The sequence below is a fragment of the Cyclobacterium salsum genome, assembly GCF_010119245.1.
GTDB classification, from domain to species: Bacteria; Bacteroidota; Bacteroidia; order Cytophagales; family Cyclobacteriaceae; genus Cyclobacterium; species Cyclobacterium salsum.
In genome coordinates this window covers 1-115,343 of sequence record NZ_WNKG01000012.1, presented here as the reverse complement: position 1 = coordinate 115,343, position 115,343 = coordinate 1, and the positions used below count along the sequence as shown (strand labels likewise).

At 45.5% G+C, this 115,343-nt stretch carries 94 protein-coding genes and 4 tRNA genes (1 of these 98 running past the window's edge); 31 read left to right on the top strand and 67 right to left on the bottom strand.

Annotated features, from left to right (window positions below):
- A protein-coding gene (locus GJS45_RS19695) for a family 20 glycosylhydrolase (RefSeq protein WP_162343584.1) crosses the window boundary here: on the bottom strand, window positions 1–2,182 show its 5' portion. Its footprint begins 443 nt before the window's first position; the window shows 2,182 of its 2,625 coding nt (coding positions 1–2,182); it begins with the start codon at window positions 2,180–2,182; the stop codon falls past the left edge of the window.
- A 78-nt stretch (window positions 2,183–2,260) separates the two neighbouring features.
- On the opposite strand from GJS45_RS19695, the gene GJS45_RS19690 reads away from it, so the two are divergent.
- Window positions 2,261–3,358 carry an acyltransferase family protein gene (locus GJS45_RS19690; RefSeq protein ID WP_162343583.1) on the top strand — a complete coding sequence of 366 codons (1,098 nt, stop codon included), beginning with the start codon at window positions 2,261–2,263 and terminating at the stop codon, window positions 3,356–3,358.
- A 4-nt stretch (window positions 3,359–3,362) separates the two neighbouring features.
- On the top strand, window positions 3,363–5,225 hold the full coding sequence (locus tag GJS45_RS19685; protein ID WP_162343582.1) for a hypothetical protein: 1,863 nt from the start codon (window positions 3,363–3,365) through the stop codon (window positions 5,223–5,225).
- A gap of 10 nt (window positions 5,226–5,235) precedes the next feature.
- Here GJS45_RS19685 and GJS45_RS19680 read toward each other — a convergent pair whose 3' ends face one another.
- Both GJS45_RS19680 and GJS45_RS19675 read right to left on the bottom strand, forming a co-directional pair.
- A complete protein-coding gene (locus tag GJS45_RS19680; RefSeq protein WP_162343581.1) occupies window positions 5,236–5,925 on the bottom strand; it encodes a 2'-5' RNA ligase family protein in 690 nt (229 codons plus the stop codon).
- Window positions 5,925–6,980, bottom strand: coding sequence for a hypothetical protein (locus GJS45_RS19675; RefSeq protein WP_162343580.1), 1,056 nt, complete (start codon window positions 6,978–6,980; stop codon window positions 5,925–5,927). The genes GJS45_RS19680 and GJS45_RS19675 overlap by 1 nt, the downstream gene beginning before the upstream one ends.
- A gap of 211 nt (window positions 6,981–7,191) precedes the next feature.
- Between GJS45_RS19675 and GJS45_RS19670 the strand changes: the two genes are divergently transcribed.
- Together GJS45_RS19670 and recO are read left to right on the top strand one after the other, a co-directional pair.
- Window positions 7,192–7,779, top strand: a complete 588-nt coding sequence (locus GJS45_RS19670) for a thymidine kinase (protein WP_162343579.1) — start codon at window positions 7,192–7,194, stop codon at window positions 7,777–7,779.
- A gap of 4 nt (window positions 7,780–7,783) precedes the next feature.
- Window positions 7,784–8,470, top strand: coding sequence for a DNA repair protein RecO (gene recO, locus GJS45_RS19665; protein ID WP_162343578.1), 687 nt, complete (start codon window positions 7,784–7,786; stop codon window positions 8,468–8,470).
- 9 nt (window positions 8,471–8,479) lie between these two features.
- On the opposite strand, the gene GJS45_RS19660 is transcribed toward recO, so the two are convergent.
- The gene (locus GJS45_RS19660) at window positions 8,480–9,238 is read right to left on the bottom strand and encodes a hypothetical protein (RefSeq protein WP_162343577.1); all 759 of its coding nucleotides are present in this window, start codon (window positions 9,236–9,238) and stop codon (window positions 8,480–8,482) included.
- Between the two features lie 77 nt (window positions 9,239–9,315).
- On the opposite strand from GJS45_RS19660, the gene GJS45_RS19655 reads away from it, so the two are divergent.
- From GJS45_RS19655 to ccsA, 7 genes are all read left to right on the top strand, one after another.
- Window positions 9,316–10,299 (top strand): isopenicillin N synthase family dioxygenase, encoded by a 984-nt coding sequence (locus tag GJS45_RS19655; RefSeq protein WP_162343576.1) that lies wholly within the window; start codon window positions 9,316–9,318, stop codon window positions 10,297–10,299.
- Between the two features lie 7 nt (window positions 10,300–10,306).
- The gene (chrA, locus tag GJS45_RS19650) at window positions 10,307–11,515 is read left to right on the top strand and encodes a chromate efflux transporter (RefSeq protein ID WP_162343650.1); all 1,209 of its coding nucleotides are present in this window, start codon (window positions 10,307–10,309) and stop codon (window positions 11,513–11,515) included.
- Between the two features lie 176 nt (window positions 11,516–11,691).
- Entirely contained in the window at window positions 11,692–12,714 is a 1,023-nt protein-coding gene (locus GJS45_RS19645) for an ATP-grasp domain-containing protein (RefSeq protein ID WP_162343575.1), read from the top strand.
- Between the two features lie 668 nt (window positions 12,715–13,382).
- The gene (gene nrfH, locus GJS45_RS19640) at window positions 13,383–14,015 is read left to right on the top strand and encodes a cytochrome c nitrite reductase small subunit (protein WP_162343574.1); all 633 of its coding nucleotides are present in this window, start codon (window positions 13,383–13,385) and stop codon (window positions 14,013–14,015) included.
- An 11-nt stretch (window positions 14,016–14,026) separates the two neighbouring features.
- A complete protein-coding gene (nrfA, locus tag GJS45_RS19635; protein WP_162343573.1) occupies window positions 14,027–15,520 on the top strand; it encodes an ammonia-forming cytochrome c nitrite reductase in 1,494 nt (497 codons plus the stop codon).
- Between the two features lie 63 nt (window positions 15,521–15,583).
- A complete protein-coding gene (locus GJS45_RS19630; RefSeq protein ID WP_162343572.1) occupies window positions 15,584–16,903 on the top strand; it encodes a hypothetical protein in 1,320 nt (439 codons plus the stop codon).
- A gap of 10 nt (window positions 16,904–16,913) precedes the next feature.
- Window positions 16,914–20,036, top strand: coding sequence for a cytochrome c biogenesis protein (gene ccsA, locus GJS45_RS19625; RefSeq protein ID WP_235954881.1), 3,123 nt, complete (start codon window positions 16,914–16,916; stop codon window positions 20,034–20,036).
- Between the two features lie 786 nt (window positions 20,037–20,822).
- On the opposite strand, the gene GJS45_RS19620 is transcribed toward ccsA, so the two are convergent.
- The 10 genes from GJS45_RS19620 to GJS45_RS19575 form a co-directional block, all read right to left on the bottom strand.
- Window positions 20,823–21,590: an ABC transporter permease subunit gene (locus GJS45_RS19620; RefSeq protein WP_162343571.1), complete on the bottom strand. Its 768-nt coding sequence runs from the start codon at window positions 21,588–21,590 to the stop codon at window positions 20,823–20,825.
- On the bottom strand, window positions 21,583–22,302 hold the full coding sequence (locus GJS45_RS19615; RefSeq protein WP_162343570.1) for an ABC transporter ATP-binding protein: 720 nt from the start codon (window positions 22,300–22,302) through the stop codon (window positions 21,583–21,585). The genes GJS45_RS19620 and GJS45_RS19615 overlap by 8 nt, the downstream gene beginning before the upstream one ends.
- Complete coding sequence (gene nosD / locus GJS45_RS19610) at window positions 22,289–23,503, bottom strand: nitrous oxide reductase family maturation protein NosD (protein ID WP_162343648.1); 1,215 nt, start codon at window positions 23,501–23,503, stop codon at window positions 22,289–22,291. The genes GJS45_RS19615 and nosD overlap by 14 nt, the downstream gene beginning before the upstream one ends.
- A gap of 40 nt (window positions 23,504–23,543) precedes the next feature.
- Window positions 23,544–23,981: a nitrous oxide reductase accessory protein NosL gene (locus GJS45_RS19605; protein WP_162343569.1), complete on the bottom strand. Its 438-nt coding sequence runs from the start codon at window positions 23,979–23,981 to the stop codon at window positions 23,544–23,546.
- Window positions 23,978–24,574 (bottom strand): hypothetical protein, encoded by a 597-nt coding sequence (locus tag GJS45_RS19600; protein ID WP_162343568.1) that lies wholly within the window; start codon window positions 24,572–24,574, stop codon window positions 23,978–23,980. Before GJS45_RS19600 ends, GJS45_RS19605 begins: the two co-directional genes overlap by 4 nt.
- Before the next feature lie 59 nt (window positions 24,575–24,633).
- Window positions 24,634–26,655 (bottom strand): Sec-dependent nitrous-oxide reductase, encoded by a 2,022-nt coding sequence (gene nosZ, locus GJS45_RS19595; RefSeq protein WP_162343567.1) that lies wholly within the window; start codon window positions 26,653–26,655, stop codon window positions 24,634–24,636.
- A gap of 25 nt (window positions 26,656–26,680) precedes the next feature.
- Window positions 26,681–27,184: a c-type cytochrome gene (locus tag GJS45_RS19590; protein ID WP_162343566.1), complete on the bottom strand. Its 504-nt coding sequence runs from the start codon at window positions 27,182–27,184 to the stop codon at window positions 26,681–26,683.
- Window positions 27,185–27,244: 60 nt separating this feature from the next.
- Window positions 27,245–28,474: a hypothetical protein gene (locus GJS45_RS19585; protein ID WP_162343565.1), complete on the bottom strand. Its 1,230-nt coding sequence runs from the start codon at window positions 28,472–28,474 to the stop codon at window positions 27,245–27,247.
- Between the two features lie 264 nt (window positions 28,475–28,738).
- A complete protein-coding gene (locus GJS45_RS19580; protein WP_202928131.1) occupies window positions 28,739–29,134 on the bottom strand; it encodes a group III truncated hemoglobin in 396 nt (131 codons plus the stop codon).
- Between the two features lie 27 nt (window positions 29,135–29,161).
- A complete protein-coding gene (locus GJS45_RS19575; RefSeq protein ID WP_162343564.1) occupies window positions 29,162–29,605 on the bottom strand; it encodes an RrF2 family transcriptional regulator in 444 nt (147 codons plus the stop codon).
- A 766-nt stretch (window positions 29,606–30,371) separates the two neighbouring features.
- Here GJS45_RS19575 and GJS45_RS19570 point away from each other — a divergent pair.
- A complete protein-coding gene (locus tag GJS45_RS19570; RefSeq protein ID WP_162343563.1) occupies window positions 30,372–31,466 on the top strand; it encodes an alkene reductase in 1,095 nt (364 codons plus the stop codon).
- Window positions 31,467–31,681: 215 nt separating this feature from the next.
- On the opposite strand, the gene GJS45_RS19565 is transcribed toward GJS45_RS19570, so the two are convergent.
- From GJS45_RS19565 to GJS45_RS19555, 3 genes are all read right to left on the bottom strand, one after another.
- Window positions 31,682–33,451: a hypothetical protein gene (locus GJS45_RS19565; RefSeq protein WP_162343562.1), complete on the bottom strand. Its 1,770-nt coding sequence runs from the start codon at window positions 33,449–33,451 to the stop codon at window positions 31,682–31,684.
- Between the two features lie 169 nt (window positions 33,452–33,620).
- Window positions 33,621–34,988, bottom strand: coding sequence for a Gfo/Idh/MocA family protein (locus GJS45_RS19560; RefSeq protein WP_162343561.1), 1,368 nt, complete (start codon window positions 34,986–34,988; stop codon window positions 33,621–33,623).
- An 88-nt stretch (window positions 34,989–35,076) separates the two neighbouring features.
- Window positions 35,077–35,646, bottom strand: a complete 570-nt coding sequence (locus GJS45_RS19555; protein ID WP_162343560.1) for a uracil-DNA glycosylase family protein — start codon at window positions 35,644–35,646, stop codon at window positions 35,077–35,079.
- Window positions 35,647–35,785: 139 nt separating this feature from the next.
- Between GJS45_RS19555 and GJS45_RS19550 the strand changes: the two genes are divergently transcribed.
- Window positions 35,786–36,961 carry a hypothetical protein gene (locus tag GJS45_RS19550; RefSeq protein ID WP_162343559.1) on the top strand — a complete coding sequence of 392 codons (1,176 nt, stop codon included), beginning with the start codon at window positions 35,786–35,788 and terminating at the stop codon, window positions 36,959–36,961.
- A gap of 79 nt (window positions 36,962–37,040) precedes the next feature.
- Here GJS45_RS19550 and GJS45_RS19545 read toward each other — a convergent pair whose 3' ends face one another.
- Window positions 37,041–39,794 (bottom strand): TonB-dependent receptor, encoded by a 2,754-nt coding sequence (locus GJS45_RS19545; protein WP_162343558.1) that lies wholly within the window; start codon window positions 39,792–39,794, stop codon window positions 37,041–37,043.
- Between the two features lie 350 nt (window positions 39,795–40,144).
- Here GJS45_RS19545 and GJS45_RS19540 point away from each other — a divergent pair.
- A tRNA-Gln gene (locus GJS45_RS19540) sits at window positions 40,145–40,217 on the top strand.
- A gap of 111 nt (window positions 40,218–40,328) precedes the next feature.
- Window positions 40,329–40,607 carry a hypothetical protein gene (locus GJS45_RS19535; RefSeq protein WP_162343557.1) on the top strand — a complete coding sequence of 93 codons (279 nt, stop codon included), beginning with the start codon at window positions 40,329–40,331 and terminating at the stop codon, window positions 40,605–40,607.
- 142 nt (window positions 40,608–40,749) lie between these two features.
- Here the strand turns inward: GJS45_RS19535 and tnpA are convergent, their stop codons facing one another.
- The 4 genes from tnpA to GJS45_RS19515 form a co-directional block, all read right to left on the bottom strand.
- Entirely contained in the window at window positions 40,750–41,211 is a 462-nt protein-coding gene (tnpA, locus tag GJS45_RS19530; RefSeq protein ID WP_162343556.1) for an IS200/IS605 family transposase, read from the bottom strand.
- Window positions 41,212–41,890: 679 nt separating this feature from the next.
- Window positions 41,891–43,552, bottom strand: coding sequence for a gamma-glutamyltransferase (ggt, locus tag GJS45_RS19525; protein WP_202928130.1), 1,662 nt, complete (start codon window positions 43,550–43,552; stop codon window positions 41,891–41,893).
- A gap of 53 nt (window positions 43,553–43,605) precedes the next feature.
- Window positions 43,606–43,920 (bottom strand): hypothetical protein, encoded by a 315-nt coding sequence (locus GJS45_RS19520; RefSeq protein WP_162343555.1) that lies wholly within the window; start codon window positions 43,918–43,920, stop codon window positions 43,606–43,608.
- Between the two features lie 325 nt (window positions 43,921–44,245).
- On the bottom strand, window positions 44,246–44,386 hold the full coding sequence (locus GJS45_RS19515; protein WP_162343554.1) for a hypothetical protein: 141 nt from the start codon (window positions 44,384–44,386) through the stop codon (window positions 44,246–44,248).
- Between the two features lie 50 nt (window positions 44,387–44,436).
- On the opposite strand from GJS45_RS19515, the gene GJS45_RS19510 reads away from it, so the two are divergent.
- Both GJS45_RS19510 and GJS45_RS19505 read left to right on the top strand, forming a co-directional pair.
- Window positions 44,437–44,628: a type II toxin-antitoxin system VapB family antitoxin gene (locus GJS45_RS19510; RefSeq protein WP_162343553.1), complete on the top strand. Its 192-nt coding sequence runs from the start codon at window positions 44,437–44,439 to the stop codon at window positions 44,626–44,628.
- Window positions 44,609–45,016: a PIN domain-containing protein gene (locus GJS45_RS19505; RefSeq protein ID WP_202928129.1), complete on the top strand. Its 408-nt coding sequence runs from the start codon at window positions 44,609–44,611 to the stop codon at window positions 45,014–45,016. Before GJS45_RS19510 ends, GJS45_RS19505 begins: the two co-directional genes overlap by 20 nt.
- Before the next feature lie 417 nt (window positions 45,017–45,433).
- Here GJS45_RS19505 and GJS45_RS19500 read toward each other — a convergent pair.
- Window positions 45,434–45,506 (bottom strand) — tRNA-Trp (locus GJS45_RS19500).
- A 229-nt stretch (window positions 45,507–45,735) separates the two neighbouring features.
- Here GJS45_RS19500 and GJS45_RS19495 point away from each other — a divergent pair.
- Window positions 45,736–47,013, top strand: a complete 1,278-nt coding sequence (locus tag GJS45_RS19495) for a hypothetical protein (protein WP_162343552.1) — start codon at window positions 45,736–45,738, stop codon at window positions 47,011–47,013.
- Between the two features lie 441 nt (window positions 47,014–47,454).
- Here GJS45_RS19495 and GJS45_RS19490 read toward each other — a convergent pair whose 3' ends face one another.
- Both GJS45_RS19490 and GJS45_RS19485 read right to left on the bottom strand, forming a co-directional pair.
- Complete coding sequence (locus GJS45_RS19490; protein WP_162343551.1) at window positions 47,455–48,795, bottom strand: amidohydrolase family protein; 1,341 nt, start codon at window positions 48,793–48,795, stop codon at window positions 47,455–47,457.
- Between the two features lie 137 nt (window positions 48,796–48,932).
- A complete protein-coding gene (locus GJS45_RS19485) occupies window positions 48,933–50,231 on the bottom strand; it encodes a glycoside hydrolase family protein (RefSeq protein WP_235954880.1) in 1,299 nt (432 codons plus the stop codon).
- Between the two features lie 323 nt (window positions 50,232–50,554).
- On the opposite strand from GJS45_RS19485, the gene GJS45_RS19480 reads away from it, so the two are divergent.
- Entirely contained in the window at window positions 50,555–51,244 is a 690-nt protein-coding gene (locus tag GJS45_RS19480) for a TVP38/TMEM64 family protein (protein WP_162343550.1), read from the top strand.
- Window positions 51,245–51,900: 656 nt separating this feature from the next.
- Window positions 51,901–53,214: a glycine-rich domain-containing protein gene (locus tag GJS45_RS19475; RefSeq protein ID WP_162343549.1), complete on the top strand. Its 1,314-nt coding sequence runs from the start codon at window positions 51,901–51,903 to the stop codon at window positions 53,212–53,214.
- 262 nt (window positions 53,215–53,476) lie between these two features.
- Here GJS45_RS19475 and GJS45_RS19470 read toward each other — a convergent pair.
- The 3 genes from GJS45_RS19470 to GJS45_RS19460 form a co-directional block, all read right to left on the bottom strand.
- Window positions 53,477–53,549 (bottom strand) — tRNA-Thr (locus tag GJS45_RS19470).
- A 146-nt stretch (window positions 53,550–53,695) separates the two neighbouring features.
- The gene (locus GJS45_RS19465; protein ID WP_394366604.1) at window positions 53,696–55,579 is read right to left on the bottom strand and encodes a DUF349 domain-containing protein; all 1,884 of its coding nucleotides are present in this window, start codon (window positions 55,577–55,579) and stop codon (window positions 53,696–53,698) included.
- A 367-nt stretch (window positions 55,580–55,946) separates the two neighbouring features.
- Window positions 55,947–56,516: a YqgE/AlgH family protein gene (locus tag GJS45_RS19460; RefSeq protein ID WP_162343547.1), complete on the bottom strand. Its 570-nt coding sequence runs from the start codon at window positions 56,514–56,516 to the stop codon at window positions 55,947–55,949.
- Between the two features lie 96 nt (window positions 56,517–56,612).
- Here GJS45_RS19460 and pdxH point away from each other — a divergent pair, with 96 nt between their 5' ends.
- A complete protein-coding gene (gene pdxH, locus GJS45_RS19455) occupies window positions 56,613–57,251 on the top strand; it encodes a pyridoxamine 5'-phosphate oxidase (protein WP_162343546.1) in 639 nt (212 codons plus the stop codon).
- Between the two features lie 333 nt (window positions 57,252–57,584).
- Here pdxH and bshB1 read toward each other — a convergent pair whose 3' ends face one another.
- The 8 genes from bshB1 to GJS45_RS19415 form a co-directional block, all read right to left on the bottom strand.
- Entirely contained in the window at window positions 57,585–58,301 is a 717-nt protein-coding gene (gene bshB1, locus GJS45_RS19450; RefSeq protein ID WP_162343545.1) for a bacillithiol biosynthesis deacetylase BshB1, read from the bottom strand.
- 26 nt (window positions 58,302–58,327) lie between these two features.
- Window positions 58,328–59,359 carry a M23 family metallopeptidase gene (locus GJS45_RS19445; RefSeq protein ID WP_162343544.1) on the bottom strand — a complete coding sequence of 344 codons (1,032 nt, stop codon included), beginning with the start codon at window positions 59,357–59,359 and terminating at the stop codon, window positions 58,328–58,330.
- Between the two features lie 12 nt (window positions 59,360–59,371).
- Window positions 59,372–60,310: a thioredoxin-disulfide reductase gene (gene trxB / locus GJS45_RS19440; protein WP_162343543.1), complete on the bottom strand. Its 939-nt coding sequence runs from the start codon at window positions 60,308–60,310 to the stop codon at window positions 59,372–59,374.
- Window positions 60,311–60,467: 157 nt separating this feature from the next.
- On the bottom strand, window positions 60,468–61,331 hold the full coding sequence (locus tag GJS45_RS19435; RefSeq protein WP_010853621.1) for a sigma-70 family RNA polymerase sigma factor: 864 nt from the start codon (window positions 61,329–61,331) through the stop codon (window positions 60,468–60,470).
- Between the two features lie 99 nt (window positions 61,332–61,430).
- Window positions 61,431–63,566 carry a polyribonucleotide nucleotidyltransferase gene (gene pnp / locus GJS45_RS19430; protein ID WP_162343542.1) on the bottom strand — a complete coding sequence of 712 codons (2,136 nt, stop codon included), beginning with the start codon at window positions 63,564–63,566 and terminating at the stop codon, window positions 61,431–61,433.
- A 102-nt stretch (window positions 63,567–63,668) separates the two neighbouring features.
- Window positions 63,669–63,944, bottom strand: a complete 276-nt coding sequence (rpsO, locus tag GJS45_RS19425; RefSeq protein ID WP_162343541.1) for a 30S ribosomal protein S15 — start codon at window positions 63,942–63,944, stop codon at window positions 63,669–63,671.
- A gap of 61 nt (window positions 63,945–64,005) precedes the next feature.
- Entirely contained in the window at window positions 64,006–65,865 is a 1,860-nt protein-coding gene (locus tag GJS45_RS19420) for an LptF/LptG family permease (protein WP_162343540.1), read from the bottom strand.
- A gap of 78 nt (window positions 65,866–65,943) precedes the next feature.
- The gene (locus tag GJS45_RS19415) at window positions 65,944–66,345 is read right to left on the bottom strand and encodes an START-like domain-containing protein (RefSeq protein ID WP_162343539.1); all 402 of its coding nucleotides are present in this window, start codon (window positions 66,343–66,345) and stop codon (window positions 65,944–65,946) included.
- 90 nt (window positions 66,346–66,435) lie between these two features.
- On the opposite strand from GJS45_RS19415, the gene GJS45_RS19410 reads away from it, so the two are divergent.
- Window positions 66,436–66,509: transfer RNA gene (locus tag GJS45_RS19410), tRNA-Met, on the top strand.
- Between the two features lie 307 nt (window positions 66,510–66,816).
- Here the strand turns inward: GJS45_RS19410 and rplT are convergent.
- From rplT to GJS45_RS19275, 27 genes are all read right to left on the bottom strand, one after another.
- Window positions 66,817–67,161: a 50S ribosomal protein L20 gene (rplT, locus tag GJS45_RS19405; RefSeq protein ID WP_162343538.1), complete on the bottom strand. Its 345-nt coding sequence runs from the start codon at window positions 67,159–67,161 to the stop codon at window positions 66,817–66,819.
- Window positions 67,162–67,264: 103 nt separating this feature from the next.
- Window positions 67,265–67,459, bottom strand: coding sequence for a 50S ribosomal protein L35 (gene rpmI, locus GJS45_RS19400; protein WP_162343537.1), 195 nt, complete (start codon window positions 67,457–67,459; stop codon window positions 67,265–67,267).
- Window positions 67,460–67,482: 23 nt separating this feature from the next.
- A complete protein-coding gene (gene infC / locus GJS45_RS19395) occupies window positions 67,483–68,034 on the bottom strand; it encodes a translation initiation factor IF-3 (protein ID WP_162343536.1) in 552 nt (183 codons plus the stop codon).
- Between the two features lie 85 nt (window positions 68,035–68,119).
- Complete coding sequence (gene thrS, locus GJS45_RS19390) at window positions 68,120–70,075, bottom strand: threonine--tRNA ligase (protein WP_162343535.1); 1,956 nt, start codon at window positions 70,073–70,075, stop codon at window positions 68,120–68,122.
- Between the two features lie 308 nt (window positions 70,076–70,383).
- The gene (locus GJS45_RS19385) at window positions 70,384–70,641 is read right to left on the bottom strand and encodes a Txe/YoeB family addiction module toxin (RefSeq protein WP_162343534.1); all 258 of its coding nucleotides are present in this window, start codon (window positions 70,639–70,641) and stop codon (window positions 70,384–70,386) included.
- A complete protein-coding gene (locus GJS45_RS19380) occupies window positions 70,638–70,814 on the bottom strand; it encodes a type II toxin-antitoxin system Phd/YefM family antitoxin (RefSeq protein ID WP_235954879.1) in 177 nt (58 codons plus the stop codon). Before GJS45_RS19380 ends, GJS45_RS19385 begins: the two co-directional genes overlap by 4 nt.
- Window positions 70,815–71,392: 578 nt before the next feature.
- Window positions 71,393–74,005, bottom strand: a complete 2,613-nt coding sequence (locus GJS45_RS19375; protein WP_162343533.1) for a DNA gyrase/topoisomerase IV subunit A — start codon at window positions 74,003–74,005, stop codon at window positions 71,393–71,395.
- A 322-nt stretch (window positions 74,006–74,327) separates the two neighbouring features.
- Window positions 74,328–74,972 (bottom strand): SatD family protein, encoded by a 645-nt coding sequence (locus GJS45_RS19370; protein WP_162343532.1) that lies wholly within the window; start codon window positions 74,970–74,972, stop codon window positions 74,328–74,330.
- A gap of 91 nt (window positions 74,973–75,063) precedes the next feature.
- Complete coding sequence (locus GJS45_RS19365) at window positions 75,064–76,965, bottom strand: DNA topoisomerase IV subunit B (RefSeq protein WP_162343531.1); 1,902 nt, start codon at window positions 76,963–76,965, stop codon at window positions 75,064–75,066.
- A 13-nt stretch (window positions 76,966–76,978) separates the two neighbouring features.
- The gene (locus tag GJS45_RS19360; protein WP_162343530.1) at window positions 76,979–77,482 is read right to left on the bottom strand and encodes a DNA topoisomerase IV; all 504 of its coding nucleotides are present in this window, start codon (window positions 77,480–77,482) and stop codon (window positions 76,979–76,981) included.
- 96 nt (window positions 77,483–77,578) lie between these two features.
- Window positions 77,579–79,171: a sialate O-acetylesterase gene (locus tag GJS45_RS19355; protein WP_162343529.1), complete on the bottom strand. Its 1,593-nt coding sequence runs from the start codon at window positions 79,169–79,171 to the stop codon at window positions 77,579–77,581.
- A gap of 62 nt (window positions 79,172–79,233) precedes the next feature.
- Window positions 79,234–80,010: a phenylalanine 4-monooxygenase gene (locus GJS45_RS19350; RefSeq protein ID WP_162343528.1), complete on the bottom strand. Its 777-nt coding sequence runs from the start codon at window positions 80,008–80,010 to the stop codon at window positions 79,234–79,236.
- 389 nt (window positions 80,011–80,399) lie between these two features.
- Window positions 80,400–81,419 (bottom strand): 3-deoxy-7-phosphoheptulonate synthase, encoded by a 1,020-nt coding sequence (gene aroF, locus GJS45_RS19345; protein WP_162343527.1) that lies wholly within the window; start codon window positions 81,417–81,419, stop codon window positions 80,400–80,402.
- On the bottom strand, window positions 81,416–82,189 hold the full coding sequence (trpA, locus tag GJS45_RS19340; protein ID WP_162343643.1) for a tryptophan synthase subunit alpha: 774 nt from the start codon (window positions 82,187–82,189) through the stop codon (window positions 81,416–81,418). Before trpA ends, aroF begins: the two co-directional genes overlap by 4 nt.
- 5 nt (window positions 82,190–82,194) lie before the next feature.
- Window positions 82,195–83,373 (bottom strand): tryptophan synthase subunit beta, encoded by a 1,179-nt coding sequence (gene trpB, locus GJS45_RS19335; RefSeq protein WP_162343642.1) that lies wholly within the window; start codon window positions 83,371–83,373, stop codon window positions 82,195–82,197.
- A 12-nt stretch (window positions 83,374–83,385) separates the two neighbouring features.
- Window positions 83,386–84,039: a phosphoribosylanthranilate isomerase gene (locus GJS45_RS19330; protein ID WP_162343526.1), complete on the bottom strand. Its 654-nt coding sequence runs from the start codon at window positions 84,037–84,039 to the stop codon at window positions 83,386–83,388.
- Window positions 84,036–84,857 carry an indole-3-glycerol phosphate synthase TrpC gene (trpC, locus tag GJS45_RS19325; RefSeq protein ID WP_162343525.1) on the bottom strand — a complete coding sequence of 274 codons (822 nt, stop codon included), beginning with the start codon at window positions 84,855–84,857 and terminating at the stop codon, window positions 84,036–84,038. Before trpC ends, GJS45_RS19330 begins: the two co-directional genes overlap by 4 nt.
- Window position 84,858: 1 nt before the next feature.
- Window positions 84,859–85,869: an anthranilate phosphoribosyltransferase gene (gene trpD, locus GJS45_RS19320; protein WP_162343524.1), complete on the bottom strand. Its 1,011-nt coding sequence runs from the start codon at window positions 85,867–85,869 to the stop codon at window positions 84,859–84,861.
- An 11-nt stretch (window positions 85,870–85,880) separates the two neighbouring features.
- Window positions 85,881–86,444 carry an anthranilate synthase component II gene (locus GJS45_RS19315; protein WP_162343523.1) on the bottom strand — a complete coding sequence of 188 codons (564 nt, stop codon included), beginning with the start codon at window positions 86,442–86,444 and terminating at the stop codon, window positions 85,881–85,883.
- A 24-nt stretch (window positions 86,445–86,468) separates the two neighbouring features.
- Window positions 86,469–87,875 (bottom strand): anthranilate synthase component I family protein, encoded by a 1,407-nt coding sequence (locus GJS45_RS19310; protein WP_162343522.1) that lies wholly within the window; start codon window positions 87,873–87,875, stop codon window positions 86,469–86,471.
- Between the two features lie 341 nt (window positions 87,876–88,216).
- On the bottom strand, window positions 88,217–89,170 hold the full coding sequence (locus tag GJS45_RS19305; protein WP_162343521.1) for a glycosyltransferase: 954 nt from the start codon (window positions 89,168–89,170) through the stop codon (window positions 88,217–88,219).
- Window positions 89,170–90,132: a glycosyltransferase family 2 protein gene (locus tag GJS45_RS19300; RefSeq protein WP_162343520.1), complete on the bottom strand. Its 963-nt coding sequence runs from the start codon at window positions 90,130–90,132 to the stop codon at window positions 89,170–89,172. The genes GJS45_RS19305 and GJS45_RS19300 overlap by 1 nt, the downstream gene beginning before the upstream one ends.
- A gap of 6 nt (window positions 90,133–90,138) precedes the next feature.
- On the bottom strand, window positions 90,139–90,696 hold the full coding sequence (locus tag GJS45_RS19295) for a DUF4199 domain-containing protein (RefSeq protein WP_162343519.1): 558 nt from the start codon (window positions 90,694–90,696) through the stop codon (window positions 90,139–90,141).
- Window positions 90,697–90,698: 2 nt separating this feature from the next.
- Window positions 90,699–91,226 carry a DUF4199 domain-containing protein gene (locus GJS45_RS19290; protein ID WP_162343518.1) on the bottom strand — a complete coding sequence of 176 codons (528 nt, stop codon included), beginning with the start codon at window positions 91,224–91,226 and terminating at the stop codon, window positions 90,699–90,701.
- Window positions 91,219–92,466 carry a dihydroorotase gene (locus GJS45_RS19285; RefSeq protein ID WP_162343517.1) on the bottom strand — a complete coding sequence of 416 codons (1,248 nt, stop codon included), beginning with the start codon at window positions 92,464–92,466 and terminating at the stop codon, window positions 91,219–91,221. The genes GJS45_RS19290 and GJS45_RS19285 overlap by 8 nt, the downstream gene beginning before the upstream one ends.
- 58 nt (window positions 92,467–92,524) lie before the next feature.
- The gene (tamL, locus tag GJS45_RS19280) at window positions 92,525–94,840 is read right to left on the bottom strand and encodes a translocation and assembly module lipoprotein TamL (RefSeq protein WP_162343516.1); all 2,316 of its coding nucleotides are present in this window, start codon (window positions 94,838–94,840) and stop codon (window positions 92,525–92,527) included.
- A 1-nt stretch (window position 94,841) separates the two neighbouring features.
- Window positions 94,842–99,854 carry a translocation/assembly module TamB domain-containing protein gene (locus GJS45_RS19275; protein ID WP_162343515.1) on the bottom strand — a complete coding sequence of 1,671 codons (5,013 nt, stop codon included), beginning with the start codon at window positions 99,852–99,854 and terminating at the stop codon, window positions 94,842–94,844.
- 253 nt (window positions 99,855–100,107) lie between these two features.
- On the opposite strand from GJS45_RS19275, the gene miaB reads away from it, so the two are divergent.
- The 6 genes from miaB (at window position 100,108) to GJS45_RS19245 (ending at window position 105,826) form a co-directional block, all read left to right on the top strand.
- A complete protein-coding gene (gene miaB, locus GJS45_RS19270; protein WP_162343514.1) occupies window positions 100,108–101,571 on the top strand; it encodes a tRNA (N6-isopentenyl adenosine(37)-C2)-methylthiotransferase MiaB in 1,464 nt (487 codons plus the stop codon).
- A gap of 13 nt (window positions 101,572–101,584) precedes the next feature.
- Window positions 101,585–102,895, top strand: a complete 1,311-nt coding sequence (locus GJS45_RS19265) for a sigma-54 interaction domain-containing protein (protein WP_162343513.1) — start codon at window positions 101,585–101,587, stop codon at window positions 102,893–102,895.
- Window positions 102,885–103,424 (top strand): LPS assembly lipoprotein LptE, encoded by a 540-nt coding sequence (lptE, locus tag GJS45_RS19260; RefSeq protein WP_162343512.1) that lies wholly within the window; start codon window positions 102,885–102,887, stop codon window positions 103,422–103,424. The genes GJS45_RS19265 and lptE overlap by 11 nt, the downstream gene beginning before the upstream one ends.
- A 43-nt stretch (window positions 103,425–103,467) precedes the next feature.
- Window positions 103,468–104,307 carry a hypothetical protein gene (locus tag GJS45_RS19255; protein WP_162343511.1) on the top strand — a complete coding sequence of 280 codons (840 nt, stop codon included), beginning with the start codon at window positions 103,468–103,470 and terminating at the stop codon, window positions 104,305–104,307.
- Window positions 104,308–104,318: 11 nt separating this feature from the next.
- Entirely contained in the window at window positions 104,319–104,690 is a 372-nt protein-coding gene (secG, locus tag GJS45_RS19250) for a preprotein translocase subunit SecG (protein ID WP_162343510.1), read from the top strand.
- Between the two features lie 158 nt (window positions 104,691–104,848).
- Window positions 104,849–105,826 carry a sterol desaturase family protein gene (locus GJS45_RS19245; RefSeq protein WP_162343509.1) on the top strand — a complete coding sequence of 326 codons (978 nt, stop codon included), beginning with the start codon at window positions 104,849–104,851 and terminating at the stop codon, window positions 105,824–105,826.
- Between the two features lie 45 nt (window positions 105,827–105,871).
- Here the strand turns inward: GJS45_RS19245 and GJS45_RS19240 are convergent, their stop codons facing one another.
- Window positions 105,872–106,582 (bottom strand): hypothetical protein, encoded by a 711-nt coding sequence (locus GJS45_RS19240; RefSeq protein ID WP_162343508.1) that lies wholly within the window; start codon window positions 106,580–106,582, stop codon window positions 105,872–105,874.
- A gap of 228 nt (window positions 106,583–106,810) precedes the next feature.
- Here GJS45_RS19240 and GJS45_RS19235 point away from each other — a divergent pair, with 228 nt between their 5' ends.
- The 3 genes from GJS45_RS19235 to GJS45_RS19225 all read left to right on the top strand — a co-directional run bounded on the left by GJS45_RS19235 (window position 106,811) and on the right by GJS45_RS19225 (window position 109,358).
- The gene (locus GJS45_RS19235; protein ID WP_162343507.1) at window positions 106,811–107,089 is read left to right on the top strand and encodes a co-chaperone GroES; all 279 of its coding nucleotides are present in this window, start codon (window positions 106,811–106,813) and stop codon (window positions 107,087–107,089) included.
- A 48-nt stretch (window positions 107,090–107,137) separates the two neighbouring features.
- Window positions 107,138–108,769, top strand: a complete 1,632-nt coding sequence (gene groL / locus GJS45_RS19230) for a chaperonin GroEL (protein WP_162343506.1) — start codon at window positions 107,138–107,140, stop codon at window positions 108,767–108,769.
- 214 nt (window positions 108,770–108,983) lie between these two features.
- Complete coding sequence (locus tag GJS45_RS19225) at window positions 108,984–109,358, top strand: response regulator (RefSeq protein ID WP_162343505.1); 375 nt, start codon at window positions 108,984–108,986, stop codon at window positions 109,356–109,358.
- Between the two features lie 157 nt (window positions 109,359–109,515).
- Here the strand turns inward: GJS45_RS19225 and GJS45_RS19220 are convergent, their stop codons facing one another.
- From GJS45_RS19220 to GJS45_RS19210, 3 genes are all read right to left on the bottom strand, one after another.
- A complete protein-coding gene (locus tag GJS45_RS19220) occupies window positions 109,516–110,400 on the bottom strand; it encodes a diacylglycerol/lipid kinase family protein (protein ID WP_162343504.1) in 885 nt (294 codons plus the stop codon).
- Window positions 110,401–110,755: 355 nt separating this feature from the next.
- Window positions 110,756–111,781, bottom strand: coding sequence for a PorP/SprF family type IX secretion system membrane protein (locus GJS45_RS19215; protein WP_235954878.1), 1,026 nt, complete (start codon window positions 111,779–111,781; stop codon window positions 110,756–110,758).
- Window positions 111,778–115,343, bottom strand: a 3,566-nt coding sequence (locus tag GJS45_RS19210; RefSeq protein ID WP_162343502.1) for an MBG domain-containing protein, incomplete at its 5' end; no start/stop codon positions are given. The genes GJS45_RS19215 and GJS45_RS19210, both read right to left, overlap by 4 nt.

The window sequence follows — 115,343 nt, the reverse complement described above, 5'->3', positions numbered from 1 at the left end:
CCATATCACCCCCTTTAACGGTCTCTCCCCAAAGCTGCGCTTCCAAACCCAGGATATTTCCTCTTGCCTCCGGGTTTATCCGGACCATCTCCTTAAATTCCGCTTCCCGGTCCAATTTCTTTCCCATATTGGTCGTATAGGTGGTTTTAAACCAATCGTAGGGAGCAAAGGTCCAGGCATTCTTGGTATCTACAAATCCCGCCCAATACAAACCCGGTTCGGTAGGGTCGTTGGAATAGGCCAGGTCAAAGTAGAAATTAGATACATTACAAAGCACCACTTCGTACCCCTCATTTGCCAGTTGGTAGCCCATGTCGGGGTAGTCAAACAGGTTATTCCATATATAGGGTATTACCTTTTTTCCTACAAATTCCGGATTGGGCCGATATTCTCCCGTTTCATCCTTTATCAGGGCCATTTCTTCCCAAACATGTACTTCCAGGTCCCTTTTTTCCAGTCGCTTCATCAATTCACGGAAAAAATAAGCCTGGAGGTTTTTTGGATCCGTAATGTCCGGCAATTCTTTTAACAGGGAATCGGCCATGGGAGATTGGGTCCAGGAGCCTTCAGGCACTTCATCCCCACCTGCATGCATTTTTTTCAATTCCAGGCCAGCCTCCTGATACATAAGGGCCAGTTCGTCCACAACCTTTTCATAAAACCGATAGGTGGATTCTCGGGCCACACTGACCACGTTATCCTTGTAGGCCTGAGCAGAAAGGTATTCCGATTGGTCATCGGGGTCAATCAGCCGGTATTCTTCTGCTGCCGCCTCATTTCCTTCCTCCATAAATTTCAGGTACCTCGCTTCCATGGACTTAATGGCAGCCCTGGCATGCCCTGGAAAATTCAACTCCGGGATGATGGTGATGTGACGATCCCTGGCATATTCGAGTAGGTTGATAAATTCTTCCCGGGTATAAAACCCGCTGCCATGGCTCGCAGCGGCATAGGCTTTCGGTCCGGAGCCATATCCGGGATGCAGTGCGGCCTCGTCCATTCCCTTGACATGCTGTCGCTGCCCTCCTACCTCGGTCAACTCAGGAAGTCCTGGAATTTCCACTCGCCAGCCTTCATCTTCAGTAGTATAAAAGAGGAAGTGATTAAGCTTGTAGTGGGCCATCATGTCTAAGGCTTTCTTAATGGTTTCCTTGGTTTGAAAATTTCTAGCCACATCCATGTGCAGACTCCTAAATCCAAATCGGGGTGCATCGTCTATGCGAACAACGGGTACTTCCAATGGCAACTCCTTATCCAGGTAAATCTCGGGTTCCAGTAAGGCCAACAAACTCTGAACACCATAAAAAACGCCAGCCGCATCCCCACCGGTAATAACAACACCCTCTTCGCGCACCTCCAGCTGGTAGGCTTCCTTTTGCTTCCCATCCACTTGAATATCGGCAACGGAAAGCAGAATTTCTGCGTCTCCTCCCTGACCCGCTTCAATCATCAGGTTTACTCCAGACAGGCTTTCCAGTTTTTCGTTCAGGTAAGTGGCCTCATTCTCCAGCCCCTCCTGATAGGCAATGGTCATTCCGGAATTAATTTCAAAAATGCCTTCTCCCTTTTCCATGAAAAATGGCGAGGGGATAATGGGTGAAAGTTCCGATGCCGCAACGGACGCTCTTTTTTCATTGGCCTCAAATTGGCTGGCCGGGCTGTATGGGCTTTCCTCATCAGCGGTACCTCTGAGCAGTTGTTCCTCCCGTTCGAAGGGCCTAACTTCCCAGTTGCTCACCGGAATGGTAGCCAGCTCCTCTTCCTCTTGTCCATAAAACACGAAATAGAGCCCCATGGGGGCATCGGTCTCCTTGATGATCCCTTCTATTCCAGTATAAGCCACTTCTACTTGCTCCCCACTGCCCAGGTAAAATCCTTCCCGGGGTGTGAGTTGATACCAGTCCCCGTTGATATGAGTGATCTCCGCCTCTGTGCTGCTAACGATCATCCTTGGAGACATGTTGAAAAATAAGGCCCAGCCTTCATCTTCCAATGGCTGATATCCACTATTTTCGATTATAAAACGGGCGTCAAATTGACCTTCTTCCTCCGTAAAATTACTGACCAACTCCCATTCCAAATGAAGCTGATCCACAGTTTGCTGCCAGGAAGGCTCTTTCTGACAGGCGATAAAAAAAATGCTTATGCTAAGCAGCAGAAAGGAAGAAATGCTTTTATTCATAATTCAACAGATTTAAGTAGCCTTATTATTACCTGCATTGGTATTAAATTGACTATTGAACGAACCTAATTTTATTGTATGAAGCCAACGAGTACCCGATTAATCTCCCTGGATGCCTTAAGGGGATTTACCATAGCTGCCATGATTTTGGTCAATTACCCCGGTACCTGGGACCATGTGTATCCCTCCCTGTTGCATGCATCCTGGAATGGCCTTACCATGACTGATTTTATTTATCCTTTTTTCTTGTTTATCGTAGGCGTTTCTATCGCCTTTGCTTACACCAAGCGGCTGGAAGGTGGATTTCCCAAGCCAGAAATGTACAAAAAAATACTGATCCGCTCCTTGAAAATTTTCATCGTTGGCGTTTTTTTAAACCTCATTCCTCATTTTGACTTTTCCGACATGCGCATCGCCGGGGTCCTGCAACGCATCGCAGTTGTCTTCCTTGCCTGCGCATTCCTTTTCTTAAACAGCGACTGGAAAAAACAAGCCTTCCTGGCCAGCGGCATCCTGTTGGTTTACTGGCTTGCCTTGACGCTGATCCCGACTCCCGACGAGGGTGTAGTCATGTTCGAACCGGGAAGAAACCTGGCTGCATGGATAGACCGAATCCTACTCCCGGGCAAAATGTGGGAAGGCTCCTGGGATCCTGAAGGACTTTTCAGCACCCTCCCGGCGATTGTGACCGGAATCTTAGGCATGCTCGCTGGACATATACTGCTCTCAAATAAAAACCAACATCTGAAAGCAAACTATTTGATGGCTTTGGGTGTACCGTTGGTATTGTTGGGACTGTTGTGGGCGCAGGTATTTCCCATCAACAAACACCTCTGGACCAGCTCCTTTACCTTGGTGACCGGTGGAGCCGCATTTATAGCCCTGGGGGCCTGCTATTTCCTGGTAGACATTTTAGGAAAACAAAGAGGAACCAGCGTGGGGATTATTTTTGGTGCCAATGCCATTACCGTTTACGTGCTGGCCGATGTGCTATCACTGTTATTTTATGGGCTGGAAATGGGGGGACAATCCCTAAATGTTCATTTTCTGAATGCCTTCACGGGCATGGGGCTTTCCCTGAAGTTTGCCAGCATGCTGTATGCACTACTCTTCGTAGCTATCAATTTTATCCCGGCTTATCTACTTTACCGACGAAAAATATTTATTAAATTATAAGCATATGAAGCCATGTCTTCCTCTCCTTTGCCTCTTTTTATTTATTGGGTATTTTAGCCACCTTCCCCTATCCATGGCCCAAACGGGAAGTATTCATGAGCCTGTCCGATACATAGGAGGAAACAGCATTGACCCGGATGTACATGAGGGCCGGCTCAGGTACGCGGTGGGGGTAGAAAGCAGGCAGACGCTGCGCGTTAACCGAACCCAACCCAGACTGGCTGGTGGATTCGATTGGACCTACAGCCACGCTTCCAACCTGGCCTATTGGAAGGGTACCTTTTACCAACAGTACTTAAGCAACCCTGTAGATGAACACATTGCGCCCGGACAAACGCTATTGATTCGCTCAAAGGATGGACGGGAATGGACCGACCCGGAGGTTCTTTTTCCTCCGTACCCCGCGCCGGAAGGCGTGCGCATACCCAAAGGTTATGATGGCTATATGATGCACCAACGGATGGGATTTTATGTCAGCAGCAAAGGTAAAATGCTTACCCTGGCTTTTTACGGGCATTCGGAAGATCCTTTCGAAGAGGGTGGTATTGGAAGGGTGGTACGTGAAATTAACGAGGACGGATCCCTTGGGCCAATCTATTTTATCCGATATAGCAGCCATACCGAATGGAACGAGCGCAACACAGCCTTTCCCTTTTACCAAAAATCAACGGACCCGGCTTTTGTAGCCGCTTGTGAGGAACTTCTCAACGATACCCTGGTGACCCTACAGTGGCGAGACGAAGATAATGGACTGGACGGATTCTATACCGGTGACCGGGGCGGTTCAGCCTTCTCCTACTATACCCGGAAGGACGGAAAAACCATTGGCTTCTGGAAACGATCCATGACAGCGATTTCCAGTGATGGGGGGGAAACCTTTTCCCCATCCATCAAAGCCCCTTCGCTTACGATGGCTGGTGGAAAGGTTTGGGCACAGCAAACAAGTGACGAACGGTATGCCCTGGTCTATAATCCGATTGACATCGACGAATACCGGTATCCATTAATTACCATCCATTCGGACGATGGAATTATTTTTGATGACATGGTATTGATACAGGGAGAGGTTCCTCCCCGAAGATTTTATGGGCGCTGGAAAGATTTTGGCCCCTGCTACGTGCGAGGAATTGTAGCAGGCAATGGAAATCCTCCCGGCGAAGATATGTGGCTCACCTATAGCATGAATAAGGAAGACATGTGGGTCAGCCGGGTACCGACTCCCATCCGGCATGCAGTGACCGGACCCGTTTCGGATGATTTTAACACCTTGACTCCCTATGGAGCCATCCCGGATTGGAATATTTATGCACCCCTTTGGGCACCGGTCAATGTGATCCCCTCCCCTTCCGGAGAAGGTAGGGTGTTGGAGCTAAGAGATGAAGACCCCTACGATTATGCCCGTGCCATCCGGGTTTTTGAAGAAGGACAGGAAGTTCGACTGGAATGGGAATTCACGACGGCCTCCACCGGAAACGGGCGGCTTGAAATGGATGTCACCGACCGATATGGCAATCGCCCCATACGCATCCTACTGGACGAAGAGAGGAATCTCAGCTATTTGGCCGGGCATGAAAAGATATTGCTCGGCAAAGTTGAACCGGGGGAATGGCAGAAGCTCTCCCTGCAGGTGATGGCAACGCCCTATGGCCATTTTTCCCTCAGCTGGAATGGGGAAAAGATAGCTGATCACATCCCCCTGACAGTCGCGGTAAAATCGATTGAAAGGCTTTCGTTCCGGACCGGTCCGTATCGCAACTTACCCGGAAGGAAAACCCCCAATGAGGATCCGGTTCCACCTTTGCCGGGAGCCGATACGAAAGTACCTCTGGCCCGTTTCCTAATAGATAATGTTACCGTTACGGATTGATCCCGATTGGCTACTTGCCTCTTAAAGGAAAAGTCTCCAGGATTTGCACCTTTTGCTTTCGCTGGTACCAATCGTTAAAAACCAATTCTACCTGATCAAAACGCTGCGCTCCAAAAAACCGGTCCTGAAATGTGTCCAGTAAATCCACCACCATTTCAGGCTGTTGCACCGGTTTTTGAAAACGGATCACGGTGCAATGAGCGGAGACCAGCCGGTACCGTTTGTCCAGCGACTGCTCCAAGGTAGAGCTTGCAAAGATTGCTCGCAGGTTATTTCTGCCATTTTCAAGCTCCCCATCCTGCGGAAAGCCTTTAATCATCAAACAGGATGGCGAGGCAAACACCCCGGCAAACCTTAGCGGTATCGGCTTGATGCCTTCCATGGCTTGTTGAATTAATTCTATATACAACGGAAGTTCCAGATCCTGAAGGCGAAATCCCGGATAACAGGAAATCACAGGCATTAGGGTGACATGTATGTCAGAATCCGGGTAATAATACTGCCCCGGTGCCACCCGATAAACGGCTTCGATAAATGCCGAAAAAGCAGCCAGGAGCTCCTCGCCTGGTCTGAGCAAAAGGGTCAACCCTCTCCTCGAATCGGAGGGGTTTGTTATTTCGGGATCAAAAGAAAACCCCTCAGTCGCCACGTTGGCCATTGCTTCGGCATGCAACCGGTGATAATGCCCTTGCAGGTCCATCAATCGCTTGCTTCATCAAATTTCCGAAAGACCAATTGCAACAATTCCTGTACTTCATCCGACTGCACGTCCCATTTAAGGGTGTTAACAAAGCTGCTGTTCATAAGGCTTACCGCATCAAAAAAGCTATCTGTACGGTCCAACTCTTCCAGCGCCTGGTCCATTAGGTCCGGGTTTCCCTGAAAAAGCCGCTTGGTAAACATGATTCGTTGGTTGATGCCCATTCCGTCTCTAATATGCTCAATACTGCCTTTCATATAGGCATGTTCTTCCGATTCAAACCGGGCCCAGGCCAGGGCCGGATCAATGCTCAATTCCCGCTCATCCGAGGCAGCTTCCCCGGCGGCTTCATCAGGAGGCGGTGCCGCTTCCAAATTATCTTCGACAGGTTCCTGGTAAACCCGGGTGGTAGTTCCTTCAGGCCCGGTTTCCCAAATGATCAGTTGGCCCATGTCTACGGGCAAAACAGCGTGGATTTGGTCAAGTAATGCTTCCGGAGACGCTTCCTCAGAAAAATGATCATCAAAGCCCTGATGTAGTTTTTCTCTCCATGTGGAGCTTTCCGGAGATTCAATCAGAACCTCCACCGCCGGTTGCCAGGAAGTAGCATGCCACTTAAGGTATTTTCGCAGACCTTTGAAGTCAGGGCTTGATTTTTTAATCTGACCTTCCAACTCCTCTTCCATAAAGGCCAATGGTTCTACGGCGAGCTTCAGCACTTTTTCCAGGGAACGTTCCAGTAGCGGTTCGAAATCTTCCTGACGGATTTTTATCGCCCTGGAAAGCACGTTCATAAAATCCTCCAACGCACTCACTACTTTTTTATCTTGAAAATCAAAAAAGGGACTTCGGGAGAACCGCTCCATTTGCTCTTGCCAACTTTCAAATAGGGACTTGATTACCATCAGGTTAAGCTGTCGGCAAGGGGTAAGGGTAGCGATTTCCTCCCCGCTAATGGTCTCCGTTGATTCAAAAAATTCCTTGCATAGGTTTTGGGCAAATTCCCTGGAATACCTGGCAGCGTATTCCGTATTTAAACTGCGTTGTCTTTCCATATGAATCGTCATTATTCGGTTAAAAGTACTTGTAAAGGTAGGGATTTTATCCTTTAAAGAAAGGATGCATTGCTTAACAGGGGACTTGCAAGGGTGTAAAAAAACGGATAAAAACCCGTAATTTTGAGGATTCCATTGCAGGCCCTATCTTTCCGTCTTCCTTTGGTACTGTTATTGGATAGTCGTTGTTGTTAATCCTATTTTTATTACCATGTTTATCGAACCTTTGTTAGGAAATCACGATCAGGCTGCACGAAAAGGCCAGGTAGAAGTTATCTGTGGATCCATGTTTTCTGGCAAAACCGAAGAGCTAATCCGAAGATTAAACCGCGCCCTGATTGCTCGGCAGAAGGTTGAGATTTTCAAACCTGCCGTGGATCAGCGCTACCATGCGGAAAATGTGGTATCCCACAACGAAAGCATCATCCGTTCCACCCCGGTTCAATTTGCAAATGACATCCTATTATTAGCCGGAAACTGCGATGTGGTGGGCATCGATGAAGTTCAGTTTTTTGACAATCAAATCATTGCCGTAACGGAACGACTGGCCCGATCGGGAGTTCGGGTAATCCTGGCAGGGTTGGATATGGATTTTGAAGGGAAACCCTTTGAACCCATGCCTCAATTAATGGCCATTGCGGAGTATGTAACCAAGGTTCATGCCATCTGTATGAAATGCGGCGATTTGGCCGCTTTCAGTTACCGGCTATCTTCCGAGAAATCCAAAGTGATGCTGGGAGAAAAAGGGAGTTATGAAGCGCGATGCCGCAGGTGTTTTTACCAGGGCAAGGAATCTTAATACCATGTTACGAAAAACCAGGGGAATCGTCATTAACTATATCAAGTACCGGGAAACGTCTATTATCGTTCGGATTTTCACCCGGGATTTGGGTCTGAAGACCTATTTGGTGAACGGTGTCAGGAGCCAAAAGTCTAAAACCAAGATGGCTCATTTCCAACCCCTTACCCTACTGGAACTGGTTGTATATGACAAGGAAACCGCCAACCTGAACCGGATTTCAGAGGCCAAACTGGCCTGGGCTTTTCAGCGCATCCCCTTCGATTTTTACCGTTCGGGTATCAGCATGTTTATGGGGGAAATCCTGGGAAAAGTGGTGGTGGATAATTACCAAAACGAAGTCCTGTTTGATTACCTTTTCCAGCTTATCCTAAGACTTGACAGCCCCGAATTCCAACCCGGGCTTTTTATTCTTCTTTTCCTGATTCGTACCTCCCGGTATCTGGGATTTGAGCCGGATGATGCCAGGGAGTTTTACCTTCAGCTTCCCGTAGAACAAACCGGAAGCACACTGGAGGATAAAATCAGCTACCTGGACCAGTTGTTGGAGCAGCAGGAAACCCTGCTTCCCTCCCTGCCGGTGTCTCTTAAACGGACACTGATTGATGATTGGATCCTATTCTATAAAATCCACATCGACGGGTTCGGAGACATTAAATCTCTTGCCGTGCTGCGAACATTGGTCCAATAGCTGTCTTTTTTATTTCACTCGGATACTTCGGGAAATTGAGGTATAGTTACCCGGAATTGGTTGGCCGCTTTCAGAGTTCATTAGGCGGATAACAAGATCGTAGTTTCCTTCGGGAATCCCTGATAGGGAAAGCGTTTCCATCTGTTGGGTCTTGTGGGTATGGTTACCTAATTCCACCTGAATAGCCAGCCCGTCTAATTCTGGGTCTCCGCCTAAATAAATGAAATCAATCAGAATTGGCTCCCCTTCGGCAAATTGCTGCTGATCCCTGGGCAAGTGTAGCAGAAGGGATGGCTGTAGTTGGTCCACGGAAAGTTCGGTCCCTCCTACTGTAAATTGCCTTTCGGAAAAGTTACCGTATTCTTTCAGGGCAAGACCCTGCTCGTCCAGCAAAAAAGTCACCGCACGGTATGTCCCCTTGTCTAATTCCATCTGAAAAGAGGGAGTCGAATGGGCTTTCGGGGTAGCCCCATTTAAGGAAAGCATAAACGGTCTTTCTTTGCCCAGGGGATAATTCCTGATATTAACGGAAAAGAGCACCTTCCCAGGTTCAAAATCTTCATTTCCAGTCGGTGAATAAATGTCTACAATGGCATCCGGCATACCTGCTACCGGAATTTCTTTAAATTCCAGGGCCGGTGCCAGTGGCTCCGCAGTGCCTTCTGATTGGGAAAGGACCCGGGATTCATTTTTATTGTCCGAAGAGTCACAAGAAACGAACAAAAGCAGGCAAAAACAAGCAGCATAAATGCAAGGATAAACCTTCATAGAAACGGCGTTAAAAGCAATCAAAGGTATTTAATATTACCCCAAAAAAAATTACCTTGCAACAAACTTGATAATGAATGAGCGAAATATTATTTGATGAAGTCCCTTCCCTGGATCTGGCGGATTTTACTTCGGGGAATCCCGAACAAAAAGCAGCTTTTGTAAAAAACCTGAGTGATGCCTACCAAAACATCGGCTTTGTAGCCATAAAAAATCATGGCTTGCACCAATCCCTACAGGATGAGCTGTACGAAGCCATTCAGTCTTTTTTTTCATTGCCAGATGAGGTAAAAGCAGCCTATGAAAAGCCGGAAATTGGCTTTCAGCGCGGGTATACGGGCAAGGGAAAGGAGCACGCCAAAGGTAGAAATACAGGTGACTTAAAGGAATTTTACCATGTCGGCCAGGAATTGGATTGGATTTCGAATGATGATGCGGTAAAAGCGGATTATCCGGCAAACGTCTGGCCGAAGGAAGTTTCCCATTTCAAAGCCGTTTCATTAAAAGTGTTTCAAACAATAGAAGAAGCCGGTAAACAAATGTTAAGGGCCATCGCTATCAGTCTCGGATTGAAAGAATCCTACTTTGACGACAAGGTACTTCACGGTAATTCCATTTTGCGCTCCATTCATTACTTCCCGATTTCAAACCCCGAAGAAGTGCCTGAAGATGCCGTCAGGGCAGCAGAACACGGTGATATCAATCTCATCACCTTGCTTATGGGTGCAAGTGCCGACGGGTTGGAAGTTTTAAGGAGAGATGGAAAGTGGATTCCCATTACCGCCTTGCCGGAACAATTGGTGGTAAATGTGGGCGATATGCTGGAAAGGCTGACCAATAAAAAACTAAAATCCACCATCCACCGGGTGGTGAATCCACCACGGGAGAAAATGAACAGCAGCCGTTATTCCATTCCTTTTTTTCTCCATCCCCGTTCAGGAATGAATCTTAGTTGCCTCGACGACTGTGTGGATCCGGACCATCCGAAAGCATTTGAGGATTGTACGGCCGGTGAGTTTCTGGAAGAAAGACTAAAGGAATTGGGACTGAAAAAAAAGTAGTCGGATGATGACCATTAGGAAAGTACGGTTTTACATTTACTTAAAGGATGTGCTGGTACTTTCCTTAACGGCCTTTGGGGGACCACAGGTTTTTCTGGCCATGGTCATTGACATCATGGTCCGAAAAAGAGGTTACCTGTCCGAAAAAGACCTGATTGAATTAAATGCCCTCTGCCTGGTTCTGCCGGGCCCTACCTCCACCCAAACGATTTCTGCCATCGGTTTTAGAATAGGCGGCCCTAAGCTGGCATACCTGTCGCTATTGGTATGGATATTTCCAGCTACCACGCTGATGATCGTCACCGCCTTCCTGATAGATTATTTACAAGCCAATACGGAGGGAGCATTGGGTTTTGCCAAATTTATTCAGCCCATGGCCATTGGGTTTATTCTGTATGCTGCCCAGATCACCATAAAAAAAATGATTCACACCGTTGAAGCAGCCATCCTAATGATGATCGCTGCTTTTGTTGCCTTTTTTTATAATTCTCCCTTTATTTTTCCCATTATGCTATTCATTGGAGGCCTGATTACCACGCATAACTATAACAAACAGCCGGTAATCGAAGAAAAATCAAAGGTCAATATTTCCTGGCGCAATTTTGTGCTATGGGCAGCCGTTCTGGTGGTAGCAGCAGTACTGGGCCATTATACCCGTCTGTTGCCTGTCAGGCTATTCGAAAACTTTTACCGAAACGGCAGCCTTATTTTTGGCGGGGGGCAGGTGTTGGTTCCTTATCTCTATACCGAATTTGTGGAATTCAAAAATTACCTGAGCTCGGAAGAGTTTCTCACCGGGTATGCGATTTCCCAAAGTATCCCCGGCCCCACTTTCAGCATCAGCTCCTATATCGGAGCATTGTCCATGCGGGAATGGGGAGTTACTGGTTTGGTGACCGGAGGACTCATCGCAGCAGCAGGGATCTTTTTACCCGGTACCTTTTTGATTTTTTTCGTTATCCGCTTCTGGGACGAACTGAAAAAATACCGGCCGGTACGTGCTGCCCTGGAAGGGATAAATGCGGTTAGTTGTGGCATGTTGATCGCAGCGGCCTATTTATTGTTCGAGCCTCTGGAAAACAACCTGTTTAATATCATGGCCATCATTGGCACTTATGCCCTGCTGCAATTTACAAAAATCCCCTCCCCACTAATCATCCTGATGGGATTGGCAGCAGGTATTTCTTACCAATGGATACTAAAATCATTTGGCTAATCCCCTTTTTTTTCTTTACTTCAATCTATCCTTCATTTTTAGAAAGGCAATATTGACATGAGCCCATTTTTCCACTTTTGTATATGAAATACCCGTCCATTTTAAATATCCTAATTCCAGATTGTGAGTGCGGCCATACTATGGCCGTTGTCAGATGCCTTAAAGGTTATTCACATGTGAAAATTCATGGTTCTTCCCAGGAAGCCAAAAGCCCTTTCCGCTATTCACGGTTTAAAAAGAGTTTTACGCTTTTATCCTCCGATACCCCAGAAGAATACATCCGGGAACTGATCGAACTGATCGAGCAAAAAAGCATCGATTTAGTGCTGCCAATAGATGAAAAAACGTACCTTTTTTTTGCTGAACATTCTGATTCATTTAGCGGAAAAGCCAGGTTGGCGGCCTTTTCACCATTCGCGACTCTGGAAATAGCTACTAATAAATTTCGACTGGCGAAATTTTGTGAAAGCAGGAACATCCCGTCTCCAAAAACCACCTTTTTAAAAGACTATCGGGATGAAAAAAATCCGTCTCATCAGGCCATTTCCCTGCCTCTAATTGTCAAACCCGAAACCGGTTGGGGGGGTAGAAACGTGTATCACATTGCCCGGGAAGAAGATTTTTCAGTGATTAAACCGACCAGCCACCCTAAGGAAGGAGAGTACATTGTCCAGGAATATGTTGATGGATATGATATTGACATGAGCCTGCTGGCCAGAAATGGAGAAATTTTAGCCCATACCATACAAAAGGGATTTCTAAAACGAGCCAATCGCTTTGCTGCTTCCGCCGGTCTGGAATTTCAGAAAAATGAAGGCGTTTACGGATCGGTTTGCAAGCTGGTAAGGGAACTTGACTTTTCCGGTATTGCACATGTGGACCTACGCTACGATACTCAGGATGGGGAATTCAAAATTATTGAAATTAATGCCCGATATTGGGGTAGTTTGATTGCTTCTTTCCGGGCCGGTGTCAATTTTCCCTATTTACACATTTTATCCAGCCTGGAAGAAGAAGTACCTGCTGCTTCTTTTGAACCGATCCACTACATGGATTTTATTTCCGCTTTGAAGGCCAGTAAACACTCGCTGTTTTCAAAGAGAAGCCTTCCATTCCAATGGAAAGACACAGATTATCCCTTTTTTCTGGCCGACCCAATCGCTGAATGTTACAATGCCTGGAAGCGAAGAATCCGGTAAACGCCAGGCTGGGGTTTATTTGGCAATTCGAAGCAGGTAGGTGTCGTTTTCCAATTTCATGCCTGATTTTTAGTCCCGGTTCTCACAGAACCCGGTAAAAAAACCATTTAACGCTACCGGACAGGTCATTTCTAACGCAAGAAATAATAAAACTGATTTAATGGTTAATTTTTAAACCGATTTTCATTCATTTTATGTTTTTTATTAAAAAAATGGTTTGATTTTAAACCAAAAAAAAGAAGGATCTTGTTAAGATCCTTCCGGTTGGGTTTATTTTGAACTGACTAATAGCTATAATGTTTCGGAAATTTGTCAAAATGATCTTTTCCAAACGTTCAAATTCTCTTAAACATAATAAAAATTTAACATACCCCAATAAAAACCAATAAAAATTTTTTGAACGGAAAGAGCGCTCAGATTTCCGTTTATCCCCAAAAAGAGAAATTAAATTTTCAACTCATTGTTTTACAGTACATTACAAATACTTTTTTTTAGAATCTGTGAATGAAGAAAAAAGGATTCACCATTTAAGAGATGGGAAAATTTGATTCTACTCCTCAATTGTTTAACTTGAATGTTGTGAATATGTATGGAATAAATTGAAACAAAAGCTGTGATTTTCAAATGAAAAGGCTTTTTACCTTACAAAACCTCAGCAATTTGGGACTATGAGACCAGGGTCGAAACTCAAAAGATTTCTTTTTCGGTACAGTCTGGTTCCGCCCCACAAGTGGCGGCCTGCTGCTACTGTACTGATCGCAGTCATTTTTGGTTTGGGCTTGTATTTATTACGCCTCAGCAACGCAGCCTCCTATCTTTCCGATGACCCGCAGGCTTGTGTCAATTGCCATATTATGACTCCCCAATACATTACCTGGAACCATAGTTCCCACCGGGAAGTGGCTCATTGCAACGACTGCCATGTACCCCATAATAATGTATTAAACAAATACTTCTTCAAAGCGAAGGATGGATTGTACCATGCCGCTGTATTTACCGCGAGGGCGGAACCGGAGGTCATTAAAGCACTGGGGCCGTCCATTGAAGTCATCCAGAACAACTGCATCCGCTGCCACGAAAGCCAGGTGACTGATGCCCGGATGCTGGGCTTTACAGCCGACCATTTTGAAAATCGTACTGATCGGACCTGCTGGGAATGCCATCGGGAAGTTCCCCATGGGAGGGTTAAGAGCCTTTCTGCCACCGGTCACCAGATTGAACCTATTCGTGCCCATGCACCGGAAGATCTTTCCATTGTCCCGCCCTGGCTGGAAACCATTATGAATAAAAACGACCCATAACCCTACCTATCATGAAGAATTGGATACTTTTCGGAATCACAGTTGTAGTAGTATTTCTTTTGGCCATGTTGGCATACACCATAATGGACCGAAAAACAGAAGCGCGATTTGCATACCAACCCACCGTACAGCTGGAAGGAATTGAGCCCCGGGATTCGGTTTGGGGCCTGAATTATCCCCGGCAATACCAATCGTATCAAAAAACTGCCGACACTACTTTCAGCAGCCTTTACAACACCAGCGGGTCCAGGGACGTGCTGGAAGATAACCCTGAAATGGTGATTCTTTGGGCAGGATATGGTTTCAGCAAAGACTACACCCATCCCCGAGGCCATTCCTATGCAGTAGAAGATATCCGGGAAACCTTGCGTACCGGAGCCCCTATGGAGGCAGGAGAAGGCCCCATGCCAAGTACCTGCTGGACCTGTAAAAGTCCGGATGTGCCACGACTGATGAAAGAAATGGGCGTTTCGGAATACTACAGCCAAAAATTTTCTGACTTAGGTTCGGAAGTAATTAACCCCATTGGTTGTGCCGATTGCCATAATCCTGAAACCATGAACCTGACCATCACCCGGCCTGCCCTGATCGAAGCCTATGAAGCCATGGGAAAAGATATCAACCAGGCGTCCCACCAGGAAATGCGTTCTCTGGTCTGTGCGCAGTGTCATGTGGAGTACTATTTTGATAAAGACAAAGAGGATGCTCCGCAGGCCCAATACCTTACCTTTCCCTGGAAAGAGGGAATGGACGTGGAAGCAGTAACCCAATACTACGATGCCATCGATTTTGCAGATTGGGTACATCCACTTAGTAAGGCGCGAATGCTAAAAGCGCAGCATCCCGACTATGAAATTTATTCCTTAGGTGTGCATGCCAAAAGAGGCGTATCCTGTGCCGATTGCCACATGCCCTACAAATCCGAGGGGGGGCAAAAATTCACGGATCACCACATCGGTTCTCCTTTAAGCAATGTAGAAAACAGTTGTTTCGTTTGTCACCGGGAGAAAATAAGCGACCTGGTCACCGACGTGTACGAAAGACAGCGAAAAATAAAAGAAGGAACTTCCTACTTGCAAAGACAGCTTGCCAAAGCCCATATAGAAGCGGCAAAAGCATGGGAGCTCGGGGCTACGGAGCAGGACATGGAAGAAATCCTCACCGGCATTCGCCATGCCCAATGGCGTTGGGACTATTCTGTCGCTTCCCATGGGGCGGCTTTTCATGCCCCACTCGAAACCAGCCGCATCGTCACGTCGGCAACGGGTATCATTCAGGAAACCCGTATTTCCCTTACTCGCCTATTGGCAGCATTGGGACATCCTGAACCAGTGGAAATGCCTGACTTTACCGATAAATCTGCCTTGCAAGCATATATTGGTCTGGATATCGACGCTGAAAAAGCCGCTAAAGAGGAGTTTTTAGAAGAAGTAGTGCCCAAATGGCTGAAAGAGGGAAAAGACAGAGAATCCCAAATGGAAACCGCTTCTGTCATCGGAAGGTAACCACTTACCCCTGCTTTACCCGACACTTATTTTCTGGCTCACAATCACCTGAACCCTATTCCTATGAAGAAATTTTTATTTTTGATCCTGTTACCCCTACTATGCTTTCTCAGCACCCCACCATTACATGCCCAATTCAAGGTGGATGGACAGCTCATTCAGCGGGCCGAATATAGAAACGGGTACAGCCAGTTAATCAATAGTGCGGATCATCCGGCGGGTTTCATTGCGCAACGTGCCCGCATTCAGGCAAGCTATGTGACCGATGCCGTAACCATCTACATGAGCATACAGGATATCCGGACCTGGGGCAATACGGCTCAGGTGAAAGCAAGTGACAATTTATTATCTGTTCACGAGGCCTATGCCGAATTATCCCTGGGGGAATCCTGGAAAGTAAAGCTGGGACGGCAGGAGTTGAACTACGACAACTTTCGTTTTCTGGGTAACCTGGATTGGGCCCTACAGGGAAGAGCCCATGATTTTGCCCTGGTCAAATACGAAAAAGACGAACATAAACTACACGTTGGGGCGGGATACAATCAGAACGGCCAAAGCCTGTCCGGAAACCTTTTTACGGTGCCCAACCAATACAAATTCGCCCAAATGGCCCGGTATGAAAATCGCTGGGATAGCTTTCAATTTTCATTGCTATTCTGGAATGACGGCCGGCAATTTATCGAACGAAACAATCAAGGGGAAATCATTCTTGCCGAAACCCAATTCCGGCAGACCATTGGCATTCCAACCCTCAAATACCAGGCTGGCAATACCCTGTTTAGTGGTTTTTATTACCAACAACTAGGGAAATGGGGAAGGCCGGTCAGTGCCTTTGACATCAACTTTCAAGTGACCCAAACCTTTAATTTCGAAAAAGCCGAAGGAAAAAATTTCCGACTGGCCGGAGGGTTTGAAATGTTGAGCGGTACTTCTACGAACGAGCTTTCAAAAAACAGGTCTTTTTCCCCTTTATATGGTACCAACCACTTGTACAACGGGTACATGGATCTCTTCTATGTAGGCGGAACCCATGAAAATAACGTGGGCCTGAACGATTATTACCTAAAAGGTAGGATGACTTTCTCTCCGCAGTTTTTTATGCAACTGGACGGGCATTGGTTTAGCAGTCAGGCGGAGGTACTGTCCCTCAACCAAAATGCCGACCCGATGGACTCCCATTTAGGAACGGAGCTAGACTTATCATTGGGATTTGTTTTCAATGATGCCATTTCACTCCAGGGAGGATACAGCCAGTTTTTTGCCACCGAAACCATGGAACGCGTACAAAATAACGGAACCCTGAAGGCCAGTCAAAACTGGGCTTACCTGATGCTCATTGTCAGGCCTACCATGAAAAATAAATTTATCGGAATCTTGCTTTAGTTAACTGTATATGTTCAAATTACTGGTTTCTACCAAAACCACCCTCCTGCTTTTCCTTCTTTTTGCGAGTTCCATGGCCATTGCCACATTTATAGAAAATGACCACGGTACCCAAGTGGCACGCGGGATGGTATACGAGGCCTGGTGGTTTGAAGTCCTTATGGCTTGGATGGGGATAAATTTTATTTTCCACTTTAGGAAATACAAGCTCTATCGGCAAAAAAAATGGCCTGTCGGCCTGTTTCACCTGGCTTTTATTTGTATACTTCTGGGGGCAGGCATTACCCGGTATTTCAGTACGGAGGGTACCATGCGAATTCGGGAAGGGGAGGCTTCCGGCCTGTTTTATTCCTCCGGAAATTACCTGCAACTGGAGCATCCGGAAGTAGCCGATTACCATAAATTTGAAAAGGCCTTTCCCTTGCTTACCAGTTCCTTTAGCCCGGAGGAGCACACTGTAAATTTCCCGGGTTTACCTTCGCTTACCATCCTATTGGATGATTACGTGCCGGGAGCCAGAAAATCATTCCTCCCCGGCAATCAGGATTACCTGGACATTGCCGTGGCTCGCGGGGCGGGCAGAAAAGATTACCTTTTGAAAGCAGGTGAAGCCCTACCCTTGGGCGACCTCCTCCTTTCGACCAGTACCACTACCGAGGCTCCCATTCGCCTGTTCCAAACAGATGAAGGCTGGAAAATCGAGTCGGCTGTCCACCTGCAGGTCATGGACATGGCCAGCCAGCAAATGCATGTGCTCCATGAAGGAGAAACCCAACCGTTGCATTTACGCGCTCTCTACCAGTGGGAAGGAGGAGCCTTTTTGATAAAAGCCATCCATGAAGATGCCAGCCTGCAATATGAACCGGAGTCCGACCCGGAATTGGCCAAAAATTTACCCGATGTGGTAAAGCTATCGGCCAGGGATGAGCAAGGAAATCGGCTGGCTACTGGTTTCCTGCCATTGGTGCAGACTGAACCTCAGTGGCTTTCCTTTACCCATGAAGGAAATCCATTTCGGTTAACCTTTGGTCCCAAAGCCATTAGCCTTCCCTTCGAGCTGTACCTGAACGCATTTGAACTGGAAAGGTACCCCGGTAGCCAAAGCCCTGCCAGCTATGCTTCTGAAGTGATGGTGATGGAGGAGGGGACGGAATTTCCGTACCGAATCTATATGAATAATGTATTGGATCACAGAGGATATCGCTTTTACCAATCCTCCTACGATCAGGATGAGAAAGGTACGGTCTTAACCGTTAATCAGGATCGTTTGGGTACCTATACCACCTATCTGGGTTATTTTATGCTTTTTCTGGGCATGTTGCTGACTCTATTTGCCAAAGGAAGCCGTTTTCAAATCCTTAATAAAAAGCTTAAAAACCTGGATTATAAAAAAAACCTGGCCATGGTGTTCCTGCTGGGACCCGTAGTGGGCAGTATTGCGCAGGACCCATCCACTGAAATACCAAAGGTGCCGGAGGATAAAGCACTGGCGTATGGCAGGCTTATCGTACAGGATAGGGACGGACGGATGAAGCCGCTTAACACCCTGGCCCTGGAAATCACACGGAAACTTACCGGAAAAACAAGCGCAGAAGTAACCTTGGGAGAAAATGAAATCCAGTTGAGTCCCGAACAACTGGTGCTGGGTGTCCAGTTAAATCCTGAATTGTACCAAAGACTGCCGCTCTTAAAAATTGATCGGAAAAAATCGGCAGGGGTTTTCCAAACCCTGAAGGTAGCCCCTGCCTCCCGGCTCCGTTTTCAGGACTTTATTGACGATGAGGGAAGTTACCTGTTATATGAGCAGGTAGAGGCGGTAAATCGGCTCAAACCCGCTGAACGGTCGGATACCGAAAACGAACTATTGAAGACCGATGAGCGATTCAATATTTTTTACGGGCTGCTGACGGGAGATTTTCTAAGGCTGTACCCCAATAAATTGGATCCTGACGACACCTGGTTTACCAAAAACGAATCCATGCAGGGATTTACCGCAGAAGATGCCCGTTTTGTGGCCAATATCGGCACCCTGTATTTGAAAGGTTTGCGGGAAGGCATGGACACGGGAGATTGGAACGCGGCTGATGAAGCCCTTTCTTACATAGACCTATTTCAGCGGGAAGCCGGAAAATCCGTCTATCCGGCCTCTTCTAGGATCAAAGGAGAATTGCTTTACAACCAACTTCGGCTGGGCTCCCGGCTGTTCGGTCCTTTCTGGCTGATCGGTTTAGTGATGCTGGTGCTGGGCATTGCCCGCTTGTTTTATACGGCATCCTGGCTAAAGAAAACCTGGAAAGCAGGGTTGATGCTTACCTGGCTGGGCTGGGGCTTGTTTACCTTTCACCTGGCCCTGCGCTGGTATATCGCCCAACATCCTCCATGGAGCGACGGCTTTGAGATGCTTGTCTTCGTTGCCTGGGGGATTTTATTCTTTAGTCTGGTTTTTTCGGGAAAATCCAAGTTTACCATCCCCCTGGGGTTGCTTTTTTCGGGTACCCTGCTATTTGTAGGTTTCTTGGATTGGCTCAATCCGGAAATCACCAACCTGATGCCGGTCCTACATTCCTACTGGCTCAAAATTCACGTAGCGATCATCGTTAGCGGCTACGCTCCGTTGGCCCTGGCCGCCATTTTGGCACTGCTAAGTTTGCTACTGATGCTATTTAAGCCAAAATCGCCACGTCCCGAATGGTGGAAGAGCATGCTGGAATTAAATGTGGTTAATGAATTGGCCCTCACGGTAGGACTTTTTTTACTGACAGTAGGAACCTTTCTGGGAGGTGTCTGGGCCAATGAAAGCTGGGGTAGGTATTGGGCATGGGACCCGAAGGAAACCTGGGCACTCATTTCCATCATGGTCTACGCTTTCGCGCTTCACCTGCGGCTGGTTCCCGCATTCAAAAATGCATTGGTTTTCAACCTGGCCAGTTTATGGGCTTTTAGCAGTATTATCATGACCTCCTTTGGTGTCAATTACTACCTTTCCGGCCTCCACTCCTATGCAGCGGGGGATCCCGTACCGGTTCCCAACTGGGTGTATGTAGTCACGGGAATCCTGTTGGTTATTTCTTTTGCGACGATTTATTTCTTTAGGGGCTGGTCTACCCGGGACAAAAAACGCATCATTGCCTGAGCTCACCGTATACTTCCAGTCAGTCCAGACGGGAAGATGCCGGGGTACCCCCTCCCCTCATCAAATCGGTTTCCTGAATCCGGCTTCAGATAGTAGAATATATTTCGCCCCTACAGGGCTTGGGGTGCGTTAATCCATTTTATCACAGGGCTTCACCCTGTGCTGCGGTATTACGCGCTTTCAGCGCTTGGGTTTTTCTATAGAGACGTTATCCGTTGCTAATCGAAGGGCAGGTATCCGGTTATCAATCGGGTCTGGCTCCTAATTTTAGGAAAGGGCGTAATATTCCAGCGATGGGTGCAGCCCATCGTAAAAGAAGTGACTCGTTTGGTTCAGCCCTGTATTCTAAAACTTCTTGCACTGGCAAATCCAGACGAGTATATTTCGCCCCTACAGGGCTTGGGGGATCGGAATCGAGGCTATTTATCACAGGGCTGCACCCTGTGCTGCGGTGTTTCGCGCTTTCAGCGCTTGGGTTTTTCTATAGAGCTGGTATTCGTTACTGTTAAATGGGCAGATATCTGGTTTTCGAGCGGGTCTGGCTGCTGACTCAATTAATTCTAGCACTGAAAGTGCGTCATATCCTAGCGATGAGTGCAGCCCATCGTGGCAATGGCATCATTGTTTTGGTAAGCCCTGCAGGGGCGAGGTATTTTCTCTTGCCCCGCCTATTGAATGCCGAATTTTCCATGACTTGCCCCTCGAAAACAAAGCCAGCAACGGGCGGTACAACGTTTATCAATTGGGAACGGCATAAAATGGAGTGGGTAGTACGCATGATCCCCCTCACAAATCTTTCTTGTTAAACCAACGGATGGAAACCGAAAAAGGAATCAGTGCCCACAGGAGCAGTAGCACTAAAACCAAACCCTTGCCCCAATTTTCGGAAAACACCATTTGGAAAATGGCACCACTGTAGCCCATAAGGGCCGCTGCATCGGTTTGCATCAGGACCAGGATCCTGCCCAGATCCAAGGGGTTTAAAAAACTAATGTACAAGACCAGCTTTTCGATAGGGTATTCGTTGAAATTGTACATCAGCAGTAATACAAGACCGTCAAACAGTAATACAAAATAGACCCAAATCAACAAAGAAAAACCCATCCCTTTCGTTCTATCAGATGCCCAAATCGCCATCAACAAGGCTAATCCGATGAAAATAAGATTCCACAGACTTCCGGTGAGCAACAAAAGAAGCCCCGCCCCACCCGCATCGGAAAAATAAAGCGGCAAACCCAGTCCCACCAAATAGGCCCCGGTTAGTACCAGCGATAAACTGATATAAAAAGAGATCAGCAAGGTACTCCTTGCCAGCGGTTGCGCATGAAGCAGCAATAAAAACTCGTACATATTGTAAAAGTAAATAATCGAAAAGACCAGGCAGACCAAGGGAACTACCAAAATACTGATATTCAATAAAGCCAGTAGGGTCTTTTCGCCTTGTCCCTGAAGACTGATCAGTCCAAAACCCGTAACCCAGAGAAAAAGGAGGTAAAAGATAATGGTTTTGTTTTTGACCAGGTCGGTAGCCAAAAATTGAATGATTCTACCCATGACTCGTTTGTTTTCGTAAAAAGGTCGCAATCATCGCATTCAATCTGTTTTCGGAAGTTTCTGCCTGCAATTCCGCCAATTGCTTATCAAAGAGTACCCTTCCCTCCATCAAATAAACCAACCTGCTGGCGATGTCGTCCAGGTCATTCAGCACATGAGAAGTAATGAGTACCAACTTGTTTTCCTGATGGATGGTCTTCCGTAATTTTTCTTTCAGCATTTCATTCGACACGGGGTCCAGCCCGGCAGTGGGTTCGTCTAAGATTAACACATCCGGATGGAACAGAAAGGCCAGGGCTGCACTTACCTTTTGACGCATTCCGCCAGACAACAGGCCCATTTTTTTCGGATAAAGTGCTTCTATTTCAAAGGCCTCAAATAGATCCATGTCGTAGTTGGACTCCTCCGAACGGATGGATTTCATCAGCATAAAAAGCTCCTTCACCCTCATCTGCTCCGGAAATCGGGATATTTGTGGCATGTATCCAATATTTTTTCGGTAGGCACTTTGCCCAAAAATATCCTGTCCATCAAAACGAATCTGATCCTGCCGGATGGTATTTAGGCCCAGCAAACACTTAATTAAGGTGGTTTTGCCGGAGCCGTTTGGGCCAATCAGGGCCAGACCCTCTCCTGCAGAAAAATGAAGATCAATCCCTTTCAGGACCTCCTGCCTGCCAAACCTTTTGTGCAATTGCTTAATCGAAATCATAGGGATAAGGACTTATTTGCGGTTGCGAATCGATCAATTGTTCGGGGATAAACTGAGGAAACATGCGCTCTGCTACCTCCAGACTGCTGACCAGAAAACTGTGCAACAACATGTGTGCAGCAGGAACTTTATCTATAATTAAGGCAAAAAGATTCACCGGTCTGTGAGGCAGATCCCCCACCCCGTCTCTGTCCAGATCGTAACCGGAATACTGGCTCCAGTAGTTACTTTCAAAATGGTTTAAATTCGATTTTGAGTTGGTCAATACCTCGAATGTATTTCCAATAAAATTATTTTCTATAATCCGATTATCCATACAATTTCCTTTTATGTCCATGGCCTTACCATTGTTTTGCAACAGGTTTTGGGAGAAAATCAGACGGTTAGCTCCTTCGGCATAAATCCCCACTGTATTGGACTGGAACCGATTGCCGCGGATGATGCCGTCTGAAATTTCCTTCAACAACAACCCGTAGCTGGCTCCTCCCCAGTTGTCCAAAAATTCATTATTTTCCATGCTTATCCGATTACTAAACATGACAGCCACTCCGGAGCCATTATTTTGAAACACATTATTTTCGTAGGTATCATCGTTGGAAAACATGAAATGCAGCCCGTACCGCATGTTATTCCTACTTTGATTGAAGGCGATGTAACTTTCGTCCACAAATTCAAAATAAATGCCATCCCGGTGATGACTCAGGGTATTGTGGGTTACGCGGATTCGATTTCCCTGCCAGATATGGATGGCATTTCCGGCTCGTGATTCCTCTTCCGCTGCCCCCCTGATGGTGTTTCCATCCACCAGGCATTCATTGGATTTTTGAAGGTAAATTCCGAAAAAGGTATTCAGTAGTTGATTATTCCTAATCGTTACGTTTGAGACCCGGTTTAAACGTATGGCTGCCCGATCCTTTAGATAACTCACGCCCACATTTTTCAGAGTAAGGTTTTCCAAGCTGACATCGTCTGAAACAATAACGAAAATTTCATCTCCCATTTGCCCATCTACAATGGCCCCCTCCATTCCTAACAAAACCAGCGGCTTGTCCACCACTATGGAATTTTCCCGGTAGATTCCTTCTTTTAACAGCAGGGTATCGTAGGGAGCCGCCTGCCGGATCGCGTCCGAAATGACCGTACCCTCCCCCGGATACAAATCAATGGTTTTTGTATTCCCCCAGCAGGGAATCAGGGTCATTAGGCATAATATAAAGGGTTTCCATGCGCTCATAAGCAACTTAGGGATTCAAAGGTGCAAACAACTCTTTCTCTTTCAGTTCCTCCCAGGTTATCAACTCTTTTCCTATGGCATTTTGAGATTGGCGAAAGGCAGCGAGGTTTCCCCCCATCGGACTGCGATACGAAGAGTCTATTTCAAAGGACAATTCACGGACATCAACCAACTTCTTTGGTTCATCATAAGCGATAGCCAACGTGTGGCCAAACTCCATGGACGCTTTCTCTTGCAGATAGGGAACCAGGCATTCTACCGCATCGAACTTATAGATCCTGCCTTTGGTAGTGACCAGTTCTCCTCCAAACCTCGGGTCCATGATTTTCATCTTGCAATGGGCACAGTGATCTTCTCCAAATTGGATAGGTTCGGGTGAGACGTGGCAAGATTGGATCAGCAGGACGCAGCCAGATAGATAGAAGTTTTTTAGAAATTTATTCATTGCATTTTATTGAATTTCCATTTCGTCCAAAAAGAAGCAAATCCTAATAGTACCGCCAGACCTAACCCAAGACCTCCAAAATGAGGATAGGATTTGACATAGAAATTAAGAAGGTCTTTTTCTCCGAGCAAGGGTGGCATGTAACTCATGCCCGGCACCTCAATGGGTGCTTTGGGATCCAAATTGTGGCCATAATCGTAGAGCCAGAGGTAAAAATCATAAATACCCAGCGCTCCCAGAATAGCCAGTAGCAAAAACCAAAACCCATAATACCATACCTTGTTGATCCAAATTCCAAGAAGTCCCAATGCCATCATGGCATAAGCTACAAAGGGAAAATACTTTAGTTCAGGTATGGATTCAGGATGGATGGCCTGCATGCCAATGTAGTGGTTCAGGATGTTGATATTTTTCACAATATGCTTGTCACTGCCCGAAACCTTGTTGATCCAGATATGCATTTGCAGGCCTCCCGGAAACTGAGCTGCCTCCAGAGTGATTTGCCATAAAGGGAATACGAATACCCCTGCCAATGCAATAACCGCAGCAAGCTGAAACCACCTGGAAGTGGATAAATTTGGTGATAGCGCCATAATAAGGAATTATTGGAAAGAAAAAGCTACCGGAGATTCCGGTAGCTTTAGATGTGTTTTTATTGGCTATTAGCTAATTTCCGGGCATTTTCCTGAAACTCAAGGGCAGCTTCCTCATCGTTATGCAATTCTTCGTTAAGACCCCACTTCAGCGGTACATCCGACCCCTGGGGAGAAACCCGGATGTATCCGGACATTTCCTGGTGCAGGGCAGAGCAGAAATCTGTGCAATAGAAAGCAAATACCCCCTGCCTTTTGGGTTCCCAAAGCAGAGTGCGTGTTTGTCCCGGCATAACCAGGAGTTCCGCATTGGTTGCCCCCTGTATGGCCAGACCGTGCGGTACGTCCCAGTCCTGTTCCAAATTGGTCAAGTGAAAATAAACCTGATCACCCAACTTTATACCTTCAATATTGTCCGGAGCCAAATGACTTCGGATAGCCGTCATGTACACATGCACTTCATTCCCTTTTCTTTCTACCCTCGACCTGCTCTCGCCCATAGTAGCATGGGGATGCGTATTACTTTCTATGTCGAAGAATTTGACCGAATTGGGCTGGATTTTGTCCGCCGCAATAGCTTGTGCGTAATGGGGTTCAGCCTTGGTAGGAAAGTCCAGGATCAACTTCATTTTGTCCCCGCTAATATCAAATAGCTGCGCTGAGTGAGCTAGTTCCGGTCCGGTAGGTAAATACCTGTCCTTGGTGATTTTATTCATCGCCACCAGGTATTTTCCATCCGGATTCCTGGTTTCTCCTCCGGGAATTACCAGGTGTCCGGGAGAGTAGAAGGTGGGTTGCCGGTCTAAAATCTCCTTGCTTACCACATCCCATTTTACCACCTCAGAAGAAATAAAGAAGGTAGTATAGGCATTTCCCCGACCATCAAATTCGGTATGCAATGGTCCTAAACCTGGCTTTTCTACGATTCCATGAAGGGCTGCCTCGTAGTTGATAATGGGAATTCCATCAAACTCCCCATCAAAATTTTCATCCTCAATGGCTTTCATTATTTTACTGAAGGAATAGACGGACATATCGGCCGAAAGCTTTCCGTTGCCGACAATGTATTCACCGGTAGGGTCTACATCGCAGCCATGAGGAGATTTGGGCACCGGTATAAAATAAACCATATCCGGACATTCTTTTGGGTCCAGGATTCGGGTGGTGGTTCGTTCCGTAGAATTTACGATTCCCGAGCCCTCATCCATCAGGTTGTGGAAGTAGGAAGTTTCCCGTTCCGTAAATTTACCCTGTTCCAGGTATTCCTCTGCCTTTTTCCAGTTAATAACGGCCATTAGGTCTTTGTCTTTTTGGGAGGCATTCACTTCCAGCAGGGTATGCTCCTGCTCCGAATTGTAGGTAGTCACAAAACTCCATCCATGGGAGACGGCCTTTCCATTTCGCGCCAGGTCATAATTAAATCCCGGCATCTCTATCTGGAAGGCCAAATCCATATGTCCGTGTTCCGGGTCTACGGTCACGTAGTTGATCAATCCCTTGAAATTCTCTTTATAGGTATCGATCGGCACATCCTTTTGCGGTATCGGAACACTAAAGCGGGTACCAGAAACCAGATACTCAGAGTTTTCCGTAATAAACGGCGCGCAGTGCAGCCCTGCCACATCCGGAATTTCCAGTATTTCGACCGTTTCAAAAGTCGTTAAATCAATTCGGGCTATCCTTGGGGTATTGTTTCCATTCACAAAGAGCCATCGACCGTCGAATTCTCCTTCCGTCTGTGAAAGTTCGATGTGGTGGGAATCATCCCAGGGAACGAAACCATAGGATGTGTTGAACATGGGCTTGGTTTCCTCACTATATCCGTATCCATTTTCCGGGTATTGGGAGAATACCGGTATTTCTTTCAAAAGCCTTCCTGAGGGCAGGCCGTAAGCCGTAATCTGTCCGCTGTATCCCCCGGACATAAACGCATAATACTCATCGTACTCACCGGGAGCCACATATGCTTGCTGGGCAGCATCCCCTTCCATCATTTGGCCGGTATCTGAACCGCCACAGGAATACAGCAACGCTAGTAGTGCTGTAGCAGCTGTAACCATTTTTAGAGATTTCGTAATCATAGGTGTTTGGGTTAGGATTTAGGAATTAAATAGCCTGGTCTTTTTGACCGACCGTTTCCATATCGTTGTGACGGAAATATTCCAGGATTTTCCTGGCATCATCCGGTTTGATATTTTGATTGGGCATGCGGGTCATGCATTCTTCCAATAACTTCTGGGCGGTGGGATCCTGATCTAGCATGGCATCCACATTGGTGATCATATTCATGATCCACTCCGGTTTCCTACGATTGGTTACCCCCTGAAACCCGGGGCCGACTACGCGCTGATCGGTGAGCTTATGACAAGCCGAACATTTCAAATCGTAAATGGCTTGTCCACGTTCTATCCATTCATCGTTAAGCGGATCTGAAACTTCCACCTCCGTAAATTCGCCAACCCCTTTACCCATTTTAATGGTCTCGGGTTCCTCCTTTTCAGCAGTTTGAGTAGAGGCTTCCTCACCTTGACTTTGGGAGGTCTCCCCCCCTCCGCAGGAAAAGACCAGTAGTAAGGGAAACCAGAAAATTAGTTTTTTGAATTGTTTCATCGTGCATTGGATTTAATTTGATTTACCTACCTTCCTCGTTTAAGGAATATGAATATAGATTTATATATAAATATACTTTTTTTTTGCCTGAAAATAAATTTTTCTATATATATCTGATATATAAATTATTATTCCAAGAATTAATAAGCAAGAAGTAATGAAAAGCCCCTCGTAAAACCAAGGCAGTCTTCCCCACTCTTGCCAGTAAAAAAAGCCTTGCAAAAACAGATACCATTCCGAACCTATAAAACCCAGATAAAAGAACAAGATGCTGACCGTAAGCCAGACGGTTCGTTTTTTTTGATCCATTCCCGGATATAGGGCAAACAACAAATAGGCGGAAAACAGACCCAACATGTTGAGATGAATGAATCCTATAGTGATGGGTCGTAGGACCACTGCCATTTCTGCCAGGTATGGAAGAACCAACAATAGCTCAAACAAAACACGGATTCCAACGACTAGTATTGCCAACTTCGCAAAAGGCCACGTACTTATTTGCTTTGGCAGGTAGCTACCTTCTTTTATTAAATGATATAAAATCACCATACCCACTAAACCTTGCAGCAGCGCACCAAGCCCATGGACCAAATAGGCCCAATAGGACTCATACGCCCAAAAAATTACCAGGGAGAAGGTTAAAATCTGGCTGCCGAGTAAAATGCGGTAGATAAGACGAAAATGATCTGTAAGCCAGGTACCGTTTTGCAGGTGTTTTACCAACAATGCCAGTAAAATGAAAAGCAACCAGCCGTTGAATTGAAAATGCAGGTAAAATTGGATGGCTATCTGATAAAGCAAGCCGGCCTTTCCCCCCGTCGCCATAATCGCAGACAGTGCCCAAACCCCCACGGTTGATAACACCAGAAAGACCAAGGCCGTCTTTAACAACAGCGTTACCTGGGGATTGGACCGATCATGATCTTTCCATACCTGAAAAACCATCAGGTAACTACTAAAAATGTGCAGCGTGGCAAAGAAAATAGAAAATCCAGCATATCCTTGAATTGGGAAAGCCACCGCCATACCCAAAACGGTACATTGTGTGATCCAAAAAAGAATGGAGTATATGACCTTCCGGGATTTCTCTTGCGGAATCAACTGCCCGTGGATTAACAAAAAGAATCCTAGGTAGAGCCAGCCCAACAAAGCCACATGCGAATGGCCATGAAGCAGGTTCCGGTAATCCATCCAACTGATTTCCCAGACAAATGCAGCACGAAGCAACCCACCAAAAACGGCAGCAATCAAAAAATTGAGTAAAACGACTAAAACCCAGGATTTCCTCATTGATTTGTCATTAAATGGAAAAATAATCCCACCTCCACATAGCTCTCCGAATATTTCATATTTTACAATACCAATTAGGCAAATACGATTGAAAAACAAAATTACATATAATTTTCGGATAATTTTGTCCTTTTTAAAAAAATGATGATGAGGAGGCTCCTGAATTTATTTTTTCGGGATGGATTCCCTTTCCGTAGCTACTTCTGTTTCAAGCAGCTATTTCAATATAAATTAAATAGGGAAATTGGAGATCTCAGAATAATTTTATCCAATCGGATGAATGTGATTCTCCTGGTAATAGGCAATTTTCAGCTGAAACATTTGGGCCATTTTCTCCGCCCTCCACAGTGCTTCATCTGCCTTCTCCCCTGTAAAGTTATCCTTTAGTGTCTCCTGGAATAACTGCAACCAGCGCTGAAAATGCTCCTCCCCGATCGGCATGGTCGCATGGGGCGAAAAGGGACTTCCATGATAGGTATGTTCCTGAAGCAATACTGTCTGCCAAAACCGGTACATTTTCCCTAAATGGGCATCCCAACTATCTCCAATCCGTTTTTCAAAAACCGGTCCTAACAACGGGTCCCTTCGAACGTTATCGTAAAAAGTGTCCACCAATTCCCGGATCTCCGCAATCGATTCAATTTCCTTCTTCACTACCATCAGCAACCTATTTATATATATACAACATCAGGGATTCAGTACGCGGCTCAGCGTGGCCTTGCCGGAGGCTACCTCGCTGGCCACCTCCTTCAATGACTTTTCAGACAAAAGCCGGGTAAGCCCATCCCGGATGGCCTTGTACTCATCATGTATGGGACAAGGGTGATTTTCCGAACAGTGCTTCAATCCCAACCCGCAACCATTAAACAGCTTATCTCCATCAATGGCAATCACCAGGTCCAATAAGCGCATGTTTTCTTGGTCCTCGTCAATGTAAAACCCGCCATTCGGTCCTTTAGTAGAACTAACCAAGTTTTGTTTTGCCAGGGATTGCAATATTTTAGCCGTGAAATATTCCGGAGCGTCTATTTCTTTGCAAATATCTTTTACCCCCAATTTGATTCCCCTTTTATTTTGGGACCAGATATAGATCACTGCCCTGATTCCGTATTCACAAGCTTTTGAAAACATTTATGTATTGGTTATCATTTTTTCAAAATTCTTCTTCTCATTACTCTTCCGACACTCAATTACTTTCAGATATCTTTACTTCCAACAACTTCAGTTGGTCCGGTAAAAGAACGTCTTCTGCCTTTTTCTGGCAAATTACCCGAATCAAAGTTAATAAGTTTATTTTATAAATAAAATACTTTTTTGTCTTTTTTATTAAAAATTCAACTTTATACTACCGTTAGAAAGGGTTTTTATAATTTTGCAGTTTGTTATTTAATCCATTTCCTTCTTTTTCCCGGATGTTTTATACATGTAGGTGGAAATTTGCTTGTCCCGTTTTAGGAGCATTCGTTCGCCATCTAAAATAAAAGATGAACCCCATACTTAGAAAAATTGCAAGAATGGAAAAGCCATTTACGGTACCAAAAATCTACATCCATTTTCAGAAAAGATTTAATATGACAATGCCTGCTTTCTCAGGAAATTTAATTGTGGGAAAGAACAGTGCGTTATATAGTTCAAAGTTACGCTTTTCCCCGAAATAAAGGATATTTTTATCTTTTTTTATTGATACATGCAATACCCTTTTATCCAACTACTTATGATATAATTAGAAATTTAAATTCCTCTTAAGTCAAAATATAGGGACTAAGCAGAACTTATCATGTACTGACATCTGTTGTATACACATATTTTTGGCTTGCATTTCTTAAAAATCAAAAGTTGTTTGGCATGAAAACAGCTAAGCTTATAAGGAAATTTAAATACAAACTAATCCATAAAAATGAAAACTACTCCCCTATTAGATAATTGGACCATGGCGGATATGGAGCTCCGCAATCGGGTAATAATGGCACCCATGACCCGGAGCCGTGCTGATAATCCGGAAAAGGCTCCCACTGATCTGCATGTCAGCTACTACCGCCAGCGGGCCACTGCCGGACTGATCATTACCGAAGGATCTCAAGTTTCACCAAGGGCGGTGGGTTATATCAATACACCCGGCATCCATACGTCCAAACAGGTGGAAGGCTGGAAAAAGGTCACCCAGGCGGTACATGAAGAAGGCGGCAAGATATTTATCCAACTGTGGCACGTAGGAAGGATTTCCCATCCGGATTTTCACGGGGGAGAGCTGCCGCTTGCACCCTCTCCTATTAACCCTGACTCCAAAGCGTTTACTCCAGAAGGCTTTAAAGAAACGGTCACACCCAAAGAAATGAGCCGGGAGGAGATCAAGCAAACCATTTCTGACTTTCGCAATGCGGCCAAAAACGCTTGGGAAGCTGGTTTTGATGGGGTAGAAATCCATTCGTCAAACGGATATTTGCTGCACCAGTTCTTTAGCCGTACCTCTAATATTCGAACCGATGAATACGGCGGCAGTATCACCAACCGTGCCAGAATTTTGTTTGAAATTATTGATGCCGTGAAGGAAGTTCTCCCTGAAAACCGCATTGGTCTCAGGCTAAATCCCTCCTTGCATGGCCTTTTCGGAATGACATTGGATGAAGAAACCATTCCTACCTTTGACTACATCGTGGAAAAACTGAACCGCTACGATCTGGCCTACCTGCATCTTTCCGAACCGTTCACGGATGTGTCGGCGTTACCTCATGCTGAAACTCAAATCGCCAAACGATACCGTCCAAAATACCAGGGAAATCTGATTATCAACGGAGGTTTTGACCGGGACAAGGGAAACCTATTCCTAAAGGAAGGCCTGGCCGATGCCGTCGCTTTTGGCAAACCGTTTGTATCCAATCCCGATCTGGTAGCCCGTATTGCGAAAAACGCTTCCCTGGCCGAATGGGATAGTGATACCTTCTATACTCCAGGGGCTAAAGGATACACAGATTATCCCCCAATGCCTGAATAGTAGGTATTAGCTCTTGAGATAGCTCCCAATAAAGAATGTACTATCAAAAAACCCAGTCTGGATGAATTCCGGACCGGGTTTACGTTTACGCAGGAAACATGACCCTCAATAGCCACATGTAGTGTAAACACCCTTTTTTCTTCTTGCTAGTAGGATGATCTCAACGGGTAATCTTCCCCATCTAAAATCGCGAACTCCTCCACTTGTGTTAGATTTCAGGCTTGCTCTAACTCCCAAGTCAAACCAGATACCTGGTCTTTCAATTTATCGAGCATTTTTTCATTCTCTGCCGACCACATGAATTTCAATTCCTGGTAGTAGCTAATTCCTTCAGAAAGGTTTTTTCGAAATTTTTCTACATACTTCTCAAATTTCCGGGCATTCTCGGGAACGGCGGCGGCCATTTCAGCTTTTAAATGGTCCACATACAGCTCCAGTTCCTTCAGGAATACATGAGGACGTTCGGTATCCAAATTAAGCTGTAGCTTCCCATAAATGTGACCGACCATTTCGCTGAGACTAAAGGTCCCCTTAAAATAGGCCAGGTTAGGGCCGGGGCAAATAGTCACTGCTTTCAGATTTCTCCGGGGTGTTTCCCCACTGGCAAGAATGGCCGGTGCTCCCAAGCCTTCACATAGACAGTCTTTGTCCAACACTTCCTCCAGCACTTCAGCAGAAATCTCACCTGCTTCCCTTTGCTTGATTTTCAGAAGTTGGTACTGTCTGGAAGCCGTGCAAATGGGTTTTTCGGTAAATTCCGTATTGGACGAAAGCAACTTTTTGTAACAGGGGCTTCCCGGCCGGTCCTTGTCAATACGGGCCTTGCGCTGTTCCTCACCACTACTGTTTCGGAGATTATTAAAGGGAACGCCCAGAGGAGAAGCGCGGCTCAGGTAAAAGTCGGACTTTTTGGCTTTTAACAATCGGTCCAGGGTATCCTTTTCTACACTGGTCGCCTCAGGTACCAGTAAAAAGGGACTCCCCCATCCGGTACCATCCAATTCGTAGGTATGCAAGAGCATTTGATTTTCTTCTGCAGTTCCGATGCCTCCCTGATAGGTAACGTTCGGCCGGGTGCCTTCGGGTAGCCCAGGTAGGTTTTTCTCTTGAAAGGCCTGTTGACAAATAGAAAACAGCTCCTCCTGAAGGCTGGACCTGTTTTGCTTAAATGATTCCAGAATGGGGCCGGCCAGAAAACCATCGGTAGCGAAGGCATGGCCGCCACAATTCAAGCCGGATTCAATGCGGAACTCGGATACCCAGAGCCCCTTTTTTGCCAGAAATTTTCCCTGAATAAGGGCCGAGCGGTAGTCCGAAACCTTCAGAATAATGGGTTTTTTAATGATCCCGTCCTGATTCGGGAAGAAATCGGAAAATTCCCCGGCATAGCTGTACAAGGCTGGGTTCATGCCTGCTGAAAACACCACACCGCCATTTACCTCACTTTGCGCAAATCCACGCAAAGCCGCCAGGGCATCAGAATATTCCCGTGGTAAAGGCTGGCCATCCTTGGTATAATTGATCTTATCTACCTTCGTCATGATGTTCACATCAATCTTTCCCGGCACGATTTCCTTTCTCAACTCCTCCTGTAAGGTCCATTTTTCCGCACCACTGGCCTGCTGCATGCGGGAATGCAGCTGATTTAAGGGATGTTCTTCCGGCAACAAGTCAAAATAGGTATCTATTTCATTGCCCTCACCGAAGGCTTCTTTTCTCATTTTACCAACCTGTCCGTTTACGACAGATTGCAAAAAATTCAGGTAGGCCCTGACCCGTTTAGCACGGGAATCGGGTTCTTTGTCTTCGATCGGAAAAAACGGAATCCCTAGTTTGCGGGAGTGAATGCTCCGCATATCCTCCAGCAGTTGGTCATCCATAATGGATACCACAGAAGCAATTCCGAAACGGGCCACCTTTAATGGGCTGTCAACAGTAAATCCCAATCCCATGACCGGGATATGAAAGCTATGAATCATGGACATATACGGTAATTTGGTACGATAACTTATTCTCTTTTTATTATTTAAAAAGAGTGGAAACACAAAATTACTTCCTTCACCGACCAAAAAACCTAAAAACGCTCATTCCATCGACTGACTTTTGTCAGGAAATTTACCATACCCACAAAAAAGCGCAGCTTAAAAATTCCTGCTAAACCCGTAAACGTTGGTAAAGGGATCCCCAAGGTTCTCTCATCGTCCTTCCCAACAGTTGATTGGCGGCAAAATTCCCAATAAACCGTTCCTTAGCCGGGTCCCAATCCAGGTCTTGTTCCAGCATCATGGCGATGTTGCCCAGGTGGGCCAGGGTAATGGAGCGGTGTCCTACTTCTGCAGGAGCAATGGTCTCTTCTCCCGATAGGATACAATCAATAAAATTTTGGTAATGATTATCGCTTACATAGAGCGATGTTTCTCCTGGTCCCGTGACCGAGTCAATCAATCCTTCAGGATTGGTTTTGTGGTCTCCACGGGTTGCCCATGCCGAGCCCTCCGAACCCTGGAAAGTTACGCCAAAATCCTTATCACTTTGGATGATCAGTTTCACTCCATTTTCATAAATGCACTCGAAATAAAAGCGAACAGCGGTATTCCAGACCGGATGATCGGACCAGACCGCCTGGGCATTTTGTATTTTTACCGGTCCGGTATGGTCTGTCCCCATGCCCCACTGGGCAATATCCGGATGATGTCCTCCCCAGTCAGTCACATTTCCACCGGAATAATCCATTACCCAGCGGTAATTGACATGGGTTCGGCAGGGACTGTAGGGAGCTTCCGGTGCCGGTCCCAGCCACATATCGTAATCAAAATCCTTCGGAACCGGGACGGTTTCGGTTAAATGTCCGGTTTTCCCAAAATCCGGGGTGCCTCCGGGAAGCCCGCAGGTAACGGTATGTAATTCTCCCAGTCGTCCGTTTCTGGCCAACTCGCAAACTTTTCTAAAATGGTGACTGGATCGTTGCTGACTTCCGGTCTGAAAGGTAACGCCATATTTTCGTACGGCATCACTCATGGCCCTGCCCTCTTCTACGGTCAGGGAAAGTGGTTTTTGACAGTAAATGTGCTTTCCTGCCGCGGCTGCCATCATCACGGGAATCGCATGCCAGTGGTCCGGGGTGACTACTTCCACCGCATCGATGGATTTGTTTTGCAAGACTTCCCTGAAATCGGTATAACCTGCTGCCGAACGATAAGACTTTCCTTGTTTTTCAGAGTAATAGTCATCCACCACTTGCTGTATGTATTCCCTACCAGCAACCTTTCCATTCCAATACCCGGAACTCTTTTTATTCACATCACAAATGGCAGTCACTTGCACCCGCTTGTCTGGCAAAAAACCCTGCACATCGTTTCCTGCCTGATTTCCGGCACCGATAAAAGCCATGTTGATCCGATCAGAGGGGGGAACAAACCCGTCCTTTCCTAAAGCAGAAGCGGGTATAAAATAAGGTATACCAAAGGTAGAACCGGTCACAAAAGCTGCTTTTTTTATGAATGAGCGTCTGGAATTTTTCATTTCGGAAAATAAGGGTATTTGTCAATAGAAACAAAAAATACATGGCAAAAACCCAACTGATTGGAAGGATATACTAACCATCCAACCGTTACAAAATAGACTCCATTTGATTCCTGAGGGCAGGCAACACTTCTTCCTCAAACCAGGGGTTTCGTTTCTGCCACAATTTGTTTCTGGGAGATGGGTGAACCAATGGAAAAAATTCCGGCAGGTAATCCCGAAAATTACGAACCGTTTCGGTCAGGTTTTTCTTCCGGGCCTTTCCCAGGTAATAGCGTTGGGCATACTGCCCGATCAGAAGTTTAAGCTTGATGCCCGGCATGTTTTCCAACAAAGCGGGATGCCAGGTTGGCGCACACTCGGGTCTAGGTGGCAAATCTCCCCCTTTGCCCCTTCCGGGATAACAAAAGCCCATGGGTACGATTCCAAAGATGGCCGGATCGTAGAACCGTTCAGGGCTTACTCCCAGCCACCGTCGCAATTCTTTGCCGCTGGCATCGTTCCAGGGGATGCCCGTCGCGTGTACCTTGGTGCCCGGAGCCTGGCCAATGACCAGTACCTGGCTATTCCTGCTGGCCGCCAAAACCGGGTTGGGACCCAATGGAAGATGAGCTTCACAGAGAGTACATCCTTTTATGGTTTCCAATAGCTCTTTCATGATAGCCCAAATGTAAGGATATATCCATAAACAGCAACTGACCTACTTTCCCTGACTAAAAGGCGAAAGCGTAAATAATTTACTGACAGCTTGGTATTTACATGACAGATTATTAGATTAGTTCAAAAAAAACAAAACCATGGAATGCCTTCAAAAGATCGCCCCTTTTTCTTTCTGTATTTTTGCCCTTCTTGCTTTCTCCTGCCAGCAGGAAAAAAAGCAGGAATCGCAGTCCTTTTCCTTGGAAATAACCGATAGCATTCGAGTCGAATATGCCGGATTGCTGGATTTAATGGATGTGGATCCTTCCCGGGAGCGGGTACTGCTTCACGATAGGCAAAGAGGCATTATTGTACTAACCGATTTTGAAGGAAACCATTTACTCAACCTGGACAAACAGGGAGATGAAAAAGGCAGTTATGGCCAGTATCTATGGAGTACCGCCCAAATAAAGGACAACGACCACATTTCCCTGGTTTCGCACATGGGATTTTTCGAATTTGATGCCGAAGGTAAGCTTGCCAGCCACCGGAAATTTCAGGAAGATGTTCCTTTCTTTGGTGGTCGTGCAGCGGCCGACTCGGAATTAATGGAACACGAAGGAATATTTTACCAGAAGGGTTTGGTAGCCCGGGGTCAATACAACAAAACGCAGGATGAATACTACGATCAATTTCAACTACTGGTAAAATTTGATCCCGAAAAAGGGTCTGCCGAGCGGATTATTCATCTGGAAGAAGAAAGCCCCTTCCGAACCAGCGGAAAGGCCTTTGAAGTTCCGGAAATGAGTCCCAGCTTTACCATTTTGGAGGATAAACTCCTGGTTATTGTCGGGACGGACCCCCACCTCAACGTATATGATATCCACCCGCCGCACCGGCTGCTGGAACGGAAACCCATTACCTATCCGGATTACAACGCAGGTCAGGGGACCGAACGGGCAAAGGCAGACCCAAAATCCATTGCGTACGATGAATCGGCTGGCAGAACACATACCCTTAAAGTCTATGGAGACTACCTGCTCAGCTCTTTTAGTCCCGGTTATGATTTTGCCGACCGGGAAAGGTACCTGACGATCGATAACCGGGAAGAATACAGTACCTTCAGGGAAAGCATCAAAGATAAATACCCTCCTGCTCTATTCCTGATGGATCATCAGGGGGAAGGCATTCAAAAGCTACCCCTGCCCGAATCCCTGGATCATCGCCAATTCTTGGTGCGAGACGGAGCGCTCTGGTGGCTGTCCAAATTCAATTCGGAAGTGGAAGAAGATTTTGTACAAATCTATAAAGTAGCAATTACGGCAAAAGAGTAAGCACATCATGCCTGCCCCAGATACCTGGATGCTCATTAAGATGTGTGCCTTTTGACCTGCTTCCTAAATGCGGCTCTGATTATAATGCCATGTCATAACCCCCGAATCTTCTCAGGTTATACGTTATACTGAGCATAAAGAATTGCCGCAATACCTGAGTTCGTTCGTCCTCCACGTACACATCGGTCACGTTTCGGTCGATGCTTACGTTTTGGTTCAGCAGGTCAAAGACCGTCAATTTGATTTCCGTTTTATTGCTGGGCGGGATTCGGTAGCCCAAATCCAGGTTCACCAGCATGATGCTCCTGTCGAAGCCCTCTCCCAACCCGGAATAAACCTGGTGATTGACACTGCCGCCCATAAAAATCCCCCCCAGGAAATTCCAAAACAGGTCCGCACGGGTGCGGTGGGTATAATAATTATTTTCCAGGTCTTCCTGAAGACTACTCCTTACGGTATTAAAACTCCCTCTGCTGGAAAGGTTAAAGTCAATCCTGTCGTTGATATTACTGCTTAGGTTGATTCCCTGACTAAAGGTAGAATTAGTGTTAAAGTTTTCCTGCCCATTGATAATTCCTGGTCGGTTTCGAACCGTGAAAGAGGAATTGATGTTCAGGTTGCTTTTCATGAATTTCAGTGGGAACCCATAGCTGCCATACAGTCGGAATACGTAATAATTGTCCAGGTTTACCGGCCGGGTATACTGACCTCCCTGGTTGAGCAGGACATCCTTTTGAATCAGGGTATCCTTTGCGGCGACGAAGGTTTCGTTTCCGATGTAGTTATTGCGGATATTGCCATACAGGAAGAACATCAGGGAACGGTTGGTTTCCGGATTGATCTTGCGAAAACGGGTAAAAAGCCGGTGACTGTATTCCTGGTCCAGATCCGGGTTTCCGTTGGAGATTTGCATGGGGTTGGCGTTGCTGATCACATCCTGCAATTGCCGGATGGAAGGCGCGTCCGTATCCGTATTGTAATCCACCCGCATGTTACTGAATTCTCCCAATTGATAATTGACCACTACTCTTGGGAGTATATTTGAAAAGCTCCTTTGAGTATTTTCAAAGCCCGGGAAAAGCCGATCACTGTCTATATTCGCAGATTCGTAGCTTACCGTGCTGTAGACAGACAGTTTTTCGGATTTATAACTGTAGCCCAGCCTGCCCCTATGGGTCATGTATTGATTTTCGAAGCGATTGGTCAGGGCGCTGTCCAGGCGGACAAGGTCCGTTTCGGCTTCCTGAATTTCCACCTCCTGATCAGTGTCGGAGGCATTGTTGGAAAGCCGATAGCCGATTCTCAATCGGGAACGTTCGCTAATCGGTTCAAAATAGCTTATCCCGGTGCTGTAATAAAAACTAGAGTAAAGGTTATTTCTGAATTGGATCAGAGAATCCACATTGGCAGTCTGGAAATTTTCGTTTACCGCTACCAGATCCGAATTGCTGTCGCTATCATAGGTACTGGTATAAATATAGGTAGACAATGCCCTTCCCTCCTTTGTAAACTTATACCTGTAATTCAGGGAGTTTCTAAAATTGAACGATTGTCGTTCCGAGGTGGTGGTGTTTTGGTTGCGGCTGATGGGAGTGGATTCATCAAAAAGGTTATAAGCATCCCGAATGGTGGTGGATTTCCGGTAATCCAGGCCTAATCTGGGCCTTAATATCAGGGCATGGCGTTCGCTAATATTATAATCTATTCGCGCGCTCATGCGGTGACTTTGCGTCCGGGTCTGATTGTTTCTATCCTCATTGTAGAGCTGCAGACTGTCATTGGGCAAAATGTATTCCCGCGAAGAACTTCGGGTTAGGACATTGTCCCGGTCGTTAAACAAGTAATTCCCGGTGACCTTTAGCTTTTCGTCCTGGTATTCGTCTGAAAAGTTCACTCCTACTGCATTGGTATTGGTAATTCCCGGCAATTCGCCTACGGCCAGTTCGTTACCTCCCCTGCGGCTGTCATCGCCTTCGATGTTTCCCAATTCATCCTCGCCGAAGTTTTGCTGGTTGATATTATTGCTTAATCCAAGTATGGATAAGCGCTGGGCTTCATTGAAAAAGTTCATGTTGCCCCCGGCAATGTAGTTGTTATCCGTTCCGTATCCCCCATAGAACTTCCCAAACCTACCTGCCCTCATTCCTGGTTTGGTAATGATATTGATGGTTTTTGTGGTTTCTCCATCGTCAAATCCGGTCAGCCGGGCCTCATCACTTTTCTGATCCAAAAATTCGATTTTCAACACCACCTGGGCCGGAAGGTTTTTAAGAGCGGCGGCTGGATTGTCTCCGAAAAAGGGCCTGCCATCTACCAGCACTTCCATTACTTCTTCTCCCTGCACTTCTATGACGCCGTTTTGAATCACCACACCGGGCATTTTCCGTACCAGCTCATCTGCATCTGCCTGCGGCCGGGTTTTGAAGGCATTGGCATTGAAAGCGACCGTATCGCCCCTCACTTCTCCCGTAAGCGCATCGGCAGAAAGCTCAAAAGCTTCCATTTCCTGCCCATCACTTAGCAGTTCGAATGTACCCAAATCGTTTCCCTGGGGAGCGGTCCTATTTTCTTGCAGGGTTTGGTACCCGATAAAGGATACTTCCACCAAAAACTCATTTTTTCCAGGTTTTTTGATTTCAAATTTTCCGTCAAAATCCGTGTAGGTGGAACTCAGGGTTTCGCCATCACTGTTTTTGAGATAGACGTAGGCACCAAATAGGGGTTCCCTGGTTTGGCTGTCTATGATGGTTCCGGAATAATTTTGCTGAGCGAAAAGTGTGGAGGTTGCAGCGATCAGCACAATAAAAATGAAAAGTGGTAATTTAAAGGACATGGTACTATTTTTTTCAAACAAGAAGGAAAGATATCGAAATATTGAATGGAAAATTGGACAGAAATACCTGCTCAGCAAAATTCTATTATGCCAATGCGGGCAAGATTGATGTATATGGTCAATTATCCATTTAATTAAAATGGGACGTTTCGGAAAAGAAAAACTGAAAAAAACAAGGGTATTTTTACGAAAGCATTTGCCCCAGGTAAGGATATAAAACGAGCAGGTTTAAAATTTCTTTCTGACAATTAGCTGGTTAAAAGTAAAAAAATAAAATTCCTGAGAGAGGTATTTGCATTAAAAAGAAAGTTCGGCTACATTTGTGACACCTTAGCGAAAAGGGATCAGTTTGGCCGATGGTGTAACTGGCAACACGTCTGGTTTTGGTCCAGAAGAGTCCAGGTTCGAGCCCTGGTCGGCCAACGTTTTACCGGCCCAATTTAGGAGTAATCTTAAGTTGGGCCGGTTTTTTTTAATTGAATCGACCGGGGGTAGCTGGTAAATTTCCTTTTTTTTGGAGGGGAACTGAATGCTTTGGATTGGAGTAGATTGAAGGAGATTGATGGCCCTTCGCGTTTGCTCAGAGACCAGAGATTGAAGGAGATTGATGAGGCTTCGCATTTGCCCAGGGGCCAGAGATTGAAAAAGATTGATGGGACTTCTGCTTTGCTGGGTTCGGCTTCGCTCACCCGCCTCAGGGGGCAAGAAGCTTGTCATCCCTTCGCGATTGGGGTAGCTCACCTTCGGGGCTTCTGTCTGGATACGGGCAAATCATTCGTTCTATATGCTTGCCCTCGCTTCCGGATTTATTAGTCATTATCCAACTTTTTGCAGGCTACTGATGAAGATAAATCCTTGCTTTACTCTCTGGGCCATTTTCATTAATCCCGAAGGGATGCAAGGATTATAGCTAATCGCAACCAGCTATAATGTGAACCCCGCAGGGGTGACATCCTTAATCAAGCCATTCAAATAAATACTTTTCCTCGTATTCAATCTCGAATTTTTGAAGAAATTCAAGGTATTCTTCCTTAAATGTTTTCTTTTTGTGATGATTTTCCTGGTTTGCAATGTATTGATAAACGGTATCCAACTGAGAATGTGAATGGGAAAATGCCCCATATCCTTCCTGCCAGGAAAATTTACCTTTTAGAAATTTTTGATCGTTGATAAAATTGGAGGAATTGTTTTTGACATCTCTGATTAAATCGGAAATACTCATCGCCGGTTTTATTCCCACAAACGCGTGGACGTGGTCAGAAACTCCATTTACAATGAGCGGCTTTTGCTGTTTCCCTTTTATAATACCTGCTATGTACTTGCAGACTTCCTGACGCCAGGGCTTTTGCAATAGGTTTTGCCTACCTTTTACGGCAAAGACGTAATGGATATAGATTTGTGAAAAGGTGCCTGCCATGGTTTTTCAATTTTAAATATTAAGGACTGAAATTAACGTAGAAACGAATAAGTTAGACCGTTTTCAATCCCTTAAGACGTATGATTTATATCACCCCTTTGGGGTTTTATTTAGTGTAGTATCCCTGTTTTTTATAATCATTTCATCCCTTCGGGATTGGTTCTGTTGTTTATCCCATTTTTAATAATCGTGTCATCCCTTAGGGATTTAATTTATCGGTTGATCATTCTTTTTCTATAACCTTATCATCCCTTCGGGATTGGGTAAGTCACTTCTTTGGGGCTTCTGTCTGGATACGGGCAAATCCTTCGTTCTAAATGCTTGACATCGCTTCCGGTTTTGTTAGTCATCATCCAACTTTTAGCAGGTTACTGATGAAGATAAATCTTTGCTTTACTCTCCGGGCCATTTCCATTAATCCCGAAGGGATGCAGAGATTATAACTAATGGAAGCCTATCGATACCAATTCCCCCTTGACAAGGGGGCAAGGGGGATTTAATTGCGTAACTATCTATAAATCATTCATTTGAATATTAGAAACCTTCGAAAAAATCCCCCACTCCCATTTTAAAAGAGGAATTTCGTTTACCTTGAGATTTTTAAATACGTAAATACTTCCACGCTGTCGCAAACGATAGGCACTGCTTACCGTTTTCAATTCAGCATAGGAATACACTTCTAATACCCCCCTGCCTGTCCATCCTTTCTGGATTCAGAAGCCCCGTAATACACCCCATTTTTACGCATAATGGCTTGATACCCGCCAAAGATACCCTTTCCCATTCGCAGGGTATGGCCTTTGTCCATTAACTCACGGATCACTTCATAATCGAAGCCTGACTCCAGGTACGTGCCGCCGCTTTTGAGGTTTTCGTCCCGATGATAAATTCGGGGCGCATCGCCTGCTTCTTGCAGGTTCATCTTAAAATCGATGATATTCATGATGATCTGCACATGTCCCTGCGTTTGCATGTCGCCGCCCATCAGACCAAAACTCATAAAGGGCTTGTCGTCCTTCGTCACAAAGGCCGGAATGATGGTATGAAAAGGTCGTTTACCGGGCGCATAGTTATTGATATGCCCTTCTTCCAAAATAAATCCGGCGCCCCTGTTTTGCAGCACAAAGCCCAAGCCCGGGGGCACCACCCGGGAACCAAAGAGTGCCGAATTGCTTTGGATCAGCGAAATCATATTACCCTCACCGTCTGCTACGGTCAAGTAAATGGTGTGGTCGCCCGATGTCAATCCTTCTTCAAACGTTCCTGCCCTTTCGGGATCAATTAGCTTTCTGCGTTCTGCTGCGTATTCCTCCGATAATAAACGCTCCAGGGGAATCGTGCCAAAATCGGGGTCTCCATAGTAGGTGGTCATGTCCGCATAGGCCAACTTTTTGGCTTCTAAAAAGGTATGAATATGGTCGGCACTGCCATAGCCCATGCTGGCCAGGTCGAAGCCTTTGAGGATATTCAGCATCTGAAGTGCCGCCATTCCCTGACCATTGGGTGGCATTTCCCAAATATCGTAGCCACGATAGTTGATCGATACCGGGTCAACCCATTCGGGCTCGTTGTTTGCCAGATCTTCTGTGCTGAGGTAGCCACCTTCCACTTGTACCTGATTGGCGATCTTCTGAGCGACTTTTCCCCTGTAAAACCCGTCTCTTCCTTGGTTGGCGATGATTTCCAGGGTGTTCGCCAGGTCCGGATTTTTAAATATTTCCCCGATGCGGGGTAGCCTCCCATCTCTGGTAAAGTACGTTGCCTCAAAGGATGGATTGCCCGGCCCCAAATTGACGGTTGAAAAATTATCCGATACTTCGGAAGAAACGGGAATACCTTCCCTGGCGTAATTGATGGTGGGTTCCAGCAAATCGCTAAACGCCAACTGTCCAAATTTTTCGTGCAAGGCAAACCAACCTCCCACAGCACCGGGAGTTGTAACAGACAGCGGACCTGTAGTACGGCTTTTACCCGCTTCGATCTCGGCTTTGAATTTGTCTACCGATAGGCTGCCCGGTGATTTTCCGCTGGCATTGAGCCCATACAATTGCTGGGTTTTCTCATCCCAGACAATGGCAAATAAATCGCCCCCGATGCCATTGTTTCCAGGATCGGCAAATCCCAAAAAAGCATTGGCTGCAATGGCTGCATCCACGGCACTCCCTCCACGCTTTAGCAGGTCGATGGCAATTTGGGTGGCCAGCGGATGATTGGTGGCTGCCATTCCATTCCGGGCCAATACTTCAGACCGGGTAGCAAAGGCCTTGCCCGACAACCTGTCCTGTGCTTGCGAAAGGTGGAGCGATGTCAGTAGTAGAAGTAGTGAAAAGAGTGCTTTCATTTTGTCTGGTATTTAGTGGTATTTGTAAAAGGTAGGCGACACAGGAGTTTAAGCTAGGAAAAAAAACGCAAACGATCATGGAAAAAGATGTTAAAGTGGTTCCTACTCAAGCAACCTGGGCGGGCTATGGATACCGGATCCATGATTTGAGGATGTGGGGATGATGCCGTCACTGCGAAGGTGCAAACCGAGTCCAGTCGAATGGTCGTAATCGCCCCGGCACCCGCGGCAGTCTGTCGGTGTGCGAATCCATCATTCGTTTTTGGAGGGCATTCTACGGAGGACTTCCGGTTTCGCTTCGAATCAGATTGCTTCGCTGCGCTCGCAATGACGGTGGTTGATGATTTGATGATGTGGGGATGATGCATAGGGAGGAGCGGATAGTTTACGGGGGTTTTTGTCACAAAGGGCTCAAAGGAGGCACAGAGGGCACGGAGGTTTTTTGGGTTGAAATAGATTGAAGGGAGATTGATAGCCCTTTGGCTTTGCCTCAGGGGTCAGATTGAGGGAGGAAAAAAAAAATAGATTAAGGATTTAGGGATTTGGATTGGGTGTTTTATATATTCCGGATGGCTTTTGGTGGGGTAAATCCGTAATCTACAAGTTCTCTGTAATTCTTTGAGTCCTCCCCACCTATCGGTCGGCAGGCGTTACAAAAATTTATTGCACTGCCTCAGATTCCCCCTTCACCTCCTACTCCACCACTTCCTCCCTATCCACCCATTCCCCATTGAGCATGACTTTTTTGATGGCTAATGGGCCTGTATATCTACGGAGGGGTTGGCTTCTGATTTTCAGCTGATATTTACTATAAATTTGAACTTGAATTTTCATAAATTAGGTTATATTACCATATAATTTTATGTGTATGAACATCAAAAATTATGAGAACGAAATTGGAAATACCCGAAAAGCTAATTAAAGAAGCGATGGAGCTTACCGGTGCTAAAACGAAAAGCCAGTTAATAAAAGAGGCCTTGGAAGATCAAGTAGCACGCATAAAAAGAAAACGATTGATCGCTTACAAGGGAACCATTGATCTGGAAATTGACTTGGATGACCTTAGAAAGCGATAGGATGTCTGGTCACAGGGTTTTGGTGGATAGTTCGGTCTGGATTAATTATTTCAAATCTGGAAATATCCCCATTCTCGACCAGATGATAACGGAAGATTTGGTATGTATACACGAATTAATTTTGACAGAGTTATCGCCCTTTTTGGAACATAAAGGTAGGTATGACATCCTGGAAAATCTCCTTGAAATAGAAAGGATTCCCCTTTCCATTGATTGGCAACTCATCCAAAAATACCAACTTTTGAATCTTCAAAAAGGTGTCCATAAGGTCGGTATTCCTGATTTGATCATTCTGCAACAAGTAATTCATCAAAGGATATCCCTTTTCAGTTTTGACAAGCATTTTAAATTAATGCAGGAATACTTGAGCTTTGAGCTGATTGCATAAGGGAGAATGGGGATGTTTACAAAATAATTGAAAAAGGCACTTATTGAATCGAGTTGGGAAGGGTAAAAGGAATTCGGGTGGCATTTCCGGTTAATAAGCTATAAAAAAAGCTAAACCGTCATGGAAAAAAACGTGAAAGTGTTTCCTATTGCAGCAACCTGGGCGGGTAATGGACACCTGATCCATGATTTGATGATGGGATGGCTGGATAATTTGATGGTTTAGTGATCTGATGAAGTGGTGATGTTGTGATTGCCTTCGGCTCCGCTCAGGGACCGAAGGGTTTTGGTTTTGACAATGGATTTCGGTTCTAAAAACCCCTCCGGAAAATTCCGAAGGGATGGTTTCCACTTGTTACAGGGCGGCAGCCCCTTCTTTCAGGGCACAAAGCCCTCTTCTGCATATTAGCTAGCTTTGCATATGGAAAAGGATTCGAACCTCCGGCACGCGGTTTTGGAGACCGCTGCTTTGCCTGCTGAGCTATCCATGTGTGAGCCTTCGGCCTCGCTTAGGGACCACAGGGACCGATTATTTGACTATGGATTTCGCGTTTTATCTTGGTAATAGCCATTAGGCAACCGTCTTGGATAAAAATGGAAAATCTAGTATAATATACAAGGATATTTTTTTAAATTAAGGAAATTCAACGTAATAAGGCCATAACGGAAAAAATGCAATAGATTGCGGTTAGCCAGTAGTTGCCAGTAATTTTGAAACAAATGCAAAACCATCAAATTACATATTTAGGTTCTTTCGATGACAGAGTAATTTCAAATCAAAACTGGAACTATTTAAATATTAGAACATTAAATGAAATCCTAATATCTCAGTTAATATTCTCGCATAATCCCAAAATCCTAATTAATGATGGATACATAGTCAACTCACCAATTTTCAGAAGAGCCTTATTATCCATAAGCAAAGAATCGAAAGAGCCTTTTCATTATGAAAATTCCCCCCTTTTTTCAATGATTGAAAATGACTATATAAACATATTGAGTAGAAATGATTCATTATTTTCCATGGTTGAGAAAATGGTTGAACAGGACAACAGAACATTTGTTGAATTCAAAAAAATAAAGGGATGGGAAATCGCTGTTCAAAAGTTGGATAGAGATATAGGTGAATATTTCATAAAGTGGCCAAAATTTGATTTAAGCCAAGGGTTTATTCAGTTAATGGATGAATTACTAATACAGAACCCGAAAGATCTCAATCTTTCTATAGATTTAAATAGCTATAAATCTATAGCAGAAAATTTCAGGGAAATAGTTCATAAGGATAGTAATGGGCCTCGAGACAAATGGGAAAAGATTGTAAAATCTAGTAAACATGAATATGAGTTGATGAAAATCGCTAACAGGGCCTATCATTACAATTTTGCTATGTGCCTCAATGACGATACTTTTGAAAAAGATAACGTTCAAGTCAATAGTATAGCCAGTAATCTATTTTTAGATAAAATTGTTGAGCCACTAGAGTCGGATTGTAACTTCCGAAAATTGAATTTTAGAATTCCTGAAAAAATTCGAATTGACAATAGATTTATTCGGGCTTTAAGAAGTGGAAATGACCTATGTCATGCTCATAATGAATTCATTCAAGCTAATTTAGATTATATCGAAGGTGGAAGTGCAGAGGTGTTGGAAAATGCCCAAAAAAAATTTAAAAAGGAAATTATAGAATTTGATAAAAAAAGCAATCCTGCAAAGAACAATAATGGATTGGAAGTTCTAATCAGTTTATCTTATGGAGGATTGGGAGGTATTGGTAGTACTATTGCAACTGGAGAACCAATATTGGGAGTTTTAATAGGTGTCCTTACAGCACTCGGAGGTGCTACAAATAAAGGAATAAAATTGTTAAAAGGCTTATACAAATATAAAGGGAGAGGATACAATTTAATTTACAATAGAGATAAAGCGTCCATTGATAATTTTACTATAGATGGTGCGAAGTCCAAACAGCATACTGAAAAACTTAATATTTTTAAATAATCTTATAAAAACTACTGGCAACATATTATAAATCGCAAAGTGAAATTTGATCATGCACCATCTTTAGATTCTCGCATCGCCGAACACATCCACAGACAAGAACACTCTCTAAAATTGAATAAGTGGACCTGGCATCAACCGTGGTGGCAATTTTTTCATTGGGGTTGAATTTTTTTCAAAAAACCCTCCGGAAATTTCCGAAGGGACGGTCACGTGTTACGGGACAAGAGCCATTGAGTTACCCTAATAGGCATTGTTACATCCTCTGATTGGTCGAGTGTCAGATACTATTAGGGCTGAGAAAAAAATGGATAGCGATACGACCCTTCGACTCCGCTCAGGGTCCACCTAAATTAACCCATAATCTCTGCGCCCTCTGTGGTTCTTCGGGTCTTTGTGACAAAAAATTTATTGCACTGCCTCGGATTTTCACGTCACTTCCTACTCCACCATTTCCTCCCTATCCACCCATTCCCCGTTGAGCATGACTTTTTTGATGGCGTACATGGCTTTGATATCTACGGAGGGGTCGCCTGCTACCAGGATCAGATCGGCCAGCTTGCCGGGCTCAATACTTCCGAGGCGGTCCTGGGTTCGGAAATAACGGGCATTAAGAATGGTACTGCTGGAAATAGCCTCCAGCGGTGTCATACCTGCAGCAACCAATAGCTCCATCTCCCGCTGATAGGCAAGGCCGGGTTGGGCGTATTTACCAGAATTATGGGAGCCGGTAACCACCGTGACTCCTGCCTGATGCGCCATTCCTACGAATTCAAGCATATTTTGGAACGCCTTTGCCTGATACTCCTCGTCACCAACTTGCCTTTCAAAGGTGGTCAGGGTGGGTGATAGTACCACCTTATTTTTCACTGCCAGGGCAAGCACCTCTTTCACCCGGTCAGCGGACAAATCGATCTTTGACCACAGGCGGTACCTGCCGTCCCTTCTGTAACTACTGTTTTCCCGTACCGCTTCCCGGAATTCCATTGCGTCTTCCGGATCGGCCAGGGAGGTACCAAAAGAGGTGATGTGTTCGATCCCCTGAAGCCCCGCCATCATGGCATCGTCTGCATCTACCAGCTCTAAATGTGCCACTACCGGTATATGGTAAAAATCAGCCGTCTGGATCACCGTTTCATAATATTTCAAGGGAAGCCGGAAATAAATTTTGATGCCAGATCCCCCCTGTAATACATAGTCCTTTATTAACGATTGTATATGATCGGTACTCCTTACCAGCGAGGCCTGATCCAGGTAGACCCCCGGATAACCGTCCAGATGGGCTCCGGTCAGGTACACCCGGGGCATTTTGGCCTGTGCAAAATGCAGGGATTGGTAAAACCGAAAGGGATGTCCCGGATCCCGGACAGTCGTCACCCCATTGGTAAGAATGGCATGCAATGCTTTGTTGTTATTGACATTATGTAAATGGGAATCGATCAGACCCGGCAGCAGACTCATACCGGTACCATCCGTTCGTTCAGCTCCTTCCGGAACGATAACCTCGTCTTCAGTACCTGCTTCCCATATGCGATTGCCTTTGATCAGCACGACTGCATTTTCCAGGGGCGGCCCTCCCAGTCCATCTATCAGGCGAACATTTACAATCGCGCTGACCTGATCATTTGAAGGCCCGGCTGGTGGGTTTACCTCCAAAAGGGAGGGGTTTTGCGCCAACGCCAGGTGAGTCAGACCTAAAAAACTGCCGATCAGCAATAAAACAAAACTGTTCGATAATTTCACCGCTTTCTTTGATTTCACATTCATTTGATAACTGTTCATGTTGGATCTTCTAAATGTATTCATCCTTTCCCAACAAAACAAGCAAGGGGAAGGGGGGGCTCGACCCGAAATGGAGATCGGTCCCCGTATTTATTCCATAGCGTCCTTCGTTAAGCCACCGGTTCGAAACAAAATGCTCACCTGACCTTTAACCAAGTGCTTTCGGTCACATTGCTGGTCTCCCGAGGGTCAACCTCATACAAGGTAGCACGCTCATTTACCCCGGTATACATGCCATTTAAAAAATGACAGTTGGCTACTTTTGCCTGTATCCTTACCAGGGATTGGCCATTTCCCATGATGTTCATGGCCTGAATGGTATGAATTTTACCCGGTAGCGATTCTTCTCCATAGCCCCTCCCTCCAATCAGCAGGGCTTCATATCTATCCTCCATGGCTCTGAAAATCACCCCACTGATGTAGATATGATGGATTCCTGCCCGGTCGCTGCCCCGTATCGCAACCGCACGGTACCGGTTTTCACAGGAGATATTCGTAATCACCACTTGCTCGATATCATCTTCCGGTCCGTACCAGCGACTGGCTGTTACCATACTCCCGTTGATATCTCCATTTTGCTTGGGAATATCCGGGGCGGTATCCAAATTAGAAAGCGCTATAAAATCATCCCCTGTTACACCAGAGACATGATCGATCCGAACGTTTTTACAACCCTGTCTCAGGTTAATCCCATCCTTATTCGCCGTCATCAATTGCTCTCCATCCACGGTCACAAACTCTTCGTTGAAAATAGTCACATCGGATAGGTCTATTCCCACCGTTCGCTCAAAACTAATGGTCCAGCCATGGGCATTTTCAAAACGAACATTTTTTAGACTGAAGTCCCGGACGTATCCGATCAACACCATGATGTTCCGCCAGTCGCCCGTTTGCTTCAAACCAGGTTTTCCGGCATCACTTCCATAACTTACCCGCCAATTTCCCTTTTCCTGCTCTGCTTGTGGATTCAGGCTAAGCGTCCTGGCACCGTCACCCGTTGCCCGGGGATTGACCGCCCCTTTGAGTACCGCATTTCCAATTCCGTAAATTCGTATGTTTTCGTTCCAAACCGGGTCAGTAATGCCTGCCCCTACATTGTCCGAACGGAACAGGTTGTCCCTGCTTGTATCAGAGAGTTGCAAGGTGCAATTGTCCAATATCAGCGTCATATTGCTGGGCAACAACAGCGCACTATCAATCATCCATATGGAGGTTCCATTGGCATTTTCCTTCGGAATGCGTACCACTTGGACACTTTCCTTCGCGGCTTCTATCGCATGGATAATGCGCTCGGTATCCGTTCCTTCAAATGCATTGGGAGTTACTGTTTGGGGTATCCCAATTCCTCCACTGCCAATAGCAAGGTTTTGGAACCCAAAAAGAAAAAACGCCAGGCAGCAATACATTACCCAACGAAAAGAGTTGCTCGTCAACATAGGGAGTTACTTTTCAACAGAATAAAATTAAGTTAGCTCATACGATCGTTCCGCAAATAATGCGAACCTATACCGGATTTCCGTAAAGGAGGTATTTCTACAAGTAATCGAAAAATAGCCATCTTTGACGGATAATAAAAATCAGCAATTGTCGGAAAGAAAAAACAAGGATCCGAAAAAGAGTCGGGAACAAATGGAAAAAGCCGATGAATCCGGAAACGGAGGTTTCTCCATAGAAATCTTCCCTTTTTTTTCTAAAAATGAGTACTTTCGGTACAATCTATGCTATTCCATAAACTGTTTTTATCGTTAACTCTTGATGCATGTCCAAAAATAAAACGGCTGTTTGGCCCTATATTCTTTCCAGTATTTTTTTCGGAACGCTAATCGCTCTTTATTTCCTAAACGACTCGGTTCGGGAATTTTTTTCAGAGGCCTGGGAGGTGCTTCGCAGCAATGACGAGGAAAGAATATCCAATTGGGTGGGGCAATTTGATTTCTGGGGGCCGCTTCTCATCGTGGCTGCCATGACCTTGCAGATGTTTCTGTTTGTGGTGCCCTCCTTTCTATTAATGGTCGTAACGGTAGTGGCCTACGGACCCTGGGCCGGGGCGGGGATCATCCTGGTGGCGATATTCACGGCTTCCACCATCGGTTATGGAATAGGGGTTAAATTCGGTACACCAGTGATCGACCGAATCCTTGGCCAAAAGACGGAAAAGAAAATATCCGAATTTCTGGAAGATTATGGCTTCTGGGCCGTCATTGTGACCCGGGTTTCCCCCTTCCTATCCAACGATGCCATCAGCATCATTGCGGGTATGTTGCGCATGGGCTACTGGAGATTTATCGGCAGTACCATGTTGGGAATAGCCCCCCTTACGGCCGTCACCGCCTTTCTGGGGGAAAATACGGATCGCCTGAAAGGCGGCTTGGTATGGGTGGGAGCGATCAGCCTGGTAGGTTTTATTGGCTATGTCTGGTGGGATCGAAAGCGGAAAAAAAACACCTAGGTGTACCCCTGTTTTAATCAGAAAGCACAATTAAAAGTAGTTTTCGCTTCTGACTCTAACAATTGTACCAGTCATTTTTTTAACAAGCGATTATAGAATATAATATATATAATATGATTAATTGCATTTCAATTTCATTCGTTGGTTTAATAGACTTTTCTTATCAGGAATATGTATTTATTTATATCTTCCATAGTTGATCGTTAAACAATATGACGAAATGTTTAATGAAACCCTTACATTTCTGTTAACTAGAAAGTTTTTTCATACCCTTAAGAGTTCTCCAAACAGGCAAAGGCGCACCAGTATGCATAAGGACTTTAAATTATAACCAAAAGAATAACACGAAGAAACCTGCTAGTGTCGACTTTGACCCACCTTTACTTACCTCCTTTACTTACCTCCTTTACTTGCGTGAGAAATCATTATTTCTAAAAAAGTAACTTTAAAAAGAAAAAAAACAGTTCTCTAGATAAACAAAATATCTCTTTCAGTAGTTGGTTTTTTTTCTAAAATAAAAAGGTCTTAGAATCAACAAAGTTATTATCTGAGAAGTTTATCGTTTAAATAAGAGAACATCATACATGACTATTAATTTTTTTAAAATTTATCAGATAAAAATTATATTATTATTTTTATTAGCATCCAATATCTCATTGGCACAGAGATTTGAAATCATTCCAGCGGTAACGATATCTACTCCCGGTTACAACACGTATACCGTACTTACTTCGTCTACACTAGGACCTAGCGAATATGTTGACGAGATCGTACTGAGCGTAATTATTGTAGGAGGCGGTGGCGGAGGAGGCAGAGGTCAAGGCGCAGGAGGAGGAGGGGGTGGCCAGGTAATGACTTTTACCATTGATACTACCCCAGGGAATTTATTTTCATACACAGTAGGTGCAGGTGGCGCTGGTAGTGCTAATGACGGGGTTGGGGGTAATCCCGGAACTCCAACAAGTTTTGATACCCAAACTGCAAACCCTGGTCTTGGTGGTGCTGGAGGAAATGCTGGACCTGGCGAGCGATCAGGTGTGGGAAGGCCAGGAGGGGCCGGAGCGAGTGCGGGTGGTAACAGGAGAGCAGGTGGTGGTGGTGGTGGTGCTTCTGGCAATGGATCCAATGGGATTGTAAGTAACCGTGGCCAGCCCAGGGCTACAGGAGGGAATGGAGGAGCCGGACTACTTGGATATGGTGGGGGTGGTGGAGGATCGGCCAGCTCTATCCGGTTCCAAACCCAAGGGTTTGGAGTAGATGGTGGCACAAATGGTGCTACAGGAACGGCATCAAATGCCACAAACGGCGGAGGCGGTGGAGGCGGCAGTACCAGAGGTGGGGATGGAGGCAACGGACTGGTCATCATCTCTGCTACCCTCATTATACTTCCTGTAGAATATGCCTACATCAATGCCTCTTTTGAAGATCAAAGTCGCATTGGTACTATCACCTGGGCTACTTTTAAGGAACGGGAAAACTCTCATTTCGAAGTAGAGCGTGCACTCAATAATATAAAGCATTTTGAAAAAATTGGAAAAGTAGAAGGTGTAGGATATTCCGATCTTCGCACTGACTACAGCTTTTCCGATGATAACCTGCCTCTTTTTGGCTGCACGGCCTATTACAGATTAAAGCAGGTAGCCTATTCCGGCGCTCTTTCCTACAGCAAAACCGTGGGAATAAAAATCTCACAGGCAGGTATAACCAATGGGGTGTGGCGCGCTTACCCAAATCCAATGCTAGATGAACAGCTGAGAATATCTTTACTTGATAAATCCCGGTATAACCATGAAAAAATTACGTTCCGAATTATACATCCTACACTAATCAGTCCAGCAATCACAGTCAATTCCGAAAATGAGATGAATGACCAATTAGCTACCCTTATCCCAAAATCTCTTAAAGGTATAATGGTTTTGGAAATCAAATGGGGTCAGAAGGTGGAACATATTAAGGTGGTTAAGAAATAATTCTCCTATTCCTTTTTTGCAGATTATGCAGATTATTCTTTCAGGATTTTTGAAATAGCCTTTATAGTAGCAACCCAACAGGGATAGCAACTCAACGTCCCCTAAGCCAACTCCTGTTTCAGGAGGAAAAAAAGGAGGGTGGTAAAATTTGAATCTCAATATCCTGTAGAAGTGTATATGAAGGAATTAAAAAAATCCAGACACACTACCAATTCCATAAAAAAAACCACTACGAATCGAAGACTCGTGAGTGGTTTATTTGAGCCTCCTGTCGGGATCGAACCAACGACCTACTGATTACAAGTCAGTTGCTCTACCAGCTGAGCTAAGGAGGCTTCGGGAAGCATTTGTATCTTTATCAAAAGACGAAAGGATCATTTATCCCCGAATGCGAGTGCAAATATAATTTGATACGGCTGGTAAATCAAAATTTAAGCAAGAAATTTTACCCGAAAATTACTAGGTCACTCAATCTGAGAAGTTAAAATTCCCGGATGATGGATAGTTTTTTCTTTAACTTATCCACTTCCTGCTCTGCTTTGTCAATTTTTTCCTCAAACTGGTCTTTCAATTTATCGGCCGTCTTCGAAGAAGCAAAAAACTCCAGGTTGTTTCGCCACAAGGTGATGTTGTTTTCCAAATCGGAAATTTGCTTGCGAATACCATGTTCCTTTTTATTAAGCACCCGAGTGCTATTGGGGTCGGACTGCAGTTTGTTCAGATTAAGGCGAAACAGAAAATCATCCTTGCTTTCTCCCTCCAGATCCAACTTGCCCATATAGGTATTTACGGCCTCATTGAATTTGGCCGAAATGTCCTTCATGCTTTTTCTGGGAACAAAACCGATTTCATTGAACTCCCGGATCAAGGATTCCAATCCATCCGGACTGACTTCATCCGGCTCGTTGGCGGCCGTCAAAATGCGGGTACACACATCCTCTTTTGCCGCCAGATTTTCTTCGAAGGCTTTGTTCGTTTCCTTGTTCGCATCCCGGCGGTTATTAAAGAAGGTATCGCAGGACTTTTTAAACCGGGTGTACAAGTCATCCCGGAATTTTTCGGGAAGGGGACCCAATTCCTTCCATTTCTTTTGTAACTGAATCAGATGATTAGAAGTTTCCTTCCAGTCGGTACTGTCCTTATGAGACTCCGCATCGGCAATCAATTCCTCCGCTTTTTCCTTATTTTCGTTTCGAATCTCATCCAGCTCTTTGAAGAACTGGTTTTTATGATGGAAAAACTGCTTGAATAATCCCCAAAATGTTTTATTGATCTCTCTTCCGGATTCCCGTGGAACGGGCCCGATGGCTTCCCATTCCTTTTGAATAGCCAAAATTTCCTTGGTCTTGGAATTCCAATCCCTGATTTTTTCGGCCTTAAATTCCTTAAAAACCGTTAGCTTCTCGATCAGCTTTTCCTTTAGTTCCTGATTGGCTTTAAATACTTCTTTTTGACTGTCGTAGTACGCTTTTCTTTTGTTGTATACCGAATCCGAAGCGGCTTTGAAGCGGGTCCACAAGGCTTCCTGTTCCTCTCTCGGTACAGGCCCTATGTGTTTGAATTCCTCGTGCAGGTCGTTTAGCACACGGATGGCTTCCTTGATATCTTCCAGGTCGAGCAAGGCTTCCGCCTTATTACACAGCTCCAGCTTACTTTCCAGGTTTTTCTTTCGATCTAGTTCTTTCAGTTCAAAATAAATACTCCGGTTATCGTAAAACCGATCCATCAGGGCATTGTAGGAGGCCCATAGGTTTTTATTCTGGCTATGAGGGACGGGTCCGATTTTTTTCCATTCTTCCTGAATCTTTTTAATGGTCTCTATGCTATTGGTGGTCTCTTCCCCATCCACCAAATTCCGCAATTGGTCCAGAATTCCATTTTTCTCCTGGGCATTTTTCTCCTTAGACCGCTCAAAATCCTTTACCTGCTGGTGCTTCTTATCTTTGAATTGCTGATAGGTGGCAAAAAACTCCCTATCGGCATCCGAACCCCGGTAGTCAAACCCTCCTTCTTCGCCTCCTTCTTTTATAAATTGCTGAAGGGCCTCCTCCTTTTCCTTGGAATAAAATTCTTCGTAATGATTCTTTATTTCCTGAACAAGGCCATCCCGCTTGATAAAATCTTGCTCCTGTGCAAACTCTTTCAAGGCCTTTAACAACTGGGGCTTGGTGAAGTTATTAAAATGCACTTCTTCTTCGTGCTCCTCCTCTTGGTTTTCTTCGGTGTCCGAGTCCTGGGCCTTCTGCTCCTCGGCTTTCTCCCTTTCGTCTTGAGGTGGATCGGATTCCACATCCTTCGCTTTCAACTCTTCTTCTTCCTGCGGCCCTTCCTGATTTTCTCCGGATTCACCGTCCCCAGCGGTCATCTTCTCTCCCTCCTTCTGTGCTTCCTGAGTAGGATCCGACTTTACATCTTGCGCTTCAGACTCAGGTAGCTTCTGCTGTGCTTCCTGATGGTCTTCGCTCTGTCCATCCTGGACGTTCAGCTCCTCTGATTTTTCCTGCTTTGCCTGACTTACTTCGGATTCCTCATCCTGCGGTTTCGGCGCTTCTGCCTTCTGCTCCGCATTCTCCTGATTCCCCGTTTCTGTTGCATCCAAACCTGATTTTTGGCGATTTACCAAATCTTCAGTAACCTTATCCGTTTTACCGGAAACTTCTTTATCCTTATCCATAATTGTCTTGTATTCCTGCGTATTTCAAACCATGCTAAACAAAAGTAGCAATTTTGGGCTAATTAAGTCTTGGGTCTATGGGATAATTTGCCAAAACCTGGAAATCACCTCCCATCTCTTTCAATATTACCCGCCAAAGATCATCTGGTTCTGCCTTAAAAATATTCCGAGCATGGGTATTGTCGCATACGATCCAGGTATTTCCCGTCACTTCTTCGTCCAGCTGCCCCTGATCCCATCCGGAATATCCTATGAAAAACCGAAAATCGGCACTATTGATTTTCCCCAGCCTGTATTTCTCCATCAGTTCGGCAAAGTCTCCGCCCCACCACAATCCATCTCCGAGCGCAATGCTGTCTTCTAACGCCTGCTCTCCCTGATAAATAAAGTGAAGGGTGTTTTGCTCCACGGGGCCTCCTACATATACTTCCTTGTCCCGAAAATCACAACCATCCAGCAATTCATCAAGTTTAAAAATAGAAAGCTTGTTTAATACCAAACCAAAAGAACCCATCTCGTTGTTTTCACATAGCAATACCACTGACCGGACAAAATTTTCATCTTGCAGAAACGGCTCTGAAATCAGCAGACTTCCGGATTGAGGCGGTATGTTTGGTAGTGGCATCATCAAAAATATTGGATACGAGGCTTTAATATAAAGTAAAAATTCTTAATTACAATATATTTGTATTTCAAAATTGGATTTGTGCCTTAAAATAGAAAAATGAAACTAGCAGACATAAGAAAGGAATATTCCTCTAAAACTTTAGATATAAAAGGGATGTTTACCAGCCCTTTAGAACAATTCGAGTTATGGTTATCAGAAGCAATTACTGCTCAAGTAAACGAACCTACCGCCATGCATTTGTGCACCGTAGATGCGGAGATGAGGCCAGCGGGAAGAATCGTTTTACTCAAAGGAGTAGATCAGGGGTTTGTTTTTTTTACCAATTATGGCAGTAACAAAAGTCAGCAACTCTCCCATCAGCCCTATGCTTCGCTTACCTTCTTTTGGCCGGAGTTGGAACGACAGGTACGCGTATCTGGAACCGTGGCCCGGATTAGTGCCCTTGAATCAGACGAATACTACCTGAGTAGGCCACAGGAAAGCCAGATCGGAGCCTGGGTCAGCCCACAAAGCCAGGTAATTCCGGATAGGGCGTTTCTGGAAAAAAGACTAGTGGAAGCGGTAAGCAAATTTCAAAAGGAGCCCCTGAAAAGGCCTGAAAACTGGGGCGGTTTTCGGCTGGAACCGGAATCCATGGAATTCTGGCAAGGCAGACCGGCCCGTCTGCACGACCGGATTCTGTATACGCTTTCGGTTACTGACAATCATTGGAAAATGGAAAGGTTAGCGCCTTAACGTACCCAATGGTTTACGAAGTTGATGGTGTTTTTCGCTGTTGTTTTTTAGTCATACTTGCCGACCGATAGGTGGGAAGGCCTCGAAGGAGACACAAAGATCGCAAAGGTTTATTTCCCATTCGCACTTTGCCCATCGGGTTTTCAAGCTAAGCCATCATTACAAATACCTCCATCTCGTTTTCACCGTAATATACGGGTGTAGAAAAATTCACCCAAATCCTGTCATCTGTGCATATCTGTGAAATCTGTGGTGCCTAATAACGTTCACCCCTTAGGAATCGCATTGGTTATCGGCAGCAGATTCGGTAGCAGCAGGGCGTGAAACCAACTTTTACAATAAGTCAAAAAGATCACTTACGCCTGTTACACGCTCTACTGTAAATCCTTCCCCGTATTTTACATTGATTTTATGGCCCATTTCCCGGCTTCTTGCTTCGATAAAATCCAGAAAGTCCGGCCGGGAAATGAAACTCTCCGGCTCCTTGGAATCCGGATTGTAAAATTGCGACTGAAAAGCCAGGATGCTGTTAATCTTGGTTTCCCAATGGGAAGAGATATCCACTACCAAATCCGGTTCGATGTAATTATTTTGAATGTAGTGGTAAATAAATTTCGGTCGCCAGGCTTCTTGAGGTTTCCCGTCTTTTTCGGTTTCCAGTTTTCTCAGTCCGCTGACAAAACAAGCATGGGAAGCCAGGCTTCCACCCTTTCCATGATCCGGATGCCGGTCACTAACCGCATTAGCCAGCACGATTTCCGGGCGATAGGTCCGTAGCACCCGGGCGATAGCAATCTGGTGCTCCTTATCATCCTTAAAATAAACATCCTGAAACCCCAGGTTTTCCCGCATACTTAGGTTCAATATTTCGGCTGCTTTACCGGCTTCTTTAATGCGAAGCTCAGGCGTGCCCCGGGTGCCCATTTCCCCACGGGTAAGGTCCAGTATGCCGACTTTATAACCTTTTGCCACATGTGAAGCGAGGGTACCGCTGCAGGAAAGTTCTGCATCGTCAGGATGTGCGGCAATGGCCAACATATCGAGTTTCATAGCTATCCGTTTAGTAAAAACATTCTTTATTGTATTTGTAATCGCTGCCCGATCCTCAAAATGGAACGGGTGCTGATGCCATTCAGGCGGGTGATCTGACTCATTCGGACCCCGTACCTTCGGGCGATCACCGAAAGGTTTTCACCGGACCGGACGCGATGGTAAATGGCCTCCCTAAGCATAATTTCATGATCAAAACTCGTCGAAGTTAGCGTATAAACGGGAGATTTGATCCTTTCAATATCAAAATCAAATATGTCGGTAGGATTGATCGAAAGCCCTTGATACCGCACTTCAAAATGCAGGTGCGGACCCGTACTTCTTCCGGTATTTCCCCCTAGTCCTACCACATCCCCTGCCCTGATCTCCTGGCCAATTGCTACACTCACTTTGGACAGGTGACCATACAAAGTCTCTAGTCCATTTCGGTGGCGAATCACCACATAATGACCATATCCGTATCGTTCGTAAGACCGGATCCGCACAATTCCATCGAACGCTGCTTTTACCGGATCTCCTACCTTCAATTTCAGATCGGTTCCATGATGCCAGCGGTACCGCCTTTTCCCAAAGGCAGAGTTGATTTTGGTATTGCTCACAGGGGCACTCCAGTTGGAACCAAAATCCGGATCAAAAAGAATGACCGGTATCGTATCGTTAAACTCCCTGGGATCAAAATCGTAGCTATTGATCTTTTCACTATCCCACAGTCCATAATATTCATAGGCGGTGATCCAAATGCTATCAATAAGTACTTTCTCAGCCACCTCTACCAGTATATTAGTAGGAGCCCATATCAGGGAACTGGTATCTTCATTCACCAGGGAAAGCCGCTTTCTGAGATCCAGACTTTCCTGGAAAATCAATGCATCGGTTGCTTTTACCAGGTCCTCCCGGTATTCATCTGCATCAAACATCTGGAATGTATCCGGTAAACGGAGTCGTTTCTCCACCAATCCAGGCCCCTTTCCAGAGGGTGTTCTCTCCTGAGCGAAACTACTAACGGTCGTAAAAAGGTACAGTACTAATAGCAGGATCCATTGCTCGGATTGCTTCATTTGCTATCCGACTTACTCTTGTGCTGCCAGAAAACGCTCCGCATCCAGTGCCGCCATACAGCCGGTACCTGCTGCAGTGACTGCTTGGCGGTACTCGTGATCCTGCGCATCGCCGGAGGCAAATACCCCGGGTATATTCGTATGGGTACTTCCGGGTACGGTCTGAATGTAGCCATTGGCATCCATGTCTACCATTCCGGCAAAAACGGAAGTATTGGGCTCATGACCAATGGCCACAAAAAAGGCTTCTACGTCCAACACTTTTTCTTCACCCGTTTGATTATTTTTTACCCGTACTCCGGTGACTTCCTCTTCTCCCAGGATTTCCTCGGTCTCGTGATTCCACAAAATTTCGATTTTGTCGTTTTTCATTACCCGATTCTGCATGATCTGAGAGGCACGCAGCTCATCCCTCCGAACCAACATGTATACTTTTTTGCAGATGTTAGCCAGGTAGCTGGCTTCTTCACAGGCCGTATCTCCCCCACCAACGATGGCGACCTCTTTTCCTCTAAAGAAAAACCCATCACAAACCGCGCAAGCAGAGACTCCTTTACCATTTAATCTCGTTTCACTTTCTATTCCCAGCCATTTGGCGGAAGCTCCGGTAGAAATAATGATCGTATCAGCAATTAGGGGCTTGCTTTCATCTACCGTCACCTTAAATGGTCGTTCACTCAAATCGACCTGCGTGACCACCCCATACCTTACCTGTGTGCCAAAGCGCTCGGCCTGTTTTTTAAAATCTTCCATCATTTGGGGACCCATTACCCCGTCCGGATAGCCGGGATAATTCTCCACGTCATTGGTAATGGTAAGCTGTCCACCGGGTTGCACACCTGTATACATCACAGGGGTTAATCCTGCTCTGGATGCGTAAATAGCTGCTGTATATCCTGCTGGTCCTGAACCAACGATTAATACTTTTATACGTTCAATTTCCTGATTCATTGTTTATTGGGTTACCGAATTTTAGCCAATTCTGAAATATATTGGATTAATAACAAAATATAAAAGTAAAAAAGTTTAAAATTCCCTATAAAATTTCACTATTATACAAAAAAAGGGCAAAGAGCCCTTTTAAATTATATCATTCCCCTCAAACATCTTATCCCAGATAGGGTTTCAAAGTCTTGCTTCTGCTCGTGTGTCTCAATCTGCGGATCGCCTTTTCCTTGATCTGCCGTACGCGTTCCCGGGTAAGGTTAAACTTTTCTCCGATTTCCTCAAGGGTCATCGCGTGTTCTCCGTTTAACCCAAAATAAAGGGTAATCACATCTGCCTCCCGTTGGGTGAGGGTAGATAGGGCTCGCTGTACTTCCTTGCGAAGGGAATCGTTCATCAAACCGTCATCGGGTTTGGTCTCCCCGTCATTTTCAAGGACGTCGAGCAGGCTGTTTTCCTCGCCTTGCACGAAGGGTGCATCCATGGACACATGCCTTCCGGAAATTTTCATGGTATCGACCACTTCTCCTGCCGTGACCTCAAGTACTTCAGCCAGTTCTTCCGGTGAAGGCTCTCTTTCAAATTTCTGCTCCAGTTCCGAAAAGGTCTTACTGATTTTGTTCAGCGACCCTACCCTGTTTAGGGGCAACCTTACGATACGGGACTGTTCGGCAAGTGCCTGCAGGATGGACTGGCGAATCCACCAAACCGCATAGGAGATAAATTTAAATCCTCTGGTTTCGTCAAATCGTTGAGCAGCTTTGATCAAGCCCAGGTTTCCTTCGTTGATCAAGTCTCCCAAAGACAAGCCTTGGTTTTGATATTGTTTGGCAACAGAAACAACAAATCGGAGATTAGCTTTGGTTAACTTTTCCAGAGCCAGTTGGTCACCTTCCCGGATTCTTTTGGCCAAAACCACTTCTTCATCTGCTGTCAATAGATCTACCTTACCTATCTCTTGAAGGTATTTGTCAAGAGACTGACTCTCCCGGTTGGTAATCTGTTTACTGATTTTAAGCTGCCTCATTCAATTTTATCTATTATTTTTAATGCACACATAACAGAAGTTTCCCGAAAATAAGTTCAATTTTCAGTAATTGTTCTAAATTTTCAGGAAACATTCAGCTTATTTATCTTTTTTTTCAGGCTTTGGTATCAAAGCTTTTCTGGATAACTTGTATTTGCCGGTTTTTTTGTCGACATCAATCAGCTTTACTGAAATCTCCTCTCCAGACTCCAAAACACCATCCATAGACTCCAGTCGCTCCCATTTGATCTCAGAGATGTGCAACAAGCCGTCCTTACCAGGCATAAATTCTACAAATGCACCGAAGGGCATGATGTTTTTAACTTTGCCGGTGTAGACTTCGCCAATTTCAGGTTGCGCCACGATGGCTTTGATTCGGGCAATAGCTCCGTCCATCGAATCCTGATTGTTTGAGAATACGTTGATCTTACCCATATTATCTACTTCCTCGATAATAATGGTTGCTCCGGTGTCTTTCTGGATCTCCTGAATCACTTTACCTCCGGGGCCGATTACCGCTCCGATAAGCTCTTTAGGAATCTGCATGTTGTATGACCTTGGGGCATGGGGCTTGAATTCTCCTCTTGGCTCCGCCAGGGTTTTGGTAATTTCTTCCAGAATATGAAGCCTTCCTTTTCGGGCTTGATACAAAGCTTCTTTCAGCACGTTGTAGTCCAGTCCTTCAACTTTCAGGTCCATTTGACAGGCCGTAATCCCTTTGGCGGTGCCCGTCACCTTGAAGTCCATATCTCCCAGGTGATCTTCGTCTCCCAGGATATCCGATAGAATGGTATAATTACCGGTTTTCGGATCCGATATCATTCCCATCGCAATACCCGTTACGGCTGATTTTATTGAGATACCTGCATCCATCAGGGCTAATGAGCCAGCACATACCGTCGCCATGGAGGAGGAACCGTTGGATTCCAGAATATCCGATACGATCCGGATCGTGTAGGGGTTGTCTGCATCTGCAGGCAACACTTTTTTCAAAGCCCTCATGGCCAAATTACCATGACCTACTTCTCTCCTACCCGGACCCCGGTTGATTTTTACTTCTCCCGTAGAAAATCCAGGGAAATTGTAATGCAGGTAAAATTTATTGAAGCCGGAATGAACGGCTCCATCTACCATTTGCTCATCCAACTTAGTACCCAGGGTACAGGTGGTGATGGATTGGGTTTCTCCCCTGGTAAAGATGGCCGATCCGTGTGCGGAAGGCAGGTAATCTACCACCGACCAGATGGGACGGATCTCGTCTGGATTTCTTCCATCCAGGCGTTTCTTTTCGGTCAGGGTAAAGTTTCTGGCTGCCTCTTTGTGAATTTTACCAAAATATTTCCCTATCAGGGACTCGTTAAACTCGTGTTCTTCTCCCAGGCTCTCGACAAAGCTTTCTTTGATGGCTTTGGTCAGATCGGTACGTTCCTGCTTATTGGGAATCTGCCGACTGACTACCTCATACAGTTTGTCATAGAGCTCAGCCTTCATTTTTTCTAAAAGGGCTTCGTCATTTTCCTCGTGGCTGTACTCCCTCTTTTGCTCTTTTCCAACCAGTTTGGTCAACTCTTTTTGAACCTGACAATGCCTCTTTAACTCTTCATGGGCAAACTGAAGGGCTTCTACCATTTCATCTTCTGAAATTTCGTCGCCTTCTCCTTCTACCATGAGGATGAATTCTTCCGAGCCTGCCACAATCAATTCCATGCTGGCTCTTTCCAGATCCGAGGGCTTGGGATTGATGGTAAGCTTCCCGTCGATTTTTGCCACCCTTACTTCAGAGATGGGGCCATTGAAGGGGATATCGGAAACGGCCAGGGCCGCAGACGCTGCAAGGCCTGCCAAGCAATCCGGTAAAATGTCCTCATCGGAGGACATCAGCGTGATCGTTATATTGGTGTCGGCATGGTAATCATCCGGAAAGATGGGACGTATTGCCCTGTCTACCATTCTGCTTATCAGAATTTCGTAATCGGACAACCTGCCTTCTCGCTTTAAAAACCCACCCGGTATTTTTCCGGATGCGGCAAATTTTTCCTGATAATCTACGGACATGGGAAGAAAATCCACTCCCTCTCCGGCTTCCTTTTTAGTAACTACAGTGGCCAATAGTATGGCTTTCCCCATACGCACCACCACGGCACCATCTGCCTGCTTGGCCAGGGCACCTGTCTCAAGGATGATTTCCCTGCCATCTTCCAGTGTGATGGTTTTTGAAATTAAATTTGGTAACATAAATTTTTGAATCTGTAAACGTGTATAGTTGTAAAAGTAAGGCTTAATACTAGGAGGTAGCAAAAAAGTAAGGTTCCTTGATACAAGGAACCCCACGTGTTGTTATTTACGGATACCGAGGTCTGCAATCACAGCCCTGTATCTTTCGATGTCGATCTTTATCAGGTAATTCAGCAATCGCCTTCTCTTACCTACCAGCTTCAAAAGACCTTTTCGTGAAGAGTGATCCTTTTTGTTGGTCTTTAAGTGGTTCGTCAGATGCGTAATCCTGTAAGTAAACAGGGCAATTTGAGATTCAGGTGACCCTGTATCTGTTTCTGACTTCAACCGACCATGATTTTTGAATAGTTCTACTTTTTCTTCTTTCGCTAAATACATGCTTAGTCAAATATGATGTTAATTTTTAAAACAAAGACAAAGGTAGCTGTTTTATTCCAATTTATAAAACTTCTTCTTTCAACTTTTTTTGAGGCCACCTCCGGACGAACACCTTCTTGATTTTATCTGCTATCCCTTGGTAAAAATCAGGTTCAAACAGGCGGGCATCTTTCCGCGCCTGCCGAAGAAAGAACAATCCAAAGGGGATCAGCATCAAGTTGGAAAAAAACGTTCCGAAAAAGATGTCTGACATTCCTTCTTTCGCCCACTTTTCTCCCGTGATGGTCAGCATGTAATACATAATAAAAAAAATGATGGACAGCAACACCGGCATGCCCAGCCCCCCTTTCTTAATAATGGCTCCTAAGGGCGCACCAATCATAAACAATACAAAACAGGCCAGCGACTGGGTATACTTCTGATACCAGGCTACCTTAAAAACCCGGTAGTTTCGGGCTATTTCCTGTATTCTTGCCTTATTGGTTGTGAAATTATTTTTGATATTCCTGGCAGCCGTCAAGCCCACGGTCGCCTGCGAAGTTTGGTAGCGAGGGGTGCTTCTTATCGAATCCAGCCGCTCTTGCTGCTCCGCTGTCAGCTCCATGACGGGTTCGGGAGTTTTGGCAACACTGCTGGTATTACCGGCAGTTTGGTTGATCTTGCGCAAATCCGGTTGGGATGCCCGGGTAGGGTCGTCCCCATCGGATCCGGTGCCACTGGAATCCGCGTCTCCGGTGCGGGCAAGGGAAGCGTTGTCTTCATCTAATGCGGTTTCCGGATCCGGCTCCACTTGTAAACTATCTTGGGAAATGCCTCCTGTAGAATCCCTGCTAACAAGAGCGCTATCAATACTGCTATCGGGATTTGATGGCCGCTGAGCGGTTCCAGTGCTATCCGGACCATTGTTAAGTGCGATGCCATTCTCGGCATTCTCGTATTCGTCCTTGTATTTTAAATTCCTGATGGAGTCGGATTCTGTTTTTTTCTCCAGAATCTCTTTGGGAGGTGTCAGTTCCCTGGTTCTTCCAAAATAATTGTAGGAGGCTTCCGTATTGGCAAAATTGAAGAAATACCAATGATTTAATTCCCGGTCCATGGAATCCAGGTCCACACGGATCTCTCCGATATTCTTTATAGACTTACTATTGGACCACAAATTCTCCGGTGTCCTTTTCATATCAAAAGCGTCAAGGCTGAAAACCATTTCGTTCATGTCAAAACTGGTTCTGCTAAAGGATACCGGCTTGTCCTTGATCCCTCGCTGGCTTCTCCCTTCCTGATAACTATGGCCATGATGCAGGGTAAGCATCATGTAGCGTTCGTTAAAAAAAGGCTCCATACGTCCCGAATCAGCAGTGATGACGTGCAGGTTACCCTGACCTTGGGTATGATCGTAGATCAACACATCCTCTAGCCTCACCTCATCCAGCTTCCGGTTTACCTTTATACTGTAGTTGGGAATGCCATTGTAAAACACCCCCTCTTTAATGTCCAGGGCGGGTGACTTCATCCGGATATCGTACAGGAGTCCAAAAGTTTTAAGATTTACTTTGGGAACCAGGTAATTATTGGACAGGTAGGCAAATAGGGATAGAAAGACCACAAATATCCCTATGGGAAGCATGGCCCTGAGCAGGGAAATGCCGCTGCTCTTAATTGCGGTAAGCTCAAAATGTTCTCCCAGGTTACCAAAAGTCATCAGGGAGGAAAGCAATACCGCCAAGGGAAGGGCCATGGGAGAAATGCTCACCACAAAATAACCAATCAACTCCATGTAGACCATAAATGGCAGGTCCTTCCCAAATATTTCATCGAAATACTTAAGCATGTTTACCGTCAGCAGGATAAAATCCACCACGATAAAGGTGAGCAAAAAGGGCCCTATAAAAGACCCGAGGATCAGTTTATCTAATTTTTTCATGAAACGCCTTTAGCCTTACTTCTTTAAAGACGAAACAAAATTGAACATATTATGTCAAAAAAAGGAATATTTGAGTCCTTATCCTCCGATAATTTCCTTGAGGCTATTGATCAGCCCTTCCCAGATCGACCCCTGCTCCTGTTCGTCATAGGCATCTCCATACTCAATGACCCGAAGGTAAAAGGTTTGGGTGAGTTCATTTTCATCCAATTTGAACTCAATAAAAGGACGATCGTGATCTTCTTCCTCCTCTTCCGAGGGGTCAAAAAATTCGAATTTGACGTGGTGGTTGGTCCGCATAATGACCGGTCGGGCATAATGATTTTCCCCATCATAGATAAAGTTATAAACCTTATCTTCGTTGATGACCACGTCGTCTGCAAACCATTGTGCCAGGCCGCTCGCCGTGCTTAAATAAGGATAAATGATCTTTTTGGAAGTATTTATCTGATAGTCTGAAACAAATTTAATTTTCTGCATGGCCATTCTGTTTCTGGTTATAAAAAGTGATTTTTTTAGGTTCTCAACTTGCAATTCAAGGATTATCCTCACATATTTGCATTCCAATTCGGCGAGGTAGCTCAGATGGTTAGAGCGCAGGATTCATAACCCTGAGGTCAGGGGTTCAACTCCCCTCCTCGCTACACATTTGAGGTCTCTTTCAAGAGACCTTTTTTCGTCCCACCGGATCGCACTAAGCGGGCAGATTCGCATCTGTTTCTCCCCATTACAAAATGTCCCCTATTTCAATACCCTCCTTTCGCCTACATCCTTGTTTCACTTTTGAACAAGGACCTGGAAACCGAAATGCTTTCTTAATCCTGTTTCGGATGCCCTTAACGCTTAAGGAAAAGTAATATAATGAAATTTTCAAAAAAGTAAACCTTCTTACTAAAGAGCAGGCATAAAAAAACCCTCCGAGGAGGGTTTTTTTATAAGGTATCAACCTGTTTATTTTACTTTATCCACCACGGCTTTGAATGCCTCCGGATGGTTCATGGCTAAATCTGCCAATACTTTTCTATTTAAGTCAATGCTGGATTTTTTCAGCATGCCCATAAACTGGGAATAACTGATGCCGTACTGACGGACCCCTGCATTGATACGCTGAATCCACAATCCGCGGAATTCTCTTTTCTTAACCTTTCTATCCCTGTAAGCGTATTGGAGGCCTTTTTCGTATTTGTTTTTGGCTACTGTCCATACGTTCTTTCCTCTTCCGAAGTACCCTTTAGTCGCCTTTAATACTTTTTTTCTTCTGGCTCTTGAAGCCACTGCATTTACCGATCTTGGCATGTTTGTTTTCGTTTTTGACCTTTGGTGCTCCTGACTGTTGTTTCGAAGACTTATTTAACCAAAGATCTGGTGTGAATTAAATAACCTGAATTAATGGAATCGATTAGATTCGTAGCATTGCTTTTACTCTTCCCTCATCGGTTTCGTGAACCGTCCCCATCTTGGTAAGATTTCGCTTCCTTTTGGTGGACTTTTTGGTCAGAATGTGGCTTTTGAATGCATGCTTTCTTCGGATCTTTCCGGTAGCAGAAAGCTTGAACCTTTTCTTGGCACTTGACTTTGTTTTTACTTTTGGCATTACCCTCTATCTGTTAGTTAATATTATTTCTTACTTGCTTTGGGAGAAACGAAAATATTCATTCGTTTACCCTCCATTTTGGGAAGCTGTTCTACCTGCCCATAGTCCTCCAGGGCCTGGGCAAATTTCAATAGCAGCATTTCTCCCCTTTCTTTAAACACAATGGTACGACCCACAAAATGAACGTATGCTTTGACTTTAGCACCATCTTTCAGAAAATTAATGGCATGATTTAGTTTAAAGTTAAAATCATGATCATCCGTATTGGGACCAAATCGTATTTCCTTAACTACCGTTTTTGCTGCATTGGACTTGATTTCTTTCTGCTTTTTCTTCTGTTCGTACTTGAACTTTGCATAATCAATCACCTTGCAAACGGGTGGTGCAGCGGAAGGAGAAATTTCCACGAGATCAAGACCATTATCCTGGGCAAGCGCAATGGCTTTGCTCGTCTCCATGACGGCATTACCTCCTTCTACAAAATCTCCTACAACCCTGACTTCTCTGGCCCTGATTTTTGCATTTACTTTATATGGTTCCTCTTGTCTCGGGGTATACGTTCTTTTTCCTCTCAAAATAGTTATGGTTGTTGTTTAAAGTTTCAATCTGCAAATATCTAACAATTTTTTAAATATTAAAAATCAGCAAATTATAATACTGTTATTTATTTAATGATTCCTTAATGATTCCCTGAAAGTATTCCACAAAGGCTTCTAGTTCAAAACTGCCTTTGTCTCCCTCACCGTGTTTACGTAAGGAAAGTTTATTTTCTTCTTGTTCCTTTTCACCGACAATTACCATAAAAGGAATCTTTTTCACCTCGGCATCCCGGATCTTCCGCCCAATTTTTTCATCCCGGTGGTCGATGTCTCCCGTAATCCCGCTATCAGCCAGCAACAACCTTACCTTTTCGGCGTAGTCGGCAAATTTTTCGGAGATCGGAAGAATGACCAATTGCTCCGGTGCCAGCCACAAAGGGAAATTTCCCGCGCAGTGCTCAATCAGTACCGCGACAAAACGTTCCAGGGAGCCAAAAGGTGCCCGGTGAATCATTACCGGCCGGTGTTTTTGATTGTCAGATCCGGTGTACTCCAGCTCAAAGCGCTCGGGCAACTGATAATCCACTTGTATGGTGCCCAGTTGCCAGCTTCTTCCCAACGCATCGCGGACCATAAAGTCCAGCTTGGGTCCGTAAAAGGCCGCTTCACCCAGTTCGGTGACGGTCTTCAGCCCTTTCTCCCCGGCCGCTTCGATGATGGCCGCCTCTGCTTTGTTCCAGGCAGCCTGTCCCCCGATGTATTTCTCCATCTTTTCGGGATCCCGAAGGGATATTTGGGCGGTGTAATCCTCAAAGCCTAGCGCCTTAAACACGTACAACACCAAGTCAATGACTTTGATAAATTCTTCCTTTACCTGGTCCTGACGGCAAAAGATATGGGCATCGTCCTGCGTAAATCCCCGCACGCGGGTCAATCCATGCAATTCCCCACTTTGCTCGTATCGGTATACGGTACCAAATTCGGCATACCGTACCGGCAAATCCTTATAGGACCGGGGCTTGCTTTTATAGATTTCGCAATGATGGGGACAGTTCATGGGCTTAAGCAAAAACTCCTCTCCCTCGTGTGGCGTGGTAATGGGCTGAAAGGAATCCTTACCATATTTTTCGTAATGCCCGGAAGTTTCGTACAAGGCCTTGTGTCCGATGTGCGGGGTAATTACCTGCTGATAGCCCGAATGGTCCTGCTCCTTTTTCAAAAAGCTGACCAGACGCTCTCGAAGCAGGGTACCTTTAGGCAACCACAGGGGCAGTCCCATCCCTACCTTTTCTGAAAAGGTAAACAACTCCAATTCCTTGCCCAACTTGCGATGGTCTCTTTTTTTGGCTTCTTCCAGCATTTCCAGGTATTCCTTCAGCTCCTTGGCTTTGGGGAAGGTAATGCCGTAGATACGGGTCAGCATTTTATTATGCTCGTCCCCCCGCCAGTAGGCCCCGGCGATATTGAGTAGTTTGACCGCCTTTACAAAACCCGTATGCGGAATATGCGGCCCCCGGCAGAGATCGGTAAATCCGCCCTGCTTGTAAAAAGTGATGGTGCCATCCTCCAGTCTTTCCAACAAGTCCAGCTTGTATTCATCACCCTTGTTTTCGTAGTAACGAACGGCATCACTCTTGGAAATTTCGCTACGGGTATATTCGTTTTTCTGGCGCGCCAGTTCCACCATTTTGGCTTCAATTTTTTCCAGCTCAGCGCCTTCGAGGGTTTTGTCTCCAAAGTCTACATCGTAATAGAACCCCTGTTCTATCGGTGGTCCGATACCAAATTTGATCCCGGGATAAAGTGCCTCCAGTGCTTCGGCCAGCAGGTGGGCGGAGGAGTGCCAAAAGGTGGATTTCCCTTCTTTATCATGCCAGGTGAGCAGGGATATACTAACGTCCTTGTTTATGGGACGGGTGGCATCCCAGACTTCCCCATCGACCTTTGCCGCCAGGACGTTTCGGGCCAGCCCCTCGCTGATACTCATGGCGATATCCAGGCCAGTGATCCCTTTTTCAAAAACCCGAACCGACTGGTCGGGAAAGGTTACATTAATTTCATTTTCGGATTGTGACATGCGTGCGCTTTCGATTTGTTTTCACCTTTACAAACAGGTGTTTTTTAACGGACTGCAAATATGCACATTCGGAAGGGTAAATAAAAGGGAAGCCGGGCTTATCCCAGGGATTGGGGTAATGGGGGTGGATTGGCTGATCGTAGGCTGGGCTGTGTTGTTGATTAATGGAGTAATAATAAATGCTAGCCGTTTTGTACTGCTCCGGGCGGCCGACCTGGTAAAAAGTGTATCAGACGGGCATCAAGCCGAATTTGAGGTTGGAAAAACAAAATCACTAACGAATAAAATTACCCAAAATCTCCCTTTTTTTAATCGTAATGAAACCTGCATTTAGCAATCAAAATCTTATCTGCTTTCACCTGATAAATCAGTCGATGTTCGCCATTAATCCTCCCGGACCAAAAACCGGAATAGTTGTATTTCAGTGGCTCGGGTTTACCGATTCCGTCGAATGGGTTCCTTGCAATATCCTTTATCAGGGAATTAATTCGTTTCAGCATTTTTTTATCCGTCTGCTGCCAATACATGTAGTCTTCCCAGGATTCAGCTGCGAACACTAACTTCATTCCTCTATCAGGCCTTTTTCAAATGAGGAACCTGATTTAAGTTTGGAGATAGCCGCATCAAGCCTCTTTTCGTTGGCCCTTGAGGATAATCCATGCTGAGTTGCCGTAAGCGAATTGTACTCCTCCAAGGAAATGATCACTACCCCGGTATCCTTGCCGCGGTTAATAATCAAGGTTTCAAAAAATTACCTGTTACACTGTCCAGGTATTCTTTAATATTTTTCCTGAAGTCAGATAAAGTGGTAGTCAACCTGCTTTTTATTTTTTATGTACATGAAGGTGGACAGAGTTTAGGTTACCAGGCAAATGTTTTATTGACAAATGAGCCAACATTCAGATAAAATATGCTATTTGGTTAACCTGGGTTTATACGGAAGTATTGATTCTAGAAACTAGAGGGATTGAGTTTCACGCAGCGAACGCAACGAAGACGCGGCGAACGCAGCGAAATAAAAATCCATAAATCTGTTTTATCAAGTGGCTATTCTAGGAACGATCGTAAATCAAAAACTTCGAAAAAACCTGCGGCGACCGCTGCGAACCCTTAGCGGCCGCCGCGAAAAACAATCGTTACGGCATTACTTCTGAAAATTGATTTCACGCTGCGAACGCAACGAAAACGCAGCAAAACGAAAATCCATAGACCTGTTGTACCTAGTGTCTAACCTCGGAACGATCCTAAATTAAAACCTCTGAAAAAACACGCCGCGACCGGCGCGAAACCTTGGCGGCCGCCGCGAGAAAAAGCTAATTAAAACAAGCCCAGTTGATCCTCCTCATCCTCATCGTCCCCATCTTCCTTTTTCTTTACATCAAAATTCACGGTGGAGCCTACCGAGAGGTTATCTTCGCCCTTGCCACCCGCTTTCTTATCCGGTGAGGCGACCAGTTCCACGGCTTTTACGGTGTGGTTACTCAGGCGGTTCCCAACGGCTCGCCAACCCTTCACATCGATAAGCATGTCCATGTCGTACACGTTTTCGTCCACCTCTTTACCTTTTTGAAGTTTCACCTTCACCTGTGGTTGTTTTTCGGTGGTTACCACGTTCAGACGGGAATTTTTATGGTCGGAGATGAAATTGAATTTTTTATTTAGCGTGGAGGTTTCCACCAAAAACCGTTTCACATAATGGTTTTTACTGGCTCCATCAAAATAGATGGCGGAAACCACCCTTTCCGAATCGAACTTTTCCACATGCATCAGGTTTTCCTGATCGTAGCGGTTGGTCAGCTCAAAGTTGGTCAGCTCGTAACTGCCATCTTTATAGAAGGCGAGAATCTTATCATCTCCCAGGAAGTTGCCTACCCATTTACCCCGCTCATCGGTATTGAGCCGGCCTACGGAAGGGTCGTAATAAATATCCAACCCTCCCAGGGTGGAAACACCCTCCATTTTCAACTGAATTTTACGCACGGGGTATTTGGTCAGGATATTGCCCTGAGCTCCCCGGCCCTTGATCTCAATGTCCTTGAAATCAAAATCAAATACTTTAACCCTTGCCTTGCTGCCTGCGGTCAGGTAAACGGTGATGATTTCGGCTTCACCATTTCCGTTGGCTGTAAAATACAGGATCCGCGAGCCTTTGCTGCCTTTGGTGAGCACGTACTCCCGGTCACGGGTGACACTCAACACCTGAAACCGCTTGATCATCGCCCGGCCCGAGGCCCCTTCTAAGTACACCAGGTTGTACACCATGCGCTCGTCCCCTTTTCGGTATACCGCCGCATGGATAATATCCTTGCCGACGAATACCTTGTCCTGGATTTTCGTGACCACACAGACTCCGTCTTTACGGAATACAATGATATCGTCCAGGTCCGAACAATCACAGATGAATTCGTCTTTTTTCAGCCCGTAACCAATAAATCCATCAGCGCGGTTAATGTACAACTTGGCATTATTTGCCGCCACTACATTGGCAGAAATGGTGTCAAAGGTTCGGATTTCAGTCTTCCTTTCCCTCCCTTTGCCGTATTTGCTAAGCAGGGTTTTATAATACTGAATGGCGTATTCCGTCAGGTTTTCCAGATGGTGATTGACTTCTTCCAGCTCTTCCTGAAGCTTTCGCATCAACTCATCCGCCTTGAAGGTGTCGAATTTGGAAATACGCTTGATCTTGATTTCGGTCAGGCGGATAACGTCATCCCGGGTAATCTCTCTGTAAAACTCCGGCTTGAAAGGATCCAGGCCCTTGTCAATGGTTTCAATTACAGCCTCCCAGGTTTCGCATTCCTCAATATCCCGGTAGATCCTGTTTTCAATAAATATTTTTTCCAGAGAAGAAAAAAGTAACTTCTCCATCAATTCCCCTTTCCGAATTTCCAGTTCCCGGTTCAGCAGGGTTTTAGTCTGTCGTGTGTTGTATTCGAGAATCTGATTTACCGTCAGGAAAACCGGCTTCTCTTCGATAATTACACAGGCATTGGGAGAAATGCTTACCTCGCAATCGGTGAAGGCATACAGCGCATCAATGGTCATGTTGGGCGACTGCCCCGGAGCCAATTGAACCTGAATTTCCACGTCTTTGGCGGTATTATCCACCACTTTCTTAATTTTGATCTTGCCTTTATCGTTGGCTTTGATAATGGATTCGATCACGGAGTTGGTAGTGGTTCCGTAGGGAATGTCTTTGATCAGCAGGGTTTTGTTGTCCTCCTCTTCTATTTTTGCCCGGACTTTGATGCGTCCTCCCCGCAGGCCCTCATTATACTCTGAAAAATCTGCCAGCCCCCCGGTATTGAAATCGGGCAACAGGTTGGCTTTTTTTCCCTTCAGAATCTGAATGGAGCCTTCGATCAGCTCGCAGAAATTGTGGGGGAGAATCTTGGTACTCAGACCCACAGCAATACCCTCCACTCCCTGAGCCAGCAGCAAGGGGAATTTAACCGGCAAGGTAACTGGCTCTTTTTTTCTACCGTCGTAGGATAGCTGCCACTTGGTGGTTTGCGGATTGAACACCACATCCAGCGCAAACTTGGACAACCGCGCCTCGATATATCGGGCAGCCGCCGCCCCATCACCGGTCCGCACATCTCCCCAGTTGCCCTGGGTTTCGATCAGCAAATCCTTCTGCCCCAGGTTGACGATCGCATCTCCGATGGAAGCATCCCCGTGGGGGTGATATTGCATGGATTGACCAATGATATTCGCCACCTTATTGAATCGGCCATCGTCCATTTCCTTCATGGCATGGAGGATCCTGCGCTGCACGGGCTTAAATCCGTCCTCAATAGCAGGTACGGCACGTTCCAAAATCACATAGGAAGCGTAATCTAAGAACCAGTCTTTATACATTCCGGTGACCGGAATCGAATCGTGTAAGCTCGTATCCCCGTTCTCGGGGTTAGTATCATTATCACTCATATTTTATTCCAATAATTCCAAATAGCAATAGTAGAAAACACCAATAAAACGGAGACAAGGTTTCCAACAAGGAAATAATCATTGGATATTTTATCTTTCTCATTTTTTAGTCTGGTGCCTATTTTTAAAGCCCCAAATAATATAAGGGTTTGGCCAAAACCCTGCATTAAACCTACATATAGAAATAACCGTTCTAATACCCCCAATAACATAGGCCTCAGGGAAAAACCCCTCTGCATAAATTTTTTCCTAAGCATTAGAAATATCCAAAATGCTAAGAATTCTGAGGATAAATAGGTAGCAAGAAGAATACTAATAAACTTTATCGACATAAGAGGATTTCCAACGATCTTTTTAATTTAAAATAATTATCCATGCCCAACGTTTTATTTCTTTTCCAAACCAATGACCTGTTCTTGTTTGTCTTTTCTGCCACCAATTTATAATCCTTCAACTCCAGTAAATTGGAAATTAAAACGTTATCTCTCCAATGCCACTTTCTTACATGAGATAGGTATAGGTTAAATTGGATTTGTTTCAATTCTTTATCTTTGATATCCCCTCCGATAGAAAGTAAGTCCTCCTCATCCTTCAATAAAATCAAACTTTCTCTCGCTTCAGTCAAAGCCGGCCCCATCATACCATGAGCTATTTTCGTGTTTATCTCTGTTTCAATTTCGCCCAGTTCAACCGAATATCGTAGGGATATTTCTTCATCCGCTTTCCACTTATTTTCCTCCAGCCATGTGACTATTTTGAAAATCGAACATTCACTTCTTACTATTCCTTGAAATTCATCTCCCAACGTAATGGTAAGTGGAGAGATCAATTCTTCCTGGTTAACTATATTACATTTTTCAACTAATTCTGCAAATGTTTTGGCCAATTTGGATAGATTGGAAAACCCACTGCTGTTAATAATATCCGCCATCAAGACATAATTCATAGCCCATTTTACTTTTTCCAAAACTATAGAATATTTCACTAAAAGTGAAATTAATGAATTTATTTCACTAAAAATGAAATAAAAAAAACCTATTTCTTAGATAAATAGAAAGCTATAAGACTGTCTCAGTCTCCTCCTCGGTTGTTTTTACCGCCGGATCCTCAAAAACAATGTCCTTTTCGATCTTCAGGTTATCGATGATAAAGGTCTGCCGGTTGGGGGTGTTTTTCCCCATGTAAAAACTCAACAAGTCTGCTATCTTGGTTTCCTTATTGAGGATGATGGGTTCCAGCCGGATATCTTCACCGATAAAGGTGCCGAATTCTTCCGGGGAAATTTCACCTAAGCCCTTAAATCGGGTAATTTCGGCTGCTTTTCCCAGCTTGTGGATCGCTCGTTGCCGTTCTTCATCGGTGTAGCAGTAGATGGTTTCCTTTTTATTTCTTACCCGAAACAAGGGGGTATCCAATATGTACAAATGCCCGTTTTTCACCAGATCGGGAAAAAATTGCAGAAAATAAGTCATGATCAATAACCGGATATGCATGCCATCCACATCCGCATCCGTAGCAATAACGATTTTTCGGTAACGCAAGCCTCCAATTCCATCTTCAATGTTCAGGGCATGCTGCAGCAAGTTGAATTCTTCGTTTTCATACACTACCTTTTTGGTCATGGAATAGCAATTCAACGGCTTTCCTCGCAATGAGAAGACAGCCTGCGTTTGCACGTTCCTGGATTTTGTAATGGATCCGGAAGCGGAATCACCCTCGGTAAGAAAAAGCATGGTCCCATCCTTCAACTCCGCATCTGCTTTTGGGTCATCGTAATGCACGCGACAATCCCGAAGCTTTTTATTATGCAGGTTGGCTTTTTTAGCTCGTTCATTGGCTAGCTTTTTGATACCGGAAATTTCCTTTCGCTCCCTTTCCGACTGTAGGATGCGCTTCAGCAAGGCATTGGCCGTGTCCGGGTTTTGGTGCAGGTAATTGTCCAGCTCCACTTTCACAAAGTCATTGACGAATGTCCGGAGGGTGGGGCCGTCAGGTCCTACACTATGGGAACCCAACTTGGTCTTGGTCTGCGATTCAAAGACCGGCTCCTGCACCCTTACGGCAATGGCTGCCACCACACTTTGACGAATATCGGAAGCATCGTAATCCTTTTTGAAAAAATCCCGTACCGATTTCACAATGGATTCCCGGAAAGCTGCCAGGTGGGTACCTCCTTGGGTCGTAAATTGGCCGTTCACAAAGGAGTAATATTCCTCCCCGTATTGATTGGAATGGGTGATGGCTATTTCGATATCGTTACCTTTCAGGTGGATAATGGGATACCTACGGCTGTCGTCATCCACTTTTCTATCCAACAGGTCCAGCAAGCCATTTTGGGAGAAAAACTTTACCCCATTAAAATTAATGGTCAGTCCCGAGTTAAGAAAGGCATAGTTCCAGATTTGGTTTTCCAGGTATTCCGGGATGAAATGGTAATTTTTAAAAATCGTTGCATCAGGAGAAAAAACGATTTTGGTTCCGTTTCGCTCCGAGGTTTTTTCAATTTTACTATCTTCCTTCAATTCTCCCATTTGAAACCGGGCCACCTTGCACTCGCCTTCCCGGAAGGATTGCACCATGAAGTTTTCGGAAAGGGCATTTACGGCTTTGGTACCGACTCCATTCAGGCCTACGGATTTTTGAAAAGCCCCTGAATCGTACTTTCCTCCGGTATTGATCTTGGACACGCAGTCGATCACTTTCCCCAGGGGAATACCCCGCCCGTAGTCTCTGATCTCTACTTTGTGTTCGCTAATTTTAACCTCGATGGTGCGCCCATGCCCCATCATGTGTTCGTCTATGCTATTATCCAGGATTTCCTTAACCATGACATAGATGCCGTCATCCTGCGCACTGCCATCCCCCAACTTCCCAATGTACATACCGGGTCGTAGGCGGATATGCTCCTTCCAGTCAAGGGATTTAATGCTGTCTTCTGTATAATTTGCGTTTGCTGCCATAAACTTTACTAATTCAACTTAAAATAGTACCTGACTTTACCTGCTTTATTTTTCCGGCAATCAGGTAAAAAAGACCCAACACCCATACCAGCATCAAGACCGGAGCCAGGTAAAAAAAGAAATTGTATTCCGAACTGTTGATCACATTTTGATTGCTGATGCTGTGAATGTAGAAGACCAATACCGCCGTGGCCAGATTGAGTATCGCGATAAAGGAATATATCCAGGCAAGCATCTTGTCCCGATACACATCGCCCACCGGAAACAAGCGATTTAAGGCGACAATCAATTTCATTTCCATGAGCTTCGCCGGGACGATCAATAGGACATTATATACCAGAAACAGTGCAATGGCACCATAAAAGAAACCTTCTTTGCTGATCTGCTTCAGCGGCATCCCTTCCTTGCTTGCCGCATAGGTGGCAAATTCGGGCAGTGCCGCATAGGCGTAAAGAAGCAGAAACAAAAACAGCCCTATGGTAAGAAAATAGAATACTTTGGCAAAACGGGTGTACATGGTTTTTTATTTAAAGTGCTAATATAAATATTTATCCAGTACCAAATTTGGAAAGTTCCGCCGCCTTTTCAGAAAATACCTGAGGCAATAGGCTAATCACTTGAATTCCAGGATGCGGTCCATTTCCTCACCGATACCGTGGAGAATCAATTTATCGGGATAGACCCGCACCACTGCCCCCAAGACCGGCGATTGCGCTTCCACCATCCCCAGCAGGGTGAGGTGGTGTACGCCTTGGGCATCTTTTACATAGTTACCCTCATGATGATGCCCGGAAAACCAGGCAACCAAAGCCGGAGAGTGACCGATTTTCTCCAACACCTCCTGACTATTGAGCAGGTGGAGCCCATTTTCCGGAAGGAGCGGGTAGTGGCAAAACACGATTATTTTTTTTCCGGATTCCTCGGCATTTTTCACGTTAGAAACCAACCAATCCATTTGTTTTTCACCGATGCCCCCATTCCAGGGTTTGGCATTGTTGGCACCGGAAGCTTCCAGCCGGGCCATTAAGTCACTTGCTTTCCGGTAATTTTCAGTTCCCTCCGGATGACCTTCCAGGCTAATATCCATGCCATCGAGCACCAAAAAAACAATGTTTCCCTTTTCGAAGGAATAGTAGCCCGATGGGTTTCCCAGCTTGTCGCCAACCTTAGCTTTCAAGCTGTCCGCTACCGAAAAATCATGATTGCCCCAAACATGGTGTAAAGGTGCCCTGGCGGCCTCCAATAAGCCGAGAGGTGCATCGAAACTTGCAAAATCCCGATCGATAAGATCCCCCAGGTTTACGATAAAATCTGGATCAAAAGCATTTAGAAACGGAATGGTTTGCTCCAGAGTGGCCAGGGTACCCCGGTAATTGCGTTTTCCAGCCGTCTCTGCGTCCGCATATTGCACGTCAGCAATAAGCCCGAAAGCAAAGCCTTGCCGGTCGGTATTTTCTTCCAGAAGTATGTTCATTTTATAGGCATATCGTTCTCCCAACAAAACCTGACTGGGACTATCAAAGTGCGTACTGTCAAAGGTGGTCGTCCCAAAGGAAGGGACCAGCGCCGTATGCGATACCCTTTCCGGGAGTAGCAGCAATTTTTCATTTAAAGATTTTCTCGATTCTTTGTCTTCCGAAAGTTGTCCGGCCACAAAAGGTAAATTCGGCAAAGACAGCGAATCCCGCAGGGCACCAATGAACTGGCTAATCTGCTCTAGGTACAGGTCGGGTTGGCTGGCGTTGGATTCGCCCTGGTGCCAAATCACTCCGCGAAGGATGCCGTCTCTGGAAGCGAGCCGGGCCCTTTGCAGCATGTCCCTGAAAAACGGGGTTCCTGGCATCCATTCCTCAATGGCACTCCCCCCTTTGGCATTGACCACAAGCCCGAGGTTATTATCGATTTGAAGGCTTTTCATCTTCCTGGCAAATCCGTAGGCAGGGCTCAGCCGCTGCATGCTGCTATCTTTTCGGATGCTAGAGTGAATGTTGAGGGGATTTCTGGCGGGGACCCAATCCTCCCCAGTAAATAAAAAGACCCCTTCAAGGGGTTCGGAAAGATCCGGCTGAATGCTGGCCCTTCCTGCCATGTTGGATTGGCCAATGGCCAGGTAGATATCCAAATCCTTGGATTCCTGGGCAGCTACCTGCCAACATAGCTGCCAACCAAAAAGGATCAGTAATAGTCTTTTAATCGAAACGCTCATACAAATAGTAAATCAGGTTATGGTGAATTGCCGAATCAAGAATAAAGAAAATCTTTCGGAATTCAGTCCGCTTTTTGAAGAAGTTCCTCCAATTTTTCTTCAATCAGCGGAATGGAAGCATAGAGATCTTCAAAACGCTCGATGACAAAATACCTTTCCTGAAATTTATTTTTCCAATAGGGCGTGTTTAAAATTACCTCCACATCGTATTCCAGATGGCGTGGTTCATTGGAAAGGGAAAACAGCGTCTCACCGGCTGAACTGAGAATTCCCGCTCCATATACCTTCAGTTTCCCCCCTTCCCGGATCAATCCAAATTCAATGGTGTACCAGTAAATCCGGGACAGCAGGTCAATGGCCAGGGGATTTTGAACGTGCTTCAAGGCTATTCCTGCCAGATTCTTTAAGAAACGCGTGTAAGTAGGATCTGTCAACAGGGGCAGGTGGGCAAAGGCATCGTGAAACATATCCGGCTCCTGCAAATAATCCAGTTCCTCCATGGACCTCAGCCAGGTTGAAGCCGGAAACCGACGATGATTCAAAAGTCCAAAAAACAGATCATCATCTATCAATCCCGGTACGACCTCCACCGCCCAGCCTGTGAGCCCTGCCAAACTTTCATTTACTTCTGCAAAATCAGCGATGCGATCCGAAGAAAAACCGATCAATTCCAGTCCATCCAGAAATTTTTGGGAAGCAGCGTCGGGAAGGTTTTTGTACTGCCGCTCAAAAAGAATTTTCCAAACCTGAAAATCTTCCGCAGTATACTTCTCGTACTCCTGCTGCATCGGTTTTAGTCTGGGATCAGAAAGAATGTTTGTAGAATCGGTAGCTGCCATGTTTTTAGGTAACGCATTTATAGAGTGGATCTTGGCTTTGGCTGTGGATTTTTTCACTATTCTTTGCCAAAAGGAATTTTTTACCCTCCTCTCACTAAGGTAAATTTAAGCAAGCTGTTTGTAAGCGGTCAGGTTTACCCCTACACTTTTACCAATCCGAAACCTCATTTCATCTGTTTATAATTTGCTTTTTAGCTGTCAGATGGAATCTCGCAATGATAATCATTCCTCTGTGTGTCGCCTCTGACATGCTCGATTTCATGTGTTTATAATTGTCTTTAAGTTGCCACATAGCCTGTCCCGATCTTAAATCGGGAGAATCTTCGCATGAATTATAATCATCCCTCCGTGGGTCGCTTGCGTCATGCTTGATTTCATCAGCCATTCCTTTATAACAAGTCGAAGGTTTTCCGCATGGCAAAAATCTTCCGGATCTGCTCTGCCAGCAAAGAACTTTGGGCAAAATTAAGGGTTTGCTGCCCGTCGGAATAAGCTTTATCCGGGTTCTCATGGGATTCGTAAATGATCCCGTCAGCACCCGCCATCACTCCTGCCAATGCCATTTGTGGTACAAACTCCCGAATGCCAATACCATGGGATGGATCCACCACCACGGGTAAGTGGGACTTGGATTTGAGAATGGGTACGGCATTCAGATCCAGCGTATTTCTACTTGCCTTTTCATACGTCCGGATACCCCGTTCACATAAAATCAGCTTTTCGTTGCCACCGGAAAAAACATACTCCGCCGATTGTAACAGCTCCTCAATGGTGCCGGAAATGCCGCGCTTGATCAAAACGGCCTTATCCACCTTTCCCAATTCATCCAGCAAATTGAAATTTTGGGTGTTTCTTGCTCCTACCTGGAATACGTCCACGTAATCATACATTTCCTCAATCTGGGAAACCTGCATCACCTCTGTGACAATTTTAATTCCCGCGGCTTTGGCTAGTCGGTGCCATAATTTGAGCCCATCCATGCCCAGCCCTCTGAATGCGTAGGGACTACTTCTGGGCTTGAAAACACCTCCCCGCATCATGGTTAGGTTATTTTCCTTCATATGGTTGATCACCTTCACAATCTGCTCCTCTGATTCAATGGAGCAAGGACCGGTGATGATCGCCATCTCTCCATCCTGGATAGCAATCCCATCTCCCAGATCAATACAGGTAGGTTTGACTTTCCATTTTTTTGAAACCAGTTTGTATTCATCCGAAACAATATGAATATCCTGAATCCCTTCTAATGCTCCTATTTTCCGAATATCAAAGGCCTTCTTTCCGATACCGATGAGGTAATCGCCCATCTGTGTTTTGACTTCTGTAACGGTATACCCCAGACCGGTCACTTGTTGTATCAACGCTTCTTTTTGTCCGAAACTGATCCCCTGTTTGAGCTGTATAATCATGATAGAATGCCTTGAATGTATTCGTTAATATCTTTTTTTAAGTCGGTTGATTCCCGCAATACGTTGATAAATGCACTTCCAATAATCGCCCCATGAGAATGGGCAGAGGCGGTTTGAAAGGATGGTTTGTCCGAAATCCCAAAACCAATTAATCGGGGATTATTTAGCTTCATGGCTTTTACCCGCTCAAAATAAGCCAATTGCTCGGGCGTGATCTCCTTTTTGGCTCCGGTGATACTTGCCGAAGAAACCATGTAGATAAACCCGTCCGTATGTTGGTCAATTTGTCGGATCCTTTCTTCAGCGGTTTGTGGAGAAATCAGAAAAGTATTTCGCAAGTCGTACGCATCAAATATTTCCTTGTATTCTGAAAGGTACTGTTGCATGGGCAAGTCAGGCAAAATCAGACCATCAATACCTACTTCCCTACATTTCTTACAAAAGGCCTCCATACCGTATTGTACTACCGGGTTAAGGTATCCCATCAGGATCACGGGAATGCTTACTTTTTCCCGTAATTCCCCTAATTGCTCAAAAAGCAATTTCAGGGTCATTCCATTTTTCAACGCCTGATTATTGCTTTCCTGAATGGTGGGACCATCGGCTATGGGATCCGAATAAGGCACTCCTATCTCAATAATATCAGCACCGGCCGCTTCTATGGCCTCCATAATGGTCAGCGTATCCCCAAGTTTCGGAAAACCTGCCGTAAAATAGATGGATAAAATACGTTCCTTTTTCTGTTTAAATAATTCGTCTATGCGGTTCATATCTACTAGTAATTTCCCCATTTAATGTAGGTATCTAAATCTTTGTCCCCCCGGCCCGAAAGATTGATGATAATCACATCGGTAGGTTCGTATTGGATCTGGTTTAGGGCTGAAAAAGCATGTGCCGATTCGATGGCAGGAATGATCCCCTCCAGTCGGCTGACCTCGATACCTGCCTGCATGGCATGCTCGTCCTCCACGGCTACAAACTCTCCCCTGCCCGATTCAAACAGATGGGCATGTACCGGACCAATGCCCGGATAATCCAAGCCAGCCGAAATACTGTGAGGTTCCACCACTTGTCCATCTTCGGTTTGCATCAGTAGCGTCTTGCTCCCATGTAGAATCCCCGGTTTTCCCAGCAAGGTAGTGGCTGCAGACTTACCGGAGGATACTCCCAATCCGGCAGCCTCAACGGCGATTAAGCGAACGGACGGTTCGTTGTAGTAATGGTAAAAAGCGCCAGCCGCATTGCTGCCGCCCCCAACACAGGCAATGACCAGATCTGGGTTTTCCCTTCCTTCCTTTTCCTTGAGCTGTGCCTTCATCTCTGCGGAAATCACGGATTGAAACCGGGCTACCATTTCGGGATACGGGTGGGGTCCTACCACCGAACCAATAATGTAATGCGTATCTACCGGATTATTGATCCACTGACGCATGGCTTCATTGGTAGCGTCTTTCAGCGTTTTGCTTCCCGAATTGGCAGGCACCACGGTAGCACCCAGTATCCGCATGCGTTCCACATTGGGTTTCTGTCGCTCCATGTCCACGGCTCCCATATACACCGTACACTCCATGCCCATCAGGGCGCACACAGTAGCCGTGGCCACTCCATGTTGCCCAGCTCCGGTTTCGGCAATGATGCGCTTTTTATTAAGCTTTTTAGCTAAAATGATCTGGCCTACGGTATTATTGATCTTGTGGGCACCCGTATGGCAGAGATCTTCCCGCTTGAGGTATATTTTGGCTTTGTATTTCTCCGAAAGCCTTTTGGCGAGAAATAAGGGAGTAGGCCTGCCCACATAGTCTTTCAAAAGGGAATCAAACTCTTCCCGAAAAGCAGGAGATTCCATAATCAGTTCGTAATTCTCCCGCAATTCCTCGATATTGGGGTAAAGCATTTCGGGAATATAGGCTCCGCCAAATTGCCCATAAAATCCATTTTCGTCAACTTTTATCATCGGTGTATCCATTTATTCTTTGGTTTTCTGTAGTTGTTGTCTGATCTCCCATGCCAATTCCCACACCAGGCCCAGGTCTTTTAGTCCCGGTCTGATCTCAAATTTTGAATTGATATCAATACCTGCCATGTGCGGAGCGGACTGGTACAAGTCCACCAATTCCCGGGCCTGGCCTGCCTGAATTCCCCCGCTGAGTAAAAACGGTTTGTGGAAGGGATATTGTTTAATAATTTCCCAGTTAAATTGATGGCCGGTACCTCCATACGAGGGACCATCGGTATCTAGCAGGAAATAGTCCACCAGTTCTTCATAGGCTTCCAATCCCTGCCAAGACCATTCCTTTCCGATCCGAAACACCTTGATCAGGGAGATTCCCGTCAGGTTTTTGATTTCCCTTACTTGTTCCGGTGTTTCATCTCCATGAAGTTGGACCTTATCCAACCCATAAGTCCGCGCTACTCCCTGGATCTCGTCCGGACTGGCGTTTACAAATACACCTACCTTGGTCAAGGCAACGCCTTGGTAATATTCCGGGACCACAGAAAACCCCGGCACATAGCGTCTGGAGGGAGGATAGAAAATCATACCCATCCAATCCACTAAACCGAGTTTCTCAAGTCCGCGAATATTTTCGGGATCGGCCATACCACAGACTTTAATAATCATGCCCCGGTGTTTTGAGCTTGCGAGATCAGTAATTTTCGGTACTGATTCATGAAATTATATGCTGCCTGATGGGGCCGAATGGTTTTCATGAAGTTTTCTCCAATTAGAAAACCATCAAAACCGGCTTGTTTTAGCCGTACCAGCGTGGCCGGATCAGAAAGTCCACTTTCCGAGATCCTGATAAACGTGTCGGGTATCACCTGAATCAATTCCAGGGAGGTTTCTATGTTTACCTCGAAAGTTTTCAGGTTCCGGTTATTTACACCTACCAGATCCACGTATTCGTTCAGGGATGCCTCCAATTCTTCGCGGTTATGAACTTCCAACAGCACTTCCATTCCCAGCTCTTTGGCCAAAGCAGCCAGTTCCCGGATTTTTTGAGGTGTCAGCGCAGCCGCTATTAGCAAGATGCAATCTGCTCCCAGGGCCCTGGACTCGATCAGTTGGTAGGCATCCACCATAAAATCCTTACGAAGGATGGGACAGTAATTAAATTTCCTGGCCAGCTTCAAATCCTCTGCCGATCCTCCAAAATACGTTTCGTCGGTGAGCACTGAAAGGGCGGAAGCTCCGGCTTGCATGTATCCAATGGTTATTTTTTCTACCGCTGCCGTTGAATTGATCCAGCCCTTTGACGGAGACTTTCTTTTAAACTCGGCGATGATGCCTGTTTTTTCCGGATCGGTTATGTATTTTCTCATAGAGACCACCGGGCTTCCAAAAAACAGGCTTTTCTCCAACAATTTCTCCGGGTAGAGTGCCTTTCGCTCAGCTACTTCTTCTTTTTTATGGGCAATAATGGTATCCAATAGGTTCATATCAATGAGTAGTTATGGAAGTTTGTGGATCGATCATCTTTTTAAATACCTTTAAAGCCGTTCCATTTTTAAGGGTTTCCGTGGCCATTTCCCTGGCCTTCTGAAAGGTCCACTCTGGTTTGGAGGTGAGCAAGGCCGCTGCTGCATTGGCAATAACCACCGCTTCCTGTGCTGGGCTTCCCTTACCTTGCAGAATATCGGTAAATATTTTGGCTGATTCTTCTACCGTAGCACCGCCAATGATTGCTTCCGGAGACACGGTCTCAAAACCCAGGCCCTGCGGGTTTACGACCTGTTCCCCGGCATTGGAAATCCACTTCAGATCTCCGGTAAGGGAGATTTCATCGTATCCGTCCAGGGAATGCAAGATACTAAATCGTACATCGTTGTTTTGGTAAAGGTACCCATACAAACGGGCTAGTTCAAGACTAAAAACACCCACCAATTGTTTTTTTGGAAAACTGGGGTTTACCATGGGGCCGAGCATGTTGAAAAACGTTTTTACACCCAACTCTTTTCGTACCGGTCCGATGTGTTTCATAGCGGGGTGAAACAAGGGGGCATGCAGAAAGCAGATCCCTGCCCGATCCAGACTCCTTTTAATTTCGTCAACGTCGTTGGTAAATTCATAGCCAAAATGCGCCAGAAGGTTGGAGGAGCCGCAAACGGAGGATACCCCTACATTTCCATGCTTGGCAACCGGCTGACCCGCCCCCGCAACAATAAAGGAAGCCAGGGTGGATATGTTAAAGGTATCTTTTCCATCCCCTCCAGTGCCACAAAGATCGATGGCATCGTATTCGGGGATATTGACCGGTATGCACCTTTCCAGCATGGCCTCCCGGAACCCCATGAGTTCCTCCACCCGAACGCTGCGCATCATAAATATGGTCAAAAAAGCAGCCATCTGGCTTTGGTTTACCTCTCCTGAGGTCATTTCTTTTAACACCCCCTTTGCCTGTTCCTTATTAAGGGTTTTGTGTTCAATCAGGTGATTCAGAATTTCTTTCATGATCCAGTAGTTTATTCTCCTTCAATCCAGTTTTTAATTATTTCCACCCCGTGTTCGGTCAAAATACTTTCGGGGTGAAATTGCAGGCCTTTTACCTGGTACTTAACATGCCTGACGGCCATAATTTGCCCATCCGGGGTTTTGGCTATCACCTCCAGTTCTTGTGGCAGCAGGGTTTCATCAATCACCCAACTGTGATACCTTCCCACGGTGAAAAATTCAGGCAGCCCTGTGAATAGCGGGTCCGGTTGAATCCGCACCTTGGAAGCCACCCCATGCACTACCTCACTGAGGTTTATCAACCCTCCGCCAAAGGCCTCCCCAATGGCCTGGTGGCCCAAACACACGCCCAGAATATCTTTGGTGGGGGCGTACTTTTTGATTAGTTCCGGCATGATCCCGGCTTCTGACGGAATCCCCGGACCGGGGGACAGCAATATTTTATCGTATTGACCCACCGCCTCCAACCCGATCTTATCATTTCGGTAAATATCCAAATCGCAACCCAGCTCCCGAAGTATATAGACCAGATTGTAGGTGAAGGAATCGTAATTGTCCAGTACCAGTATTTTCATTGGTATGTTGTTTTCAAGTAAAAATTAAATGGCCTCTGCTGATTTCAAGGCGACCCGCAAGGCTTCCAGCTTGTTACTCACTTCCTGGAGTTCACTCTCAATGGAAGATTTGGCCACGACCCCTGCACCCGCCTGAAAGCGTAGCTGATTGTTTTCTGAAATAAAGGAGCGAATCAAAATGGCATGGTTAAAATCTCCATTGAATCCAAGAAATCCGATTGCCCCTCCATAAAACTTTCTTGCCTTATTTTCCAGGGAATCGATCAATTCCATGGCCCGGTACTTGGGTGCTCCCGAAAGCGTTCCGGCTGGAAACGTATCAGCAACCAACTGAAGGGGATTAGCACCTGCCGGTAACTCCCCGGTAACTTTAGATACCAAATGGATTACATGCGAATAATATTGTATTTCCTTAAAAACCTCCACGTTTACCTTCTCGGAAGAGCGGCTGAGATCGTTTCTTGCAAGATCTACCAGCATCACATGTTCTGAATTTTCTTTGGGATCGTCGTAAAGCTTGATGGCAAGTTGGGCATCGGCCTCGTCATTACCCGTTCGTTTAAAAGTGCCCGCAATCGGATAAATGGTCGCTTTGTTGCCTTTTACTACTATTTGCGCTTCGGGGCTGCTGCCAAAAACTTTATAGGATCCATAGTCAAAATAAAACAAATAGGGAGAAGGATTGATGGAACGAAGTGCCCGGTAAACATTAAATTCATCTCCTTTAAACCCGGTAGAAAAAGCACGGGAAAGAACGATTTGAAACACATCTCCCCGAAAGCAATGATCCCTTCCTTTGGCCAGTATCTCCAAAAATTCCGCATCGGTGTAATTGGAGCTTTCCTCGCCGTCCAATTTAAAATCATAACTTGGGATGTTCTTATTGTTAAGAATCATCTCTAATTTGGAAATTCCCGATTCGCCCGGTTCGCCTTCCAGGTAATGCTCAAAAATGTGCAATTCGTTTTTAAAATGATCCACCACGATCATGTTTTTGTACACTGCGTAATGGATCAAAGGGATTCCGGAAGTCTCAGTATTCTGTAGCGTAATATCCTCGAAATGATTGACCGCATCGTATTGAATATACCCAAACAATCCATTGGTGATAAATTTAAAGTCCAATTTTTCCTCCTGGAAGTTATTGGAAAACTGGCGCAGGGCATCCATGATTTTTTCACCGGGTTTGAGTTCTCTGACGCTGCTATCCTGATTGGGCAGGGATTGCCGGATTTCACCGTTTTTAAGAGAGAAAGAGGCCATGGGTTCGCAACAGATATAGGAATAACTGTTTTCGTTTCCGTGGTAATCGGAACTTTCCAGGAGGATGGTATTGTGATACCTGTCCCGAATCTGCAGGTAGATGCTCACCGGGGTGATGGTATCCGCCAGCAGCTTTTTATACCGGGTTTTGATGTTGATTGGATTCATATGCTGTGTTTTTAAAATAAAAAAAGGCCTGCCGGGAGTCCAGCAAGCCTTGGTTATATTGATACTAACAAATTTGGGCAATGGATAGCTGTTCTCCCTCTAAAAGAAGTATGACACCCACCACCAAATTTGATTCGTTTTTTTCATAAGGTTGGGCAAATATAGAAAAGGACTATCATTATCAAAAATAAAAGGGATTTATTTTAGCCGGGAATTTTTAGCCATCTTTTTTTGAGTAAGAAATCATTCGTAGCAAGGGTAAATCCATAGGATTGGAAGCCGCTGAGAAAGCTTCCCTTTTTTGGAACAGAACCCATGTGGTTGTTAGAAAAACAACTGCGTTAGCCTCTTTTTTCCGGGAACCAGCATTCGCGAATGATCCCCATCCCATATCCCAACAATTGTCCGTAGGAGGTGACTATCGCCAATAGGCCTACTTTCAGACTTTCTAAAGCGGATACAAAAACGGCAAGCGTCCACAAGCCATATAATCCCGCCAAAATCAGACCCAATGTCGGAAAAAGAAAGGCGACGACCGGCAGCATTACCAGCCCGATGAGAAACAGTACCGGTAAGCAATGTACCCATTTTACTGCCTCCGGATGAAAGCGGCGTATAAACACCCTGTTTCTGCCAAACTGGTAACTTTGCCTTAGAAAGGATTTCAGGCTGTTTTTCCGCCGGTGAAAAACACTGGCTTCTGAAATCAGTTCCAGCCGAAAACCAGCTTTTTTAATCCGCATACTGATTTCGATGTCCTCTGCCATATTGGGGTGAATAAAGCCCCCAAGCCTTTTGTAAACTTCTCTGGAGAACCCCATGTTGTACCCTCTTGCCTGATAATTTGCCGGATTTTTCATTTTCCCACGTATCCCGCCGGTAGTCAGAAAAGAAGTCATGCTGACATTCATTGCTTTCTGCCAATCAGAAAAACTTGAATCTGCATCATCGGGGCCTCCATGGGCGTCGAGGGAGCGATTTTGAATCGCCTCATGCAGGATTTTCAGATAGTCCGGGGGAACCAAACAATCAGAATCAAAAAAAACGAAATACGCTCCCCGGGCCAGTTCCATCCCTTTGTTTCGCGCAAAACCCTGTCCGGTATTCGATTGAAAATGATAGGTCACATCCAACCCATGCTTAAAGGCTTCCACCTCAGCCGCACAGGTGATTTCCGAACCGTCCTCCACAATCAATACTTCAAAGTCGGTATAGGTTTGTCTGCTTAGACTTTCCAGTAGTTCCACGACCTCGGAGGGGCGGTTGTACACCGGAATAATGACTGAAAAGCGCATCAGGTACCTTTCATAATTTCCTCGGCAATATTGTAGTCGCTTTTACGGGAAGTATTGGAGGTCATCATCTCAGCCATAAATCCCGTCAGAAATAGTTGAACCCCGACTATCAGGGCTACCAGTGCCAGAAAAAAGAGGGGCTGGTCGGTGATTTCACGTACAGCGATTCCATTTCGCAATCCGTGTATTTTTTCAACGATCAACCAAACCGTGATGATAAACCCAGACAAGAAAGAGAGGGTTCCCAAGGCACCAAAAAAATGCATGGGGTTTTTCCGATAGCGGTTGACAAAGGAAACCGAAATCAGATCCAGAAAACCATGGATAAAGCGCTCCAGGCCAAACTTCGTCGATCCGTACTTCCGGGGCCGATGCGTGACTTCCTTTTCCCCTATTATCCCAAACCCATTCCATTTGGCGATCAGCGGAATGTAGCGATGCATCTCCCCGTAAATGTGAATGTTTTTGACTACCCGTTGGGAATAGGCCTTGAGTCCACAATTAAAATCATGTAAGGGAATACCCGACAACAAACGGGTCACACCATTAAAAAACCGGGAGGGCAGGGTTTTGGACAGCGGGTCATACCGCTTTCTTTTCCACCCGCTAACCAGGTCATACCCCTCCTCTTTAATCATGCGATAAAGTTCAGGGATTTCCTCGGGGCTATCCTGAAGATCGGCATCCATGGTAACCACCACCTCGCCATCGGCTTTTGAAAAACCAACATCCAGAGCAGCCGATTTTCCGTAATTGCGAATAAACCGGACTGCTTTAACGCGGCAGTCCTTTTGGGATAAGGCCTGAATCACTTTCCAGGATTCATCGCTCGATCCGTCATCAATGTATATCAATTCAAAATCCAGCCGGGAAGCACCCATCACTGCGTAGATCCATTCCTGAAGTTCGGGAAGGGATTCTTCTTCATTATAAACGGGTATGAGGATAGATAGCTGCGGCATGCGGTATTAAAAGTCTGTCGATTTGTCTCTTTTTTTAAGAATGGCTCCCAGAATCAGTGCAAGAACGGCATAGATGATTAGGGAAATCCCAAAGGCCTTAATTTGACCCCCAAAAGTGAAATTGGATGCCATTTCTTTGCGCATATCATCGATCTGTTCGCCGGATAGGCTATCTCCGGCACCCAGACTATCCAACATGGCGACCATATTTTCCAGTTGCGTCTCTACCAGTAATTCCGGAAGTCCGGGGTGAATTACAAAATACAGTAGCATATTACCTACGGTAGTGATCAGTCCGGATACGATGAGCGTGACAAAAGAAAATTGAAATGCAGTACTAAAATCCATAAACCCACCGATCTCTTTTCGGTACTGTTTGCCAAAATAGATTACCTGAGCAAAAAACAGGACCAATACCAGAAAACCGTACCATCCAGCTACCAGGTAGCTGTAATCCAGAAAATATACAATGAAATTAATGGTTAGCATGACCAGACCAATAACCAGTCCGGTTTTAAGCGCTGCCTTTGCGGGGGAATTTGATGATTGAGGTTGTGGCTCCATAATTATGAATGTTGTGTTGATTGATTCGACCTTTTTAAAATTATGGAAATTATGATGGTAAAAAACAATCCCGGGAAGATTTTTCTAAGAAAATCGTTGATCGCCACATCCCATCTGCTCATATCGGCAATACTGTCATAGGTATCGGTATAGGCTTTTTCGTTCAACTGTTCCTTCAAGACCTCCTGGTTATCCAGCATCAGGTTCAAGTTTACCTGGCGGAACGTTTCAAATGCTTGCGGTTCTACCTGCAGGAATATCAATACGTATAATGCGGAAAGTACCGCCATCAATGTATACACAAAGAAACCCACGGTCATCCCCTGACTGAAAAAGAGTTCCCCCTGATTGTAGCTATCCCGAAAGCTTTTGATTGCAAAAAACACAAAAATAGGCGTGAAAATATAGCCTATGATCAGATTCATGCTTACGGGCTCTACGTCCAGAAAGTACATTACCAGCATCCCCAGCAAGCACAAACCCGCACCGGAAAAACCAAAGGGATAAGCTGCATTCCAATACCTATTCATGGATGCCCATCGTTTTACTGTTATTGATCAGGTATTTTACACGGCCTTTTAGCGCCTGCCTCCAAAAAGGGCTGTTTTCCGCCAAAGAAGCATTGCTTCCCTGATCCAGCACCCAGGCCTCATTGGGATCGAAGACCGTGAGACTGGTCCATTCCGCTTCTTTTAGCCCCAATACTTTTTGGGGGCCGGAGGTGAGTTTACTGACGAGCAGCGGATAACCCAACTCTTCCGCCAGCCTCACCAACGCGGGAATAAAGGTAGGCAATCCTGACATACCAAATGGAGCCAAATCAAATTCCATGTTTTTTGCATCGTTGTGATGGGGAACGTGGTTAGAAACCAATGCGTCCAGGGTACCGTCTTTCAATCCTTCCACCAGTGCCTTGCGCTGGGCCTGTCCCCGAAAAGGGGGCATGACTTTCAACTGCGTATCAAAATCCAGAAGGTCTTCATCCGTAAAAAGCAACTGATAGATAGAAATATCTGCCGTCACTGCCAGTCCTTCTTCTTTGGCTCGACGGATTTGCTGCAGTGCCCCAATGGTACTTACGGTTTGAAAATGAAGCCTGCCCCCGGTATAGCGAAGTATTTCGAGGTTTTTTTGCACCGCTACTTCCTCTGCCAGATCCGGAATACCCTTCAGCCCAAGCTGCGTGGATACCACTCCTTCATGCATGTGTCCAAATAAGGCCAGCATCGGATCCTGACTTTGATCAAAAAGAACCCCGTCAAATTTTTGAAGGTACTGCAGGGCTTTCATCATACGATCCGAATGCGATAAAGCGGTCAACCCTTCGCCAAATACCCTCACCCCGTAATGATTCAGGTCCAGCATCTCTGTCAATTCATTCCCCATCTGGTCTTTGGTCACCCCGGCTTGAACATGAAAAGTCGGAAAGAGATGCGCCGTTCTGCTCTGCACATAAGCCACCTCGTTTTTTGTCTGCAGCGGCGGTTGGGTATTCGGAAGCAATACGGCTTGCGTCATCCCACCCTGGATGAGTGCTTCGCCGAGGCTTTCGAGTGTTTCCCGGTATTCCATTCCCGGTTCTCCCGAAAAGCATCTTAAATCTGTCCATCCCCTGGAGCCCAAAAGCTTCGAACAGTCGATCCTGGTTTCACCTTCCCCGGAAACACCGGAAGTAGCTTTCTTCAAAGTTCTACCATCAAAAATATAATCGGCAGGAGGAAGAATTTCCTTTTCAGTAATGATTTTAAGAGACTGAAAACGTATGGTCATGGGCGGAAAGTATTTTTGCAAAACTGCAATTTTATTCCTTAAAATGGAAATTAATTCATCAGAAGGGATAACCAATGGCAAAATTGAAGATGAGGTTTTCTTTTCTCCAGTCACCCTCATCCAAACGAAAATCCCTTTCCCAACGCTCGCCTTCCGGAAGGTAGGGTCTTCGCAGCGGCGTCGCAAGGTCAAACCGAAGTACAAAAAACTCAATATCCACCCGAAGCCCCAACCCGGCACCAATTCCCAGTTCTCTGTACCAGTCATTTCCCATTTTCCCTCCTGGTAAAGCTTCGTTTTCATTCACTAACCAAACATTTCCTGCATCCATAAAAATCGCTCCCTTGAGGTAAGAAATAATAGGAAACCGAAATTCCAGATTTCCTTCCAAACGCACATCCCCTGCCTGATCAAAAAAATTGGCGGTGGATTCACTATCGGGCCGGAAAGACCCAGGGCCCAGGGACCGAATCCGAAATGCACGGATACTGTTTGGTCCACCGGAAAAATACTGCTTTACAAAAGGCAGGGAAACAGAATTGCCGTAGGGCAAACCCACTCCTCCAAATAGTCGCAAGGCAAGTAGTCGCTCCTCCGTAAACCGCCAATAATACCTAAAATCTATATCCCCTTTGTTATACTGCGCATAGGTAAACCCAAGGAAGGTATTGGGGTTGGCCCCGTTAAAAATATTATTGGCAAACCGTAAGCCAAAGCCAGCCAAATCCAGGTTCGCACCGAAGTAAATGCTGTGCGTTCGGTATTTGTCCATTAATTTGTTAAAAGCAAAACTGTAAGTAACTCCGGCAATAAATTGTTGTTCAAAACTCTGTCTTAAAAAGGGATTGTTGTTCAAGATTTCTTCAAACTCCCCGGATGTATTGGATAAATTAACGAAATTTAAACTGATTGGATTGATTTCATGGTAGACAAAGCGATTGGCATTCCAGAAGTAGCCATAGGTTCCTGACAGGGAATTGAGCCGGTATAAACCTCTCCTGTCCTGGTATTCGGTTCCCAGACTGATCTTGGTTTTGGGGACCGAATAGGCAAAACGCTCTTTGATGGGAATGGGAAATACTACACGGGGAAATATCAAATCTCCCTTAAGTCCAAATTCAAATGCGCTTAAGCCATCCCGATCACCGGCTGCTATCTGACTCTCGTAAGCCAACTTGCCCGTCAGATTAAATGTTTCCCCTCCATAAAACAGATTTCTGTTTCGGTAGCTTAAGAGGAGTGCGGGCCCGGCAAAGTTGTTAGACTTGGACACGCCCTGCAGTTCTGCTCTAACCGAACGCTTGTCCAGCGGAGAAAGGAAAATTTCTGCATCCAGGAACCCTTTCCGGACATCCGTACTATCTCCCACTTTTGTGTATCGGATATTCACAAATCGAAAATTACCGATTCCCGCCAGCCTGTTACTGGTCAATCGGGACTGCTGCGAATTAAACAAACCATCCTTTTCTATCAGGATGTAGGGTCGAAGCAGTTCGGGTTTGAAAGACAAGTCATTTTGGATAAATGCTATTCCTTCAATCCGCGTGGTATCGGTTTCTTCTCCATATTTATCCAGTGAAAAGTTCGGGTACACTTTTATGGAACGGATTTGGTAAGGCAGAATCCCTTCCTCGGGGACCGATTCTTTGAGTCGTAAGAATAAATCAAATTCCCTGGTTTCGTATTGGTTGGTATCGGCTTCAAATAGTAGAAAATCGGGATTAAAACTATAAAAACCTCTTTTCTTAAGTTCCGTATCTAATCGCTCTCTTTCGGCTTTCAGCTGATCCAGTGCAAATCGCTCCCCAGGCTGTATGTCGCTGGATTCCAAAAGTTCCCTGAGATGTGTGTCAATCGGAAGACTGTCCCTGTCATAACGGTAGCTATTGAGGACATAGGGAGTCGGAAGTTGGACTTCATATCGGACATCACCCTTTTTTTCCTTTCGCCGAAAGGTAGAAATGGCCTCCGCATAGAAAAAGCCATTGTTGTCCAACCGGTTTAGGATTAATTCCTCCGTCTTTTCCGGTTCAACCTGACTCAGGTACACGGGTTCCTCTCCTATTTTATCGTAGATAAACCGATTAATGAATCCAGGATGCTCTTTTTGCATTTTGAAGTGGGACCATAGTCCCAAATATTGACCTAATATTTTACTATTTGGCTTTGGCCGAAGTAAGCCTTGAAGCTCTTCCTGTACCGAGCCGATACCTTTACCTGGTGTTTCCTGGACAATTTTTAGCTCTGCTCCGGTGTATAGCAGTTCGTCTTCAGGGATGTATTTGGTGACATTACAAGCAGCACTAAGCAGTAGCAGGGCCGAGAGCCATGGCAAACCTGATTTAAAAAACCGAAGAAAAGGACTGGTATTCATATTAATTTTCTGGTTTTTTTTCCGATTTTTCATTCGAAGAAGCTGGGAGCGTTCTGCCATTTCGTTCGATTTCGATCCCTTTCCATAATTCATAAAAGCGGTTAAACTCTCTGTTAAATATGACAGAAATCCCCGTCACCACTAGCTGCCCGTCGATGAAGCTTTCGAACTGGTTTTTTCGAAAGCCCCGCAGGCGATACCTTCCGTTTTCGGTTAGCAGGTACTCAATACTCACATTCCCCAGCAAGGCATTTTCAGCCCCCCTGCTTTGGGAACCTCCTTCGATATCAATCTGACTCCCCACCTCCACAACTAATCGATCATCCAAAAAACGCTTACTGGCATTTACGTTCAGCTGGGTGCGTGCTTGGGGAGACCCGCTCTGATAATCCTGAAAACTATCCAAATCCATATCCAGCTCCAGGCCGCTGCCCCCCAACACATTGTCGGTAAGGCTATTTAATTGCCCGGAAAGCAATTGACTTACACTGGACCTGGCCATGGCCGTAGTACCTCCTCCACCGGCATTATCCCCATTGGGAAAAAAGCGGTTCAGCACCAATAGCGAGAAAACCTGTCGGTTCAGTTCCCCTTCCCGGTTATTCAATTGCTGCACCTGGGAATACACGGTACCGCCAATGGCTCCCTGCTGCTGCTCCGGCATGTCCAGATTGAAAGAAATCAATGGACTGAGTAGTTCCCCATTAATGTTGAGATAAACTAAAAATGGCAACTCTTGTCGGTACCGCATCATGTTTTCCCTGCTACCACCCGCCGCCGTAGCTGTCATTAATCCTACCGCCGATGTTTTGATCCGATAGATTGCCGTTATATCCATGCTGGCATCAAGTGGATTACCCGCCCAGGTCACGGTGCTCCCCTTCTGGATTTCAAACCTTCTATTCACCAGACTATACAAACTTAATTCATAGTGACCCCGGCTGAGTTCATACATGCCCGTCAGACTAATGCGGCCGTTTGGGTCGACGTTCAACCGGAGGTCTGCCTCCCCTTCCACCAGTAAATTGTCACCAGAACGCTGATCGATTACCAGGTTAAAAACCGATTCGGGAGAAATCTTAATGAGGGCAGCAATATTATATCCGGAGAAGCCGGCATTGATATTTTCTTCCAATCTTTTGGTCAGAATATCCTCCGGATCTTGTCTGTTGACAAAGGTAACAACCCCTTCACGTTCCACAATATCCAGCTGAGTTTCCGGAACCACAAAACTCAGGTTGGTACCGCTTTCTACAGTCAATTCTGCCTCTACCACTGGCAAATTCAAATCTCCCTGAATGGTGACATTCGCTCCGATAATGGCATCTCCGTAAAACAGGTCATTATCCTCCGCCGTGGAATTCAACACCCTGAAATTGGAAGCTTGCAGGTTCAAATCAAATTCCGGGTTGGTAAAACTCGGCGTAGCAATCTCCCCATCCAGTCTGAATTCATTGCCCTGCGCATCATTTATGGTTAGCTGATCTAAATAGACCCCATCTTGATCCAACGCTATATTTTGGTCGCTCAGGGCAAAAACAGCATTGAGGGTCGCTATCTTAAATTCCGTGTTATGAAATTGCAAGGTGCCCTGATACTGGGGAGAACTTGTGCTCCCTGCTACTTCAAAGGATCCTGAAAGATAGCCCGCTCCATCCTGTATGGTCCCGGCAGAAAGCCCTGCCAGCACGTCCATTTCTAAACGCTCCAAATTGAGATCCAGGTTTAATTGTGCACCGGAGGGGTCAGCTACGTAGTCCCCCACAAGATCCAGGATGATACCGCTATCCTGAAGGGCCAGGTTAAAATCGTAAGTCGTTTGATCGCTGGAGGATGCGTTTAGACTAAGATTGCCCAAGGGTACCTGTAGCAAGCCCAAATCCCGGATGGAAATATCCGCCAGAAAACCGGTGGCACCAAATGGGTTTTCGATCACGACCTCCCCATTGACCAGGCCGGAGGCAATGGTTTCGTCTGCATTTAACAGGCTGGTAAACGTCGCCATCCGGAAATTTTCAAATTCCAGGGCTACCGCATTTTCAGACTGATTCGCAATCGATACCTTTTGCATTTCCCTATCAAATGTAATATTCCGGAAATGAGCTACAGAGGGTCCAATCAGCACTTCGTTATCTTCCGGAAGAATCCATTTTTTACGATTGAAAATTAAGCTATCCGGATCAATGTGAAGTTGCAGGGTATCCTGCCCCGGCCTGATATCCCAAGCCACATGCATCAGCGTTTCCTTATCACTATCCAGGGCATTGAAATCCAGGTAAAGCAAGTCCTCCAAAATTTTACCGGTGAAATAGGTTGGGCCCAGAGATACCGGGCCGGATTCCAATCCCAACAAACCAAAGGCAAAGTTAAAATCATCTGGATCGCTGGTGAGCCGCATGCCCAGACTATCTACTACAATCCCGGCGTAAGAAACATACGGAAAATCAACTCGTCCGTCCAACTTATCCTGCGCCTCGTCAAAGCTTAGCTCAACAGACCCTTCGTCCATTCCCTCCAACCCAGGTAAGAGTATCTGGTCTAACAATAAGGTGGATAGGATTTTCAATTTAAAATCTGCCCGAACGGCCGACGCACTGTCTGTTTCCGCAATGGGAATGCTGTCTGATAAATACTGCCGAACATGGCGATCCAGACGTTGAAATAACCTGCCGGGGTCCGAATTGGCCTGTAACTCACCCTGCAACAAATTGCTTTCTATGGTAAAATTCGTGGTATCGGGCCTCACGCTCAGATTTATATCCCAATCCCCTGCCGGTAGGGCCTGCTCATCCAAAACGACGTTTCCATTTCGGATTTGCGATTGAAACGTAAAATCGGATGGATTACCTTCCCATTTTGCTTCCAGATCCATGGCTGCCCGCAATTCCCTGGAACTTAAATTCAATCGATACAGATCTGCACCAATCAAATCCAGATCCAGGTCAAGCTTGAGGTCATCCTCGCTAATTCCAATAGCAGCTAACAAATTCATATCCAACCACTCATCCTGATGATTGAGTTCCACCTCTCCCTGACCATTAGATATAGCTGCTGTAAGACTTAACCCCTCATAATCGTATCCATTCCAATCCAAGGCTGTAAAGTCAGTTTCCACCTGAAGGTCTATTGCCTCCGGCGGTCCGGTGGTCCCCACAGCCGTCAATTCAAACCCCAGGTTTCCAAATGCCGGATTTTGAAGCAATTCCCCCATCGGAAAAGGACTCAGCCGGGATTGAATATCAAATCGGTAGTTTTCATCCATAGCCGCTACCTCTGCATCCAGATTTAGGTTGGCTTCATAAGCGTCCATGCTGCTGCGGACAAAAAAAGAGTCGACCGTTCCTTCACTTTTCAACCCTAAGCTGACATTTTCCGGATAAGCAATCCCAACACTGTCTTCGGGATAAAATCGGTCCAAATCCCCCTGAACACTGGCAAAAGTTAGGGTATCCAACCGCCATGCCAGCCGGTCCATGTTCATCGGCTGGTCAATATGTCCCTTCAAATTTACCCGCGTTTCCTTCCCCCAACGGCCAGAAAAGTTCTCCAGGTTGATCCGATCAAGGGCACCAGTAGCGCTAAGGGCTGCACGAAGGGGTTTGCTTTCCAGCATTTGGAGGTACGGGTCCTGGGCCAATTCCGGGGAAAAATAATAGGCATCCGCTAATCCAATTTGCACAGTGGGTAAGCGAACGGTAAAACCAGAAGCCTCCGGATTGGCCAGCAATGCATCCAGGTCGCGATACCTAAGCTCCATGCTTCCCGACGCCGTGCTGGCAAAGGTCACCAAGTCCAGGTTTTCGAAGTTGATGTTCGTATCATCCGCCCGCATTCCTAATTGAAGATTTTTCAAACCAAATCCTGATCGCTCCCGAAAAGTCAATTGCTTGATCGCGAGGCCTGCACTTTTAGCTTTCAGAAAAAGATTATTGAGCTCCAGGTTAAGTCCGTTTATTTCAATATCCGCCGGATCAAAAACACCAGCAGCACCGTTCTTGCCATCGACTTGATACTTCAAATCGTTCTGCTCCAGATCCAAAGCCGCTAGCTCCACTTCCCAATCCGGCCACGAAACCTCTTCCGCTGACGATTCGGTATCCGTAGGGGCTGTTTCGGTGGCTACCGTTTGAGATTGATAATCCACCGAACTGTTTTTTAGTACCACTGATTTTATCAGAACGCGTTTTTCCGGAAGATTGGCTTCTGGTACTTCCAGCAAAAACTCCCCGATGGTAGCCGCTACACCCATGCCGTCGGGTGCGGATTGATACAGCATCTGAATATTTTTTAGCGAGAGTTGATCCACAATAAGCAGTGGCATAACCGTTTCTGAATCGGGTTCTTCTGTGGATTCCGGAAATGGTTTGGTTTGCGCATATTCCAGGTAGCTGTCTTCCCATAGCAGCCTACTTACATGGAATTCCATGCTGTCCAGAGACAGTTTCTCTACTCCCAGGGCCACCTTTCCCAGCTCCAACCTTGAATCGATGCCTAAAAGGGCATCTTTAAAGTGTACTTTCCAATCCGTGATGTTCACGGGGCCTAAGGCTATTTCAGGCAGCGACTGGGAATTTTCAGAGGTACTGGAAGTGGAAAGCGTATCGGTATCGCTATTTCCGCCAAAAGCATCTAATAGGAAATCAAAATTAAATTTTCCTGTGCTGTCTCGTTGGACATTTGCCCTGAGCCCATCCCATTCCAGGCGGGAGACGGAAATTTCATTATTTCTTAAATAGGGAATCAATTCCACCCCTGTTTCGAGCTTATTCGAAAAAATCAGGGTATCTCCTTTCTGATCCTCCAAATAGAGGCCTTCCAGAAACAGGTTTCCTCGGAAGGTGACAAACAAGCGATCTATAGAAACCTGGGTATCCGTCTTACCGGAAACATAACTTGTCAATTTCCCCACGATGATTCCCTGTACATAGGGGCTCCTGATTAACAGCAACAGCCCTACCACCAATAGCACCGCCACCAGAAGAACCCTTCCGGATATTTTTAGAATGCGGCGCACTATTTTTCTACGATCAGTCAATGCTACAAATATGGCTAAAAAAAAGAGTGGATAAATCACCCACTCCCATGTATACTGTATTTAACTATTATGATGATCAATCTTTGTACCAAAATTTCAAGGAAAATTGACAGGACGGGCATTTCTCGCAAATGAAAAATCCCAAGGGAAGATTTGTGGTATAATATTGGAGCGTTCCCCTGACAATCTGTCTGTATTTTATTAAATTTGCGCTTTGAATGAAATTCAGCCAATGGAAAACATGATCAAAGATATCGACATTATCCGGGAGGAAGAAGAGAAAAGTTGTGATTTTAAGGTCACTGCAGATGAGAATACCGGTAAAATAAAAAAGCTATACATTGAAAGCTACGGTTGTCAGATGAATTTTTCTGACAGTGAAATTGTGGCTTCCATCATGAAAGACAATGGCTTTGATACCACCTCGGATTATAGTAATGCGGATGTTATTTTCTTGAACACTTGTTCCATCCGGGACAAAGCAGAGCAAACCGTCCGGAAGCGGCTAAGCCAATTCAATCAGGCAAAATCCGAAAATCCCGAACTTACGATCGGAGTGCTGGGGTGCATGGCCGAACGGCTCAAAGAAAAATTGTTGGAGGAAGAAAAGCTGGTGGACCTGGTAGTGGGTCCGGATGCCTATCGGGATCTTCCCAACCTGGTAGGGCAGGCAGAAGCGGGCTCCAAAGGAGTCAACACGTTCTTGTCCCGGGAAGAAACCTATGCAGACATTTCACCCGTCCGGCTGAATTCCAATGGTGTCTCTGCCTTTATTTCCATCATGAGGGGTTGCGACAACATGTGTTCCTTTTGCGTGGTCCCTTTTACGAGGGGAAGGGAAAGAAGTAGGGATCCGCATTCCATCGTTAAGGAAGCCCGAGAACTGTTTGCAAAGGGCTACAAAGAGGTAACACTTCTGGGGCAAAATGTAGACAGTTACAAGTGGTCTCCGGAGGAAAATAACAAAGCCAGGCTCAATAAAAAGAAAGCAGGAGTATCCGAAGTCATCTATTTCGCCAATTTACTGGAATGGGTGGCAACGATTGATCCCAGGTTAAGGGTACGGTTTTCCACCTCCCACCCAAAAGACATTACCGACGAGGTATTGACCACCATGAAGCGCTATGACAATATTTGCAAGTACATTCACCTACCGGTACAGAGTGGAAATTCCCGGATATTGTCCTTGATGAACCGAACGTACGATCGGGAATGGTATCTGGAGCGGGTTCAGAAAATCCGCGAAATCCTGGGAGAGGATTGCGGTATTTCTTCCGATATGATTGCAGGATTTTGTTCGGAGACCGAATCGGAGCATCAGGATACGCTGAGTATGATGGACCTGGTGGAGTATGACTTTTCCTACATGTTTTACTATTCGGAACGACCCGGAACCTTGGCAGCAAAAAAGTTGGCAGATGACATTCCTCTGGAGATCAAGAAACGCAGGCTGCAGGAAATAATTGAAAAACAAAACCAGATCTCACTATCGCGTAACCAAAAAGATATTGGTAAGGTACAGGAAATACTGATAGAAGGTCAGTCTAAACGTTCGGCTGAACAACTCAAGGGAAGAAACTCTGCAAACAAGGTGGTGATCGTTCCAAGAGGACGTTTGAAAATCGGTGAATATACAAATGTAAGGATCACCGATTGTTCCTCAGCCACCTTATTTGGAGAAGTAATCGATCGATAATCAGAACAGCAGTATGGTCCCTATCAGTGAATCAGAAATACTAAGTGTCAAGCAACGATTCGGAATAATTGGCAACAGCCCTTTGCTCAACCATGCCATTCAAGTAGCGATGCAGGCTTCTCCTACCGAGATGACTGTATTGATAACAGGCGAAAGCGGAAGCGGAAAAGAATCTTTTTCCAAAATTATCCATTCGCTAAGCAAGCGCCGGCATGGGAAATTCATTGCCATCAATTGTGGCGCCATACCCGAAGGAACCATTGATTCCGAGCTTTTTGGTCACGAAAAAGGTTCTTTTACAGGAGCTCATGAAGCCCGAAAAGGGTATTTTGAAGTGACGGATGGAGGTTCCATATTTTTGGACGAAATTGGTGAAATGCCCCTGGGGACACAGGCAAGACTATTACGGGTATTGGAGAATGGCGAGTTTATCAAAGTCGGATCTTCAAAAGTACTCAAAACCGATGTGCGGGTAATAGCAGCCACCAATGTAAACCTGCTTAAAGCGGTGGAAAAGGGGAAATTCAGGGAGGATCTGTATTACCGGCTGAATACGGTACCCATATTCGTTCCCCCTTTACGACAGCGGGGAGAGGACATGGTGTTGCTGTTTCGGAAATTTACCACTGATTTTTCTGAAAAGTACCAGGTAAAGCCAATTGTATTAACGGAAGATGCAAAAAACCTGCTGACAAAGTTTCCCTTTCCCGGAAATATCCGACAGCTCAAAAATTTAGCAGAGCAAATTTCGTTGCTTGAACAAGAAAGGGATGTAAATAGCGAAACCCTGAATAAGTACTTACCGAAAGAGGGCAGCAGTCTTCCTGTATCCTTGCCTGGAAATAAGGGTAAGAACGAGAGCTATACTGATTTTTCGGAAAGAGAAATATTATATAAGGTTCTTTTCGATATGAAAAAGGACATGACCGAACTTAAAAAGTTGATACTCGAATCCTACCGGTCGGGAGGCCTGGACCAGACGATCATGAAAAAGCATCAAAATCTCTTTGATGATATGGATACGGGATCTGCTTACGAGGAAAGCTCGAAGCCGTCAAAAAACCTTCCGCTGGTGTTGGAATCAATGAGTGAAAATAAAGGACATCCTGATGAATCTGACAAGGTCAGAAGCAAATACGAGGAAGATATTATTGAAGATATTGTCCACGAAGAGGATGATCACTCCTTATCGTTAGAAAAGAAGGAAAGGGAATTAATTACCCGAGCGCTAAAAAAACATCATAATAAAAGGAAGTATGCGGCAATGGATCTGGGTATTTCGGAAAGGACGCTTTACCGGAAAATCAAACAATATGACATCTAAAAGGAACACCACGATCCTTCTTACCTTCGTTGTATTTTTCTGGATCAACGCATGTAAAGTAGAATACAGCTTTACAGGAACTACGCTGGATTACAACGTGACGCAGTCATTTTCAGTGGCGAACTTTTTCAATGATTCAGGAGGAGGTCCGGCAAATATGGGGCAGCTGTTTACGGAAGAACTCAAGGACTATTTTCAACGAAATACCCAACTCGAACTCATTCGAAATGGAGGAGACTTACAACTTTCAGGAGCCATCACCAATTATACCATTAGTCCTCAGGCTACCGTGTCCAATCCAAATAGCAACCAACCGGACCGGGCAGGCCAAATGCGAATTACGATCGGCGTGGAGGTGGATTATGTAAATTTGGCAAATGAGGAAGAAAATGGAAAAAGAACCTTTTCATTTTTCAGGGATTACGATCCTCGAACCACCTCTCTTTTGCAGGTCGAAACCGAACTGGTTGAAGTCATTTTTGAAAACATCATCCAGGATGTTTTTACCTCGACGGTGGCGAATTGGTGAAAAAATAACTACCTTAATGCAACGTAATTTAAACCGGAATGCTGTGAACTCACAAGAATTTCTATCCCTGCTTCAAAAAATGGAGCGGTTAAGTCAGGAAGACTTTGATACTGCCCTAAAGCTACAGGAAGATTTTCCTTATTTTCTGATACCAAAAATAGTGTGTGCCAGGTACGAGTGGGATCAATCTACCGGAACCACTACCCCTCAATTGCATTGGGCAGCGGTACTGAGTCCGGATCGGAAAAGGCTGAAAGGGCTACTAACGGGTACCATTTTACTGCCATTGCCTATATCAACCGATGATTCCAGGTTGTCTGAACCAGTGGACAAAAAAGAGGTAACGGTCGAACCTTCGGTAGAAAAAGTAGAAACAGCACCTCAGGTCCCTTTACCAGATGATTCCCCTACTTCACCAAGACCAAACCGGGATGAAATCCTTCGACGACTAGAGGAAAACCTCAAGAAAATAAAAAATAACGACTCCCGACAATCGGGGAAAGGCCCCTCTGAAAAAAAAAAGGAGGATGAGACTCCCCCTATATCTGAAAAAGAGGCAGATGAATTGATTGACCCTACGGCCCAAAAGGAACAGCACCAACTAATCAACCAACGAATTAAAGAACAAAGGGAGTTGATCTCGAACTTTAGGGAAAAGCCCATCCGGTTACCGAAAGAACAGATGGATGAACAACATGACCAGCCCGATTTATCCGAAAAAAGCACTCATTTGAATGACAATATGCTTTCCGAAGGTTTTGCCAGGTTATTGGTAAAACAAAACAAAAAGCCAGAGGCCATCGAAATATATAGGAAATTAATATTGAAATTCCCAGAGAAAAAGACTTACTTTGCAGATCAAATTGAGAAATTAAAAGCATAACTTCATACCTCATGTTTACCGTACTAATCAGTATTATTATCGTTTTAGCCGTATTGTTGATTTTGGTCATATTGGGCCAAAATTCCAAAGGAGGTGTAGGAGCAGCATTTGGCGGAGGTGCTTCTCAAATCATGGGGGTGACCAAAACGGGGAATATACTTGAAAAAGCCACCTGGGTTTTGGCAATCGCTATTTTGGTACTTTCATTGGGATCGTCAGCATTTCACCAGACCAGTGCTCCTTCCGGATTTAGTTCTCCCAATGTAGAAAATGCCCAAAGGCAGAGGCTGACTCCGTCATTTGATGATGAATCCCTACTGCCTTCAGAAGATGGGGATGCCGGTGATTTGGAACTGGAGGTCACTCCGGATTCCATTGAATAGTAGGAATTTGCCCAGAAATTGAAGGCCTGTTTTTTACAAACAGGCCTTTTTTATTTTTTCACCGAAATTTATTTAAGGCCCAAAACGTTGAAGATAAACCGGAATATGATTAATTTAACGTTTTAACAACCATAAAAAATCAACCAAACGTACGATTTATGTTCGAAAATCATCTAACAATGGAAGATTTGGGCGCTGACAAGTGGCCCAATGTCATCTTGTGGGCTGCTCCAGCGATGTTCTTACTGGTCTTTATAGAATGGGGTATCAGCTTATATCAAAAAAAAGACACCTATGACAAGAAGGATTTTATGGCGGCCACTACCATTGGTTTGGTGAATGTGGGTATCAGTGCGCTGCTTAAAGTTTTTATTTTTGGAATTGCCTTGTTTTGCTGGAACATTGTCCCCTGGAAAATCCCTGCCACCTGGTGGTCGTTTATCTTATGTTTTTTTGCCATAGACTTCTTTCGATACTGGGCGCACCGCGTGGCACACGAACAACGGTTTTGGTGGGCAACGCACATTACCCATCACAATTCTTCCAAATATAACTTCTCGGTTTCCTTCCGACTGGGTTGGACCCAACATATCAAAATCATCTTTTTTGTACCGGTAATGCTTATGGGATTTCACCCATTTGTATTCTTCATTTGTCATCAGATTGCGGTGCTATATCAATTTTGGATTCACACCGAATACATTAAAAAGCTCCCAAGACCCATCGAATATTTCTTTACCACACCCTCCCACCATCGGGTACATCATGCGAGTGATGCCCATTACCTGGATAAGAACTACGGCTCTACGTTTATTATATGGGATCGAATTTTCGGCACATTTATGCCGGAAGGGGAAAGACCAAACTATGGTATTACCAAACCCGTCACTTCTTACAATCCCGTCTACCTTAATTTTCACGAATGGGCGGATATTGTCCGCGACTTAAAAAAGGCGAAAAATGCCAAAGAAGCCTATCAGATACTCTTTGGTAAGCCTGGGGACGAAGTGATAAAAAACCGAGAGCTAAGAGAAAAGGCGATGCAGGAAGAAAGAAAGCGGAATAAAGCAGTAGCTACAGCTCCCACTCCCATCCTGGTGAGCAATGAAAATTCGTTGTTGAAAAAAGAAGACTAAAGGTTAGTTTGAGCTATAAAAAAAGGAGGGGAATCCCTCCTTTTTTTATAGCTCAACATATTTTAACAGCAAACGCTTGCTTACTGGAAGCAGGCTTTCTTCCAACGGGACCCGCTGCGCCGAATGAATTTTCCAGGTTGAGGGATTTGGCAAGTCAGCAAATTTTTTGATCAGATCCATCTTGATGCGTTCGTAGGTAAGCGTCAAACTTCTTTTGACCGATTCAATAAAACGAAGGGCAATTCCCCGAAAGCGATCCACGCTGTTCTGAAAAAGATTAATCTGATAGCGGTATATGTACACTTCCCTGGAATGGTTATACGACAGCAATGCATACCCTTCTTTCTGATAAATGGGGGTCAATCCAACCGGTTCAATTTCCAACTGGCTTTCGATAAAGTCATAAATTGTTTTACCTTCTTCTATCTGCTGTTTGATTTTTGGTAAGGAGTACACAATGATATCCCCTAATTCTTTCATGATATCATCCTCCTCCATTTTATTCTTGTAAGCTATTTTCATTTTTTTGAAGTCCACCCCCTCCATTTCCTTAGGCAGCGCCAGTTTGAGTTGATTTCGATTTTGATCCAGGTGGCTAAGCTTTTGATGGTGTGAAATCAATTCGGTAAGTGCAGGATACAGCTTTACTGCCTGAAAATTTTCATTGACGGTTTTTAGGTAGGCCAAAAGCATGTACTTCTTATACTCAAAATCAATCCATCCTTCGGAGATCCAGTTTTCTGATAATTTATTCATAGGTCAACGTTTTTATCCACGTGTTAAAATTTACGAAAATACGACATGTCAAGCAATAGCATACCGAAAAAATGACAGTAAAAAAATCTCACTTTCCAGGCCCTGTCAGAGATGGAAATGTAAGTAGGACTTTATGTCAGGAAAAAGCCAGGGATTAGAATTGGCATAGAAAGTGTGAGTAGGGAAATCGTATTGTAGAATTCAAACTTTAAAAATAACTCAATTACAATGTCTAAAGTTAACATCCAACCGCTAGCAGACCGGGTTTTGGTAGAACCCGCTGCTGCAGAAGAAAAAACCGCTTCAGGACTTTACATCCCTGACACTGCCAAAGAAAAACCACAAAAAGGTACCGTAGTGGCTATCGGTAACGGCAAAAAAGACGAGCCGTTAACGGTTAAGGTCGGAGACACCGTTTTGTATGGCAAGTATTCCGGAACGGAGCTTACCGTAGAAGGTGCTGATTATCTGATCATGAGAGAAGCGGATATATTCGCTATCCTGTAAGGATCCTTTAATCGAGTTTAATTAATACTAACGAAAAAAGAGTAAAAAATGGCTAAGGAATTATTTTTCAACACCGACGCAAGAGATCGTCTTAAAAAAGGAGTGGATGCGCTTGCAGACGCTGTAAAAGTGACATTAGGTCCCAAAGGCCGAAATGTAATTTTGGACAAAAAATTCGGTGCTCCCACCATTACAAAAGATGGCGTAACCGTTGCAAAAGAAATTGAACTGGAAGACGCAATTGAGAACATGGGTGCTCAGTTGGTGAAAGAAGTGGCTTCTAAAACTGCTGATGATGCAGGAGACGGAACTACCACTGCTACTGTTTTGACCCAATCGATTTTTTCTGTTGGAATCAAAAATGTAGCTGCCGGAGCCAACCCTATGGACCTCAAAAGAGGCATCGATAAGGCGGTTACTTCAGTCGTACAAGAATTGAGAAAAGCTTCCAAAGAAATTTCTACTTCTAAAGAAATCGCTCAGGTGGCAACTATCTCTGCTAATAACGATGATGAAATCGGTAAAATGATTGCAGATGCGATGGAGAAGGTGGGAAAAGACGGTGTAATAACCGTTGAAGAAGCTAAAGGAACCGAAACTGAAGTTAAGACTGTAGAAGGTATGCAGTTTGACAGGGGTTACCTTTCTCCGTACTTCACCACCAATACGGAAAAAATGGAGGCGGAACTCGAGAATCCATACATTCTTATCTACGATAAGAAAATCTCTGCCATGAAAGAATTGCTTCCTATTCTAGAGCCCGTAGCTCAGTCCGGAAGGCCTTTGTTGATCATTTCCGAAGATGTGGATGGTGAAGCACTTGCCACCTTGGTAGTGAACAAAATAAGGGGAGCGCTAAAGGTAGCTGCTGTAAAGGCTCCAGGATTTGGTGACCGAAGAAAGGCCATGTTGGAAGACATCGCTACACTTACCGGAGGCACCGTAATTTCTGAAGAAAGAGGTTACAAGCTTGAAAACGTAACCATTGACTACCTGGGTACTGCTGAGAAAGTCAACATCGACAAAGACAACACTACCATCGTGAATGGTGCTGGTGAAAAAGCAGCGATCGAAGGTCGAATCAATGAAATCAAAAGTCAGATAGAGAAAACCACTTCTGACTATGACCGGGAAAAACTTCAGGAGCGATTGGCCAAATTGTCTGGTGGCGTTGCCATCTTGTACATTGGTGCGGCTACTGAAGTAGAAATGAAAGAGAAAAAAGACCGGGTAGATGATGCCTTGCATGCAACCCGCGCCGCCGTTCAGGAAGGTGTGGTAGTAGGTGGAGGTGTTGCCCTCATCCGTGCTGCTGTTGCTCTTGAAAAGCTTAAAGGCGCTAACGAAGACGAGGATACCGGAATCAACATCATCAAACAGGCGGTTGAATCTCCTTTAAGAACGATCGTTTCCAATTCTGGAGGAGAGGCTTCAGTAGTCATCAATAAAATCAGAGATTCGAAAGGTGATTACGGCTACAATGCCAGAACGGACATTTTTGAAGACTTGTTCAAAGCAGGTGTCATTGATCCTACCAAGGTGACCCGATTGGCACTGGAAAATGCCGCTTCTATTGCTGCATTGCTGTTGACCACTGAATGTGTGGTAGCTGATATCAAAGAGGAAGCTCCTGCCGGTCCTCCAATGGGAGGCGGAGGAGGAATGGGTGGAATGATGTAATCCATTTATCCCTTATTTTCAAAAGGGGAAAGCTGTTAGCTTTCCCCTTTTTTATTTGTACCTGAAATAGAAGAAAATGCTTTTTATTTTTATCTCATTTCATCTCCCAAAAGGGAAATCGCAAAAAATGAACAGAATATTTTAATACTGAGATTATAGTGTTAAATTTCAGAAATAGAGATCGAGCGAGAGAATAGTTATTATTTTAAAATCAATGTATCCATTCGATTTAATTGTTTTAATTGATGATGACCCTATTAATAATTTAATCAATAAACGGTTAATCAACAAGTTACATTTATCCCCCAAAACCATTGAATTTTTAGAGGCAGAGCTGGCGCTTGAGTACCTGAAAAATCCGGATTTGGCAAAAAAGGTATTGATTCTGGTGGACATCAACATGCCTGTAATGAACGGTTGGGATTTTTTAACCCACTACGTTGAACTTGAAAACAAACGAAATGATCGGATCATCATGCTATCAAGTTCCATAGATTTCCAGGACCGCCAAAAATCAAAAGAGTTTCCGTTTGTAAGTGGATTTATTGAAAAACCCCTTACTAATGAAAAACTGGAAACCTTTATCTAACCGTGTATTTGGACGCAATCTCGTTATTCTCTTTGTTTTTTTGATTTTACTCGATGAATCATTCAATCGGACCTTGAATGCAAAATCCTTAAAAACCAATAAGAAAACGCTGAATTTCAAATTTTGTATTCAAAATCGATAAAGTGGAAATCTCATATTAGTCCATTTTTTCCTCCTGATAGTACAAGCAAACTTCCTCTTTACGAATCCCCACGTTGATTTTCTCGGGGCTTTCTACCATTTCTCCGTCAACGTGGAAAGGTGCCTTGTCCGGATTCGAAAGGGTTAACGAATCGCAGGACCAGGTACGGACGAAGTCTAAATGGCTAAAGTCTTTTCTAATCAGGCCATAAGTCAATTCCAACCAATCGGATAAACCCTCCGGGTTAAGGGCTATTACTTCAAATATTCCGTCATCCATACGGCTACCTGGGCTGATCGTGGCCCCTGTACCATATTTTGAACCGTTGGCTATTACCAGCATTTTTGCATCTACCCATTCGCATTCAGCGTTTGTCTTCACCTGAAATCGATAGGGCTTGATCTCAAAAAAACTTGCTAGTGAATTCTTAAAATAGGAAACCATGCCCCGCTCATCTCCGTCCTCAAATTTTCTTATAAGATCAGCGTTAAAACCCAAATCGCAAAGATGCAAACACACCTGTCCGTTTACATCTAGCAGGTCCATTGGTTTACTTTTCCCCTGGTCCAGAATCCTCAGGCTATCCTCCCAGGATTCAATACCCAGACAAGTGGCCAGGCCGTTGGCAGAGCCGAAGGGAATGGGTAGCAAACAACATTCCTTACTTTCTATTGCCTGCGCGACCATTTTGATCGTACCATCTCCTCCACCAACCAAAATCAATTCATAATGCTCCTCTTTTAATGCTGCTTTTATCTTTTCTCCGTCATTCTCCCCTGTGGTTTTCCATAATGTAAGGGTATATCCTGTTACCTGATCCAGAATAGCTTGGACAATTACATCTTTGTCAGGCAAATCCCCTGAAAAAGGGTTGAGCACAAAAAGAGCTGATTTATTCATAGTTGGTAAAATTGATTGGTATAAACGGTTAAAATAGGGTAAATATTCTTACCACCTGCCTCAAATATCGCAGTAAACAACTTCGAGTCAGATTATTTGCAACCTACCTTGGATCAAAAACGTGGCTTCGCGCAGGGATGGTAAGGTATTCTATAAATGCTTTAACAAAAACTAAACCAGTAAACAAGTTCGGGTAAAAAATAAACACAAATACAGGATTTATCTGAGCCTTTACTGAATAATAACTCCACTTTTAGAGGTTTTATTCCTTACCCTATTCAAAGAAACGCAAAGGGCTATGCACGAATTGTGCATAGCCCCTGCTTCGCATTAGCGAATTATTCGCCTATTTTAGTTACCAAATCGGAAGCATATTTCCCTTTTCTTCTTGCTTTTTGGGAAACAGGTTGAAAATCGCTGTGAATTCATGAATCCTGCCAGGCAGCTGATACGATTGAGCCAGTGGAAATTCGTAGACATATCCCAAACGCATGCGATCGGTCAATATCCCAAATTGCAGGTTGCCAGAATAGTTGAACCGATGTCCCCCTCCTATCCAAAGCCGGTCCATTAAGAGCGTTTTCAGATTGATGTCAATTTGGTCCGGCAATCCTTTCTGCGTCCGGTAAAAGGCATTGGTAATGAGTGCCAGATTCGGGGTCAGCCTTTCCCGATAGCCCGCCTGTAGCATTTTGCTGGCCGGGTACCCTTCCATAAAAACATCTCCCGAACTTATTTTTCCTCCATTCACCCGATGCATGCCGTAACTCAGGTAATAATTCGGATGGGTAAACGCCAGCCCCAGGTTGAAATCCAAGACTTGCATGGTCGAAAAAGTCCCCATGTAATTGCCCAGTGTCGCATCGTTTTGCTCCTCTACCGTAAGGGCATTCCCGTCCAACCCTATTTGCTGGTAATTTATGCCGGCACCCAACCGCAATTGGTGATTTTCGGTAATTCGTACCCTGGATGCATAGCCCAGCATCAGCTCCGTTTCCTTAAATGCCCCATAGGTATCGTGCAGCAGGTTGAGGGAAAGGGAGTTTTGTCCCATTCGAGCCGGATCCTCCAGGCCTGCTAGTTCACCGAGATCCAACTCCGCACTTACAAAATAGGTCTTCGGTGCGCCTTCCAGCCCTGCCCATTGGTTTCTGACAAAGCCCCGCAGGGTACTGCCTTCGTAGCCAGTGAGACCGGGATTGAAATAACTCTGAAAATGCGAAAACTGACTGATGTATTTGCGGGACTGTGCCTGTAAGCTAGTGGCCCCCAGCAGTGCAACCAATCCAGTAACAAATAGCTTTCGCAGTAGATGGGTCTCTAAAAATTGCTTCATTTTTTCTGTATTAATGCGGTAAAGAATAATATTACGATTCATCATTTTCGGAGTAGGTTTAAGATTCCCATTCTCTTCGCTCCTGTTTCAGTCACCTCTAGTATCCAGGTAAAGGCTCCGGCTGGCAATGCTTTACCCCGGTAGGTTCCATCCCAGCGGATATCCGGATTTTCGGTATAGAAAACGCGCTCTCCACTGCGGTCAAAAACCTGAAGACGAACACCACTAAAGTATCGAAGGTCTGGAACGCCCCAGGTGTCATTGGTTCCGTCATTTTCCGGTGAAAACGTGTTGTACACTGTCAGGGAGTTTAGATCGATTCTGTTGCGGGTCAGATCCAGTTGCTTTTCCAATACATTTCCATCTCTGTCAGTTACCCGAACCAAAATGGAGAAAGTGGTTTGTCCTGCTACCCGCTCTGCGCTGCTCCAGTAAAGGATGCGGTCATGAATTTCAAAATACTTGTTATCCAACGCGCCCGCTACCAACTCCAATTGATGGATGGCATCTACCGGATCGGTGATGATCAGATTTCCGATCTCAAAGAAATGCTCCGTCGTTTCCGGATCAAATTCCTGATGGCTCAAAGTAAGGTCCTCTGGGGCTGGCTTTTTCAACACCTGAATATCCAGATACGCTTTTTCGTATTCCTCATACTGGATTCCATCCGCTAGTTGCAATTCCCCGGTAATCGTATACAAGCCACTGCTATACACATCCAACCCACTGGCATCCCAATCCACTGCTACTTCCAGAATCTGTCCGTCCTCGGTAAGGGCGGTAAGCATTTCGGGTAACTGCGGTTCGACAGACCAGGGGGTTTCCATCTCGGGCAGGTTATTGATCACTGCGAGTCTGGAGGAAATAATGGTGAAGACGGCCCCCTGGAATTCGAGCTGGTAATTGGCTTCGACCGCCAGGTTCCCCAATCCGATCGGGTAATCTCCAACCTGTTCCCCAGGTACTCTTTCCAGTGTGCCTGAAATAACCGATTCGTCATCACCTGCCTGAAATCCTTCGGCAGTGTATTCCAGTTGGGGATCCCCGGTTCCAAAGACTTTTGTCTGATCCAATGCCTGAATTGACATGGTCGCCTGAGAAATGGTTAGGGTTCCTCCTTCCAGACTGATCGCATAATTCGCATCCGAACCCCCGATTAGGACAATCGGATAAGTACCCACATTGGATCCTGCTGTGGCAGTCGTGCTGATACCCGGTTCCTCGCTCACTTCCGTATCCCCATTGACCAGACCGGTATAGGTAAACGTCAATCCTGGGTTCGCTTCACCATACACTTTCGACTTATCATCCGCCGTGATGGTCAAGGCGGCTTGCGTTACTTCCAGTTCGCCCGCTACCAGGCTGATGTCATAGTTTGCATCCGATCCCCCGGTCAGGACAATGGGGTAAGTACCTACATTGGAGCTTGCTGTGGCAGTCGTGCTAATACCCGGCTCCTCGCTCACTTCCGTGTCCCCATTGACCAGACCGGTATAGGAGAAAGTCAAGGATGGATTGGCATCACCATACACTTTCGACTTATCATCTGCGGTAATGGTCAAAGCCGCTTTCGTTACTTCCAGTTCGCCGGCTACCAGGCTGATAGCGTAGTTCGCATCCGATCCCCCGGTTAAGGTGACCGGATAGGTGCCTACGTTGGAGCTTTCCGTTGCTGTAGTACTTATACCCGGTTCCTCGCTCACTTCCGTATCACCATTGACCAAACCGGTATAGGTGAAGGTCAATGATGGATTGGCTTCGCCGTATACTTTCGATTTATCATCTGCCGTGATGGTCAAGGCAGCTTGTGTGATTTCCAGTTCGCCCGCTACAAGCGTGATGTCATAGTTCGCATCCGATCCCCCGGTTAAGGTGACCGGATAGGTGCCTACGTTGGAGCTTTCCGTTGCTGTAGTACTGATACCAGGTTCCTCGCTCACTTCCGTATCCCCATTGACCAGACCGGTATAGGTAAAGGTCAGGGATGGATTGGCATCACCATACACTTTCGACTTATCATCTGCGGTGATGGTCAAAGCCGCTTTCGTTACTTCCAGTTCGCCGGCTACCAGGCTAATATCGTAGTTCGCATCCGATCCCCCGGTTAAGGTGACCGGATAGGTGCCTACGTTGGAGCTTTCCGTTGCTGTAGTACTGATACCAGGTTCCTCGCTCACTTCCGTATCCCCATTGACCAGACCGGTATAGGTAAAGGTTAAGGATGGATTTTCCTCGCCATATACTTTAGACTTATCATCTGCAGTGATGGTCAGAGCTGCCTGGGTAATTTCCAGTTCGCCCGCTACCAGGCTGATGTCGTAGTTCGCATCCGATCCCCCGGTCAGGGCAATCGGATAAGTACCCACATTGGAGCTTTCAGTCGCCGTGGTGCTGATACCCGGTTCCTCGCTCACCTCGGTATCCCCATTGACCAGACCGGTATAGGTGAAGGTCAATCCTGGGTTCGCTTCTCCATACACTTTCGACTTATCATCTGCAGTGATGGTCAGAGCTGCCTGGGTAATTTCCAGTTCGCCCGCTACCAGGCTGATGTCGTAGTTCGCATCCGATCCCCCGGTCAGGGCAATCGGATAAGTACCCACATTGGAGCTTTCAGTCGCCGTGGTGCTGATACCCGGTTCCTCGCTCACCTCGGTATCCCCATTGACCAGACCGGTATAGGTGAAGGTCAATCCTGGGTTCGCTTCTCCATACACTTTCGACTTATCATCCGCCGTGATGGTCAAGGCGGCTTGCGTTACTTCCAGTTCGCCCGCTACCAGGTTGATGTCATAGTTCGCATCCGATCCCCCGGTCAGGTCAATGGGATAAGTACCCACATTAGATCCTGCTGTGGCAATCGTGCTGATACCCGGTTCCTCGCTCACTTCCGTATCCCCATTGACCAGACCGGTATAGGTAAAGGTCAAGGATGGATTCGCTTCTCCATACACTTTCGATTGATCATCCGCAGTAATGGTCAAAGAGGCGTGGGTGATTTCCAGTTCGCCCGCAACCAGGCTGATAGCGTAGTTCGCATCCGATCCCCCGGTCAGGTCAATTTGGTAAAGACCTACATTGGATCCTGCTGTGGCAGTGGTACTAATACCCGGTTCCTCGCTCACTTCCGTATCCCCATTGACCAGACCGGTATACGAGAAAGTCAAGGATGGATTGGCTTCGCCGTATACTTTCGATTTATCATCGGCAGTGATGGTCAAAGCGGCCTGAGTGATTTCCAGTTCACCCGCTACCAGGCTGATAGCGTAGTTCGCATCCAATCCCCCGGTCAGGGCAATCGGGTAAGTCCCTACATTAGATCCTGCTGTGGCCGTGGTGCTAATACCCGGCTCCTCACTCACCTCGGTATCCCCATTGACCAGACCGGTATAGGTAAAAGTCAAGGATGGATTCGCTTCGCCATACACTTTCGATTGATCATCTGCCGTAATGGTCAAGGCGGCCTGGGTCACTTCCAGTTCACCGGCTACCAGGCTGATAGCGTAGTTCGCATCCAATCCCCCGGTTAAGGTGACCGGATAGGTACCTACATTGGAGCTTTCCGTTGCTGTAGTACTTATACCCGGTTCCTCGCTCACTTCCGTAT

Bases quoted from the DNA above. Each gene is read 5' to 3' on its own strand.
- GJS45_RS19685 (WP_162343582.1), top strand. From the start codon at position 3,363: ATGAAGCCATGTCTTCCTCTCCTTTGCCTCTTTTTATTTATTGGGTAT.
- GJS45_RS19465 (WP_394366604.1), bottom strand. From the start codon at position 55,579: ATGACCGCTGGGGACGGTGAATCCGGAGAAAATCAGGAAGGGCCGCAG.
- GJS45_RS19505 (WP_202928129.1), top strand. From the start codon at position 44,609: ATGACCTTAGAAAGCGATAGGATGTCTGGTCACAGGGTTTTGGTGGAT.
- GJS45_RS19510 (WP_162343553.1), top strand. From the start codon at position 44,437: ATGAGAACGAAATTGGAAATACCCGAAAAGCTAATTAAAGAAGCGATG.
- GJS45_RS19420 (WP_162343540.1), bottom strand. From the start codon at position 65,865: ATGAAAAAATTAGATAAACTGATCCTCGGGTCTTTTATAGGGCCCTTT.
- GJS45_RS19445 (WP_162343544.1), bottom strand. From the start codon at position 59,359: ATGAAGCAATCCGAGCAATGGATCCTGCTATTAGTACTGTACCTTTTT.
- GJS45_RS19660 (WP_162343577.1), bottom strand. From the start codon at position 9,238: ATGAAGGTTTATCCTTGCATTTATGCTGCTTGTTTTTGCCTGCTTTTG.
- GJS45_RS19585 (WP_162343565.1), bottom strand. From the start codon at position 28,474: ATGAGGAAATCCTGGGTTTTAGTCGTTTTACTCAATTTTTTGATTGCT.
- GJS45_RS19365 (WP_162343531.1), bottom strand. From the start codon at position 76,965: ATGGCAGCAAACGCAAATTATACAGAAGACAGCATTAAATCCCTTGAC.
- chrA (WP_162343650.1), top strand. From the start codon at position 10,307: ATGACCATTAGGAAAGTACGGTTTTACATTTACTTAAAGGATGTGCTG.
- GJS45_RS19265 (WP_162343513.1), top strand. From the start codon at position 101,585: ATGGTCCCTATCAGTGAATCAGAAATACTAAGTGTCAAGCAACGATTC.
- ccsA (WP_235954881.1), top strand. From the start codon at position 16,914: ATGTTCAAATTACTGGTTTCTACCAAAACCACCCTCCTGCTTTTCCTT.
- GJS45_RS19620 (WP_162343571.1), bottom strand. From the start codon at position 21,590: ATGGGTAGAATCATTCAATTTTTGGCTACCGACCTGGTCAAAAACAAA.
- GJS45_RS19550 (WP_162343559.1), top strand. From the start codon at position 35,786: ATGGAATGCCTTCAAAAGATCGCCCCTTTTTCTTTCTGTATTTTTGCC.
- GJS45_RS19570 (WP_162343563.1), top strand. From the start codon at position 30,372: ATGAAAACTACTCCCCTATTAGATAATTGGACCATGGCGGATATGGAG.
- GJS45_RS19495 (WP_162343552.1), top strand. From the start codon at position 45,736: ATGCAAAACCATCAAATTACATATTTAGGTTCTTTCGATGACAGAGTA.
- nrfA (WP_162343573.1), top strand. From the start codon at position 14,027: ATGAAGAATTGGATACTTTTCGGAATCACAGTTGTAGTAGTATTTCTT.
- GJS45_RS19220 (WP_162343504.1), bottom strand. From the start codon at position 110,400: ATGAATAAATCAGCTCTTTTTGTGCTCAACCCTTTTTCAGGGGATTTG.
- GJS45_RS19350 (WP_162343528.1), bottom strand. From the start codon at position 80,010: ATGGCAGCTACCGATTCTACAAACATTCTTTCTGATCCCAGACTAAAA.
- rpmI (WP_162343537.1), bottom strand. From the start codon at position 67,459: ATGCCAAAAGTAAAAACAAAGTCAAGTGCCAAGAAAAGGTTCAAGCTT.
- GJS45_RS19330 (WP_162343526.1), bottom strand. From the start codon at position 84,039: ATGATTATTAAAGTCTGTGGTATGGCCGATCCCGAAAATATTCGCGGA.
- thrS (WP_162343535.1), bottom strand. From the start codon at position 70,075: ATGTCACAATCCGAAAATGAAATTAATGTAACCTTTCCCGACCAGTCG.
- GJS45_RS19490 (WP_162343551.1), bottom strand. From the start codon at position 48,795: ATGAACAGTTATCAAATGAATGTGAAATCAAAGAAAGCGGTGAAATTA.
- GJS45_RS19435 (WP_010853621.1), bottom strand. From the start codon at position 61,331: ATGAGGCAGCTTAAAATCAGTAAACAGATTACCAACCGGGAGAGTCAG.
- GJS45_RS19605 (WP_162343569.1), bottom strand. From the start codon at position 23,981: ATGAATAAATTTCTAAAAAACTTCTATCTATCTGGCTGCGTCCTGCTG.
- pdxH (WP_162343546.1), top strand. From the start codon at position 56,613: ATGAAACTAGCAGACATAAGAAAGGAATATTCCTCTAAAACTTTAGAT.
- GJS45_RS19670 (WP_162343579.1), top strand. From the start codon at position 7,192: ATGTTTATCGAACCTTTGTTAGGAAATCACGATCAGGCTGCACGAAAA.
- GJS45_RS19290 (WP_162343518.1), bottom strand. From the start codon at position 91,226: ATGAATAGGTATTGGAATGCAGCTTATCCCTTTGGTTTTTCCGGTGCG.
- miaB (WP_162343514.1), top strand. From the start codon at position 100,108: ATGGAAAACATGATCAAAGATATCGACATTATCCGGGAGGAAGAAGAG.
- GJS45_RS19215 (WP_235954878.1), bottom strand. From the start codon at position 111,781: ATGATGAATCGTAATATTATTCTTTACCGCATTAATACAGAAAAAATG.
- recO (WP_162343578.1), top strand. From the start codon at position 7,784: ATGTTACGAAAAACCAGGGGAATCGTCATTAACTATATCAAGTACCGG.
- GJS45_RS19225 (WP_162343505.1), top strand. From the start codon at position 108,984: ATGTATCCATTCGATTTAATTGTTTTAATTGATGATGACCCTATTAAT.
- trpA (WP_162343643.1), bottom strand. From the start codon at position 82,189: ATGAACCGCATAGACGAATTATTTAAACAGAAAAAGGAACGTATTTTA.
- GJS45_RS19355 (WP_162343529.1), bottom strand. From the start codon at position 79,171: ATGAGCGTTTCGATTAAAAGACTATTACTGATCCTTTTTGGTTGGCAG.
- aroF (WP_162343527.1), bottom strand. From the start codon at position 81,419: ATGATTATACAGCTCAAACAGGGGATCAGTTTCGGACAAAAAGAAGCG.
- GJS45_RS19615 (WP_162343570.1), bottom strand. From the start codon at position 22,302: ATGATTTCGATTAAGCAATTGCACAAAAGGTTTGGCAGGCAGGAGGTC.
- GJS45_RS19580 (WP_202928131.1), bottom strand. From the start codon at position 29,134: ATGGTAGTGAAGAAGGAAATTGAATCGATTGCGGAGATCCGGGAATTG.
- GJS45_RS19310 (WP_162343522.1), bottom strand. From the start codon at position 87,875: ATGAATCCAATCAACATCAAAACCCGGTATAAAAAGCTGCTGGCGGAT.
- trxB (WP_162343543.1), bottom strand. From the start codon at position 60,310: ATGAATCAGGAAATTGAACGTATAAAAGTATTAATCGTTGGTTCAGGA.
- GJS45_RS19385 (WP_162343534.1), bottom strand. From the start codon at position 70,641: ATGAAGTTAGTGTTCGCAGCTGAATCCTGGGAAGACTACATGTATTGG.
- trpD (WP_162343524.1), bottom strand. From the start codon at position 85,869: ATGAAAGAAATTCTGAATCACCTGATTGAACACAAAACCCTTAATAAG.
- tnpA (WP_162343556.1), bottom strand. From the start codon at position 41,211: ATGGCAGGCACCTTTTCACAAATCTATATCCATTACGTCTTTGCCGTA.
- bshB1 (WP_162343545.1), bottom strand. From the start codon at position 58,301: ATGAAACTCGATATGTTGGCCATTGCCGCACATCCTGACGATGCAGAA.
- GJS45_RS19600 (WP_162343568.1), bottom strand. From the start codon at position 24,574: ATGGCGCTATCACCAAATTTATCCACTTCCAGGTGGTTTCAGCTTGCT.
- rplT (WP_162343538.1), bottom strand. From the start codon at position 67,161: ATGCCAAGATCGGTAAATGCAGTGGCTTCAAGAGCCAGAAGAAAAAAA.
- GJS45_RS19300 (WP_162343520.1), bottom strand. From the start codon at position 90,132: ATGCCGCAGCTATCTATCCTCATACCCGTTTATAATGAAGAAGAATCC.
- GJS45_RS19655 (WP_162343576.1), top strand. From the start codon at position 9,316: ATGAGCGAAATATTATTTGATGAAGTCCCTTCCCTGGATCTGGCGGAT.
- groL (WP_162343506.1), top strand. From the start codon at position 107,138: ATGGCTAAGGAATTATTTTTCAACACCGACGCAAGAGATCGTCTTAAA.
- GJS45_RS19675 (WP_162343580.1), bottom strand. From the start codon at position 6,980: ATGGAAAGACAACGCAGTTTAAATACGGAATACGCTGCCAGGTATTCC.
- nosD (WP_162343648.1), bottom strand. From the start codon at position 23,503: ATGACCCTGATTCCCTGCTGGGGGAATACAAAAACCATTGATTTGTAT.
- trpB (WP_162343642.1), bottom strand. From the start codon at position 83,373: ATGATAAAAGTTGACGAAAATGGATTTTATGGGCAATTTGGCGGAGCC.
- GJS45_RS19575 (WP_162343564.1), bottom strand. From the start codon at position 29,605: ATGTTTTCAAAAGCTTGTGAATACGGAATCAGGGCAGTGATCTATATC.
- GJS45_RS19305 (WP_162343521.1), bottom strand. From the start codon at position 89,170: ATGCGCTTTTCAGTCATTATTCCGGTGTACAACCGCCCCTCCGAGGTC.
- GJS45_RS19460 (WP_162343547.1), bottom strand. From the start codon at position 56,516: ATGATGCCACTACCAAACATACCGCCTCAATCCGGAAGTCTGCTGATT.
- GJS45_RS19295 (WP_162343519.1), bottom strand. From the start codon at position 90,696: ATGGAGCCACAACCTCAATCATCAAATTCCCCCGCAAAGGCAGCGCTT.
- GJS45_RS19480 (WP_162343550.1), top strand. From the start codon at position 50,555: ATGTCCAAAAATAAAACGGCTGTTTGGCCCTATATTCTTTCCAGTATT.
- secG (WP_162343510.1), top strand. From the start codon at position 104,319: ATGTTTACCGTACTAATCAGTATTATTATCGTTTTAGCCGTATTGTTG.
- GJS45_RS19485 (WP_235954880.1), bottom strand. From the start codon at position 50,231: ATGTTGACGAGCAACTCTTTTCGTTGGGTAATGTATTGCTGCCTGGCG.
- GJS45_RS19375 (WP_162343533.1), bottom strand. From the start codon at position 74,005: ATGAGTGATAATGATACTAACCCCGAGAACGGGGATACGAGCTTACAC.
- GJS45_RS19285 (WP_162343517.1), bottom strand. From the start codon at position 92,466: ATGACCATACGTTTTCAGTCTCTTAAAATCATTACTGAAAAGGAAATT.
- nosZ (WP_162343567.1), bottom strand. From the start codon at position 26,655: ATGATTACGAAATCTCTAAAAATGGTTACAGCTGCTACAGCACTACTA.
- GJS45_RS19520 (WP_162343555.1), bottom strand. From the start codon at position 43,920: ATGCATCATCCCCACATCATCAAATCATCAACCACCGTCATTGCGAGC.
- trpC (WP_162343525.1), bottom strand. From the start codon at position 84,857: ATGAACCTATTGGATACCATTATTGCCCATAAAAAAGAAGAAGTAGCT.
- GJS45_RS19360 (WP_162343530.1), bottom strand. From the start codon at position 77,482: ATGTACACCCGTTTTGCCAAAGTATTCTATTTTCTTACCATAGGGCTG.
- ggt (WP_202928130.1), bottom strand. From the start codon at position 43,552: ATGAAAGCACTCTTTTCACTACTTCTACTACTGACATCGCTCCACCTT.
- GJS45_RS19235 (WP_162343507.1), top strand. From the start codon at position 106,811: ATGTCTAAAGTTAACATCCAACCGCTAGCAGACCGGGTTTTGGTAGAA.
- GJS45_RS19545 (WP_162343558.1), bottom strand. From the start codon at position 39,794: ATGTCCTTTAAATTACCACTTTTCATTTTTATTGTGCTGATCGCTGCA.
- GJS45_RS19560 (WP_162343561.1), bottom strand. From the start codon at position 34,988: ATGAAAAATTCCAGACGCTCATTCATAAAAAAAGCAGCTTTTGTGACC.
- GJS45_RS19565 (WP_162343562.1), bottom strand. From the start codon at position 33,451: ATGTCCATGATTCATAGCTTTCATATCCCGGTCATGGGATTGGGATTT.
- GJS45_RS19690 (WP_162343583.1), top strand. From the start codon at position 2,261: ATGAAGCCAACGAGTACCCGATTAATCTCCCTGGATGCCTTAAGGGGA.
- GJS45_RS19630 (WP_162343572.1), top strand. From the start codon at position 15,584: ATGAAGAAATTTTTATTTTTGATCCTGTTACCCCTACTATGCTTTCTC.
- pnp (WP_162343542.1), bottom strand. From the start codon at position 63,566: ATGTTACCAAATTTAATTTCAAAAACCATCACACTGGAAGATGGCAGG.
- rpsO (WP_162343541.1), bottom strand. From the start codon at position 63,944: ATGTATTTAGCGAAAGAAGAAAAAGTAGAACTATTCAAAAATCATGGT.
- GJS45_RS19590 (WP_162343566.1), bottom strand. From the start codon at position 27,184: ATGAAACAATTCAAAAAACTAATTTTCTGGTTTCCCTTACTACTGGTC.
- GJS45_RS19315 (WP_162343523.1), bottom strand. From the start codon at position 86,444: ATGAAAATACTGGTACTGGACAATTACGATTCCTTCACCTACAATCTG.
- GJS45_RS19515 (WP_162343554.1), bottom strand. From the start codon at position 44,386: ATGAAAATTCAAGTTCAAATTTATAGTAAATATCAGCTGAAAATCAGA.
- GJS45_RS19555 (WP_162343560.1), bottom strand. From the start codon at position 35,646: ATGAAAGAGCTATTGGAAACCATAAAAGGATGTACTCTCTGTGAAGCT.
- GJS45_RS19680 (WP_162343581.1), bottom strand. From the start codon at position 5,925: ATGGACCTGCAAGGGCATTATCACCGGTTGCATGCCGAAGCAATGGCC.
- lptE (WP_162343512.1), top strand. From the start codon at position 102,885: ATGACATCTAAAAGGAACACCACGATCCTTCTTACCTTCGTTGTATTT.
- GJS45_RS19245 (WP_162343509.1), top strand. From the start codon at position 104,849: ATGTTCGAAAATCATCTAACAATGGAAGATTTGGGCGCTGACAAGTGG.
- GJS45_RS19240 (WP_162343508.1), bottom strand. From the start codon at position 106,582: ATGAATAAATTATCAGAAAACTGGATCTCCGAAGGATGGATTGATTTT.
- GJS45_RS19415 (WP_162343539.1), bottom strand. From the start codon at position 66,345: ATGCAGAAAATTAAATTTGTTTCAGACTATCAGATAAATACTTCCAAA.
- nrfH (WP_162343574.1), top strand. From the start codon at position 13,383: ATGAGACCAGGGTCGAAACTCAAAAGATTTCTTTTTCGGTACAGTCTG.
- tamL (WP_162343516.1), bottom strand. From the start codon at position 94,840: ATGAATACCAGTCCTTTTCTTCGGTTTTTTAAATCAGGTTTGCCATGG.